The 114,345-nt window shown below is 63.4% G+C and carries 99 protein-coding genes and 4 pseudogenes (2 of these 103 only partly in view); 57 read left to right on the top strand and 46 right to left on the bottom strand.

Annotated elements, in window-relative coordinates; all coding sequences use genetic code 11:
* Together E6B08_RS12690 and E6B08_RS12685 are read left to right on the top strand one after the other, a co-directional pair.
* Positions 1-784: the 3' portion of a bifunctional allantoicase/(S)-ureidoglycine aminohydrolase gene (locus tag E6B08_RS12690; RefSeq protein ID WP_136914321.1), read on the top strand. It extends 53 nt beyond the left edge of the window; the window shows 784 of its 837 coding nt (coding positions 54-837); its start codon lies off the left edge, out of view; the stop codon is at positions 782-784.
* 530 nt (positions 785-1,314) lie between these two features.
* On the top strand, positions 1,315-1,911 hold the full coding sequence (locus E6B08_RS12685; protein ID WP_136914320.1) for an START domain-containing protein: 597 nt from the start codon (positions 1,315-1,317) through the stop codon (positions 1,909-1,911).
* A 32-nt stretch (positions 1,912-1,943) separates the two neighbouring features.
* Here the strand turns inward: E6B08_RS12685 and sodC are convergent, their stop codons facing one another.
* The 3 genes and pseudogenes from sodC to E6B08_RS12670 form a co-directional block, all read right to left on the bottom strand.
* Positions 1,944-2,459 carry a superoxide dismutase family protein gene (gene sodC / locus E6B08_RS12680; RefSeq protein WP_136914319.1) on the bottom strand — a complete coding sequence of 172 codons (516 nt, stop codon included), beginning with the start codon at positions 2,457-2,459 and terminating at the stop codon, positions 1,944-1,946.
* A gap of 148 nt (positions 2,460-2,607) precedes the next feature.
* Positions 2,608-3,489 (bottom strand): LysR substrate-binding domain-containing protein, encoded by an 882-nt coding sequence (locus E6B08_RS12675; protein ID WP_136914318.1) that lies wholly within the window; start codon positions 3,487-3,489, stop codon positions 2,608-2,610.
* Between the two features lie 143 nt (positions 3,490-3,632).
* Positions 3,633-5,119, bottom strand: a pseudogene (locus E6B08_RS12670) (aldehyde dehydrogenase family protein).
* 199 nt (positions 5,120-5,318) lie between these two features.
* On the opposite strand from E6B08_RS12670, the gene E6B08_RS12665 reads away from it, so the two are divergent.
* From E6B08_RS12665 to E6B08_RS12630, 8 genes are all read left to right on the top strand, one after another.
* Entirely contained in the window at positions 5,319-6,467 is a 1,149-nt protein-coding gene (locus tag E6B08_RS12665; protein ID WP_136914317.1) for an amine dehydrogenase large subunit, read from the top strand.
* Positions 6,468-6,482: 15 nt separating this feature from the next.
* A complete protein-coding gene (locus E6B08_RS12660) occupies positions 6,483-7,019 on the top strand; it encodes a MauE/DoxX family redox-associated membrane protein (protein ID WP_136914316.1) in 537 nt (178 codons plus the stop codon).
* 4 nt (positions 7,020-7,023) lie between these two features.
* Positions 7,024-7,665 (top strand): methylamine dehydrogenase accessory protein MauD, encoded by a 642-nt coding sequence (mauD, locus tag E6B08_RS12655; protein ID WP_136914315.1) that lies wholly within the window; start codon positions 7,024-7,026, stop codon positions 7,663-7,665.
* A gap of 14 nt (positions 7,666-7,679) precedes the next feature.
* On the top strand, positions 7,680-8,201 hold the full coding sequence (locus E6B08_RS12650) for a methylamine dehydrogenase light chain (protein WP_016392015.1): 522 nt from the start codon (positions 7,680-7,682) through the stop codon (positions 8,199-8,201).
* A 4-nt stretch (positions 8,202-8,205) separates the two neighbouring features.
* Positions 8,206-8,724, top strand: a complete 519-nt coding sequence (locus E6B08_RS12645; protein WP_136914314.1) for a cytochrome c — start codon at positions 8,206-8,208, stop codon at positions 8,722-8,724.
* A gap of 319 nt (positions 8,725-9,043) precedes the next feature.
* Positions 9,044-9,958 (top strand): transcriptional regulator FeaR, encoded by a 915-nt coding sequence (gene feaR / locus E6B08_RS12640; protein ID WP_136914313.1) that lies wholly within the window; start codon positions 9,044-9,046, stop codon positions 9,956-9,958.
* Between the two features lie 210 nt (positions 9,959-10,168).
* The gene (locus E6B08_RS12635) at positions 10,169-10,570 is read left to right on the top strand and encodes a c-type cytochrome (protein WP_136914312.1); all 402 of its coding nucleotides are present in this window, start codon (positions 10,169-10,171) and stop codon (positions 10,568-10,570) included.
* A 181-nt stretch (positions 10,571-10,751) separates the two neighbouring features.
* Positions 10,752-12,071, top strand: coding sequence for a hypothetical protein (locus E6B08_RS12630; RefSeq protein WP_136914311.1), 1,320 nt, complete (start codon positions 10,752-10,754; stop codon positions 12,069-12,071).
* A gap of 46 nt (positions 12,072-12,117) precedes the next feature.
* On the opposite strand, the gene E6B08_RS12625 is transcribed toward E6B08_RS12630, so the two are convergent.
* Both E6B08_RS12625 and E6B08_RS12620 read right to left on the bottom strand, forming a co-directional pair.
* Entirely contained in the window at positions 12,118-12,630 is a 513-nt protein-coding gene (locus E6B08_RS12625; RefSeq protein ID WP_136914310.1) for a nuclear transport factor 2 family protein, read from the bottom strand.
* A 7-nt stretch (positions 12,631-12,637) separates the two neighbouring features.
* A complete protein-coding gene (locus E6B08_RS12620) occupies positions 12,638-13,762 on the bottom strand; it encodes an amidase (RefSeq protein ID WP_136914309.1) in 1,125 nt (374 codons plus the stop codon).
* A gap of 189 nt (positions 13,763-13,951) precedes the next feature.
* Between E6B08_RS12620 and E6B08_RS12615 the strand changes: the two genes are divergently transcribed.
* On the top strand, positions 13,952-14,455 hold the full coding sequence (locus E6B08_RS12615) for a MarR family winged helix-turn-helix transcriptional regulator (protein ID WP_136914308.1): 504 nt from the start codon (positions 13,952-13,954) through the stop codon (positions 14,453-14,455).
* Between the two features lie 11 nt (positions 14,456-14,466).
* Here the strand turns inward: E6B08_RS12615 and E6B08_RS12610 are convergent, their stop codons facing one another.
* Genes E6B08_RS12610 through iacA form a run of 7 tightly spaced genes read right to left on the bottom strand, consistent with a single transcriptional unit; the run spans position 14,467 to position 20,059 of the window.
* Positions 14,467-14,964 (bottom strand): flavin reductase, encoded by a 498-nt coding sequence (locus E6B08_RS12610; protein WP_136914307.1) that lies wholly within the window; start codon positions 14,962-14,964, stop codon positions 14,467-14,469.
* A gap of 10 nt (positions 14,965-14,974) precedes the next feature.
* Positions 14,975-15,934, bottom strand: coding sequence for a PDR/VanB family oxidoreductase (locus E6B08_RS12605; protein ID WP_136914306.1), 960 nt, complete (start codon positions 15,932-15,934; stop codon positions 14,975-14,977).
* A 47-nt stretch (positions 15,935-15,981) separates the two neighbouring features.
* Positions 15,982-16,722: an SDR family NAD(P)-dependent oxidoreductase gene (locus E6B08_RS12600; RefSeq protein WP_136914305.1), complete on the bottom strand. Its 741-nt coding sequence runs from the start codon at positions 16,720-16,722 to the stop codon at positions 15,982-15,984.
* Positions 16,723-16,732: 10 nt separating this feature from the next.
* Positions 16,733-17,209 (bottom strand): aromatic-ring-hydroxylating dioxygenase subunit beta, encoded by a 477-nt coding sequence (locus tag E6B08_RS12595; protein WP_136917391.1) that lies wholly within the window; start codon positions 17,207-17,209, stop codon positions 16,733-16,735.
* The gene (locus tag E6B08_RS12590) at positions 17,209-18,492 is read right to left on the bottom strand and encodes an aromatic ring-hydroxylating oxygenase subunit alpha (protein ID WP_136914304.1); all 1,284 of its coding nucleotides are present in this window, start codon (positions 18,490-18,492) and stop codon (positions 17,209-17,211) included. Before E6B08_RS12590 ends, E6B08_RS12595 begins: the two co-directional genes overlap by 1 nt.
* Before the next feature lie 16 nt (positions 18,493-18,508).
* Positions 18,509-18,871 carry an IacB protein gene (locus E6B08_RS12585; protein ID WP_136914303.1) on the bottom strand — a complete coding sequence of 121 codons (363 nt, stop codon included), beginning with the start codon at positions 18,869-18,871 and terminating at the stop codon, positions 18,509-18,511.
* A gap of 18 nt (positions 18,872-18,889) precedes the next feature.
* Positions 18,890-20,059, bottom strand: coding sequence for an indole-3-acetate monooxygenase (iacA, locus tag E6B08_RS12580; RefSeq protein WP_136914302.1), 1,170 nt, complete (start codon positions 20,057-20,059; stop codon positions 18,890-18,892).
* A 531-nt stretch (positions 20,060-20,590) separates the two neighbouring features.
* On the opposite strand from iacA, the gene E6B08_RS12575 reads away from it, so the two are divergent.
* The 9 genes and pseudogenes from E6B08_RS12575 (at position 20,591) to E6B08_RS31485 (ending at position 31,686) form a co-directional block, all read left to right on the top strand.
* Positions 20,591-21,514, top strand: a complete 924-nt coding sequence (locus tag E6B08_RS12575) for a LysR family transcriptional regulator (RefSeq protein WP_136914301.1) — start codon at positions 20,591-20,593, stop codon at positions 21,512-21,514.
* A 518-nt stretch (positions 21,515-22,032) separates the two neighbouring features.
* Positions 22,033-23,316, top strand: a complete 1,284-nt coding sequence (locus E6B08_RS12560; protein WP_136914300.1) for an aromatic ring-hydroxylating oxygenase subunit alpha — start codon at positions 22,033-22,035, stop codon at positions 23,314-23,316.
* Positions 23,316-23,792, top strand: coding sequence for an aromatic-ring-hydroxylating dioxygenase subunit beta (locus E6B08_RS12555; RefSeq protein WP_136917390.1), 477 nt, complete (start codon positions 23,316-23,318; stop codon positions 23,790-23,792). The genes E6B08_RS12560 and E6B08_RS12555 overlap by 1 nt, the downstream gene beginning before the upstream one ends.
* 10 nt (positions 23,793-23,802) lie before the next feature.
* Positions 23,803-24,762: a PDR/VanB family oxidoreductase gene (locus E6B08_RS12550; RefSeq protein WP_136914299.1), complete on the top strand. Its 960-nt coding sequence runs from the start codon at positions 23,803-23,805 to the stop codon at positions 24,760-24,762.
* A 110-nt stretch (positions 24,763-24,872) separates the two neighbouring features.
* Complete coding sequence (locus E6B08_RS12545; RefSeq protein WP_136914298.1) at positions 24,873-26,117, top strand: OprD family porin; 1,245 nt, start codon at positions 24,873-24,875, stop codon at positions 26,115-26,117.
* A gap of 22 nt (positions 26,118-26,139) precedes the next feature.
* On the top strand, positions 26,140-27,441 hold the full coding sequence (locus E6B08_RS12540) for an MFS transporter (protein WP_238349329.1): 1,302 nt from the start codon (positions 26,140-26,142) through the stop codon (positions 27,439-27,441).
* Between the two features lie 304 nt (positions 27,442-27,745).
* Positions 27,746-29,359: an ABC-F family ATP-binding cassette domain-containing protein gene (locus E6B08_RS12535; RefSeq protein ID WP_136914297.1), complete on the top strand. Its 1,614-nt coding sequence runs from the start codon at positions 27,746-27,748 to the stop codon at positions 29,357-29,359.
* Between the two features lie 482 nt (positions 29,360-29,841).
* A pseudogene (locus E6B08_RS31490) lies at positions 29,842-30,828 on the top strand (HAMP domain-containing protein); the annotation flags it as partial.
* Positions 30,829-30,930: 102 nt separating this feature from the next.
* On the top strand, positions 30,931-31,686 hold the full coding sequence (locus E6B08_RS31485) for a methyl-accepting chemotaxis protein (RefSeq protein ID WP_416194399.1): 756 nt from the start codon (positions 30,931-30,933) through the stop codon (positions 31,684-31,686).
* Here E6B08_RS31485 and E6B08_RS12525 read toward each other — a convergent pair.
* From E6B08_RS12525 to E6B08_RS12495, 7 genes are all read right to left on the bottom strand, one after another.
* A complete protein-coding gene (locus E6B08_RS12525) occupies positions 31,676-32,632 on the bottom strand; it encodes a 3-hydroxybutyryl-CoA dehydrogenase (RefSeq protein ID WP_136914296.1) in 957 nt (318 codons plus the stop codon). The two genes, E6B08_RS31485 and E6B08_RS12525, sit on opposite strands and share 11 nt — an antisense overlap.
* A 40-nt stretch (positions 32,633-32,672) precedes the next feature.
* A complete protein-coding gene (locus tag E6B08_RS12520) occupies positions 32,673-33,773 on the bottom strand; it encodes an NAD/NADP-dependent octopine/nopaline dehydrogenase family protein (RefSeq protein ID WP_136914295.1) in 1,101 nt (366 codons plus the stop codon).
* A gap of 97 nt (positions 33,774-33,870) precedes the next feature.
* Positions 33,871-34,830: a helix-turn-helix transcriptional regulator gene (locus E6B08_RS12515; RefSeq protein WP_136914294.1), complete on the bottom strand. Its 960-nt coding sequence runs from the start codon at positions 34,828-34,830 to the stop codon at positions 33,871-33,873.
* Between the two features lies 1 nt (position 34,831).
* Positions 34,832-36,190, bottom strand: coding sequence for a spinster family MFS transporter (locus E6B08_RS12510; RefSeq protein WP_136914293.1), 1,359 nt, complete (start codon positions 36,188-36,190; stop codon positions 34,832-34,834).
* 265 nt (positions 36,191-36,455) lie between these two features.
* Positions 36,456-37,391, bottom strand: a complete 936-nt coding sequence (gene catA, locus E6B08_RS12505; RefSeq protein ID WP_136914292.1) for a catechol 1,2-dioxygenase — start codon at positions 37,389-37,391, stop codon at positions 36,456-36,458.
* A gap of 49 nt (positions 37,392-37,440) precedes the next feature.
* On the bottom strand, positions 37,441-37,731 hold the full coding sequence (gene catC / locus E6B08_RS12500; RefSeq protein ID WP_136914291.1) for a muconolactone Delta-isomerase: 291 nt from the start codon (positions 37,729-37,731) through the stop codon (positions 37,441-37,443).
* Between the two features lie 135 nt (positions 37,732-37,866).
* Positions 37,867-38,988, bottom strand: coding sequence for a muconate cycloisomerase family protein (locus E6B08_RS12495; RefSeq protein ID WP_136914290.1), 1,122 nt, complete (start codon positions 38,986-38,988; stop codon positions 37,867-37,869).
* Positions 38,989-39,122: 134 nt separating this feature from the next.
* Here E6B08_RS12495 and E6B08_RS12490 point away from each other — a divergent pair, with 134 nt between their 5' ends.
* Positions 39,123-39,989: a LysR family transcriptional regulator gene (locus E6B08_RS12490; RefSeq protein ID WP_136914289.1), complete on the top strand. Its 867-nt coding sequence runs from the start codon at positions 39,123-39,125 to the stop codon at positions 39,987-39,989.
* 17 nt (positions 39,990-40,006) lie between these two features.
* On the opposite strand, the gene E6B08_RS12485 is transcribed toward E6B08_RS12490, so the two are convergent.
* Positions 40,007-40,909 carry a LysR family transcriptional regulator gene (locus E6B08_RS12485; RefSeq protein ID WP_136914288.1) on the bottom strand — a complete coding sequence of 301 codons (903 nt, stop codon included), beginning with the start codon at positions 40,907-40,909 and terminating at the stop codon, positions 40,007-40,009.
* Positions 40,910-41,032: 123 nt separating this feature from the next.
* On the opposite strand from E6B08_RS12485, the gene E6B08_RS12480 reads away from it, so the two are divergent.
* Both E6B08_RS12480 and E6B08_RS12475 read left to right on the top strand, forming a co-directional pair.
* Complete coding sequence (locus E6B08_RS12480; RefSeq protein WP_136914287.1) at positions 41,033-42,118, top strand: AbrB family transcriptional regulator; 1,086 nt, start codon at positions 41,033-41,035, stop codon at positions 42,116-42,118.
* A gap of 108 nt (positions 42,119-42,226) precedes the next feature.
* Positions 42,227-44,407 carry a TonB-dependent receptor gene (locus E6B08_RS12475; protein WP_136914286.1) on the top strand — a complete coding sequence of 727 codons (2,181 nt, stop codon included), beginning with the start codon at positions 42,227-42,229 and terminating at the stop codon, positions 44,405-44,407.
* 21 nt (positions 44,408-44,428) lie between these two features.
* On the opposite strand, the gene E6B08_RS12470 is transcribed toward E6B08_RS12475, so the two are convergent.
* From E6B08_RS12470 to E6B08_RS12460, 3 genes are all read right to left on the bottom strand, one after another.
* Positions 44,429-45,256 carry a mechanosensitive ion channel family protein gene (locus tag E6B08_RS12470; RefSeq protein WP_136914285.1) on the bottom strand — a complete coding sequence of 276 codons (828 nt, stop codon included), beginning with the start codon at positions 45,254-45,256 and terminating at the stop codon, positions 44,429-44,431.
* 139 nt (positions 45,257-45,395) lie between these two features.
* Complete coding sequence (dddP, locus tag E6B08_RS12465; protein WP_136914284.1) at positions 45,396-46,742, bottom strand: dimethylsulfonioproprionate lyase DddP; 1,347 nt, start codon at positions 46,740-46,742, stop codon at positions 45,396-45,398.
* Between the two features lie 198 nt (positions 46,743-46,940).
* Positions 46,941-47,420, bottom strand: coding sequence for a VOC family protein (locus tag E6B08_RS12460; protein WP_136914283.1), 480 nt, complete (start codon positions 47,418-47,420; stop codon positions 46,941-46,943).
* A 179-nt stretch (positions 47,421-47,599) separates the two neighbouring features.
* Here E6B08_RS12460 and E6B08_RS12455 point away from each other — a divergent pair, with 179 nt between their 5' ends.
* The 4 genes from E6B08_RS12455 (at position 47,600) to E6B08_RS12440 (ending at position 51,156) form a co-directional block, all read left to right on the top strand.
* A complete protein-coding gene (locus tag E6B08_RS12455; RefSeq protein WP_136914282.1) occupies positions 47,600-47,887 on the top strand; it encodes a hypothetical protein in 288 nt (95 codons plus the stop codon).
* Positions 47,888-47,976: 89 nt separating this feature from the next.
* A complete protein-coding gene (locus E6B08_RS12450; protein ID WP_192938657.1) occupies positions 47,977-49,026 on the top strand; it encodes a cytochrome D1 domain-containing protein in 1,050 nt (349 codons plus the stop codon).
* A gap of 85 nt (positions 49,027-49,111) precedes the next feature.
* On the top strand, positions 49,112-50,401 hold the full coding sequence (locus E6B08_RS12445) for a glycosyltransferase (protein ID WP_136914280.1): 1,290 nt from the start codon (positions 49,112-49,114) through the stop codon (positions 50,399-50,401).
* A 104-nt stretch (positions 50,402-50,505) separates the two neighbouring features.
* Positions 50,506-51,156 (top strand): TIGR04211 family SH3 domain-containing protein, encoded by a 651-nt coding sequence (locus E6B08_RS12440; RefSeq protein ID WP_136914279.1) that lies wholly within the window; start codon positions 50,506-50,508, stop codon positions 51,154-51,156.
* 3 nt (positions 51,157-51,159) lie between these two features.
* Here E6B08_RS12440 and E6B08_RS12435 read toward each other — a convergent pair whose 3' ends face one another.
* Positions 51,160-52,041: a LysR family transcriptional regulator gene (locus E6B08_RS12435; RefSeq protein WP_136914278.1), complete on the bottom strand. Its 882-nt coding sequence runs from the start codon at positions 52,039-52,041 to the stop codon at positions 51,160-51,162.
* Positions 52,042-52,172: 131 nt separating this feature from the next.
* Here E6B08_RS12435 and argC point away from each other — a divergent pair, with 131 nt between their 5' ends.
* The 4 genes from argC to E6B08_RS12415 all read left to right on the top strand — a co-directional run bounded on the left by argC (position 52,173) and on the right by E6B08_RS12415 (position 56,085).
* On the top strand, positions 52,173-53,111 hold the full coding sequence (gene argC, locus E6B08_RS12430; RefSeq protein WP_136914277.1) for an N-acetyl-gamma-glutamyl-phosphate reductase: 939 nt from the start codon (positions 52,173-52,175) through the stop codon (positions 53,109-53,111).
* 79 nt (positions 53,112-53,190) lie between these two features.
* Positions 53,191-53,877, top strand: a complete 687-nt coding sequence (locus E6B08_RS12425) for a GNAT family N-acetyltransferase (protein WP_136914276.1) — start codon at positions 53,191-53,193, stop codon at positions 53,875-53,877.
* Positions 53,878-53,978: 101 nt separating this feature from the next.
* On the top strand, positions 53,979-55,298 hold the full coding sequence (locus E6B08_RS12420) for an NAD(P)/FAD-dependent oxidoreductase (protein WP_136914275.1): 1,320 nt from the start codon (positions 53,979-53,981) through the stop codon (positions 55,296-55,298).
* A 13-nt stretch (positions 55,299-55,311) separates the two neighbouring features.
* The gene (locus E6B08_RS12415) at positions 55,312-56,085 is read left to right on the top strand and encodes an NAD(P)-binding domain-containing protein (RefSeq protein WP_136914274.1); all 774 of its coding nucleotides are present in this window, start codon (positions 55,312-55,314) and stop codon (positions 56,083-56,085) included.
* Positions 56,086-56,090: 5 nt separating this feature from the next.
* On the opposite strand, the gene E6B08_RS12410 is transcribed toward E6B08_RS12415, so the two are convergent.
* From E6B08_RS12410 to E6B08_RS12395, 4 genes are all read right to left on the bottom strand, one after another.
* On the bottom strand, positions 56,091-57,152 hold the full coding sequence (locus E6B08_RS12410; RefSeq protein WP_136914273.1) for a GlxA family transcriptional regulator: 1,062 nt from the start codon (positions 57,150-57,152) through the stop codon (positions 56,091-56,093).
* A 99-nt stretch (positions 57,153-57,251) separates the two neighbouring features.
* Positions 57,252-60,113, bottom strand: a complete 2,862-nt coding sequence (locus tag E6B08_RS12405; protein WP_136914272.1) for an RHS repeat-associated core domain-containing protein — start codon at positions 60,111-60,113, stop codon at positions 57,252-57,254.
* Between the two features lie 26 nt (positions 60,114-60,139).
* Positions 60,140-64,486 (bottom strand): SpvB/TcaC N-terminal domain-containing protein, encoded by a 4,347-nt coding sequence (locus E6B08_RS12400; protein ID WP_192938656.1) that lies wholly within the window; start codon positions 64,484-64,486, stop codon positions 60,140-60,142.
* 87 nt (positions 64,487-64,573) lie between these two features.
* Positions 64,574-72,256, bottom strand: a complete 7,683-nt coding sequence (locus tag E6B08_RS12395) for a neuraminidase-like domain-containing protein (RefSeq protein WP_136914270.1) — start codon at positions 72,254-72,256, stop codon at positions 64,574-64,576.
* Between the two features lie 304 nt (positions 72,257-72,560).
* Between E6B08_RS12395 and E6B08_RS12390 the strand changes: the two genes are divergently transcribed.
* Together E6B08_RS12390 and E6B08_RS12385 are read left to right on the top strand one after the other, a co-directional pair.
* Positions 72,561-72,878 carry a DUF2388 domain-containing protein gene (locus tag E6B08_RS12390; protein WP_136914269.1) on the top strand — a complete coding sequence of 106 codons (318 nt, stop codon included), beginning with the start codon at positions 72,561-72,563 and terminating at the stop codon, positions 72,876-72,878.
* Positions 72,879-73,122: 244 nt separating this feature from the next.
* On the top strand, positions 73,123-73,458 hold the full coding sequence (locus tag E6B08_RS12385; RefSeq protein ID WP_136914268.1) for a hypothetical protein: 336 nt from the start codon (positions 73,123-73,125) through the stop codon (positions 73,456-73,458).
* Positions 73,459-73,460: 2 nt separating this feature from the next.
* Here E6B08_RS12385 and E6B08_RS12380 read toward each other — a convergent pair whose 3' ends face one another.
* Both E6B08_RS12380 and E6B08_RS12375 read right to left on the bottom strand, forming a co-directional pair.
* The gene (locus E6B08_RS12380) at positions 73,461-73,922 is read right to left on the bottom strand and encodes a nucleoside deaminase (RefSeq protein WP_136914267.1); all 462 of its coding nucleotides are present in this window, start codon (positions 73,920-73,922) and stop codon (positions 73,461-73,463) included.
* A 111-nt stretch (positions 73,923-74,033) separates the two neighbouring features.
* Entirely contained in the window at positions 74,034-75,044 is a 1,011-nt protein-coding gene (locus E6B08_RS12375; protein WP_136914266.1) for an AraC family transcriptional regulator, read from the bottom strand.
* Positions 75,045-75,210: 166 nt separating this feature from the next.
* Between E6B08_RS12375 and E6B08_RS12370 the strand changes: the two genes are divergently transcribed.
* The 3 genes from E6B08_RS12370 to E6B08_RS12360 are packed head-to-tail and all read left to right on the top strand — an operon-like array spanning position 75,211 to position 77,854.
* Positions 75,211-76,395, top strand: a complete 1,185-nt coding sequence (locus tag E6B08_RS12370; RefSeq protein WP_136914265.1) for an acetyl-CoA C-acyltransferase family protein — start codon at positions 75,211-75,213, stop codon at positions 76,393-76,395.
* Positions 76,396-76,408: 13 nt separating this feature from the next.
* Positions 76,409-77,257: a 3-hydroxybutyryl-CoA dehydrogenase gene (locus E6B08_RS12365; protein ID WP_136914264.1), complete on the top strand. Its 849-nt coding sequence runs from the start codon at positions 76,409-76,411 to the stop codon at positions 77,255-77,257.
* Between the two features lie 12 nt (positions 77,258-77,269).
* Positions 77,270-77,854, top strand: a complete 585-nt coding sequence (locus tag E6B08_RS12360; protein ID WP_136914263.1) for a TetR/AcrR family transcriptional regulator — start codon at positions 77,270-77,272, stop codon at positions 77,852-77,854.
* 120 nt (positions 77,855-77,974) lie between these two features.
* Here E6B08_RS12360 and E6B08_RS12355 read toward each other — a convergent pair whose 3' ends face one another.
* Genes E6B08_RS12355 through E6B08_RS12335 form a run of 5 tightly spaced genes read right to left on the bottom strand, consistent with a single transcriptional unit; the run spans position 77,975 to position 84,471 of the window.
* A complete protein-coding gene (locus tag E6B08_RS12355; RefSeq protein WP_136914262.1) occupies positions 77,975-78,352 on the bottom strand; it encodes a response regulator in 378 nt (125 codons plus the stop codon).
* A 44-nt stretch (positions 78,353-78,396) separates the two neighbouring features.
* Entirely contained in the window at positions 78,397-79,623 is a 1,227-nt protein-coding gene (locus E6B08_RS12350; RefSeq protein ID WP_136914261.1) for a hybrid sensor histidine kinase/response regulator, read from the bottom strand.
* Positions 79,593-80,192 carry a chemotaxis protein CheB gene (locus E6B08_RS12345; RefSeq protein WP_136914260.1) on the bottom strand — a complete coding sequence of 200 codons (600 nt, stop codon included), beginning with the start codon at positions 80,190-80,192 and terminating at the stop codon, positions 79,593-79,595. The genes E6B08_RS12350 and E6B08_RS12345 overlap by 31 nt, the downstream gene beginning before the upstream one ends.
* Positions 80,189-81,010 (bottom strand): CheR family methyltransferase, encoded by an 822-nt coding sequence (locus E6B08_RS12340; RefSeq protein WP_136914259.1) that lies wholly within the window; start codon positions 81,008-81,010, stop codon positions 80,189-80,191. The genes E6B08_RS12345 and E6B08_RS12340 overlap by 4 nt, the downstream gene beginning before the upstream one ends.
* Positions 81,007-84,471, bottom strand: a complete 3,465-nt coding sequence (locus tag E6B08_RS12335; protein ID WP_136914258.1) for a response regulator — start codon at positions 84,469-84,471, stop codon at positions 81,007-81,009. Before E6B08_RS12335 ends, E6B08_RS12340 begins: the two co-directional genes overlap by 4 nt.
* A 248-nt stretch (positions 84,472-84,719) precedes the next feature.
* Here E6B08_RS12335 and E6B08_RS12330 point away from each other — a divergent pair, with 248 nt between their 5' ends.
* The gene (locus tag E6B08_RS12330) at positions 84,720-85,091 is read left to right on the top strand and encodes a response regulator (RefSeq protein ID WP_136914257.1); all 372 of its coding nucleotides are present in this window, start codon (positions 84,720-84,722) and stop codon (positions 85,089-85,091) included.
* Here E6B08_RS12330 and cobF read toward each other — a convergent pair.
* Positions 85,088-85,840 carry a precorrin-6A synthase (deacetylating) gene (cobF, locus tag E6B08_RS12325; protein WP_136914256.1) on the bottom strand — a complete coding sequence of 251 codons (753 nt, stop codon included), beginning with the start codon at positions 85,838-85,840 and terminating at the stop codon, positions 85,088-85,090. The genes E6B08_RS12330 and cobF overlap by 4 nt on opposite strands.
* Positions 85,841-85,902: 62 nt before the next feature.
* The gene (locus E6B08_RS12320) at positions 85,903-87,192 is read right to left on the bottom strand and encodes an OprD family porin (protein WP_136914255.1); all 1,290 of its coding nucleotides are present in this window, start codon (positions 87,190-87,192) and stop codon (positions 85,903-85,905) included.
* Between the two features lie 357 nt (positions 87,193-87,549).
* Here E6B08_RS12320 and E6B08_RS12315 point away from each other — a divergent pair, with 357 nt between their 5' ends.
* The 3 genes from E6B08_RS12315 (at position 87,550) to E6B08_RS12305 (ending at position 89,000) form a co-directional block, all read left to right on the top strand.
* A complete protein-coding gene (locus E6B08_RS12315; protein WP_136914254.1) occupies positions 87,550-87,909 on the top strand; it encodes a histone-like nucleoid-structuring protein, MvaT/MvaU family in 360 nt (119 codons plus the stop codon).
* Between the two features lie 225 nt (positions 87,910-88,134).
* Positions 88,135-88,662, top strand: a complete 528-nt coding sequence (gloA, locus tag E6B08_RS12310) for a lactoylglutathione lyase (RefSeq protein ID WP_136914253.1) — start codon at positions 88,135-88,137, stop codon at positions 88,660-88,662.
* 95 nt (positions 88,663-88,757) lie between these two features.
* Entirely contained in the window at positions 88,758-89,000 is a 243-nt protein-coding gene (locus E6B08_RS12305; protein ID WP_136914252.1) for a hypothetical protein, read from the top strand.
* 84 nt (positions 89,001-89,084) lie between these two features.
* Here E6B08_RS12305 and E6B08_RS12300 read toward each other — a convergent pair whose 3' ends face one another.
* A complete protein-coding gene (locus E6B08_RS12300) occupies positions 89,085-89,906 on the bottom strand; it encodes a shikimate 5-dehydrogenase (protein WP_136914251.1) in 822 nt (273 codons plus the stop codon).
* Positions 89,907-90,065: 159 nt separating this feature from the next.
* Between E6B08_RS12300 and E6B08_RS12295 the strand changes: the two genes are divergently transcribed.
* A complete protein-coding gene (locus E6B08_RS12295) occupies positions 90,066-90,401 on the top strand; it encodes a hypothetical protein (RefSeq protein WP_136914250.1) in 336 nt (111 codons plus the stop codon).
* A 230-nt stretch (positions 90,402-90,631) separates the two neighbouring features.
* Complete coding sequence (pbpG, locus tag E6B08_RS12290) at positions 90,632-91,558, top strand: D-alanyl-D-alanine endopeptidase (RefSeq protein ID WP_136914249.1); 927 nt, start codon at positions 90,632-90,634, stop codon at positions 91,556-91,558.
* Between the two features lie 41 nt (positions 91,559-91,599).
* On the opposite strand, the gene E6B08_RS12285 is transcribed toward pbpG, so the two are convergent.
* On the bottom strand, positions 91,600-92,055 hold the full coding sequence (locus E6B08_RS12285; RefSeq protein ID WP_136914248.1) for a hypothetical protein: 456 nt from the start codon (positions 92,053-92,055) through the stop codon (positions 91,600-91,602).
* Positions 92,056-92,402: 347 nt separating this feature from the next.
* Here E6B08_RS12285 and E6B08_RS12280 point away from each other — a divergent pair, with 347 nt between their 5' ends.
* The 9 genes and pseudogenes from E6B08_RS12280 (at position 92,403) to E6B08_RS12240 (ending at position 99,991) form a co-directional block, all read left to right on the top strand.
* Positions 92,403-93,737, top strand: coding sequence for a lysine N(6)-hydroxylase/L-ornithine N(5)-oxygenase family protein (locus tag E6B08_RS12280; protein ID WP_136914247.1), 1,335 nt, complete (start codon positions 92,403-92,405; stop codon positions 93,735-93,737).
* Between the two features lie 193 nt (positions 93,738-93,930).
* Positions 93,931-95,130, top strand: coding sequence for a PepSY-associated TM helix domain-containing protein (locus tag E6B08_RS12275; RefSeq protein ID WP_136914246.1), 1,200 nt, complete (start codon positions 93,931-93,933; stop codon positions 95,128-95,130).
* Positions 95,127-95,665, top strand: a pseudogene (locus E6B08_RS12270) (thiamine pyrophosphate-binding protein). The gene E6B08_RS12275 and the pseudogene E6B08_RS12270 overlap by 4 nt, the downstream one beginning before the upstream one ends.
* Complete coding sequence (locus E6B08_RS12265) at positions 95,662-95,982, top strand: hypothetical protein (protein ID WP_136914245.1); 321 nt, start codon at positions 95,662-95,664, stop codon at positions 95,980-95,982. The pseudogene E6B08_RS12270 and the gene E6B08_RS12265 overlap by 4 nt, the downstream one beginning before the upstream one ends.
* Complete coding sequence (locus tag E6B08_RS12260; protein WP_136914244.1) at positions 95,979-96,563, top strand: DUF6162 family protein; 585 nt, start codon at positions 95,979-95,981, stop codon at positions 96,561-96,563. Before E6B08_RS12265 ends, E6B08_RS12260 begins: the two co-directional genes overlap by 4 nt.
* A gap of 17 nt (positions 96,564-96,580) precedes the next feature.
* Positions 96,581-97,483, top strand: coding sequence for a metal ABC transporter substrate-binding protein (locus E6B08_RS12255; RefSeq protein WP_136914243.1), 903 nt, complete (start codon positions 96,581-96,583; stop codon positions 97,481-97,483).
* Complete coding sequence (locus E6B08_RS12250; protein WP_136914242.1) at positions 97,480-98,226, top strand: metal ABC transporter ATP-binding protein; 747 nt, start codon at positions 97,480-97,482, stop codon at positions 98,224-98,226. The genes E6B08_RS12255 and E6B08_RS12250 overlap by 4 nt, the downstream gene beginning before the upstream one ends.
* Positions 98,226-99,125 (top strand): metal ABC transporter permease, encoded by a 900-nt coding sequence (locus tag E6B08_RS12245; RefSeq protein ID WP_136914241.1) that lies wholly within the window; start codon positions 98,226-98,228, stop codon positions 99,123-99,125. The genes E6B08_RS12250 and E6B08_RS12245 overlap by 1 nt, the downstream gene beginning before the upstream one ends.
* The gene (locus tag E6B08_RS12240; RefSeq protein ID WP_136914240.1) at positions 99,122-99,991 is read left to right on the top strand and encodes a metal ABC transporter solute-binding protein, Zn/Mn family; all 870 of its coding nucleotides are present in this window, start codon (positions 99,122-99,124) and stop codon (positions 99,989-99,991) included. The genes E6B08_RS12245 and E6B08_RS12240 overlap by 4 nt, the downstream gene beginning before the upstream one ends.
* A 123-nt stretch (positions 99,992-100,114) precedes the next feature.
* Here the strand turns inward: E6B08_RS12240 and E6B08_RS12235 are convergent, their stop codons facing one another.
* The 4 genes from E6B08_RS12235 to E6B08_RS12220 all read right to left on the bottom strand — a co-directional run bounded on the left by E6B08_RS12235 (position 100,115) and on the right by E6B08_RS12220 (position 102,762).
* Complete coding sequence (locus E6B08_RS12235; protein ID WP_416194398.1) at positions 100,115-101,197, bottom strand: DUF1615 domain-containing protein; 1,083 nt, start codon at positions 101,195-101,197, stop codon at positions 100,115-100,117.
* Positions 101,198-101,319: 122 nt separating this feature from the next.
* The gene (locus E6B08_RS12230; protein ID WP_136914238.1) at positions 101,320-102,039 is read right to left on the bottom strand and encodes a thioesterase II family protein; all 720 of its coding nucleotides are present in this window, start codon (positions 102,037-102,039) and stop codon (positions 101,320-101,322) included.
* On the bottom strand, positions 102,036-102,257 hold the full coding sequence (locus E6B08_RS12225) for an MbtH family protein (protein ID WP_136914237.1): 222 nt from the start codon (positions 102,255-102,257) through the stop codon (positions 102,036-102,038). Before E6B08_RS12225 ends, E6B08_RS12230 begins: the two co-directional genes overlap by 4 nt.
* Before the next feature lie 103 nt (positions 102,258-102,360).
* Positions 102,361-102,762, bottom strand: coding sequence for a hypothetical protein (locus tag E6B08_RS12220; protein ID WP_136914236.1), 402 nt, complete (start codon positions 102,760-102,762; stop codon positions 102,361-102,363).
* A 222-nt stretch (positions 102,763-102,984) separates the two neighbouring features.
* On the opposite strand from E6B08_RS12220, the gene purU reads away from it, so the two are divergent.
* The 6 genes from purU to E6B08_RS12190 are packed head-to-tail and all read left to right on the top strand — an operon-like array spanning position 102,985 to position 109,807.
* Positions 102,985-103,851, top strand: coding sequence for a formyltetrahydrofolate deformylase (purU, locus tag E6B08_RS12215; protein WP_136914235.1), 867 nt, complete (start codon positions 102,985-102,987; stop codon positions 103,849-103,851).
* The gene (gene folD, locus E6B08_RS12210) at positions 103,848-104,759 is read left to right on the top strand and encodes a bifunctional methylenetetrahydrofolate dehydrogenase/methenyltetrahydrofolate cyclohydrolase FolD (protein ID WP_136914234.1); all 912 of its coding nucleotides are present in this window, start codon (positions 103,848-103,850) and stop codon (positions 104,757-104,759) included. Before purU ends, folD begins: the two co-directional genes overlap by 4 nt.
* Positions 104,741-105,982: an FAD-dependent oxidoreductase gene (locus E6B08_RS12205; protein WP_136914233.1), complete on the top strand. Its 1,242-nt coding sequence runs from the start codon at positions 104,741-104,743 to the stop codon at positions 105,980-105,982. Before folD ends, E6B08_RS12205 begins: the two co-directional genes overlap by 19 nt.
* Before the next feature lie 11 nt (positions 105,983-105,993).
* Positions 105,994-106,299 carry a sarcosine oxidase subunit delta gene (locus E6B08_RS12200; RefSeq protein ID WP_136914232.1) on the top strand — a complete coding sequence of 102 codons (306 nt, stop codon included), beginning with the start codon at positions 105,994-105,996 and terminating at the stop codon, positions 106,297-106,299.
* A complete protein-coding gene (locus tag E6B08_RS12195; protein ID WP_136914231.1) occupies positions 106,296-109,199 on the top strand; it encodes a 2Fe-2S iron-sulfur cluster-binding protein in 2,904 nt (967 codons plus the stop codon). Before E6B08_RS12200 ends, E6B08_RS12195 begins: the two co-directional genes overlap by 4 nt.
* Before the next feature lie 2 nt (positions 109,200-109,201).
* A complete protein-coding gene (locus E6B08_RS12190) occupies positions 109,202-109,807 on the top strand; it encodes a sarcosine oxidase (RefSeq protein ID WP_136914230.1) in 606 nt (201 codons plus the stop codon).
* A gap of 93 nt (positions 109,808-109,900) precedes the next feature.
* Here the strand turns inward: E6B08_RS12190 and E6B08_RS31140 are convergent, their stop codons facing one another.
* From E6B08_RS31140 to E6B08_RS12175, 3 genes and pseudogenes are all read right to left on the bottom strand, one after another.
* The gene (locus tag E6B08_RS31140) at positions 109,901-110,671 is read right to left on the bottom strand and encodes a DUF6708 domain-containing protein (protein ID WP_238349328.1); all 771 of its coding nucleotides are present in this window, start codon (positions 110,669-110,671) and stop codon (positions 109,901-109,903) included.
* Complete coding sequence (locus E6B08_RS12180; RefSeq protein ID WP_136914229.1) at positions 110,671-113,853, bottom strand: T6SS effector BTH_I2691 family protein; 3,183 nt, start codon at positions 113,851-113,853, stop codon at positions 110,671-110,673. The genes E6B08_RS31140 and E6B08_RS12180 overlap by 1 nt, the downstream gene beginning before the upstream one ends.
* A gap of 193 nt (positions 113,854-114,046) precedes the next feature.
* Positions 114,047-114,345, bottom strand: a pseudogene (locus E6B08_RS12175) (substrate binding domain-containing protein) (its annotated part continues 352 nt past the right edge of the window); the annotation flags it as partial.

Below are 114,345 nucleotides of genomic sequence, written 5' to 3'. Positions count from 1 at the left end.
GCTGCTGACTGACCGTGCCATGTTCACCGAGGCCTATGCCGTCATCCCCAAGGGCGTGATGCGTGACATCGTCACCAGCCACTTGCCGTTCTGGGACAAGATGCGGATGTGGGTCATCGCCCGCCCGCTGACTGGCTTCGCCGAGACGTTCTCGCAATACATCGTCGAAGTAGCCCCGGAAGGTGGTAGCGAACGCCCTGAGCTGGACCCGAACGCCGAAGCCGTGGTGTTCATCGTCGAAGGCGAACTGGACATCACCGTCGAAGGCAAGCATCACACCCTGGTACCCGGTGGCTACGCCTTCCTGGCGCCAGGCGCCGAGTGGAGCCTGCGCAACAACAGCAAGTCCAACGTCACCTTCCACTGGCTGCGCAAGCACTACCAGAAAGTCGAGGGCCTGGCCGCACCGGAGTCCTTCGTCACCCACCGCGACAATGCCACGGTCATCGAGATGCCGGGCACCGAAGGCCGCTGGGTCACCACCCGCTTCGTCGACATGGCCGACATGCGCCATGACATGCACGTCAACATCGTCACCTTCCAGCCCGGCGGCGTGATTCCATTCGCCGAGACTCATGTCATGGAACATGGCCTGTACGTGCTCGAGGGCAAGGCAGTGTATCGCCTGAACCAGGATTGGGTGGAAGTCGAAGCCGGCGACTTCATGTGGCTGCGTGCCTTCTGCCCGCAGGCTTGCTACGCCGGCGGCCCAGGCAAGTTCAGCTACCTGCTGTACAAAGACGTCAACCGCCACGTGCACCTGACGCTCAACCCGCAGCGCTGATGGCTTCGCTTGGCTGAATGCCGGGACTGGAAAGGTGGGGCGTTGTAGACCCCGAACATCGGATCAGGGTCTGCCCCTCCTTTCCAGCGTTCATCGCCCGAGCGGACTACGCCGCTCGTGACCTTTCAAGCCATTTACGATCAGTCGAACTCCCATTCCGGCTGACAATGGCCTGCAGGCGTTTCGTAAGTACCTTCTGGACAAGGTATTGGCATTGGCGTCTGTGCGTGTGCGACTTGAGCCAGGGCGGTCATCGCCACCAGCGTTATCCATGCAATAGATTTCATAAGTGTCTTTCTTTGTGGGTTATGGAGTTACCTGCTGCAGACGTCGTGTTCACTTGGCTACTGCAGGCAGAAAAACGATACGCCCCGCCCTTGCCGAGATATCTAGGTAAACATTCTGCAAACACTTAGAAACGACGCTGTCTCTGGTGGGAATTCACTCGATCCAGGATCGGACCTGTACCCCTTGGCGCCCCTGTCGTTTGCCGCGCATAATCGAAACGCTCAACTATTGCGGCTCTATCCATGAATCGCTGTCTGTTGCTTGTCATTGCGCTCCTGTCCCCGCCTGGACAGGCCGACGACTGGAACCTCGCCTATGACCGCGAGGGCATCCGCGTGTACCTCAGCGGCGTGGCCGATTCGCCCTACCAGCAATTTCGTGGCGTCAGTACCATCAAGGCCAGCGTACGCACACTCGTCGACCTGCAGGAAAACCTGCGGGTGGCCTGCAAATGGCTGTACGCGTGCGACCAGATGCGCCTGGTGGAGGTCGAAGGCGATAGCACCTGGGTCTACCTGACCACCAACCTACCGTGGCCGACGCTACCCCGGGACATCATCCTCAAGGTCAGCACCGAGCGGCTGGACGACGGCACCCTGGTGCGGCACCTTCAGGCCGAACCGGGCAAGCTGCCCAAGGAGCCGGGGCTGATCCGCGTGCAGCACCTGAGCGGAGAATGGATCATGAAGCCGCTGGGCGAGCGCGAAACCGAGGTCACCTACCAACTCCAGGCCGACCCGGCCGGTGACGTCCCTGGTTGGCTGGCCAATCGCTTCGTCGTCGACGCACCCGTGGTGACCTTGCGCACCCTGCGTGCCGTGGCCGAGCGGCAACCGTGAGACGCCAGGCTCGCTGGGGGCCGCCCCGCGCGTTACTGCACCACGCCGCAGGCCACGCGGGCCCCGCCGCCGCCCAGTTTTTCGGGGTGGTCGCTGTGATTGTCGCCACCGGCGTGCACCATCAGCGCATGGCCCTTGAAGTCTTCGGCCTTGAGCCGTGGCGCCAGTACTGGGTAAGTGGCCTTGCCGTCAGCGCCGACATACAGCGCAGGCAGATCGCCGCGGTGGCCACTGTCGTCATAGGGGCCCTTGTGCGCGTTGGTCGAATCCGGGTCCCAATGCCCACCTGCCGCACCCGCCGGCACGGCCTTGCCGTTTTCCTGGGCCGGATCGCAGGAGGCTTTCTGGTGCAGGTGGAAACCGTGCACGCCGGGCGGCAGGTCCTTGAGGTCGGGGGTGAGCAAGGTGCCGTATGTGTTCTGCTCGATGCTGATGGTTCCGATGGCCTTGCCGGGGCCATCGGCTCCGGCCATCTTCAGCTCCACGGTCTGCGCGGCCTGGACCAGGCCAGCGCTGGCCAGCAATGCGGTGAACACCACTGCTTTCATGTCGTATCTCCATGGCTTGGAATTGGGCGGGTGTCGTACCCACGTAAAAGGTGGGACCGCATGGAGCCCCAACCATTCCCAGCAGCCACAGCCTGAAACACTTGCTCTGATCCACCACCGCAGGCCTTTTGAAACGCTCACGGCAGGCTCAGATAGCGCCGGCGGCCAGCAGTTTCTGCAGCACCTCGGCCAACGCCTTGACCATGACATCGGCGGTGGGGCGGTGATGGATGACGATTTCGTAGCTGTCCACCTCTGGCAACCCCTGCCCGGCGCCCAGCACCCGATGCTCACGGGTCGCCGCTCGCGGTGGCAGCAGGCTGATGCCCATGCCATCGGCGACCGCGGCCTGGATGCCACTGAGGCTTGAGCTGGTGAAGCTGATGCGCCAGCGCCGGCCCATGCCTTCGATGGCACTGATCATGTCATCCCGGTACAGCCCGCGCGGTGGGAAGGTCACCAGGGGCACAGGATCGAGTTCGAAAGTCGGGCTGCTGGCGCTGTCGATCCATTGCAGACGTTCCGGCCAGCAGGCCACACCTTCACGGCTGTTGCGCTTCTGCTTGAGCAGCACCAGGTCGAGTTCGCCATTGTCGTACGCTTGGGCGAGATCGCGGCACAGTCCGCTGGTGACTTCCAGCTTGACCTGCGGGTGCAGGCGGCTGAAGGCCGACAAGGCATTGGTGGTTGGTCCGCCGACGAAGTCCTCGGGCACGCCCAGGCGCACGCTGATGCCGACCATGGCTCCGGCGAGGGCCTCGAGCATCTGGTCGTTGAGCGCCAGCATGTGCCGGGCATAACCGAGCAAAGTCTGCCCGGCGTCGGTAGGCAGCACGTCGCGATTGCCGCGCACGAGCAGGCGATGTCCGACCATGTCTTCCAGGCGGCGCACCTTCTGGCTGATGGTCGACTGGGTGGAGTGCAGGCGTGTCGCGGCGGTGGTGAAGCTGCCGCAGTCGGCTACGACCACGATGGCGCGGAGCAGGTCGAGGTCGAACAGTGATCTATTCGATTTAACGCTGTTGGACATCTTGGTATTCGACTTCTGAATGGCAATGCGGCTTTTTACCATGCCTTGCGGTCGCTCGACAGGTAAATCCGTGGCGCCTCTGCTCTCGCCTCGTGGTTGGCAGCGCCGTCAACGGATACCGCGCTGCCCCACAGCAGCCAGACTCAGTACCGAATCATCACCGACTTCAACTCCGTGTAATCCTCGATGAACGCACTTCCGAACTCCCGCCCAACCCCCGAAGCCTTCACTCCGCCAAACGGCACTGCCGGGTCAAGGAAGGTATGCATGTTGACCCAGACCGTGCCCGCCTCGATCTGTGGAATCAGGCGCAATGCCTTGGACAGGTCGTTGGTCCAGACGCTCGCAGTCAGGCCGTAGGGGCTGTCGTTCATCATCTCCAGCAGCTGCTCTTCATCATCGAACGGCAACACACACACGATCGGTCCAAAGGTCTCCTCGTGCAGCAGCGGATCATCCGCACCATTGGCCAACACCACCGTAGGCTCGACGAAATACCCCGGCCGATCCAGCGCATTGCCCCACACACGACCGTATTGCTGGCCTTGGCCCGTTCGAAGAAACCGACGATCTTTTCCAGATGCTGGGCATTGGCCAACGGACCGAACTGCGCCTGCGGATCCAGCGCCGAGCCGATCGTCATCTGCCCCAACGCAGCCCCGAGCTTCTGGGTAAACGCCTGAACCTTGCTGCGGTGCACATACAGCCGCTCCGGCGAGGCGCAGACCTGCCCCTGATGCACATAGGCCGTCTGTACGATGCCCGCCACGGCGCTATCGACATCGACATCGGCCAGCAACGCCGCCGCGTTCTTGCCGCCCAGCTCCAACGTGGCGCGGGTCAGGTTGGCCGCCATCGCCGCCTTGCCCACGGCGATGCCGGTCGGCACCGAGCCGGTGAAGGCTACCTTGGCCACCTGCGGCTGCTCGATCAGCCACTGCCCGGCACTGCCGCGCCCATTGACCACGTTCAACGCCCCCGCCGGCACACCCGCCTCGATGGCCAGCTCGGCGATGCGCAGCAGGGTCAGCGGCGTGAATTCGCTGGGCTTGACCACGATGGTGCAGCCGGTGACCAGCGCCGAGGCGATCTTCCAGATGCCGATCATCACCGAGAAATTCCACGGCACGATCCCGGCCACCACACCCACCGGTTCGCGCAGGGTGAAGGCCGTGTAGCGCTCAGTGCCGAACGAGGGGATCGAAGGCGTCATGGTCTGGCCGGTGATCTTGCTCGCCCAGCCGGCGAAGTAACGCAGGAAAACTAAACTTTGAGCGATCTCCAACCCGCGCGAGAGATTGATCGATTTGCCCGAACAAAGGGTTTCGAGTTGGGCCAGCTCTTCGGCATTGGCCTCGATCAGGTCGGCCAGGCGGTTGAGTATCACGCCCTTCTGATACGGCGAAACCTCAGCCCAAGCGCCCTTGAACGCGTGCCGGGCACTACGCACCGCTTGTTGTACCTCCGCCTCGCTGGCATCGGCGACGCGGCTGACGATCGTGCCGCTGGACGGGTCGTGTATGTCGATCGACAGCCCCGCCTCGCCCGCCACGTAACGGCCGTCGATGAAGTGGCCGTGGGGCCGGGCGAGGAACTCGACCACGGCAGGTAACAGCTGGATATCGCTCATGACATGACTCCTGGATGGCAGCGCAAAAGGTATGCGGGGCGATCTTCAACGCCTGCCGAGCCGCCTGCCAGCCCCAGCCGGCGTTTTGTCAGGGAGCCTCAACAGAATGTCACGCTGGCCAAATCACCACCTCGGGCCAGGCGGCACACTGCGATCACTGCGATTTCTGCATAACCCATAACAACATCGGAGATAGCCAATGCGTCGCGTAGACAGGCTCAGCATCTCAGCCCTGGCCTTGGCCTTGGCCGCGAGTACCAGCGCGGTGCGGGCCGAGTTGCCCGCCGAACAGATCGGCCAGAACACCTTGCCCTTCCCGCCCGACCCGCACCGGGTCTATATCCTCGATGTGGATTTCAAGAACCCCATCGCCGGCAAGGTGGTGGTGGTCGACCCCAAGGCCAAGCGCATGCTGGGCATGACCACCAACGCCTTCGTCGCCCCGACCGCGCTGAGCCCCGACAACCGCACGTTGTACTCGGCCAACCTGTTCTACTCGCGCGGCACCTACGGCGAGCGCACCGACGTGCTGGTGGCCTGGGACACCCAGACCCTGCGCCCGCAATGGGAAGTGGTGTTGCCGGCCAAGCGCGCCTCGACGCTGACCGAGAAGTACGCCATGGGCGTGAGCGCCGACAGCAAGCTGGCGTACGTCTTCAACCTCACCCCCTCGACGTCGGTGACCGTGGTCGACACCCAGGCGCACAAGGTCGCCAGCGAAGTGGCCATCAGCGGCTGCGTGCTCAACTACCCGGTGGGCAAGCGCAGCTTCGCCTCGCTGTGCGGTGACGGGCAACTGCTGGTGGTGACCCTCGACGACGCCGGCAAAGAGGTCTCGCGCACGCAGACTCCGTTCTTCGATCCCAACAAGGTGCGCCTCAACGAACGCGCCATCGCCAACGGCGACACCTACTACTTCACCACCACCCATGGCGAGGTGTACCCGGTGAGTTTCGAGGGCGGCAAGGCCAAGCCCCTGCCCACCTGGTCGCTGGTCAGCGACACCGAGCGCAAGCAAGGCTGGGCACCGGGCGGCTGGCAGGCATTGGCCGTGGCCCCTGGCCTGAATCGGCTGTATGCGCTGATGCACGATCAGCACACCGACGGCAAGTGGGAAGACCCGAGCACCACCATCTGGGCCTTCGACCTCAAGACTGGCAAGCGTGTCGGCACCCTCGAGTCGCCCAAGCCGGTGTGGAGCCTGCAGGCCAGCCACGACAAGGCACCGATTCTGACCGCCACCGACCTCGAAGGCGGCGTGCAGTTCTTCGACCTGGTCAGCGGCAAGCACAGTGGCGCCATGGATCAGATCGCCGATACCCCGGTGCTGACCCTGGCGCCTTGGTGAATGGGAGTGCAGACCATGCTCGATCCTGTCTTCGTGATTGCCAGCGGCACCGCCGTGGCAGCCCTGCTGGCCAGCGCCGCCAGCCACAAGCTGCGTGACTGGCGCGCCTTCAACGGCATCGCCCGGGCCTACCAGGTGGTCCCTGCTGCCCTGGTGCCTGCAGCCACTGCCAGCCTGGCCCTGGCCGAACTGGGCCTGGCGCTGGCACTGCTACTGCCGCCATGGCGGCAGCTCGCGGCGCTCGGGGTGATGCTGCTGATGGCGCTGTACGCCAGCCTCATCGGGCTCAACCTGTGGCGTGGCCGCCGCGACATCGACTGCGGTTGCTCCGGCCCCGGCGCCGCGCAACCGCTGCGCCCGGTATTGCTGTTGCGCAACCTGGCGATCGCCCTGCTTGCCGGCCTTGCCGCGTGGCCCATGGCCGAACGCGCCCTGGGGGCGCTGGACATCTTCGTGGTGATCGCGGCCGGTGCCGTGGCACTGCTGATTCATGTAGCGGTGGACGGCCTGCTGGCCAACCAGCCGCGTCTTGCCAAATTGACCGGGAGATAACCCCATGCAACTGCTCATCGCATCGAACATCCTGCTCTGGCTGCTGCTGATCGCGGTCGCCTTCACCGTCATGGCCCTGGTACGCCAGATCGGCGTGCTGCATGGGCGCATCGCTCCGGCCGGCGCGCTGATGGTCGACAAGGGCGTTACCGTCAACGACCCCGCGCCCCAGGTCACCGCCGCCGATCGCCATGGTCGCCCCGTGAACATCGGCTACCGTGGCGAACGCTCGCAGCTGCTGTTCTTCCTCGCCCCCGGCTGCCCGGTGTGCAAGTCGCTGCTGCCAGCGGTGAAATCCATCGCCAAGGACAACAGCGGCGCGCTGGACGTGATCTACGTCAGCGACGGCGACTTCGCCGAACAGCAGGCGCTGATCGAGGCCAACGGCCTGCAGCAGGCGACCTATGTGGTCGGCCCGGAAATCGGCATGACCTACCAGATCGGCAAGTTGCCCTACGCCGTGCTGATCGACCAGGCCGGCACCCTACGCGCCAAAGGGCTGGTCAACTCGCGCGAACACCTCGACAGCCTGTTCGAGACCGTCCACCTGGGCAGCGCTAGCCTGCAGCAGTTCCTGCATGGCGACCACCCGCATGCGCACGACCACCACCATGACCACGCCCACCCACACAGCGCGCAACACTGATCGCGGAGCCGACCATGAGTTTTCTCGACAAACTGTTTGAACGCTCCAGCCGCCACGTCGCCGACACCACGTCGCGACGCAAGGTACTGGCACGCCTTGGCTCGCTGATCGTCGCCGGTGCGGCCCTGCCGGTGCTGCTGCCGATCGACCGCACGGCCAAGGCGCTGGCCGCCGATGAGCCGAAAATGGGCGACCCGGGCGATCCGACCAGCTGCGACTACTGGCGCAACTGCTCGATCGACGGTTTCCTCTGCTCGTGCTGCGGCGGCTCGATCACCTCCTGCCCACCGGGCACCGACGCCTCGCTGGTGACCTGGATCGGCACCTGCCGCAACCCCGCCGACGGCAAGAACTACATCATTTCGTACAACGATTGCTGCGGTAAGCACGCCTGTGGCCAGTGCGCCTGTTCGCGCAACGATGACGAACAGCCGCTGTACCGACCGTTCAACAACAATGACATCAACTGGTGCCTGGGTGCGGAGTCGAAGATCTACAACTGCACCGTGACCATCATCCGTGGCGTGGCGGTATAGCGCCGTGAAAGCGCTGCTGGCGTTTCTGGTCCTGTGCCTGCTGGCGCCGCTCGCCCAGACCCGGACCTTGCCCAACCCCAACCAACGCCCGGCGCCGGGCAACGAGGAGCCTCCTGTACCCATTGCCCAGGCCGGGTACTCGACGCCGGTGAACTACCAGCTGCAATGCGCTGGCTGCCACCGCGACCACGGCGAAGGCTCGGCGGCCAACGATACCCCGCGCATGCAGGGTTTCGTCGGCAACTTCCTGCGGGTGCCGGGTGGCCGCGAGTTTCTGGTGCGGGTGCCGGGGATTTCGCAATCGGCGCTCAGCGATCAGCAGATCGCCGACCTGCTCAACTGGCTGTTGGCGGCCGAGGGCATGGCCGGTAACAGCACTCCCGCGCACTGGGAACCCTACAGCGGCGAGGAAGTGCAACGGGTTCGTGCGCGCAGCATGCTCAACCTGCCGCACGTTCGGGCCGGGTTGATCGAGGCGATGCGCGCCCAGGGGATCGCCATCGGAGACGGCCTGAACCATTGATTCACGTGTGCGACGTGCCCCTTAGCCCGCCTCCTCTGCGGGCTTTTTTCTAAGTGCAACATCTGGAAACACTCCGTGCGACAAATTGCTACACTTTGATGCACAAGCCTCTCCTCCGCCGCCTGCCGTCATCGCGCAATTTGCCCACTTCGCAAAATTAAAACCTTTGATTTCAGATAGTTATATAGAAATCACAAGGTAGCCCCTGCTCGACAGGCTCGTTTTTTGCTTGAATATTCAAGTGAATTTTAATGCTTTACCCCTTAATCCAAGAGTTCGCCCCAGCGACCCGTTCCACGTCACACCGTGCGAGGCCCCCATGCTCCCTGCAACCCGTGTTCGCGACGACCATTTCCAGGCTTGGCTCGGCCAGGTCAACGAAGCCTGTGGCCATTTCAATGGCCGCATGCTCGACCCAGGGTTCGTCGGCCAGCTCGAAAAGTGCCAGGTAGGCCAGATGTCCATGAGCATCGTCGACATGACCCAGGTCAACCTGTTCCGCGGGCAGCGGGAAATCCGTGCCAGCGGCGCCGACAACTACTATGCCGTGCTGCAGATGGCCGGCACATCACGCATCGAGCACCAGCAAACGTGCATCGAACTGCAAGCCGGCGACCTGACCTTGATCGATGCCAGCGCCCCGCTCGACATGTACTTTCACCAGCGCTCGCGGCAGTTGTCGCTGATCTTGCCACGTGCCCAGGTCGCCAGCGGCACCCGTGGCATGAACGTGACCTGTGCCAAGCGCATCGAGGCGTGCACACCGCTCGCCAGCATGGCCCGGCAGTTGATGCTCGAGGCCGGACGCACGCAGCACATGACCAACAACGAAAGCCAGGCCGTGCTCGACGCGCTGATCGCCCTGTTGCGCCCGGCCATCAGCCAGGACACCGTGCCGGGTAGCCACGAACGGCTGTTCCGCAAGGCCCTGGCATTGATAGATCAGAACATCACGTGCGAGACCCTCACGCCTGAATCCATCGCCCGTGAAGTGGGCATTTCCATGCGCAGCCTGTATCGCATCTTCGCCAAGCACGATCTGGTCATCGCCCAGTACATCCGCAACCGCCGCTTGGACTTCTGCGCGGAGAGCCTGCGCAACCCGGCGATGGATCAGAAGGTGTCGTCGCTGGGGTATGCCTGGGGCTTCTCCGACTCGAGCTATTTCAGTACCGCGTTCAAGGGACGCTTTGGCATGACGCCCGGGGAATATCGCAAGCGTCACGCCAACTGACGTTCATCCGCACCGGCCCTTTCGCGGGTAAACCCGCTCCTACAGGATCTTCACAGTCCCTGTAGGAGCGGGTTTACCCGCGACAGGGCCGATGCAGACCCACCGCTGACAAGCCCAGCAAACACCCTGGCAGGCACAACAAAACCCGCCGCCGCAGGCAGGCTCACAATCAAGCCAATACCAACAAGAACCACCCAGGAACCGTGCGTGATGTCGACCGTCGTATCCAGCAAGTTCGCAATCCCCTTCCTGCTCGCCGCCCTGGCCAGTCCCCTGGCCCTGGCCGAGCAATGCGCCGCGCCCAAGGCCCAGCAAGGCGAGCAGGTGTTCGCTCGCGACTGCGCCGCCTGCCACTCGGCCAACAAAGACGGCCCGGTGATGATGGGCCCCAACCTGCACGACGTGATCGGCCGTGCTCCCGGTAGCGTGGCAGGGGCCAACTATTCCCAGGCCATGAAGAGCCGCCAGGCCGTGTGGACCGCGCAGGGCGTCGATGCCTTCATCCAGCAACCACAAGCCGCCGTGCCCGGCACCTACATGCCCTACGCGGGCCTTGCCGATGCCAACGAACGCCAGGCAGTGACCTGCTTCCTGGCCGGCCTCAAGCAATAACCGCCCACCCTCGACGAAGGCCCCGCTTGGGGCCTTCTGCATTTATCCCGCCTTTACCTCACCTTGGCACAGTGCCAAAGGCAACTGGCAGCCAGGGCAAAAGCCCGCGCCTGGCCTTGCTTCATCATCGACCGCATGAATTTGGACCTTCTGCCAAACCCATAACAAAGGAAGCCAGACCATGCACCACCGCCCGTTCCGTCTTACCTTGGCCGCGATCCTCGCCGGCGCTTCGCTGCAGGCGCCGGCCCTGGAACTCTACGGCGATGACCAGCGCCACCTCAATGCCAACCTGGAGGCCGTGTACGGCGTGTTCCACAGCGACGAGAGCTACGCCATCGCCCGCGACCGGGCCGGCTCGACCGCTTGGCAGGAGGGCTATGTCAAATACGGCCTGAGCGGCGACCAGCGCCTGGGCGCTGTCGGCTCGCTGTATGGCGCCTTCGCCATGCTCAGCTCGGCGACCTGGGGCGACGGCGATGCCGCAGGTTTCAGCGACGGCAGCGAACGCACCAGCAAGATCGAGGACGCCTACCTGGGCTGGAAGTCCGGCAACCTGGTGCCGCTGCTGGGCGAGGATGGCATCGACCTGTCGTTCGGCAAGCAGATGGTGGCCGTGGGTGACGGTTTCCTGATCCAGGGCGACTCGTTGAACGTCGGCAAGGGCCTGGCCGATGGCGAGTTCAACCGCGGCGGCGCCTACTACCTGGCGGCGCGCAAAAGCTTCGACAAGACTGCCGTGCTGCGCCTGGGCGGCAGTCAGGGCTGGCGCGGCGACTTGATGTGGCTGCAATCGGACAACCGCGCCCAGGCCAACACCGAAATGCACGTGGCCACCCTCGAGCACGTGGCCGAGGCCGGCACCGTGGGCCTGACCTACATCGGCACAACCCACGTCGACGAGCAGTACGCCTCGGCGCAACAACTCGAACGCGACGGCATGAAGACCTACAGCCTGCGTGGCCAGGGCAATGCCGGGGTAGAGAACCTGTTCCTGTCCGGCGAATACGCCAAGCAGGACAAGCCGCATACCGCCACCGAGGATGCCTGGTACCTGGAGGCCGGCTGGACCTTCGCCGACCTGCCCTGGAAGCCGAACCTGAGCTACCGCTACAGCCGCTTCTCCGAAGGCTACGACACCTTGTTCTATGGCCTTGGTCGTGGTCTGGGCACCTGGTTCCAGGGCGAGGTGGCGGGCAACTACGCCGGGCCGTTCAACAGCAATGCACGGATCCAGAAAGTGGGCCTGACGGTGAGCCCGAGCGAAACGCTCAATGTCGGGGTGATGGGCTTCCACTTCGACACCATCGATCGCAACCTGGGCAATGTCGATGGCAAGGAGCTGGACGTGTATGCCGAATGGACGATCAACGAGCACCTGATGATCGTGCCGCTGGTGGGCCTGTACCAACCGGACCGCAGTGCCGCGCAAGGTGGCACGCAGTTGGGCAGCGATGACAAGAACCTGTATGGCCAGGTGGTGTTCGTCAGTACCTTCTGAGGTGTCCTCTTCGCGGCGGCTCGGCGCCGCGAAGAAGCCAACCGGATTACCGCTCAGGCACCGGCAACGGGGCCTCGCTGTTCCAGCCGGTCACCGGCCGGCTGAACAGGTTCTCGGTCTGGAAATGCGCCATCCGCCACTGCCCGTCCTCCACCGCGAAGCGCACCGTCAGGCGTGCCGCGTTCAAGTGCGAGGCGCCATCGGCGAAGGTGCTGGTCTGCAACATCACCCAACGCCCCAGGCCCTGCTCACCATCCACCTCGATCACCTCGCTGGTCAGGAAGTGCACGTTCAGGGCGAAGTGCGCCGGGGTCTTCATGTAGGTGGCGAACATCGCCCGGATCGCCTCGCGGCCCCGGTAGCCGCCAAAACTCTCGGCATACTTGGCACCCTTGCCTTCCCACAGCGCCTCACGGCTGAACAATGCCGCCAGTTCATCCAGTGGGGTGCTGGCATCGAGCTGGTCACACAGTTCCATGTAGCGATTGATGCAGACACGAATGGCCTGTTGGCTTTCGAACCGCTGCAGGCGCGCCTGCAGCTCAACGATATCGGTCATCGTCACCTCAGCGTCCGGTGTTGGCATACAGGTTGAGCAGCAAGCGCTCGGCCACCGCCAGCAGTTTCTCGTCGGCGCCCTTGGCCGCCACCAGTTGCAAGCCGACCGGCAAGCCGCACTCGCTGCCCAGCGGAATGCTCAATGCCGGGTGCCCCGACAGGTTGAACGGCCGCACCAGGGAGGTCATGCCCAATACCGCGCGGGTGTCGGTGGCATCTTCCAGGCGCAGCGGGAAGTCCGGCATGGTCGGCAGGGCCAGCACATCGTAGCTGGCCAGCATGCGGTCGACTTCCTCGGTGAAGCGCGTGCGCACCCCTTCGGCTTCCGCCAACGCGCTGTCGCTGGTTTGCCCCGCCGCCGCTAGGCGCCCGGCGATGTCGGCGCCGACCTTGCCGGTTTCCAGCAGGTGCCCGCAGCCCTCGAAGGTCTCGCGGTTGATCACCACCATGCCGGCCTCATAGGCGGCACCGAAGTGTTTGAGTTCGACATTGCCCAATGGCAGGCCGCTGGCCGCCAGGGCGCCTTGCACCACTTTGTGGATCGCAGCTTCGGCAGTGACCCGCAGGACACCGATCCGGGCCTTGGTCGGCACCTGGGCAGGCGTGAAAGTCGGATCGATCATGCTCATGGCTCGAACCAGCATCGGCAGGCTCGCGGCGAACGGGCCGACGCAGTCCAGGCTGGTACGCGCAGGCATCACGCCCTTGCGGCTGACCCGGCCGAAGGTGGGCTTGAGCCCGAACACGCCGCAGCAACAGGCCGGTATGCGCACCGAACCACCGGTATCGGTCCCCAGGCTGAAGTCGGCCAGGCCTGCAGCCACCGCAGCGGCCGAGCCGCTGGACGAGCCACCGGGTATACGCCCAGGGAAGCGCGGGTTGGCCGCAGTGCCGGTGTAGCGGTTGATGCCCGTGGTGCCGAACGCCAGTTCATGCAGGCTGACCTTGCCGGTCAGGCGCGCACCGGCAGCCAGCAGATTGCTGACCACTTCGGCATGCCGCTCGGCCAGCGGCGCATGCTCGAGTGCCTGGCTGGAGGCGCGGGTCGCGGTACCGGCGACATCGAGGGTGTCCTTGACCACGACCCGGGGGCCACTGCCGCCCAGGTCCAGGGTTTCAACTATGATTGTCATTTTCGTGCAGCCCTTTTCAAGAATGGATGCCGGAGCCTGGCCCAGCCGTTAGTGGCGCAACCGTTAAAATGCGTTTCTATTACGTGAAATGTCAACTGAACATTCCAGCAATTCGCGAGCGCTTTGCGGTAGCCAAATTCGCGGAAAGGTCTATGATGTCGCGACTATTTCCGCACAAGTAGTGAATCGATGAGCAACGCCAAGAACACTTCAGCAGCGTCCCCGGCCAGGAAGGGCCACAGCCATCACGACCCGGCCAGCGATGAATTTCGCAAAGAGGATTTCCCCTTCTACTGGCTGGCCCGCGTGCATGGCCGTTACACCCAGAACATGGAACGTCTGCTCAAGAAGATCGACCTCGACGTACCACGCTGGCGGGTGCTGTGGATCCTCAACGAGAACGGCGAATCGAGCATTTCCGAGATCTCGACCCATGCCATCGCCAAGCTGTCGACGATCACCAAGATCGTCTATCGCATGAAGGAAGATGGCCTGGTCGACACCGCCCCCAGCCCCGAGGATGGGCGCGTGACCCAGGTGCGTATCACCGAGGTCGGCCTGCAGAACATCGAACGCATGCAAGAAGTGACCCGGGAATTGTTCCAGCGCAGTTTCAAGGGCCTGACCGAGGCCCAGGTGCAGCGCTTGAACCGCATGCTCGAAGTGGTCTTCCATAACCTCGAGACCTTGTAACGCCAGGGGCCTCAGCAGGCCTTGGAGTCTTCGCACACGCGGTGATAGGCCCGGTTGAAATACACCAGCCCATCGTCGGCGCCGCCATGGCGGATGTCCTGGATCTCGCAATAGAAGATGCTGTGCGAGCCCACCTCGTGCACCTGGGCGATGCGGCAGTCGAAGTTGACCAGCGCTTCCTGCATCACCGGCGCCCCACTCTCCAGTACGGTCCAGCCAGTGGTTGCGAAGCGCTCGTCCATGTTCAGGTTGCGGTTGGCGAAAGCGCCCGACAACTCCTGGTGGGTGCCGGCCAGCACGTTGACGCACAGCGCGCCGTTGGCCTTGAACTGCTCGTTGGAGTACGAAGACCGGTTCATGCATACCAGCAAGGTGGGCGGTGAGTCGGTCACGCTGCATACCGCAGAGGCCGTGAAACCGAAGCGTCCGGCTGGGCCATCGGTGGTGATGACCGACACGGCGCCACCGAGCATCGCCATCGCGTTGCGAAATTGGGTTACGTCTACCATGGTCATCTCCTCAGATATCCAGCACCAGCTTGTTGGTCTTGGCCCGCGAGCAACACACCAGGATCTGGTCGTTGGCGGCTTTCTCTTCATCGGTCAGGTACACATCGCGGTGGTCCGGCTCGCCTTCGAGCACCTCGCACATGCAAGTGCCGCAGACGCCCTGCTCGCAGGAGATATCGATCTTGATGCCGACCTGGGCCAGCGCATCGAGAATGCTCTGGCCTTCGGCGACCTGCACGGTCTTGTTGCTGCGCGCGGCGACCACTTCGAAGCTGCCGCCACTGACGTCGACCTCGACCTGGAAATACTCCTTGTGGATCTGCGCCTCCTCAAAGCCCTGCGCTCGCGCCCCGGCGATGACCCAGTCCATGAAGCCCGACGGGCCGCAGGTATACAGGTGCACGCCGGCGTCGGCCTTGCCGAGCACGCTAGGCAGGTCAAGGCGCTGGGCCGCGTCCTCATCGTCGAAGTGGGTGACTACTTGCGCGGCGAACGGCGCCTTGGCCAGCTCGTCGAGAAACGCGCTGCGGCTGCGTGAACGCCCGCAGTAGTGCAGTTCGAAGTCCGCGCCCTGGCGATACAGGGCGTGGGCCATGGCGATCATCGGGGTGATGCCGATACCACCGCCCAGCAGGATCGAGCGTTTGCCGTCCTTGGCCAGCGGGAACAGGTTGCGCGGCGCGCTGATCTGCACCTCGCGGCCTTCGTGCAACGCTTCGTGCACCTGTACCGAGCCGCCTCGGGACGCTGGGTCCTTGAGCACGCCCAAGCGGTACACGGACACCTCGGCGGGGTCGCTGCACAGCGAATACTGGCGCACCAGGCCGGGTGCCACATGGATATCGACGTGCGCGCCAGCCTCGAAGGCAGGCAGAGCGGCGCCATCGGCCCGCCCCAGGTCGAGGACGACCACGTCGGCCCCTTGGATCTCGCGCTTACGCACGATGACGTTCAACAATTCTTCATTCATGGCCGGTGCCTCGGATTACCAAAGGGGCGCCTGGCGCCCCAGAAAATTCAACGCATGAACAGGCCGCCGTTCACGTCCCAGGTCGCCCCGGTGGTGAAGTACGCGTCGGGCCGTGCCAGTTGCACGATCAGGTCGCCGAGGAAATCGGCATCGCCCAGGCGCTGCACCGGGATGTTCGCCAGTAGCCCCTCAAGCCGCTCGGCTGGCACGGCAGCATGCACGGCCGGCGAGTCGATCGGCCCTGGGGCAATGGCGTTGACCGTGACCCCACGTGCGGCGAACTCCTTGGCGAAAATCTTGGTCAGGGTGACGATGGCGCCCTTGCTCGCCGCATAGTGCGCGCCGGTGGCGGTGCCGCCGTTCTGCCCGGCCAGCGAGGCCATGTTGATGATCCGCCCGTAGCCGGCCTCGGCCAGGTGCGCACCCAGCACCTGGCAGCCGAGGAACACGCTGCGCAGGTTGAGGCCGACCACGGCGTCGAACTCTTCCGGGCTGATCTGCATCAGCGGCGTGGTCTTGGTTACCGCTGCGTTGTTGACCACCACGTGCAGCGCACCGAAGTGCTCCAGCGTCTGGGCCAGGGCGCCCTCGAAATCAGCCTTGTTGCCGACGTCGAGCTTGACCGCCAACACCCGGCCACCCTGCCCTTGCAGCTGCTCGGCAGCGGCCTGGGCCAGGTTCAGGTCACGGTCCGAGACCACCACGTCGAAGCCTGCGGCCAGCAGCCGCGAGCAGAAACGTTGCCCCAGCCCCTGTCCGGCGCCGGTTACCAATGCGACTTGGTTCATGGCCAGTTCCTCAGAGGATGTAGCCGATGCCGGCGAGGGCATCGTCGCTGTTGATCAGGCTGATCACCTTGCGGTGGATCTTGAAGCTGCCCTGTGCCCGCACCAGGGTGTAGGTCAGGTCGGCGCTGTAGTGCTTGAGGCTCTCCTTGCGGAACTCGCGGATGTTCTGCGCGGCACGCACGGTGACGTTGACACCGTCGTCGGCCAGCACCCGAAAGCGCGAGATCGTGCGCACGGTGCGTGGTTGCGGGCTGGTGGAAATCGACTCGCCACCGACCAGCCGCTGCACGCGCAGGCCACGCATGTGGTGGTCGTCGTAGGCGTAGTTCAGGGTGTTCTCGTAGTCGGTCTCTTTCGGGTTGATCGGGATGATATAGGTCCCTTTCTCGGTCCACAGACTCAGCCAGGTGTCGTATTCACCGTGGTCGAGCATGTCGCCTTCCTGCCAGATGAACGCGGTGACTTCATTGAGCAATTGCAGGTTCATCATTTGGCCTCCGCCGTCATCATCTTCTTCCACTGCTGGTACGCCGCCCGCATGCCGGTTTCGGCACTGACGTCGGAGACCAGGCCATCTTCGCTGGGCTTCTCGCCCGGCAGGCCGCGGTTGAGCATGATCCACAGGTTCTCGCCAGCGTTTGCGCCTTTCTGCACCCGCTCCCAGGCCTCGGAATCGTCCGGCGTGCCGAAGCCCATCGGGCCCTGGAAGTGTTCGTGCAGGCGCAGGCGGTAGCGGTTGGCCGCAGCCGGGCCGCCGTCCATGGTGATCACCGAGTGGTGGATTTCCGTTTCCGTGACCGAGATCGGCTGCAAGACGCGGAAGAACGCCATCGAGCAGGCGACGTTGGGGAACAGGTTGAGGTTGAAGCCCGAGCCACCGACGGCGCGCACGATACGGCGCACCTGCTGCTCCTCGATGCCCTCGTCACGCAGTTCGGCGGCAAGGCTTTCGAAACGCTCGGGGATCGGCTTGTCGAGGTCGGCTTCAAGGTCCACCAGCTCGGGGATCATCACCATCACGCTGTGACCGTTGCCCAGGTCCTCGACGTAGCCGGGGCCCTTGACGAAGTCGAACAGCTCCAGGGTCTGCTCGTCGACCGAGGACAGGAAGCTCTTGTGCACCAGCGGGAAGTGGTAGGCGTCGGTGGTGTTTTCCAGCTGGATCTTCCAGTTGCCGGGGAAGCGGAAGCGGTGCTCGCCGGGGACCTTGATGCCGTAGCCGGCGCCCTGTTTCATGAACAGGTCCATCCACTTCCTGGCGGCGCCGAGGAAGTCTTGCAGCGGCTCGATATCGTCCTTGAAGGTGGCGAAGATCATGCCGGCGTAGCTTTCGGTGCGCAGGCTGACCAGCGGCAGCTCGGCCTTGTCGATGCAGTCGCCGTAGCTTTCCGGGTGCGGGATGCCGCGCAGCGAGCCGTCCAGGGCGTAGCCCCAGCCGTGGTAGGGGCAGACGAAGCTGTTGGTCTTGCCCTTCTTGTGCTCGCAGACCGTGGCGCCACGGTGGCGGCAGCGGTTGAGCAGGACGTTGATGCCCTTTTTGCGATCACGTACCACGATCACTGGCTGCTTGCCGATGTAGGTGGTTTTGTAGCTGCCGGCGTCGGGGATTTCGCTTTCGTGGGCGACCCAGATCCAGGTGCTGTGGAAGATCTTTTCCAGCTCGGCGTCGAACAGCGCCGGGTCGGTGTACAGGGAGGTGTGGACGCGGTCGGCCTGCACCAGCTCGGCCGGGTCGACCGCCAGGTTGACGGCGGGAATCAGGTTGCTCACGGGATATTCCTCTGCTTCAGGCGCGCTGGATGATCAGTTCGCGGCCGACACGGGCCTCGACCTTGGCGTAGCGCCACAACTTGTACGGCCCCTCGCCCACGGCGGTGGTGCGGAACAGGTTGCAGGCGGCGTGCACAGTCTCGATATCCGGCACGTCGGCCAGCAGGTAGGTGGTCCACGGGAAGCCGTCGGAGGGGCCGACCATGCTCTGGTCGTCGTCCATGTTGCCCAGCACACTGACCCCGGCCAGGTCGTGGATGCCGTTCCACATGGCGCTGAAGGCGGCCCACACCTGCAGCTGTTCCTCACGCGGGGCATCGAAGAAGTTCTGGTTGATGCCCATGCAGAACAGCACGCGCAAGGCTTTCTTATCGCTCATGACAAAGATCCCTGAAAATTAGAGGTAGCCCGGAAGAGGCTGTTTACCGAAGAACATCGCCCCGGCGTTCTGATAGGTGACGTCGCCCATGAAGGCGTGCTGGGTGACCACCTGCGCGTCGTTGACGCAACGGGCCAGCGGGCTTTCGTTGTAGATACCGGTCATGCCCGAGAGCATTTGCGCGCTCCGCGCCACTTCGGCGGCGACGCGGGCGGCATGGGTCGAGGACAGGCGCAGCAGGTTGGTGACGTCGACCGGTACCGGGTCGCCCGCCAACACGTGCTCCCAGGCCCGCTCGATGGATTCGTAGAAGAAGGCACGGGCCGAACGCAGCGCAGCCTCGGCCTTGGCCACATCCACCTGGGCCAATGGCCGGTCAGCCAGGGCCGGAGCGCCAGTCACCGAGATACGCCCGCTGGCCATGCCGGACAACTCGTCCAGGGCGGCGCGGGCAATACCCAAGCCAACCACCGAGAGCACCTGGGTCGCGAACGACAGCGAGGGATAGCGGAAGAACGGCTCGTCCAGGTTCGGCTTGCCGCCGCGCACGAAGGTCCACTGCTCGCCCACTACCACATCCTCGACCACCAGGTCGTGGCTGCCGGTGCCGAGCAGGCCGACGGTGTCCCAGGTTTCCTCGATGCGCGCCTGACTGCGTGGCAGTACCGCCAGGCGTGGCAGGTCGAGCTTGTCGCCATTGCGCGGGGCGATACCGACGCCGACGATGTCGGCGCCCATCGAGCCGCTGGAGTATTTCCAGCGCCCGTTGATCTTGAAGCCACCGCTGACGATCTCGGCTGCTTGGGGCGGGAAGATGCCGCCAGCGAACACGGTGTCGGGGCTGTTGCCGTAGATCTCGGCGATGGTCTCCAGCGGCAACGCCGCCAGGTACACCGGGCTCATGCCGAAGCTGGCCACCCAACCGGCCGAACCGTCGGCGTGGGAAATGCGTTCGATCATTTCGCAGAACGCAGCAGGCGAACACTCCAGTCCACCGAAGCGTTTTGGCACCAGGGCGCGATAGACGCCGTGGGCCTTGAAAGCATCGATCACGTCGCGGGAAATGTGGCGCTGGCGATCGAACTCGCCCAAGCGGGCACGATCACGAACACCGTCAAGCAAGGCCTCGAAGGCAGGGCCGGAGGCGAGCGCCGACGCTGGCGCGGCACGCAGGCAAAGCGAATCCATGGACATTCTCCGTCTCAGGCGCGGTTCTTGTAGTGATGCAGGAGCTGAAGGGCAGGACGCGAAATGGCTGGGCTCACCAGGGGCGAACAGTGGCCACGCGGGAAGGCAAAGGCGAGTCTGGGCGGCATGGTCTGTCTCTCTTGTTTTGTGTGCCGGTGAGCAAAATTTGCGACCAATTACGTGAATTGTCAATTGACTTTTCACGCTTAAAATCCAGATTTTACTCTGAGACACTCACCATAAATTCCGCATAGAAACTCGTATCATCTTGATTTAGTTATGTTTTTATACTGTGGTCCGCCACGCGACACAGGGCCAAAAAAACTAACCACGCACGCCAATATGCGAAAAAATTTTTAGCGCACTTTTCACATGATTTCGAAGCAAAAAAACCTGGTGTAGGATGGCGAGGCATGGAATGCGACAAGGCCCGACAACCGCGCAGGGCCGATAACAACAAGCCAGCCAGCGCCCCACCAGGATGGCGGGGACCACGCCAATGCCTGCCGTGATTACCCCGAGGTCGAGGTCATGCCCACCCGCCACATCGACATGCAGGACCACCGCCTGCGCTACCTGCACCTGAGCCATGACAAGGGTTCGATGCGCGCCGCCGCAGAGGCCCTGGGCGTCGCCACTTCATCGGTCAGCCGGCAGATTGCCCGGCTGGAACAGGAGCTGGACATCGAGCTGGTTCGTCCCGGCACTCACCGCATCAGTCTCACGGCTGCTGGCGAGGCGGCGGTGGACTACTACATCGAACGCTTGCGCCAGCACTGTGCATTGATCGACCGCCTCGACGAACTGCGTCAGCGCCAGCAGGCATCGACGGTCATCGCCATCGGCGAAGGTCTGCTCGGCGCGCGGGCGATCAATTCGCTGCAGGGCTTCCTGCATGCCCATGGCGCGCACAAGGCCGAGATCATCAGCGCGCCGTCGCTGGAGGTACAACGTATGGTGTTGGCCGACGAGGCTCATCTTGGCGTGGTGTTCGCCCCCAGCGCGACGGCGCGCCTAACCCGCCTGTTCAGCCTGGCCCAGCCACTGCGCATGATCGTGCACCGTGACAGCCGCATGGCCCAGCGCTCCACCGTCAGCCTCGCGGAAGTGGCGCGTGAATCGCTGGTGTTGCCGGGTGCCAACTTCCGCGTGCGCGAATTGGCCGATGCGGCGTGCAAGGATTTGCCGTTCGACATCGTGCCGACCCTCACCTCCAATTCGCTTGCGGTGATTCTCGACTACGTGCGGTCGGGGCTTGGTGCCACGTTGCTGGCCGAGTTGCCGATCATCGACGAGATCAAGAGCGGCACCTTCAAGGCGCTGGCGATCGATTGCGAGGCGATGAACGCCACCGACATCCAGATCGTCACGCGACGCGGGCGCACCCTGGATGGCCTGAGCCGCGAACTGGCAACGGAAATGGCCAAGGCGGTGCGCATGGCGGCCAATGCCTGATACCGCCGCAGCGGCTTCGCCCGCGAATGCTGCGGTGAATTGACCTACGCATTCGCGGGCAAGCCCGCTCCCACAGGATCACCGCTACGCCCAGGTCCGGCACATCCCCTGTAGGAGCGGGCTTGCCCGCAAAGCAGACACCTCGGTGTATGGCACCGGCTTCGCCGGTGTTCGCGGGCAAGCCCGCTCCCACAGGATCACCGCTACGCCCAGGTCCGGCACATCCCCTGTAGGAGCGGGCTTGCCCGCGAAGCAGACACCTCGGTGTATGGCACCGGCTTCGCCGGTGTTCGCGGGCAAGCCCGCTCCCACAGGATCACCGCTACGCCCAGGTCCGGCACATCCCCCTGTAGGAGCGGGCTTGCCCGCGAAGCAGACACCACAGTCCTTGTGCCTGGCACCGCAGCTGAACACTCGTTGCACAAAACGCAACGACATTGTTCCCGCCTGTCATTGAGCCCCTCCCCCCTGCCCTTTAGCGTTGCTCACATAAGAAAACGCCTTGCAGAGGTAATCCCGTGAGCAACCTGATTCCCGCCGTCAACCTGGCGGTCGACCCGGCCGAGCTGGTGCAGGCCGACCGCGTCCACACCTCCCTGTACACCGACCCGGCGCTGTTCGACGCCGAGCTGGAAAAGATCTTCCACAGCACCTGGATCTGGGTCGCCCACGAAAGCGAAATCCCCGACGCCGGCAGCTACAAGACCACCTACATCGGCAAGCAGCCAGTGATCGTGGTACGTGATCGCAAAAAGGGCATCAACGTCCTGCTCAACCGCTGCCGCCACCGTGGCGCCACGGTCTGCGAGCACAAGAAGGGCAAGACCAACAGCTTCGTCTGCCCCTACCACGGCTGGGGCTACGCCCTGGACGGCTCGCTGCGCGGCATCCCGCACCCGGAAAGCTACGGCGACTGCATCGACAAGGCCGAGCTGCCGCTGGTCAGCCTGCGCACCGAAAGCTACGCCGGCATGATCTTCGCCACCTTCAAGGACGATATCGAGCCGCTGCAAGACTTCCTCGGCGCCGCCAGGAAGTGGATGGACCTGTTCATGAAACAGGGCGCCGGCTACGGCATCAAGGTCCCCGGCGAGCACCGCTTCCGCTTCCCCGGCAACTGGAAGATCCAGCTGGAAAACACCACCGACGCCTACCACTTCCCGCTGGTGCACAAGAGCTTCCTGTCCTCGGTCGACGAGCAGACCCTGGAGCTGTTCGACTTCGTCAAGGGCCCCGGCTACGTCGAGGACCTGGGCAACGGCCACAGCGTGATGGTGATGATCCCCGAGCTGGTGGACCTTGAAGCCGACCTCGACAAGCCGATCCCCGAGCGTTTCGAAAGCCTTGCCGCCGAACTGCGTGACGAGGGCATCGAGGAGCAACAGGTGCGGCGCATCGTGCGCGCCGTCGGTGGCTCGGGCTTCAACCTCAACCTGTTCCCCAACGTCGCCTGCTCGATGGCGTTCTTCCGCGTCTTGCAGCCGATCTCGGTCACGGAAACGGAAATCCACCACTCGGTGATCACCATGGACGGCGGCCCGGCTGCGGCCAACCGCTACCGCCTGCGCCTGCACGAACACTTCCAGGGCCCGATGGGCTTCGGCACCCCGGACGATTCCGAGGCCTGGGAGCGGGTGCAGAAAGGCGCCAATGCCGGCGAGAACCTGTGGATCATGCTCAACCGTGGCCTGCCTGGCGAGAAGCCCAGCGCAGACGGCTTGATCTCCGACGTCAGCGCCGAGACCGGCATGCGCGCGGCGTACCAGCAGTGGAAGAAGATGATGACCGCGGAGGCCAAATGATGGACCTGAATCTGTTCAATGAAGTCACCGCGTTCATCTGGCAGGAAGGCGACATGCTCGACCATGGCGAGTACGACGGCTGGCTCGACCTGTGGACCGAGAAGGGGACGTACATCATCCCGATCGACCCGAAGGAAAGCGACTACGAGAACACCCTGAACTACGCCTACGACGACCACCACATGCGCGGCCTGCGCGTGCAGCGGCTGATCGGTGGCGAGTCGATCTCGACCAGCCCGCAGCCGCGCACCGTGCGCACCCTTTCGCGCATCCGCGTGATCGGCGACGACGGCGTCAACGTCACCGTGCGCGCCGCGCAGAACATCCGCGAGTTCCGCAAGGAAAGCCTCAAGCACTACAGCGCCGACCTGGTCTACACCCTGGTGCGCGCCGAGGGCGGTTTCAAGATCCACCGCAAGGTGATCAGCCTGATCAACAGCGACGATGCCCTCGCCGGCATCGGCTATATCCTCTAGGGCCACGATGATGAGCGACCAATTGCTCGACGTATTCGTCCAGGCCCGCGAGGTACAAGGCGGCGATGTCGTCGTCCTCGAACTGGCGGCGGTCGACGGCCAGGCACTGCCGCGCTTTGCAGCAGGTGCCCACGTCGACCTGCACCTGGGCCCTGACCTGGTGCGCCAGTACTCGCTGTGCGGCGACCCGGCGCGCAGCAATGTCTACCGCCTGGGCGTACTCAAGGACCAACAATCGCGCGGCGGCTCGCTGGCGGTGCATGAACACCTGCAACCCGGCACGCCGATGCGCATCAGCGCGCCACGTAACCTGTTTGCGCTGGTGAGCGATGCCAAACGCTCGATCCTGCTCGGCGGCGGCATCGGCATCACCCCGATGATCGCCATGGCCCACGCCCTGCACGCCAAGGGCGAGCCCTTCGAGCTGCATTACCGGGCCCGCTCGCGCAGCCGCTGCGCCTTCGTCGACGAACTGCTGGCAGCGCCCTTCGCCGCCAGCGTGTTCACCCATTTCAGTGACGAAGGCTGCGACCAGCAACTGGACCTCGCCCGTGTGCTGGGCCCAGGTACTCCGGGCGTGCACCTGTATACCTGCGGCCCCACGGGCTTCATGGACTGGGTGATCGAAAGTGCCCGCCAGCAAGGCTACGACGACCGGCACATCCACCACGAATACTTCCAGGCCGAGGTCGACACCTCGGGCGACAGTTTCGAGGTGGTCGCCGCACGCAGCGGCAAGACCGTGCAGGTGCAACAGGGCCAGACGCTGATCGCCGCGCTGCGCGAGGTCGGCATCAAGGTCGAGGTGTCGTGCGAGCAAGGTGTGTGCGGCACCTGCCTGTGCGATGTGCTCGAAGGCCAACCCGATCACCGTGACCAATACCTGACCGATGAGGAGAAACAGAGCAACGAACAGATCGTACTGTGCTGTTCCCGGGCGCGTGGAAAGCGCCTGGTGCTGGATATCTAAAACAACAAAAACAATACGTGACAGACAAGCGGGCCCAGACCTGCAGACCTCCCCTGCCCAGTTTTTCGACTGCCCGGACCTCGTACTGATCACACTTCCAGGATTACCCCATGGAACCCAAATGGCCGTTGCGTGCGAAATCGTTGTGCCTGTGCCTAGGCACCGTAATACCCCTGACCAGCCTGGCCGAGGTGGTGGATGACAGCCACCTCTCGCTCAATTTCAGAAACCTCTACCTGAACCGCAACTTCACCAACTCCAGCGCCCCGACCTCCAAGGTCGGCAACTGGTCGCAGGGCTTCGACCTGCAGTTCGAGTCCGGTTATACCGACACGCCCCTGGCCGTCGGCCTCGACATCAATGGCCAGTATGCCTTGCGCCTGGACTCCACCGGCAACGATGGTTCGCTGCCGTTCAGCCGCCATCGCCAGCAGGCCGCCGACGACTACAGCCGGGGCGGTGCCACGCTGAAGCTGAAATACGCCAAGACCGTGGTCAAGATCGGTGACCAGAAGCCGTTCTACCCCGTGGCGTCCAACGACCCCAGCCGCCAGCTCGACACCATCTACCAAGGCGCGGTATTCGAGTCGCGCGATATCGACAACCTGACCCTGGTAGGTGGACGCTTCTGGTCGATCGTCACCCGCGAGTCGTCCAATCATGAACGCCTGTACCGCTACGGCACCACGGACAGCCAGGACAGCGATGGCCTGGACTTCGTCGGCGCCACCTATGCGTTGACCCCGGACCTGCAAGGCAGCTACTTCCACGGCGTGCTCAACGATATCTACAAGCAGGACTACGGCGGCATCAAGCATACCCTGCGGTTCGCCGACGGCTACCAGCTCAAGACCGACGTCGGCTATTTCAACAACCGCGAGGACGGCGCCGCGCGCAGTGGCGCGGTGGACAATCGCGCCTACTTCGGCCTGGTCACCTTGGAAAAGAGCGGCCACATGATCGGCGCCAGCTACCAGCGCATGACCGGCGACACCGTGTTCCCGACGCTCAACGGCTACGTGCCGCAACTGTGGCTGCCGAACTGGGCCGGGTTGCCCTTCATACGCCCGGACGAGCGCAGCTGGTCGGTACGCTATGGCTACAACTTCGCCGCCATGGGCCTGCCGGGGCTGAAGCTGTTCACCCGCTACATCAAAGGCACCGACATCGACCGCGGCGCAGGCCTTTCGCGCGACCAGGAAAGCGAACGTGACATCATGCTCAGCTACGTGGTGCAAAGCGGCCCGCTAAAAGACCTGTCGTTCGACCTGAAGAACATGCGTACCCAGCAGAAGTACGGCAACGACTACAACGAATATCGCCTGATCACTTCCTATACCTGGAAGTTCTGGTGACCGGCCTGCATGGAGATGGCTCATGAGCAATCTGAACACCAGCATCACCCGTGATACCGACCCTCGCACCATGCGTCGCATCGTCATTGCCTCGGTGCTGGGCAACGCCCTGGAATGGTACGACTTCTTCCTCTACGGCACCGCGGCGGCGCTGATCTTCGCTCCGCTGTTCTTCCCCGCCGGTACCGACCCGGTGCTCGGTACCATGGCCTCGTTCGCAGGCTTTGCCGTAGGTTTCCTGGCGCGTCCGCTGGGCGGCCTGATCTTCGGCCACATCGGCGACAAGGCTGGACGCAAGAAAGCCCTGGTGATGACCCTGGCGATCATGGGCGCAGCCACCTTCGCCATGGGCCTGCTGCCGACCTTCGAACAGGCCGGCTACCTGGCCCCCGCCTGCCTGGTGATTTTGCGTGTCCTGCAGGGCGTGGCCTCGGGCGGCGAATGGGGCGGCGGTGTGCTGCTGCTCAGCGAGAACGCGCCCAAGGACCGTGTCGGTTTCTATGCGGCCTGGAGCCAGCTGGGCGTCTCTGGCGGCTTCGTATTGTCGGCGGCGGCGTTCTACCTGGTGCAGATGCTGCCCCATGAAGACATGATGAGTTGGGGCTGGCGCGTGCCCTTCCTGGCCAGCATCCTGATCTTCGGCGTTGGCGTGTACATCCGCCGGCGCCTGCCCGAGAGCAAGGAGTTCGTCGAGGAACAGGCGCAACAGGACAAGCCCGAGCACATGCCGGCCATGGAAGTGCTGCGCAACCATCCCAAGGCGGTGCTGCAAGCGATGGGCATCCGCATCGCCGAAAACGGCAGCGCCTATCTGTTCCTGGCCTTCACCATCGCCTACGCCAAGTTCACCGGCCTCGATACCCAGCTTGTCCTGGCGGCCGTCATGGTGGCGATGATCGTCGAGGCCGGCACCATCGTGTTCTGGGGCTGGCTGTCGGACATCATCGGCCGCCGCGTGGTGTACGCCATCGGCTCGGTGGGGCTGATGATACTGGCGTTCCCGTTCTTCTGGATGCTCGATACCCATTCGCCGGTGTGGGTGTACCTTGCGGCGGTGCTGGGCATGGCGTTCTGCCATGGCGCGATGATCGGCACCCAGCCGGCGCTGATGGGTGAGCTATTCCCGCCCAAGGTGCGCTACTCGGGCCTGGCCATGGGGCACGAGATCGCCTCGATCTTCTCGGGCGGACTGGCGCCGCTGGCGGCCACGGCGCTGTTCAGCCTGTACAAGGACGCCTGGCCGGTGTCGGTGATGCTCGTGGTGATGGGCGCGATCACCACCCTGGCGGTATTGTCCATCAAGCCGCAGTCCAAGCCGCTGTAACCCCGCTTCATTGGTTTTTGCCTGGGCCTTTCCGTGCGGGGAGGGTCTGGGCTTTTTTGTTTGACGATGACTCCAGCCCGGAGTAATCCTGCTCTTCAGGCACAGGCGCTGCGTAAGCTGCTCCCTTGGGCACGCGAGTCTGTGTCTACCTTTGCGCTCTGTCGCAGATGCTTTTAACATTGTGCGGCAACCACACATCACCGAGGTATTCGCCATGCGCCATTGATGCCGCCGTCTTCACGACGGCCAGTCTCCACCTACCCCCAAGAGCAGGGGGAGTTCTTGGCATCCTTGGAAATGACACATGACGAGTCCCTATCTTGCGCTGGAAAGCGTTTCTTATGTTCTGCCGGACGGCAGGACGCTCTTGTGCGAACTCAACGAACAGTTTGACCAGCGTCCCACCGGTCTGGTCGGGCGCAATGGCATCGGCAAGACAGTGCTGGCGCGCCTGCTGGCGGGACAGGTGCAGTCGACGGCTGGGCGCTGTGTGCGCTCGGGCGGCGTGCATTACCTGGCCCAGCAGGTATCGCTTCCGGCGAGTGTCACCGTTGCAGGCCTAGCTGGAGTGCAGGCCACACTCGATGCGCTTGAGCGCATCGAGGCGGGCAGCAGTGAGGCAGAGGATTTCGATGCCGTGGGCGACCGTTGGGATGTGCGCCTGCGCCTGCAGCACGAACTGGAACGCTATGGCCTGGGCTATCTTGATGCTTCCACGCCTGCCAGCGCACTCAGTGGTGGCGAGGCCATGCGCGTCACGCTGACCGGCGCCTTCTTGTCGGGTGCCGATTTCCTCGTTTTGGACGAACCCAGCAATCATCTCGACCGATTCAACCGTCAGATGTTGATCGAGCAGTTGCAGAGTTGGCCGCGTGGGCTCCTGGTGGTTAGCCACGACCGGCAATTGCTGGAGACAATGGCGCGGATCGTGGAATTGTCGTCTCTAGGACTGCGCAGCTATGGCGGCAATTACACCTTCTACGCGCAGTGCAAGGAGCAGGAGCGGCAGAACGCCATCCAGCAACTCGAACAGCGCAAGCTCGAACGCCAACGCGAAGAACAATCCCTGCGCGAGCAGCGCGAGCGCCAGGAACGGCGGCAGGCCCGCGGCAATCGGCAGGGGCACGAAGCCAACCAAGCCAAGATCCTGCTGGACCGCCAGAAGGAGCGCAGCGAGAGTTCGGCGGGAAAGTTGCGCCAACAGCAAACGGCAACTCGGGAACAACTCGCCCGGCGCGTGCGCGAGGCCGCGCAACAGGTTGAAGAAGATTTGGCGATCGTGGTGCACTCTCTGCCGGTCGCCGCGCCTTCGCAGCGGCGAGTCGCGGAACTGGAAGACGTGAAACTGCCCTTTGTTCCTGCTGCCACGCGCTGCGTCAGCTTGATGCTGGCCGGGCAGCAGCGTGTAGGTGTCGTCGGGCCCAACGGCTGCGGCAAGTCCACCTTGCTCAAAGTGCTCGCCCACCAACTTCAGCCCTTGTCCGGGATATGCAAGATTTCAGTCGAGGGCATGTATCTGGACCAACGGCTGGCCAGTCTGGAGCCGCAGCGTACAGTATTGGAACAGATGCTGGCAGCCAACCGCATTGCGACCGAAGGCGAACTGCGCATGCGCCTCGCGCAGCTCGGCCTGGATGCCCAGAAAGTCACTGCGCCTAGCGGTTCGCTCAGTGGTGGGGAGCGCCTGAAAGCGGCGCTGGCATGTGTGCTCTATGCAGATCCACCGGCGCAACTGCTATTGCTGGACGAGCCCAGCAACCACCTGGACCTGCCCTCGGTTCAGGCGTTGGAGGCCATGCTGCGCGGCTATCGAGGTGCTTTGATGGTGGTGTCGCACGATGATGCATTCATGAATAGCCTTGGCTTGACGGATCGCTTGATAGCGACCGAACAAGGCTGGCGGATGGAATCGTGGTGACGTAAGAGCGGTACCGATGGGCATCGCGAATGGGGGGCTTGCCTGGGATGCGCCGCGCGGGCGGCGCTCGATATCTGCGGCGCCGCACCTCTCCCGGCGAGCCCTTCCCGCCCCCACAAAATTGCCCAAGCGTGCCAAACACTTGTGCCCGGCTGCCAAAAGCGCGCTGGGTGATGGGGTTTGCCGCAACGCCCCGGTAGCCTTCGCAAACCCAGCCCGGCGCTGACAGAACAAGAAGAGGAACCTCGGCATTGAGCATTCAGAACAAGATCATCCTGCTGGCCAGCGCCTGCCTGGTAGCGGTCGTCGGCCTGCTCGCAGGCCTGTCGCTGGAACAGCGCCGCAGCGATGCGCAAACCCTGCTCGACAGCTCCAGCGAACTGCTGCGCGCAGCCGCCCGGGACAACCTTCAGGCCGAGGGCCAGGCGCAGGCGTTGCATATCCAGCAACGCTTCGGCCAGGCCTTCGAGTTCGCCCAAGGCATGGCCCGGCAGGTGCTGCATCTGCGCACACAGGCCGGCACCGATTCAGCCTCACCGCGAGCACTGCGCCAGACCCTCACCCAAGTTCTGCGCGATGCGATCGGCGAGCGCGACGATCTGCTCGGCCTGTTCGTCGCCTTCGACCGCAATGCCCTGGACGGGCGCGACGCAGCGTTCATCGACCAGCCGGACCTGGGCAGCAACGACAGCGGCCGCTTCACCCTGTACTGGCTGCAACCGCAACCTGGCCAGTTGCAGGCCGTGCCAGGCAACGAGGCGCTACTGGCCAACGACACCCCGGGCCCCACCGGCGCGCCGTTCAATGCCTTCTTCACCTGCTCGCGCCAGAGTGCCCGCCCCTGCGTGCTGGAGCCCTACCTGGACGACTCCAGCGGCACGCCGCACCTGGTCACCAGCGTGACCGTGCCGCTGATCGTCGACGGCAAGGTGATCGGAGTGCTGGGCCTGGACATCGGCCTGGAAGCGCTGCAGGACAACGCCAAGGCAGCGAGCGCCTCGCTCTACGACGGCCAGGGCGCGCTGTCGATCATCAGCGCATCGGGTGTGGTGGCAGCCGACAGCGCCCACCCACAGCGCCTGGGCAAGGCCGCCGGCGAACAAGCTACCGCGGATGCGGCGCAGCTCGATGTGCAGGTGCCGATCCAGCCGATTGCCGACGCCAAGCCCTGGAACATCCAGGTATCGGTGCCAAGGCAAGTGCTCGAAGCGCCCGTGCTGCGCATGCAGCAGCAGATGCAAGCGCAGCAGGTGCGCAGCCTGGCCATGGAAGTGGGCCTGGGGCTGCTCCTGGCAGTGGCCGGCATCGCCATGATGGCCTGGGTCGCACGCAGCGTGACCCGGCCGATCCAGCGCGTAGCCGCGCTGCTCGATGAAATCGCCGATGGCGACGGCGACCTCACCCGCCGCCTGGCCTACCCGCGCCGCGACGAGCTGGGGCGCCTGAGCGCCGCCTTCGACCGTTTCCTGGATCGCTTGCAGCCGGTGATCGCCCAGGTGCAACAGGCCGTGCACGATACTCAGCATTCCGCCGACCAGTCACAACGCATCGCCAGCCGTACCAGCCAGGGCATGCAGCAGCAGGTGGGAGAAATCGAGCAGATGGCCACGGCCTTGCACGAGATGTCCGCCACCGCCCAGACCGCGGCGCACAGCGCAGCCCAGGCGGCCGATGCCGCACGCCACGCCGAAAGCGCCACGGGTAACGGCGTGCAGGTGATCGAGCGCTCCACCCAGGGCATCCGCGAGCTGGCCAGCGGCATGAGCGACGCCATGCAGCGCTTGCAGGCGCTGACAGCCAGCAGCGAACAGATCGGCTCGGTGCTCGACGTGATCCTCGCCATTGCCCGCCAGACCAACCTGCTGGCGCTCAACGCCGCGATCGAGGCAGCACGCGCCGGCGATGCCGGGCGCGGCTTCGCGGTGGTAGCCGACGAAGTGCGTGGGCTGGCCCAGCGCACCCAGGCGTCGGTCGAGGAAATCGGCCTGGTCATCGCCAACCTGCGCGAAGGCACCCGCGATGTCACCGCTGCCATGCAGCACAGCAACAGCCAGGCTCACCACAACGTCGAGCAGACCCAGCAGGCACTGGCGGTGCTGGCAGAGATCCGCCAGGCGGTTGCCATCATCACCGACATGAACGTGCAGATCGCCTGTGCCGCCGAGGAGCAGAGCAGCGTAGCCGAGGAGATCAACCGCAACGTCGAGGCGGTGCGCAACGTCGTCACCACGCTGTCCGGCGAGGCCGAGCAGTCGTCGGCCATCAGCCAGCAGCTCAATGGCCTGGCCGTACGACAGCAGGGCTTGATCCAGCGTTTCAAGGCCTGAGCGGCTCGCCCCCGTCGAAGCGCGGGGCCAGGCCTGTGTTGTGCAACTGCCTCACCAGGGCCGCCAGGCGCGTCTGGCGGTAGGCCTGCACATCCATGGCCTGGTAGTCGTAGAAACCCACGCCGTCACGCAGGCCGTTGCGCCCTGTCGCCATGTTGTCGCGCACCGACTGCGGCGCCTGGTAACGCTCGCCGAGGTGTTGGCTGAGGTACGCCGAGGCATGGTGGAGGATGTCGCCGCCGCCCCAGTCGATGAACTCCAGCAGGCCCAGTACCGAAAAGCGCAGGCCGAACCCGGTGCGCACCGCCAGGTCGATCTGCTCGGCACTGGCGACGCCTTCCTCGACCATGCGCGCCGCCTCGTTCATCACCAAAGCCTGCAGGCGCGGCACGATGAAGCCTGGCCTCGCGTTGCACACCACTGGCACTTTGCCGATGGCGCGCAAGGTCTGCAGCAGCTCGCCGACCACCGCATCGCTGGTACGCTCGCTGCGCGAGAGCTCCACCAACGGCATCAGGTGGGCAGGGTTCAGCCAGTGGGCGTTGACCAAGCGCTGCGGCGCGCTGACCATGGCTGCCAGCTCGGTGACCAGGAAAGTCGAGGTGGTCGAGGCGATGATCGCTTGCGCAGATACGTGTCGGTCGATCCAGGCGAACGCCTCGCGCTTGGCCGCCAGCACTTCCGGCACGGCCTCGAACACCAGTCGGCATCCCTCCAGCGCCTGCCCGCCCTCCTCCAGCGGCAGCAGACCGATACGCGACAGCAGCGGGGCAACCCGATGCGCCCCGATCAGCCCGAGGGCGACCAGGTTGCCGGCTTCGGCTTCCAGGTTGCGCCTTGTTGCGGCGAAGTAATCGGCCTGGGCTTCGGGCTCACGCGGCTTGAGGTCGATCAGGCTGACCTGCACGCCCGCCTGGGCAAAGGCCAGGGCGATGCCCTCGCCCATGCGCCCGGCCCCACGACCGCGATGTGCCGCAGTGGCTCGCTCATGCCGCCACCCCCTCGCGCAGCAGCGCGCGCATGCCGGCCTGGTCGAGGCTGGCGATGCCAAGGTTCTCCAGCGTCCGCCCCTCGGCGTACAGGTCGCGCCCGGTCACCGCCGAGGCCAGCGCCAGCAAGCCCTCGGCCACCGGCGTCGGAACGCCCGCCCAACGCCCCACCGAAACCAGCAGCGACAGCCCCAGGCGGGTGTCTTCGAGCATGTAGCGGTGCTGCTGCAGGTCAATCTTCTCGCGCCAGTCGCCGCTGTCGGTAAGCTTGCCGTGGGCCCCCCGGCCATACATCCACTCCTCGCCCTGGTCGGTGTTGTAGTGGTCGGCCAACGGGAAGTGCGGGGCCGGGTAACCCAACGCTTCACGTACGCGCATGCGCTCGGCATCGAGCTGGTTGGTCACCCGGCGGATCGATGGCTGGGTGCCTTCGTTATGAATGTCCCAGGCTTCGAAGTGCTCCAGGGGGCCAGCGTTCATCATGATCAGCGGCGGGTGGATGATCGGGCCGGCATTCATCAGCGCTCCGCTCAGGGCGTCCTCGATGGGCTCGACGCTGGGGTAGGCCTCGCGCAGCACGGCAAACGCCTGCGCCGCCAGGCGGCTGGGCAGCACCCCGGTCGGCAGGCGCGTGGCGTAGGCACTGATAACCAGCTGGTCCGGCCCATGCTTGCGCACCAGGTACGGCAAGGTACCGGTTTCGGCGAAGGCCACCTCGGCCGGGTTGCCACAGTCGCGCATGGCCTTGGCGAACACGTAGCTGCCAAAGGTGCCCGGCGGCAGGAACACGACCTGGCCATCGCGCAGCAGTGGCGCGACTTCGGCGGCCAGCGCCAGGTGGGTGGTCGACGGCAGCGGGATGACCACCAACTGCGCACCTTCCAGTGCCTGGGCCAGGTCCGCGACCAGGGTCAGTTGCTCACCCAGCGCGACCTGGCGGGTGCCGCGATAATCGCGCACGGTCAGTGCGCCGATGGCCTGCAGGTCGCCCAGTGCTGCCTGGTCGCGCCGCCACAGGCGCGTGGTGTGGCCACGTTCGGCCATTTCGACGGCAGCGGCGTAGCAGCCGTGGCCGCCTCCAAGGATGGTGATGTTCATGGGCATTGCTCCGCGTGTTGAAGTACGCCGATGCTAGCCAGCAGGGGTTCACGCGGCGCTGCAGATCACGCAGGCACCCTACCGATTGCGCAGCGACTCAACCCTTGAGGGTGGCCGAGGGCAGGCATCCGAAGCGGCGCCGGTACTGTTGGGTGAAGTGCCCTGGGGTATTGATGCCATGACGCAGCAATACCTCTGTCACACTGCCCTCGCCCGCTGCCAGGGCGCGCTGCACGGCCAGCAGGCGCCGTTCGCGGATGTACTCGACCGGGGTCTGCCCGAGGAACCGGCGAAAGCCGTTTTGCAGCGTACGCAGCGACACCCCACTGAGCGCGCACAGGCTGGCCAGGGTCAGCGGCTGATCCAGGTGCGCCTCGATATGGTCGCGGGCACGGCGCACATGGCTGGGCAAGGGCGTGCCGTGCGCCTGGTCGAGTTCACCCGTGTAGTTGTGCGGCAACTGGGTCAGCAGCAACTGCGCCAGATGATCGGACAGGCCACCGCGCAGCGCTGCCAGGTTCAGGTCCAGGGCGAACAGCCGACAGATGTAGTCCAGCGCGAAACCCAGCGCGTGGACGCCAGGATGGTTGGCGGCGAGCGGCACGTCGAACGCCAGAGGCCGGCGCAAGCTGCAGCCCAGCAGGCGCTGCAGGTGCACCTCCAGGGCCTCGCGCGGCAGGCTCAGCACCGCGTTGCGGCAAGCGCCGCCGGTGACGATGCGACTGTGGGCGAACGGCGAGCTGATGCTCAACCCACCCGCCGCCACCGCCGCATGCTGCCGTCCCTGGGTGACCTCACAACGGCCCTGCAGGGTGCCGCGGAACAGGTAGTGTTCGCCGTCGCCTTCCAGGCTGACTTCCACCGGGGCGTCGTAATGCAGCTCCAGCAGCCGCGCGCCACCGAACTCCACGCCACTGACCTGCAGGTGCGGCGGCGTGTCGTCGAGCATCCGCAGGCGGTGCGGGCACAGGTAACGGGCCAACTGTGCCTGCATCTCGGTCACATCACGCGAGTCGACCAGGACGAACCGCTCGAGCAGCTGGATGTCGGCGAGCATTTCAGGCCACGCCGGGGTATTGGCGTTGCATGCTCTGGCGGAAGCATTTGCAGCCCCTGGCCAACAGCACGATGGCCAGCAACGACGCGACGAAGCTGACGATCGACATCGACGAGCCGACCGCGCCCGGCGCACCGAAATAGCGGTCGGTGATCAGCGCCACCAGCGTGGTGCCCAGGCCCAGCCCGAGCAGGTTGCTGATCAGCAGGAACACCGCCGACACCTGGGCGCGCACCTGGTTGGGCGAGAGGATCTGCATCGCGGCAGTGGACGCAGGCATCGGGAACGAGGCAAAGAACATCGCCGGCACCAGCAACGTGACCGACAGCCACAGCTGGTCGACCTGCGAGTAGAGCACGGCCGGCACGATCATGCCCACTGCGCCGATCACCCCGGTGCGCATGGCGGCATCGCTGCGACCGCGCTTGGCCAGGTGGTCGGTCAACCAGCCGCCAAACACCACGCCGCTGGTGTTGGCCAGCAACATGATGGTGCCGAGCATGAAGCCAGCCTCCGAGGGGCTCATGCCGAACTTGCGGATGTACAACGCGGGCGTCCAACTCATCATGCAGAACAACGCCATGGCGTAGAAGGAAAAGCCCAGGTAGTGGCAACCGAAGGTCGCGCGGTGGCGGCCAATGAAGCGCAGGCCGTCCGTGAGCTTGACCTTGCGCACGTTGCCGTCGGCATCGAGTTGTGCACCCTTGCGCTCGGGGTTGCGCACGGTCAGCCAGACCAACAGGCCGACGATCACCCCCGGCAGGCCGACGATGAAGAACGCCAGCTGCCAGGCCTTCATGGCGCCGAGGACAGCCACCTCGATGGTTTGCGCGTCCTTGAGCAAGGTGATCACGTAGCCGCCGACCAGGAAGGCGATGCCCCCACCGACGAACGAGCCGATCGAGTAGATACCCACGGCCCGGCCGAGTTTTTCTTTCGGGAACATGTCGCTGAACATCGAGTACGCCGAAGGCGACAGCGCCGCCTCGCCGACACCGACGCCGATGCGCGCCAGGAACATCTGCACGAAGTTCTTGCTCAGGCCGCAGGCAGCCGTGGCGATGCTCCAGAAGATCACGCCCAGGGCGATGATCCGCGGGCGCGAGAAACGGTCTGCCAGGTAGGCGATGGGCATGCCCATGAAGGCGTAGAACAGCGAGAACGCCAGGCCGTGGAGCAGGCTGAACTGGGTGTCGCTGAGCTGCAGGTCGGCTTTGATCGGCTCGATCATCAGTGCCAGGATCTGCCGGTCAACGAAGGAAAAGATATAGGCCACCATGCACAGGATGACCACGTACCACTCGTAGAAATAGCGCTTTTCGCGCTGTTTGATGGGTTGCGCTTGGGTGAGATTCGTCATGCTCGCACGTTCCTGATGGGGACAGCCTGGAAAAGGGGTTTACAAGGCAGTGACCTGTCAGCAACAGGCGAGCGCACGCTCGGCGAATGTAGGCATGACCAAAGACCTTTATTGTTATTGGAATGGAGGTATGGCGTTTGACGCGGTGGTTCATCGTTCACTCCCCCTGTAGGAGCGGGTTTACCCGCGAACCAGACACTGCGGTGCATGGCACGGGCGAAGCCCGTGTTCGCGGGTAAACCCGCTCCTACAGGGGGAGCGGTGTTCAGGCGTCTTGCAGCGCGCGTGGACGGTGGCTGCGCGCTTCGGCTTCGGGTGCCTTGGCTGCCTGCAGGTGGAAGTCGAATGCCAGCTCGGCGAAGCGCTCGCCCTGCACGCCACGATCGCGCGCTGCGGCCGCGTCCTCGATGAAACGCAGGTCGCCGATCAAGCCATCACGGGTGGCGTAGGCGAAGTCGTCCCACAGGTACTGGTCACCGGCGAAGTTGATTTGCGTGGTCAGGTGGCGATGCCCCGGCGCCGAGATGAAGAAGTGCACGTGCGCCGGGCGCTGGCCGTGACGGCCAAGCAGGTCCAGGCACTCCTGGGTCGGGCCCTGCGGGTCGCAGCCGTAGCCGGACGGCACGATCGAACGGGCGCGATAGCGGCCTTCGGCATCGGTGACGATGCGCCGGCGCAGGTTGTACTCGGACTGGGTCGAGTCGAAGTAGGAATAGGTACCCTGGGTATTGGCATGCCACAGGTCGACGGTGGCACCGGCCAGCGGCTGGCCGTCGGCGTCGAACACCTGGCCCTGGAGGAACATCACCACGCCTGGGTCGGTGCCGTCGTCCATTCGCGCCTCGCCCTCGGACAGCGGCGCACCCGCCACGTACAGCGGGCCTTCGATGGTGCGTGGGGTGCCGCCAGTGAGGCCGGCCTCGGCATCCTTGGCATCCTGCAGCAGGTCGAGGAAGTGCTCGATGCCCAGGCCCGCGGCCAGCAGCCCGGCCTCATTGCGCCCGCCCAGGCGGTTGAGGTAGTCCACGGCGTGCCAGAACTCGTCCTCGCTGATCTCCAGGTCCTCGATCAGGCGCGCGGTGTCTTGCAGCATGCGCAGGATGATCTGCTTGAAGCGTGGGTTGCCCTCGGCATGGCCAAGGCCCGCCACTTCCTCGAAGAAGGACTTGATTTCGGCGGTATGGGAAATTTTCACGGTCATGGTGCTTACCTCGAATTGTTCTTGTCAGGTAGTCGTTTGCCAGCTTGGATCAGCGGTCGTCGGTGTGGATCGACGAGGGGTGGCGGCACAGGCCGTCCACTTCGATGTCCATGTACGGGAACAGCGGCAACTGCATCAGCGTGTCGTGCAGTGCCTCGACGCTGGGCACGTCGAACACGCTGTAGTTGGCGTAGTGCCCGGCGATGCGCCACAGGTGACGCCAGGTGCCCTCGCGCTGCAGGCGCTGGGCCAGTTCCTTCTCGTCGGCCTTCAGTTGCGCAGCCTTGGCCGGGTCCATGTCGACCGGCAGTTTCACGGTCATCTTCACGTGGAACAGCATGGGGTTCTCCTTACATCAGTCGTTTGTGCGTTGTGGTAGGAGCGGGCTTGCCCCGCGAAGCAGACACCGCCGTGGATGGCCCGGGCTTCGCCCGTGTTCGCGGGACAAGCCCGCTCCTACAGGGTCACGTGTCGCTCAGCGACGGGCGAAACGCGCCAGGCGCTGCTCGTCCAGGGTCAGGCCCAGGCCTGGTGTACGGGGTACATGCAGTTCGAAATCGCGGTACTGCGGCGGCTCGTTGACGATCTCCTCGGTCAGCAGCAGCGGCCCGAACAGCTCGGTACCCCAGGTCAACTGGCGCAGGGTGAGGAAGGCATGGGCCGAGGCCATCGTGCCGATCGAGCCCTCCAGCATGGTCCCGCCGTACAGCGCGATACCCGCCGCCTCGGCGATCTGCGCGGTACGCAGCACGGCGCGAGGGCCGCCGTTCTTGGCGATTTTCAAAGCGAAGATGCTGGCGGCACCAATGGCGGCCAGGCTGAAGGCGTCCTCGACGCTTTCGATCGATTCGTCGGCCATGATCGGCGCTGGGCTGCGTTGGTTCAGGCGCACCTGGCCGCCACGGTTGATGCGCGAGATCGGCTGTTCGATCAGGTCGATGCCGTTGTCGCCCAGCACCTGGCAGGCGCGAATGGCCTGGGACTCGTCCCAGTACTGGTTGACGTCCACGCGCACGCTGGCCCGATCGCCCAGTTCGCGCTTGATCGCCACCACGTGCTTGAGGTCCTGCTCGACCGGGTTGGCGCCAATCTTCAGCTTGAACACCCGGTGACGGCGCACTTCGAGCATGTGCTCGGCCTCGGCGATGTCGCGGGCGGTGTCGCCGCTGGCCAGGGTCCAGGCCACTTCCAGGCTGTCACGCACACGGCCGCCGAGCAGTTCGCTGACCGGCAGGCCGAGGCGTTTGCCCTGGGCATCGAGCAAGGCGCTTTCGATGCCCGACTTGGCGAAGGTGTTGCCCTTGGCCAGCTTGTCCAGCTTGAGCATGGCGGCGTTGATGTTGTCCGCCGGCAAGCCGATCAGTGCCGGCGCCAGGTGCGCGTCGATGTTGGCCTTGATGCCCTCGGGGCTTTCGTAGCCGTAGGCCAGGCCGCCGATGGTGGTGGCCTCGCCGATGCCCTCGACACCGTCGCTGCAGCGCAGGCGCAGGACCACCAGGGTCTGCTGCTGCATGGTGTGCATGGCCAGCTTGTGCGGGCGGATGGTGGGCAGGTCGACGATGATCGCGTCGATTCGCTCGATCAGGGCGTGTGTCATGGTTCGCAGGTCCCGGCTAGTCGGCGCGCACACTGCGCAGCCGCCACTACATTTACTTGATAATTCAAGCATTGCGCGAGACCCTGGCCGTCGTCCAATATCAATTGAATCTCCCACGATACCCTGGAGGTCTGATGGAGCTGCGCCACCTTCGCTACTTCAAGGTCCTGGCGGAAACGCTGAATTTCACCCGCGCCGCCGAACTGCTGCACATCGCCCAGCCGCCGCTGAGCCGGCAGATCAGCCAGCTCGAGGAACAGCTCGGGACCTTGCTGGTGGTGCGAGAGCGGCCGCTGCGCCTGACCGAGGCCGGGCGTTACTTCTATGAGCAGACCTGCACGCTGTTGCAACAACTGCAGACGGTGAGCGACAACACCCGGCGCATCGGTCATGGCCAGCGCCAATGGCTGGGCATCGGCTTTGCGCCCTCGACCCTGTACACGGTGCTGCCCGAACTGATCCGCGAGCTACGCAAGGACAGTGAATTGGAACTCGGGCTCAACGAGATGACCACCGTGCAGCAAGTAGAGGCCTTGAAGAACGGGCGCATCGACATCGGCTTCGGGCGCATTCGCGTCGACGATCCGGCCATCATCCAGCAGGTGCTGCGCGAAGATCCGCTGATCGCGGTGCTGCCCAAGGGCCACGCCCTGGCGGGCGCGGCGCTGACGCTGGAACAACTGGCCCGGGAGCCGTTCATCCTCTATCCGGCCAATCCCCGGCCGAGTTATGCCGACCATGTGCTGGCGCTGTTCGGCCACCATGGCCTGAGCCTGCGCGTCAGCCAATGGGCCAACGAATTGCAGACCGCCATCGGCCTGGTGGCGGTGGGCCTAGGCGTGACCCTGGTGCCGGAGTCGGTGCGACAGCAGCACCGCCCGGATATCGAGTACGCAGGCTTGCTCGACAGCAGCGCGGTCAGCCCGATCATTCTCAGTCGGCGCAAGGGCGATACCAGCCCGATGGTCGAGCGAAGCCTGGCGTTGCTGGCCCAGCTGTGAAGCCAGTAGCAGGACACTCAATCACGCTCGAAGAAGTTCCGCCCCTGCTCCTTCAGCAACGCCACCAACGCCCCCGCAGCAGGCGGCAGATAGCCCTCGGTGCGCACTGACACGGCCACGGTGCGGCGCATGGTGGTTTCTTCCAGCGGCACTTCGCGCAGCCATGACTGGCCGATGCCATAGGCCAAGGTTTCCCGCGCGGCAAAACTCAGCAGCTGGGTGCGCGCAATCAGACGCGGCAACAGCGAGAGCGCGTTGGTTTCGATCTGTACCCGTGGTGCCGGCAGGTGCCGGGCGATGAACGCGTTGTCGATCCACCGCCTGGCCATCACCGTTGGCCCGCCCAGCACCCAGCGATACTGGCACAAGTCTTTCAGCGCAATGGGCCCGGCGAACACCGGATGGTCGACGCTGGCCACGACGATGGCTTCATCCTCGAGGATGGCGTGGGTGGTGAACTGGGGATCGTCAGCGATCTGCGGCGAGATGATCACATCCAGGCGCCCGGCCCGCAGCGACTCCTTGAGCACGTCGTCCTGGGCGATCGACAGTTTCAAGGTGACCTCAGGCGCACGCTCCAGCAAGGCCGCGGTCAGGTGCGGCAGCAAGTGATCGGACATGCTCGCCGCACAGCCCAGGCGGATGTTGCCCACCAGTCCGCTGGCGAAGTCGCGCACCTCGCGTTCGGTTTCGGCGATGTTCAGTTGCAGCTGCTTGCCCCGCGCCAGCAGCAACTGGCCCACCTCGGTCAGCTTGATACGCCGGCCATCACGTTGGAACAGGCGCGTGCCAAGCGACTCCTCCAGGCGTTGGATGCTTTTGCTCAGTGCCGGCTGGCTGCGGTTGAGGCGCTCGGCAGCGCGCCCGAGGTGGCCAAGTTCGGCGATGGTTTCAAAATAGGTCAGGTCACGCAGGTCCATGATTCATGAATTTCAGTTATGGATTCATCAAAAGTAGAAAATAGACTTGATCGATTGCGCCGTCGATAATTTTCCGCGCTGGCGCTGCCAGCCCGAGTCACCGCTGCACAAGGAGTATTGACGTTGCAGACCGCCCTTTCCGGCCTATCCAGACCCTTCTTCCCATGGCTCGCCCTGCTGCTCTGCGCGGCAGCCTTCGGGCAACTGCTTCATTACCTGGCCGTACCGGCCGGTTTGTTCCTCGGCCCCATGCTGGTGGCCATTCTGTTCGGCGTGTGCGGCGCCAAGCTGAACCTGCACCGCCAGGTGTTTCGCTTCGGCCAGGGCTGCGTCGGCCTGCTGGTGGCGCATTCGGTGACCTGGGCAGTGCTGATGTCGGTGGCGCAGTCGTGGCCGCTGATGGTGGTCGCCACCTTGGTCACGGTGGTGCTCAGCGCCGTGGTCGGCCTCGGCACCGTGCGCTTCGGCGGCATCCCCGGCAGCACCGCCGCCTGGGGGACGGCGCCGGGCGCGGCGTCGGCGATGGTGTCGATGGCCGAGGAGAATGGCGCAGACGCACGCGTGGTGGCGACCATGCAGTACGTACGGGTGGTCTGCGTGGTAATGATCGGCTCGCTGGTCAGCCACCTGTTGGGCGCCACGCCAGAAGCTGGCGCGGTGGCCAATGCACCAGCGCTGAACGATGGGCCACACCTGGTGAATGTGCTGGCGAGCCTGGCCGTGGTGCTGATCGGCATCGTCGCCGGTAACCGCATGCCGGCCGGTGCGTTGCTTGCGCCGCTGTTGATCGGTGGCGCGCTGCAACTGAGCGGGCTGCTCACCATCACCCTGCCGGAGCCGCTGCTGGCCTTCGCCTACGGCGCCATCGGCTGCTACATCGGCCTGCGCTTCGACCGCCCGACCGTGCGCTACGTGTGGAAACGCCTGCCGACCATGATCGCTGGCGCGGTGGCGTTGATCCTGCTGTGCGCGGCCTGTGCCTGGGTGCTGGCCCTGGCCATGGGCACCGACTTCCTGTCGATGTACCTGGCCACCAGCCCCGGTGGCCTGGATGCCATGGCGATCATCGCGGTGGAGACCCACGCCGATGTCGGGCTGGTGCTGGCCATGCAGACATTGCGCCTGTTCGGGGTGATTCTGACCGGGGCGTACTGCGCCCGGCAGATCATTCGCTGGACCCAGACAGACAACGGCTCACGGCAAATGTGAAAATTTCATTAGCAATCGATACTAATTCGCAATCACAGCTGCTAGTATTCGCACCTGCAAATGGATCTCATTGCCAGGGTGGCACTCAACTTTTGACAGGTGCCACCGATGGTTTTCCCATTCCCGTCCCGCCCCACCCTGCTCGCCTTGTGCTGCTCGGTGTCGTTCCTGGCCCAGGCTGCCGACCCAGTCATCGAACTGGGCGCCACCGACATCTCCGCCAGCACCGACCAGGTCAATTCCAATACCCTGCCCGAGGCCTATGCCGGCGGTCAGGTCGCGCGTGGCGGGCAGATGGGCGTGTTGGGCAACCAGGACATGATGGACGTGCCGTTCACCATGACCAGCTACACCTCCAAGCTGATCGAGGACCAGCAGGCCGAGGACGTCGGCGACGTGCTGCTCAACGACCCGTCGGTGCGCCAGTCGTTCGGCTTCGGTAACCAGTCCCAGGTGTTCGTGATCCGTGGCCTGCCACTGAGTGGCGACGACATTTCCTATAACGGTCTGTATGGCGTGCTGCCGCGCCAGATCCTGTCGACCGACGCGATCGAGCGTGTCGAGGTGTTCAAGGGCCCCAGCGCCTTCATCAACGGCGCATCGCCCACCGGTAGCGGTTTGGGCGGCGGAGTCAACCTGGTGGCCAAGCGCGCTGGCGATACCCCGACCCGCCGCTACACCCAGGACATCAGCAGCGATGGCCGCATCGGCGAGCACCTGGACCTCGGCCAACGCTTCGGCGAGGACAATCGCTGGGGGGCGCGGGTCAACCTCAGCCAGCGCGAAGGCGACACTGCCGTCGACGACCAGAGCCAGCGCACCAAGCTGTTCGTCGCCGGCCTCGACTACCGCGGCGACGACTTCCGCGTCTCCACCGACTTCGGCTACCAGAAACAGCGCGTCAACCACCTGCGCAACAGCGTGCAACTAGGCTCCGCGACCAGCATTCCAACCGCGCCGGACGCCAAGCACAACTACGGGCAGAGCTGGACCTACACCGAGACCGAAGACACCTTCGGCATGATTCGCGGCGACTGGGACCTGAACGACAGCTGGACCGCGTACCTTTCCGGAGGGGCCAAGCACACACGCGAAACCGGTGTGTATGGCACCCCGAAGCTGGTCGGTAACGACGGCACCGCGACCATTGGTGGCTCCGAGATTCCGCACAACGAAGACAACGTGAGCTTCGCCGCCGGCCTGAACGGCCGCTTGCAAACCGGGCCGGTGAGCCACCAGATCGCGATCGGTGCCACGACCATCTGGACCCAGCAGGAGAACGCTTATGTGTTCTACAAGTCCACGGCGGGCAACACCGATATCTATCACGGAACCAAGCTGCCCAAGCCCACCGCCATATCCCTCACCGGTGGCGACCTTGGCGACCCAGGCGTGACGGGTAAGACGCGCAACCGTGGCCTGGCCGTCTCTGACACTGTCGGCTTGTTCGATGACACCCTGCTGTTGACCTATGGCATCCGCCGCCAGCAACTGCGCGTCGAAAGCTATAGCTACGATGGCACCAGTTTCGACGATTCCGACGGCAGCCGCACCGCGCTCTACGACAAGAGCATCACCACCCCGGTATACGGCATCGTCTACAAGCCGACCGAGTCGGTATCGCTGTACGCCAACCGCATCGAAGGCCTGGCCCAAGGCCCCACCGCCTCGGGCAGCGGCATCACCAACGCAGGCCAGGCCTTCCCACCAGGGCGCACCAAGCAGCTCGAAGCGGGTATCAAGCTCGACCTGCAGACCTTCGGCGCCAACCTCGGTGTGTTCCGCATCGAGAAGCCCACCGATGGCTACGTCGAGGACAACGTGTTCGTGCACGACGGCGAACAGGTCAACAAAGGCATCGAGCTGAGCGTGTTCGGCGAGCCGATCCATGGCCTGCGCCTGATGGCCGGTGGCACGCGCATGACCTCGGAGCTGAAGAACACCGCAGGCGGCGCCAACGATGGCAACCACGCCATCGGCGTACCGACCTTCCAGCTCAACGCCAGCGTCGATTGGGACATCCCAGGCATCGAAGGCGCCGCGCTGAACGCCCGCATGCTGCGCACCGGTGGCCAGTTCGCCGACCAGGCCAACAACCTCGAGCTGCCGGCCTGGAACCGTTTCGACGCCGGTGCGCGATACGCCTTCAAGGGCTGGGACAAGGACATCACCCTGCGCATGAACGTGGAAAACCTGACCAACAAGAACTACTGGGCCTCGGCCAACGGCGGCTACCTGACCCAGGGCGAGCCACGCCTGGTCAAGTTTTCCGGCACCATCGACTTCTGACCGGCTACCCCCGACTGCAGGCTAGCCTGCAGTCGGGGCCGGCTTGCCTCGCCCGGCCTCTTTCACCAACGCATCGAGCAGGCTCTGCACCACTTCGTGCATGGCGTCGCGCTCATCGTCCTCGCAGTACGCCTTCACCTCCAGCTGCGCGCCCCCCTGCTCGTCGATACGCAGGTCGGTGACCGGCCCAGGTTCCGGCAAGATATGCGGCAACTGGCCAAGCCGGGTTGCGACCAGCTTGTCGAAGCCCTCCCAGGCGCCCTCGCGCGGCAACGCCACCGACCACTCCAGACGCCGGAACAGATGAGTCGTGTAGTTGAAGATGTTCTCCGCGAACACCTTGTTGTTTCCCACCAGGGCCAGGACGTTCTCGGGCGTATTGATGGACGTGACGAACAGGCCGATCTCCACCACCGTCCCCTTCACCCCGCCGACTTCCACCACATCGCCGACCTTGAACGGGCGCAGCACGATGATGAATCCGCCGGCCGCGAGGTTGGCCAGCAGGCCCGACCATGCCATGCCGATGGCCAGGCCTACGGCCGCGAGCAACGCAGCGAACGAGGTGGTCTCGATACCGCAATAACCCAGGATGGCGATGACCAGGATGATGTTCAGGGTAACCGTGATGAAGGAGCCGACGTAGCGCAGCACCGTGGGATCGAACTTCTGGCGGGCCAGCGAGCGCTGGACCAGCTTGACCAGGAAGTTGATCAGCCAGCGGCCCAGCACCCACAGTACGATGGCCACCACGACGGTGACGACAAAGGACGCTGCATGCTCGACCAACCATGTCTGCAGTGCAGCGAGTGAACCCTGTGCTTCGGTAATGGCTTTGCTTTCGTCCATGGCGGTAACCCCCAAGACCAGATGACAGGAATCCCCGCCAGCAGGTGCCGCCTGGGCGAGGATCCGGTCCGCAAAGCCTCCTGCACCGAAGGCATCAATGCTACTGGCAGTTTTACCAGGTCGCGCCTCGAGGGTTGAGTCAATCCAGCAGGAAACTGTCCTCGAACGGGTAATGGGTCAACAGCTCATACCCGTCCTCGGTCACCAGCAACTGGTTCTCCAGCTTGATCCCATCGCGCCCGCCCACCTCGCCGACATAGGCCTCCACGCACAACGCCATGCCCGGCTGCAGTTCGCCCTCGTAACCATAGGCATCGAGATCTTCGGGATAACGAATGCTCGGATATTCGTCACAGAGTCCAACACCATGGAACATCACACCGTAACGTTGCGCGCGACAGCTTTCGGGCAGGCGGTGACCGTTACGGGTCAGCTCGGTGAACCGCACGCCGGGCTTGACCATCTCGATGTTGCGGCTGATGTGCTCGTGGGCGATGCGATACAGACGCTTCTGCTCGGCAGTGGGCTGCAGGTCGCCACAAATCCAACTGCGCGACATGTCCACGCAGAAGCCGTACACCCCGATCAGGTCGGTGTCGAACGACAGCAGGTCGCCATCGCTGAGCACCCTCGGGCCGGACTCCTGGAACCAGGGATTGGTCCGTGGGCCGGAGCTGAGAATCCGCGTTTCGATCCATTCGCCACCACGGCGGATGTTGCCGGCATGCAACGCCGCCCAGACATCGTTCTCGGTGACCCCGGCACGCATGGCCTGGCGCATTTCGGCAACCGCTGCCTCGCACGAAGCCACTGCGCAGCGCATGGCGAGGATTTCGTCGGGCCCCTTGATCGCCCGGGCGAATTCAGTCACCTCCTGGCCGTTGTGCACTTGCACGTCAAGCGCGTCGAGGGCACGCAGCCCGGCGACCTCGATACGATCCACCGCCAGGCGGCGGTTGCTGCCCGCATGGCTGCGCAACAAGGCATCGACCTCGGCGGCAAAACGCCTGGCGTGCTCATCGGTGCGATCGCCCGTCTCGAAGTAGAAAAACGAGGCGCCACTGCGCAGCTCGGTAACCAGCGGCAGGTGCGCCGAAAGGTGGTCACAACCATGGAAATCCCACAGCACCACATGGCCGCTGGCGGCGACAAAACACGCCCGGGCCGGATTGTGGGTGGTCCATAGCTGCATGTTGGTGGTGTCGGTGGCATAGCGGATGTTCAGCGGGTCGAACAGCAGAATGCCGCCCAGGTCCCGCGCGATCAGTTGTTGGCAAAGGCGCTGCAAGCGGTATTCGCGCATGCTGGGCAGATGCGGCGCCCGCAGGCCAAGTCGGTCCCACTCGGCGAAGGCCAGCGGGGTCGGGCCGATTTCGGTGCGGTCGTTGTCGTCTACCGAGCCATCGGCCTTGAGGGCGGCGGCGCGTTGCCGGGCTGGGTCGATACGGCGGGCGTGGGCGGGAATCGAGAACGGCGAATTCATCATGGCTTGGAAGGGTCCTTGTCTTATTGTTGGGCATGCGTCGGACTATCGGCGGGCGATGAGTTCCCCCCCCTACCCACCTGCTGGCTGATCACAGTCTAGAGCCAGCCTTTCCAAGCCAGGCATGACATTTTAGAGGGTCAATCGATTACAAAAACGCATGATCAAGCACAGTCGAAGCAGGCGAGTGACCTGCACGGCTCAGCCGCGCAGCGCCGCTTCGATCTGCGCCACGTCGATCTTGCCCATCGTCATCATCGCCGCGAAGGCCCGCTTGGCGGCGGCAGTGTCTGGGTTGACGATGGCCTCGAGGAGCACGCGCGGGGTGATCTGCCATGACACCCCCCATTTGTCCTTGCACCAGCCGCACTGGCTTTCCTGGCCGCCGTTGCCAACGATGGCGTGCCACAGGCGGTCCGTCTCGGCCTGGTCCTCGGTCCGCACCTGGAAGGAAAAGGCCTCGCTGTGACGGAATGTCGGGCCGCCGTTGAGCCCGACACAGGGGATACCCATGACGACGAATTCGACGGTTATCACCTCTCCCTGCTTGCCCGAAGGGTAGTCGCCAGGTGCTGGGTGCACGGCCAACACACGGCTGTCAGGGAACGTCGCGGCGTAGAAGTTGGCTGCCTCCTCGGCATCCTTGTCGTACCACAGGCAGATGGAGTTCTTGGCAGTCATGGCGAGGCTCCATGAATCATGGGTGAACCCTCAGTCTAGGCACCTGGTGGGGCACCGGCCTGCAGTTGGTCGCCCCGACGCGGCACGACCTGCCTGGTAAAACTGCCAGTTTCGTAGATCGGCCCGATCAGCGACCATGGCGTGGCATAGCGACCGTGCGCGCCACGGGAGACCTCACCATGAACCAACGCCTGATCGGTCGTATCGCCTGGTTCAGCGCAGACAAGGATTTCGGCTGCATCGTCTGCCCTGGCTGCTGCGCCTTGCTGCTGGGCAAGGAGCTGGTCGACCATGCCTGCATACCTGTCGCCGGCCAGCGCTTCAGCTTCGAGCCGGTGCATCGCAAGGACGCCTTTTGGGCCACCCAGGCGGAGCCGCTGATGCCCCTGCCCGACGAGCTGTCAGCCGGCGTGCCGGACGATCAGGGCCAGGCACCCGGCAGGCGCAACCACCCGCCCGGCCAATAGCCACGCAAAAAGTCTAAACTCCAGCCGTCACAGCCCGGTCACACCCTTTGAGCATGCATCATGGACCGCACGCACAAAGGAGACTGGACATGCCCTTTCCCCCTGTTTTCTCCCCACTTCGCCACTGGATTGCCGCCAGCGCCTTGCTGGCCTGCGTCACCCCCGCCCTCGCCGCCGACGTGCTGCTGGTAGGCAACAAGGCCGACGCCAGTGTCTCGGCCCTGGACATCGACAGCGGCAAGGAACTAGTGCGCCTGGCGGTGGGCAAAGGCCCCCACGAGGTGGTGGTGGCCCCCAACGCGCAACTGGCGGTGGTCGGCAACTACGGCGCCCAGGGTACCGCCAACAACAGCCTCAGCGTCATCGACTGGTCGTCGCGCGCGGTGATGCGCACCGTCGATCTCGGCAAGGACTCGCGCCCCCACGGCATCCGCTTCCTGCCCGACAGCCAGCGCGTGGTGGTCACCACCGAGGACAGCGAACGCCTGCTGATCGTCGACCTCGCCCAGGGCAAGGTGCTGGACCGCATCGACGTCGGCGGCGGCAAACCGCACATGGTCGCGCTCGCTCCCGGAGCCGACCGAGCCTACGTGACCCATGTGGACGCCGGAACGCTTTCGGTGGTCGACCTGCTGCACAAGAAGAAGATCGCCGACATTCCGACCGGCAATGGCAGTGAAGGCGTGGCGGTGAACCCTAGCGGCAGCGAAGTCTGGGTCAGCAACCGCGAAGGCAACGAGGTGGTGATCGTCGATGCCAAGCGCCTGGAGGTCACCGACCGGATTCGCACAGGCCTGTTCCCCATCCGCGTCGCCATGACCCCGGATGGCAAATACGCGCTGGTGACCTGCGCCAAGTCGGCCGAGCTGGCAGTGATCGATGTGGCGGCCAAGCGCGAGATCAAGCGCATCGGCCTGGCCCGTGAAGGTGATGAGTATCGCCAGACGCTGCTGGGTGCCGAGGCGCTGCCGATCGGCGCGGTGGTCTCGCCCGATGGCAAGCGGGTGTACGTGGCGATCAGCGGAGGGGACCAGGTGGCCGTCATCGACACGGCCAGTTGGAGCGAGAAAGACCGCTGGAAGGCCGGGCCAGAGCCGGACGCGCTGGCTATCGTGCGGCAGGCGCAGGAACCAAACTGACAACGTGACCTAGTAATTTTGTCAGCTGCGCCCAGGTGACTCGGGTACTACCATGTCCGCCTCACCCTGCGGAAGATGAACAACGATGCATACGATTCCATTAGTTGCGACGGTGCTGCTCATTAGCTTTACACTGCAAACGTTGTGGTTGCTGAGGCGAGCTAAAGCAACACCGGTTGCAAAGCAGACAGTACCTGAGCATAAGCCACTGCCTATCTCGGTACTAATTCCGTCCTATAATGAAGGCAAGGTGCTGGGGGCTACGGTGAACGCCGTTATGCGCTCCAAAGGTGTATGTATCGCCCAAGTGATTTGCATCGACAACGGCTCAACTGACGATACTCAGGATGTAGTTCTTGCCTTGCAGCGACAGTATGGTGAAGTGATCCACTATGTTGCCGAGGCGTCGGGAGGCAAAGCCTCGGCACTGAATCACGGCCTCTCTCTGGTCTCTAGCGCAGCCTATGCTGGCATTGATGCGGACACCCAAATTCTCCCCGATACCTTGCACAATCTAGCTCAGGCTTTCTCCATCCCAGGAACTGACGCAGTATCCGGGCACTTGATAGCAGGAGGCAGCGTTAGTGGCGAAGGATTGGTGTATGTAGGTCAGATGCTCGAATACGCTGCGACCAACAACGTTGCTCGTCGTGCTTTGGCTCCTCTGCATCTGCTATTGGTGATACCGGGCTCCATAGGCCTTTTCTCCACCCAAGCGGTACGGGGGATTGGCGGTTACAGCGAAAGCACACTCGCCGAAGACAGGGATCTCACGTTGGAGTTGTTGTTTGCCGGTCACAGGTTAGAACATGCGCCTGACGCTTGGGCGCTGACCGAAGTGCCAGATACTCTGCACAGCCTTTTCAAACAGCGTGTACGTTGGAGCACGGGTAAGTTCCAAATCATGCTCAAGCATCGTAAGCGGCTGTTCGGAGGCAGTAATAGAAACCGTACAATCGTGCTATACGGATTCATTAACGACCTACTCATACCGCTTACTTGCCTTCCGGTGTCCTTAGTGCTACTGCTCTACGGATTTATCGGCCTCGCTAGCCCCAATTGCTCTCTTTGGCCTGGTATTTACCTAACGGCTGTACTCGCAAATATTCTTGCTGGTTACGCCTATACCCATTGGGCCTGGCGCGTGGAGGTGGCAGGCCGGACGGCCAGGGGGCTTAACTCTCCTTCTGCTGACTTCAGAGCGGGATGGCTGATTGACCTGATCGAGTACCTGGCTGCATGGTGCGGGATGTGCCGTGCGCTGAGTAAACACTCCCATACTTGGGGAAAACTGAATCGACGGGCTGACGTTGCCCTACCCCTCGATACCACTAGTTCGCAACATCCTGCAGACATTTCCGACACCAAGCAGTGAACCTGCCTACAAAAAAACGGTCTTTGCCTGGCGGTCAATCCATCGACCGGTTCGTCGGCCCAATCACCGGGCCTATTTTTGTCCTGTTGCAGCGAAGACCCCACATGCCCGAATCCCGCCCCGCTTCCCCCGCCCTCCCCGTGCTGCGTGGCAGCCTCATCGCCGCCCTGGTGGCCCTGGCCATCCCGGCGCACGCCGAAGAGCCGGCCAGCGACGCGCGCTGGGTCAGCGACAGCCTGAGTACCTACGTGCGCAGCGGCCCCACCGACGGGCATCGCATCGTCGGCACGCTCAAGTCCGGGCAAAAGCTCTCCCTGGTCGGTAGCCAGGGCAACTACAGCCAGGTCCGCGGGCAGAACGGCGACCTGGTATGGATCCTCACCAACGACCTGCAGTCGGTCCCGGGCCAGAGCGAGCGTCTGCCGCAGCTCGATGCCCAGGTGGCGGAACTGTCCGGACAGCTCAAGACCATCGACGACAGCTGGAAGAACCGCGTTCAGGGCATGCAGGAAACCCTCGACTCGCGCAAGAAGTTGATCGACGAACTGGAAGCGCGCAACAAGGCCCTGGGCGAACAGCTCGACCAGAGCCAGTCCAACCTGCGTGACACCCAGGCGCGCCTGGGCGACGAAAACAAGCAGGTGATGATGCGCTACATGGTCTATGGCGGCAGCATCGCCGGTGCCGGCCTGCTGGCAGGCCTGATCCTGCCGGCCCTGACCCGTGGTCGCAAGAAGAACGACCGCTGGTTCTGAGCCTTACTCCTGCAAGCGCGCCAGTGCTTCCAGCACATGTGCCGTGGCCCGCTCCGGCTGGCCTTCGCGGCAAGCGATACCGAGCTGGCGCCACAGCCCTGGCCGCAAGGGCCGGCGCACGATGCGCGGGTCGAGCTCGGTAGCCGCGCCCTCCTGGGGTAACAGGGTGGCACCATAGCCCGCACCCACCAGGCTCTTGATCGCATCGTTGTAGTTCAGTTCGATGCGCGGCGTGGGGTACAGCCCCGCCGCCGCGAACCATTCCCCGGTCACCCGTGACAACTGGGTGCTGCTGTCATTGAGGATCAGCGCCCGCTGGGCGAGCCACGCGGGGGTGACCCGCGCCGGTGGCTGCCAGTCGGCCGGTACGTAGGCGAGGATCGGATCGCGGCGCCAGGGTTTCAGCGTCAGCCCCTTGCCCGCCACCTGCGGCAAGGCGACCAGGCCGATATCCAGCGTGCCTTCGCGCAAACGCGCCAGGGAGGCTTGCGAGGTGAGCACCTGAACCTGCACATCGATGCCTGGGTGCGCTGCACGCAGGTGCTCCAGCGCCGCAGGCAACAAGTGGGCGATGGCACCGGTCGAAGCGCCAAGGCGCACGCGCCCGGTCAAGCCCTGGACTTGGCGGTGCACATCGTCCAGCGCCCGGTCGGCATCGGCCAGCAGGCGCCGGGCATGTGCCAGCAGGGTCTCGCCAACGGCGGTGGGACGCACCTGGCCGCGGTTGCGCGTCAGCAAGGGGGCGCCAACCCGCGCTTCGAGCTCGGTGACATGCAGGCTGATGGTCGGCGGCGCCAGGTTGAGCTGGCGCGAGGCCTCGGCGAACGACCCCAGGTCGGCTATCACCACCAGGGTGCGCAGGCGATCGAGGCTGATTTCTCGCATTGTGGTACTCGCTCTGGCATCTGGAAAGCTTGTGATTCAGGAAAAATGAACGTCATCGTCATGATATTCAAATTTTCATTATCATGGCCAGCGGCGAGCATAGGGCCTCTCCCCCAGCCCGGACCCTCACCATGCACACCCCATTGGTTTTCATCGACGGCGACCAAGGCACCACCGGCCTGCAGATACACGCGCGCCTGCAGGGCCGCAATGACCTGCGCCTGCTGACCCTGCCCGAGGCCGAGCGCAAGCATTCGCAGCGCCGCGCCGAGGCCATCAACAGCGCCGACATCGCCATCCTGTGCCTGCCCGACGAGGCCGCCCGCGACGCGGTAGCGAGCATCACCACCCTCAACGTGCAGGTCATCGACGCCAGTTCCGCGCACCGCACCACGCCGGGCTGGGTGTACGGCTTGCCGGAACTCGACGAACGACAGGCGCAACGCATCGCCCAGGCTAGGCGGGTCAGCAATCCCGGTTGCTACCCGACCGGGGCCATCGCCTTGTTGCGGCCCCTGGTCAACGCCGGCCTGCTGCCGGCCGACTACCCGCTGAGCATCCATGCCATCTCCGGCTACTCCGGGGGCGGCCGCGCTGCGGTCGAGCGCCACGAGCAGGCCAACCCGGGTGAAGTCCCCACCCTGCAGCTGTACGGGCTGGAGCTGGCTCACAAACATGTCCCGGAGATCCAGCAGCACGCGGGGCTCAGCGCCAGGCCGGTATTCATGCCCGGCTACGGCGCCTATCGCCAGGGCATCGTCCTGAGCATCCCGCTGCAACTGCGCCTGCTGCCTGCCGGAATCAGCGCCGAACACCTACAAGCCTGTCTCGAGCTGCACTACCAGGGCGCCCGCCATGTCCAGGTGATGCCGCTGCACCAGGACGGCCCAGCCAAGGCACTGGATCCCGAGGCACTGAACGACAGCAACGACTTGCGCCTGGCCCTGTACGCCAACCCGGCGCATGGCCAGGTGCTGCTGACGGCGGTGTTTGACAACTTGGGCAAGGGCGCCTCGGGCGCGGCGGTACAGAACCTCGACCTGATGCTGGCGGCACGGCACCAGGCCTAGACGACGACAAAAACGGTTAGACTGGGCACCGCGCGCGCAAAGGCGCGCCGTCTTCACCCGTGCCGGAGCCCTTCTACCGATGTTTATCCTGAGCCGCCTCGACAGCGTGCCGCCCGAGTCCTTCCAGAACCAGATCCGCGAACTGGTCATCCACCACGTCAGCACCCTGAGCAGCGTCGCCATCAGCCCGGACAACGCGCTCTACCCGCTGTACCAGTACGGCGTCGGCATGGAAGTGCACCAATACCTGCAAGCCATGGACGGCACCCGTGGGCTCGAGGTCGAGCTGACCCTGGCTCTGGACGCAGAAGCGCCCGAGCAGATGCTCGGTTTCGCCCTGGCGCTACCGGCACAGGACGATCCGCAAGCCTGCGCCCTGGCGTTTCTGGTGGTGTCGCCCGCGCATCGCCGCGAGGGGATCGCCCGCGCCCTGCTCGGCGACCTGCAATCGCGTTACGCCTGCGTCGAAATCAACCCGCTGCCCGGGCAAGTCGCCTGGTTCGAAGCCCTGGGCATGCAGGTGGTGGCCGCCAATGGGCCACAGGTGCTGATGAGCAGCACCGGCCACCCCAGCGGCGCATTGATCGGTCGCCTCGACATCGCGCCGATCTACCAGAGCGCCGAGGTCATGCAGATCCATACCTACCTGCTCAACCAACAGGGCGAGGACGCCATGATCGAGGCCGAGCAGCAGCGCGACGAGCACCTCGACGCCCTGGCCGAGCAGGCACGGGCCTGCGAGCGCCTGCGCAAGCGCGTGCATTGACGGTCGGGAGGTGCCAACCTCCCATGACCCGTCCCTTCCGTTATATCCGTGGGTCTGACGCCGGTGCGATAGTGGCGCGAAAACAACACGGATAAAGCCCCATGTACAGAAACACCTCGACCCCCGCGGACGACAATGGTTGCGGCTGGTTTCACCTCAGCCCCCAGCGTAAGCCACGTCCAGCGCACCAGGGGCGGAGCGAGGCGCGCTGGGTCGTGCTCGGCGCCGGCTTCACCGGACTTGCCGCGGCGCGGCAACTGGCCCTGCACCATCCGCACGACGAGGTGGTGCTGGTCGAGGCGCAGGAAGTCGGTTTCGGTGCCTCGGGGCGCAACTCGGGTTTTGCCATCGACCTGCCCCATGACATCGGCGCCCCCGACTACATCGGCGACCTGGCCACGGCGCGCATGAACCTCAAGCTCAACCTGCGCGCCCAGGCGATCCTCGGCCAGTTGATCCGCCAGCACGGCATCGATTGCCAGCTGCACCCCGATGGCAAATACCAGGCGGCGGTCGAGGACAAGGGGCTGGCCGTGCTCGAGGCCTACCGCAGCGGCCTGGACAAACTCGACCAGCCCTACCAGATGATCGACGCCCGCGACCTGCCCGAGCACCTCGGCACGCCTTTCTACCGCAAGGCGCTGTACACCCCCGGCACCCAGCTGCTGCAACCTTCGGCGCTGGCCAAGGGCCTGGCCGAAAGCCTGCCGGACAACGTGACGCTGTACGAACGCACCACCATCACCCGCCTGGAACAGGGCTCGCGCATCACCCTGCATCACGCCGGCGGCCAGATCGTCGCCGACCAACTGTTGCTGACCAACAACGCCTTCGCCTCGTACTTCGGCTTCCTGCCCGGGCGCCTGTTGCCCATCTTCACCTACGCCAGCATGACCCGGCCGCTGACCGACAACGAACAGGCGGGCCTGGGCGGCAAGGCGACCTGGGGCATCATCCCCGCCGACCCGTTCGGCAGCACCTTGCGCCGCACCCCGGACCAGCGCCTGCTGGTGCGCAACAGTTTCAGCTTCAACGCCGATGGCCGCGCCCACCAACGCTACCTGGACCGAGCCGGGCGACAGCACCGCACGTCGTTCGAACGACGTTTCCCGATGCTGGCGGGCATGCCGTTCGAGTACACCTGGGGCGGTTCGATGTGCCTGTCGCGTAATCACCAGTCGCACTTCGGCAGCCTGGCGCCGAATGTCCACGCGGCGCTGTGCTGCAATGGCCTGGGCATCACCCGTGGCACCGCCACAGGCACCCTGCTGGCCGACTGGCTGTGTGGCGAGCGCGACGAACTGATCGATTTTCTGCTCGGCGCCGAAGGCCCCAACCGCAACCCTCCAGAGCCGCTGCTGAGCCTGGGGGTCAACCTGAACCTGCACTGGGGCCAGCGCCGCGCTGGCCTGGAAAGCTGAACAAGGAGGCAACATGCACAGCCTGGGCATCCTCGGGGTTGGCGAACTGACCGAAAAAGTGGTGCATGGCCTGCGCCGCAGCAGCTTTGCCGGCGCCATCCTGCTGTCCCCGCGCAATGCAGAGCGAGCCGGGGCGCTGGCCGCCGAGCATGGCTGCCAGGTGCTGCCGAGCAACCAGGCGGTTGTAGACGGGGCCGAGCTGGTGATCGTCGGTGTGCGCCCCGATGCGCTGGCGCAACTGGCCAGCGAGGTGCGCCTGCGGCCAGGGCAACGCCTGGTGTCGCTGGTGGCCGGGGTGAACCTGGAGCAACTGGGTGCCGCCTTCCCAGGTGCCCACTGCGTGCGCGCGATGCTGTCGTACAGTGCGCAGTACAACGCATCGACGGTAGTGGTCTGCCCAACGGATACCCAGACAGAGCAATGCCTTGGCCCGCTGGGCACGCTGGTGGTGCTGGCCGATGAACCCGCTTTCGAGCTGGCCACCGTGGCGGCCTGCATGAATGGCTGGTTCTATTTCCTGTTGCACGACCTGCAGCAGTGGCTGAGCGACAAGGGCCTGCCATCTGACCAGGCACGTGCGCTGGTGCTGGCCAACCTGCAGGACTGCGTCAGTGCCGGGCAAAGGCAGCCGGAGCAAAGCCTCAAGGCCTTGGGTGAGGCAATCGCCACACCTGGCACCTTCACTGCCGATGGGCTGGCGGTGCTGATGCACCAGCCGGTCGCCGCCACCTGGGGGGCGGCGTGCGAAGTGGTGCTCGATGGCCTGTTGACCCGCTCGCGGCTGTGAATGCCCTACAACTCCGGATCCAGTCCCACCTTGTCGCCATGCCAGTCGAAGCGCTCCACCTCATGCCGACGCTTGCGGAAGCTGTAGGGCGTTTCGCCATACTGCTTGCGGAACCACAAGATGAAGTGCGAGGCGTCGGAGAAGCCGCAGGCCAGGGCGATCGAGGTGATGTTCTGGCTGGTGTTCACCAGCAATCTGCGCGCATGTTCCAGGCGCAGTTTGCGCCAGTAGTTGGCCGGTGGCTCCTGGGTATTGGCGACGAATTCCCGGTGTAACTGCCGCGGATGGGTGCCCACCGCTTCGGCCACTGCCTTGAGTGTCATCGACGCATCCAGGTTGCTGCGCATGAAGGCGATCGCCCGCTGCACCCGATCGTTCTGGTACAGGCCATCGGACGCAGCCTGCTCGTCCTGCTGCTCGGCGCGTTCGTCCACCAGCAGGTATTCCAACCCCTTCTGAGCACGCACCGCACCGCAATGACGGCGAATCAGGTTGGCCGCCAGGTCGATGGCCGTGCCGCCCGGGCAGGTGATGATGCCGCGGTCGTCGACATAGCTCTTGTCGATGACCATGGTCGACTGCGGGAAGCGCTCCTTGAATTCGTCGCGCAAGGTGAAATGCACGGCGCAGCGGCGGCCATCGAGCAACCCGGCCTTGCCCAGTACAAACGAACCCGAGCACAACGCGATTATCGGGATGTTCGCCGCGTGCACGTCGCGCAGGGCGTCGAGCAGCCAGTCCGGTGGGTTGCGGGTTTCGCCCAGCAGCCCGCCGGCCAGCACGATGTAGTCGTACTGGGCGAACAGGTTGAGGGGTTTGGTGGGGGATATGGGCATGCCACAGCTGGCGCTGATCGGGCCGTCGTCGAGGGTCATCCAGTCCCACTGGCAATAAACCTGCTGGCTGCGGAACGACTTGTCGGCGGCGAAGCGCAGCGAGTCGACCAGGCCGGCTACCGGGACCAGGGTGAACTGGTTCATCAGGACGAAACCGACCCGCAGTTCAGGTTTGACCTGCGGGTTGGCTTGAACGGCTGGGCGCTGTGTTAGTTGTTGTTCAGCAACCATGATCTGGCTCTCGTCACATACGCAATGAGGCCATTCTATGCCGCCTGAAGCGTCCGGAATATCATACAAGTACAACAGCACATAAGATTCAGGACGTTTTCAGCGTTTTTTGTGCGCTAGGAAAGGGAAAGGTTTACGTTTGGTGAAAGGATAAGCGGTGAGAACGGAGTTACCTCTCATAACGATAGTGACCAACCTATCCGTGTTGCCAAAGTTGACTTTGTGAACAATCGCGTTGCTCGCAGCAGGACTGTTGATACCCACTTCCTTGCCCGATACCAGCGCAGTCATGATTAACGGAGTTATCTGGTCTGCGGCAATCCCGGCTTTTTTGACGTCTGACCCGTGTTCCTCCAGGATGTGCGATGCGCCCTCTCCCTGGTGCTGCCCCTTTGCTGCTGTGCGACCAGTAACCATGTAGACCAGCGCACCTATTCCTTCTTCACTGCTCCTCTGGCCGACGGCGAGCAGGTCGTCAGGCAGACTGCCCCTCCGTTGTTTGATTCGTTCGTGAAGCGGTGAGCCGGTCACGTCCCATTGCCCATTCATTGCCAAACTCTCACGGTGCTCCCTGGCTTCACGTTCTGCAGATGTTTCGACACTACGTTGTGTTTGGTTGGGCCTTGAAGTCGACGTAGACGATGAGTTTCCATTGCCATTGGCTGGCCTGTTAGCTGACTTATTCCCCCGTTTTGTTTGCACCTGGAAACCGTCGTCGTTCAGTTCGTGGGCATCTGTGCTCCCTGGACCTTGCCCGGACTGGCCGCCAGAAGTTGTCGGAGCATCAGTTGCAGTTGGGGACGTCACCTGAGGAGAGTCTTGGCCTGCCGCCTGCCCGCCGCCTCTGTTCCCCTCTGCCCCAAGCGTTTTCTTTTTACCCTCCAACCCCGTTGGGTCACAAAGTGTCATTGGATTGCCACGGACCATGCCATATAGATTCAGCCCGTCCACCGTCCCAGCCGGATCCGCGCTAAGCCAGCGCCCAGCCCAAGGCTGGTAGTAGCGGAACCCGTAATAGTACAGCCCAGTGGCATCGCGCTCCTTACCGCTATAGCGCACGGTCTTGTAACGTCCTTGCGCCTCACTGCGGGCAGCCCAGGCAGCGGTGCCGCCAAACGGGTAATACACCTCCTGGCTGATGACCGCCCCTTCCCCATCGACTTCCAGGCTGGCACTGCCCAGATGGTCGGCGTAGGCATAGCGCAACTGATCGTTGTCGATGTCGTCTGGCTTGCCGCTGATCCAACGTAGCGCGCGGACCTGGGCGGCATCGCCAGCGACGACCGACGCCACCTGCAAATCTTCGCTGAGCCTGTCGTCGTTCGATGCGCGGCGCAGCTCCAATCCGGGCAGGTAGAGCACCCGGTGGCGCTGCGTGGTCCCTGCATGCAACTGCGAACTGACCTTGAGGATGCGTTGATTGCCGATATCGTAGCGGTAGCTTTCCTGATCGCTCACCCCCCCTTCACGGGTGACAGGTGCGACACTGTGCAACTCCCCTCGCGGCGTCCAGGCCAACCGTTGCCCCGGCGCCAGCACTCTCTGCATCCCGCCTGGCGTGAACAACCGATCGACCTGCGCCGGGTCTTCGGTCAAGGCGCTGACCACCCCACGATTGCTGCGGTCGCTGATGGTGATGTCGAGGGTGTAGCTGTTGCCACTGGCCGGGGCACTGTGGCGAATGCGCATCAAGTTGCCGGCGCTGTCGTAGTCGTAGGTGCGCGTGTACTGGGTGAGCGTCGCGTTATCGAGCGCCTGGCGCTCTGGCGGTTGGCGGCCTTGCCGAGCGGCATTGGCCATCTCCCGTCCGGTAGCGCTGGCCAATTGATAGAGGCTGTCATAGCTGTAGGTGCATTCGGGTTCGATCTTCTGGTTGCGCCAGAAGCGAATAGCCTCGGCATCGTCGCGCACCTTGAGCACATTGCCGACCGCATCGTAGGTGTAACGCAGGTCCTGCAGCACCTTCGCGCCCAATGTATGCCCTTGCGGGCGCTCGGTGCGGATCCCGGCCAGGCGTTGGGTGCGTGGCTCGTAGCGGTAACGGGTGATCAGCCCGTTACCATGCTCTTCATGCAGTTTCTGGCCCGCCGCCGAGTAGCTCATGGCCTTGAGAATGTCCTGCCGGTGGCTGTCCTTGAGCGTCAGCCAGGTGCTCTTGAGCAGCCCGGCCACATCGTAGGCCTGCTCCTGAACGTTTCCCGCAGCATCGGTGCTGGTCAGCACCGCCCCCGTGGCATCGGCAGAGGTGGTGCTGCTCGCGCCCTCCTCGGGCGGCTGCAACGCCGCCATCCAGTGCTCGATATCGCTGCCCTGCCAGTCGGCAGTCACCAGCGGGTCGTCGGCGTCGGCGAGCAGGCGGCGAGTGATCCGCTGGGGTACGCCCGTGAGGGTGATGGCGTGGGTTTGCGTCAAGCCAGCAGTGTCAAAATGCAGGCTGACTTGACCCGCCAGGTTGACGGCCTGTTCCGCCGCGCTGTTGCCAGCATAGACGCAGCGCTCGATGCGACGCGCAGGCTGGCCCTCGACCTGTTCGCTGATGCCCAGTGGACGCCCGAGCCGGGTGGCGGTCTCGTAATGCCAGGTGCGGGTCACTGCCTGGCTGCGGTCTTGGTGGCCCAGTTCGTCTTCCGCGACCTGGGTAACGGCCATTCTGGGCCGGCCTGCCGCATCGGCCAGTTGCACGGTCACGCCGGTATCGACGCTGCGGGTGCGCAGTGGCTGGCCGCCGAGATCGTATTGCCAGGTGAAGTTGTTCAGGCCCGCCGCGTGCAGCCGCGGGTCGCTGCTTTGCACCTTGAACCCTCGGGCGTCATAGCGATGCCGAGTGATTCGGGTGTCGGTCTGTTGCAGCTTTTCCGGGTGGCGATGGTAGCTGATTTCCCGTACGGTCAGTCCGCGATTGTCCCGCACCGTCACGGTCGGGGTGTTGCGATGTACAGCCTTGTGCGTGATGACAGGCATCGATGTACTCCTTTTGCCTGGGCAATTCATTGAACCGTGTCGTTTTCATCTTCCGAGACGGTGAACCAGGGATAGAACCGCGTACGCCGTTCCCGGCCCGCTGCGGTCACCACACGAATTACGCGCCCAAGGGCGTCGTACAGGTGGGTATCGGCGTGCAGACCTTCACGGGCGCTGTCGTCGCGCACCAGGCGCCAGTCGTCGAGGTAGTACGGCAACCAGGTGCGCACCGGTTGCCCCTTGTTGTCGTACTCGGTCTTGCCACTCACTGCCCAGCGCACCGATGCGTTAACGGTGACGGCCTTACCTTGGGCGTCGACCTTCAACCGACCTTCGGGAGTGCGCACCAGGGCCTCGCCTGGGGCGCTCAGCACAGCGCTCTGCAAAGCTCGCCCAGCCCCATCGCCATGGCTGACGCTCAAGCGCACCTGTTGCTGTGGATCACCGTCATAACGGTCGGTCTGCAGCGTGATGACATGGGGGGGTTGGCGCTCTTCGGCCAGGTCTGGCGCCGGCAACGCATGCCGTTCGATCAAGCGACGCAAGGCGAGCTCACCGATGCGGGTCGTCAGCACGTGGCCATCGCGGTCCCGCGCCAGCGGCATCCAACTGTCGGTCACCTGCCGGTGCGCGGTAGCCACGGGTACCTCGCCGCCGCGTAGGGCCAGCATGCCCTCCACCGTTTGCGGCAGCGCGAACGCCTGGCTGCCATAGCCCGTGGCAACGCCGTTTTCGCTGCCGTGTATGCGCGACTCAACGACCCGGCCGAGCGCATCGAGGCCCACCCGATGCACATTCGAGTTGGCATCGGTAAGCGAGATCGGGGTAATGAAACGCCAGTCATAACCGAATTTGCTCAGCAAGCCCGCTGCGTCGGTAACCTGGGTGACCGCCACCGCGTGTGGGCTCCATTCGACCAGGTCCTGCCCCATCATTTCGCTCTCACGGGTGCCGGAAAACCGATAGAACATCTCCGGGCCGTAGTAACGAGCAAGGCCATGGCGACCGACATGGACCTGGGTGCCATCCTCCGGCAAGGTCACCGGGTGGTAGCCGCACGCTTCCAACCAAGCCCCCACCCCCTGACTCGGCGGGTTGTCCCGAAGCACATCCAACGCCGCCTCGTCGAGCAAGGCGGTCTCGGTAAAGGCCACCAGTGCCTGACGCACCGGAAGGTCACACAGCGCGCCCTGGGCGTCGCACCAGCGGGTGCGGCTGTAGCCTGTCAGCGTCGGTTGACCCAGGGTCGCCAGCGGACCCTGCGCGGCCAGCAGGCTCTCGACATCGAAGCCGCCCGGGGCGAACGCCGTAGCGGGCACTGCCAGTACATCGGTGCGAACGGTTTCGGCCAGGCCCGATACATGGCAGTGGCCAGAGTCGAGGTTGTGTACCTTGGTCCGCGACAGGGTCAACCACAGGCGGTCTTGCTGCGGATCACGGCTCGCTGCTTCCAGCCCCTCTGGCAGATCATCGGGGTAAATCGTTCCACCTCGGCGGGACTGGCGCGGGTAGCAGAGTTCTGCGCTTTGCAAAATGTGGCCTTGGCTGTCCTGGGCCAGTATCACGCTCTGCGTGACGACCGGGTCCTGAACGATACGCTCGGTGGCGAAGGTCAGGGTTTCCACTTCCGATACCAACGCCGCAGGCCGATCTGGGTGAGCGGTCGGATATACCCGCACCTGCCAACGACGACGTTCGATGACATAGGGTACCGAAGCCCGCTCGCTGCCATCGAGCCCGTAGGTTTCGGTACGCAGCGACCTACCCCGCAGGGCACGCAGCAACCAACGACGAGCAGCATCCTCGGGTTCGAACGGCACCTCACGCCCACCTTGCAGCTGGGTGAAGCGCAGCGCTCGGCTGGTGAACCCAGACTCCACGCTGTCCGGGCTGGTATATGCCCCTGGGGTGTCGGTGTCATGGGTGTCGCTGCCACTCAGGAACCAGTGATGCACCTGAGCCGGTGGCGAGCGTTCCGCTGCATTGCCCTGGGCATTTTCCAGCGTGTCGGTCTGGATCAAGCGGGTAAAGCCCCGAAACTCGCGCTCGTGACAGTCCCATACACCGCGCTCGTAGCGCATTGCGGTGATGGTGCGCAAGCCACTGATTTCATCGAGCGTGGTGACCCGACACAGCGTATGGACCGGGAACGGCAGGCGGCAGACCGCAGCGCGGCCCTGGCCTTGCAACTCGGCTTTTTCATCGAGCCAGTTCTGGGCAGAGCTGCGGTAGTCGAACAACACACGGCTGCCACTATTGTCACAGACCTGCGCCAACAGCCAGGGGCGTCGACCATTGAAGCGATAAGCCCAGGTACGGGGCTTCATGTGCGTCTGGGTCAACACCAGCTCGGTACTGCCCTGCCCTCGCAGATCGACCAACTGCAACTTGCAGGTGTCATCCAGCACCACGCCATGGGGCGCCATCACGGACGGCCCTTCGACGAAGCGGTTACCTGACTGGTTGACGAATACCCGTACCCGGTCGGATTGCACGTACAGGATATCCACCGTGCCGCTACCGTCGATGTCGCCAAGCAGCACACGGCTCGCGGCGAAGCCCTCGATGGCGAAGCCCGGTATCTCGACCGATTGTGCAAAGCTGGCATGCCCTTTGGCCGGCCAGTAGCGTACCCCCCGTTCGGTGATCTCGACCAGCTGTTGCAAGCCGCTGCCTGTCAGGTCGGAGAAGGCCACCAAGCGGTCCTCGCCCCCCACGATGGGCAACGTGCTGTCTTGGGCAACCTCTTGCAACGAATTCCAACCCGCACCGCGCTGTTTTGCATACAGGCGCACACTGCGCGGACCGACCATGACCAGATCCTGGCAACCATCGCCCGACAGGTCGACCAGCTGCGCAGCGCCATGGGCCAATTCGGCGGGCATCGCGTCCATGCTGATGAAATGGCTCCACTGGCCGTCGGGACCCAGTGTGAAACTGCCGCGCATGCCCGGCACGTTGACCAACCACTGGGGCCGACCGCTGCTATCCAGATCGACCAACTGCCCGATGCCGAGCCGGGCGCTGGGCGCCTGCGCAAGCAGCTCCGGCTGCTCCCAGGTAACCGCATCGATGGCGTCCTCCTTCTTGCGCTTTGGTGCCCGGTACCACCACGCATTGCCGTCCAGGTACAGCAGGCCGGGTATCCCTTCGCCGTAAAGGTCGGCCAGCTGCCAGCGCGGTGCATGGAACCCGTCGAGTTCGGGCACGACTTCCCAATGCGAAACCTCGCGCCCTGGCCTGCTCAGCTCGAACTCGACTGGGGGCAGCAGCAGCGGCGTGCCATCGGCCTCGTAGGCGGCTCGTTGCGCCGACAGCAGCACTGAGGTCACACCACTTTGCTCGTAGCTCAGATGCAAGCGTGACACCAGCTCCGGGGTCGTGTCCGCCTGCCCTGCCATCATCCCGGTGCGGTGCCACAGCAACACATCGTGGCAGAGCCGACGCACACGCTGATCGAAGCCCCAGCGCCAATGCGAGAAACAGTCCGCTCGCACGGGCCACGACGCTGTCGTCTGAAACGGCGGGCGCGTCTGCACATCGGAGCCACGCTCGCCATAGTCGAACAGCATCAGGGTCATGAAGTCAGCGGCATCGAAAGCCCTTTGCGGAATCAGCAGCGATTCACAGGGCGTCGCGTTCATGGCATGAACAGCGCGCAGGTAGCAGCCCGTTGCCCGGCCATGGGCGGCCAGCTCGGCTGGCTCGCAACCGGCATCGTCCTCCTTGCGGTACTCGTACACCACGTGCTCGCCAGTCGCGCTGACGGTCTCTTCGGCGTACCAACAGGCCACATGCGCCGGCGCTTGCGGATCGGCCAGACGGGCCGTGGGCGACCAGCCGAACAGCGTGATGCTGCCGTCGGCGTGGTACTGCAACCAGAACCCAGGCGAATCGGGTTGCGTCGTGGCACGCCAGTGCTCCAGACGCTCGTCGCGGCCACCGCTGCGGCGCACCCATGGCGTTACGTGGTGCTCGGCGGGGACGGTCGAAAAAGGCAGGTTGGCCTCGGTGCGAGGGTCTTTCGCATCGGGCAGGATCTCCTCACCGTCGGCGCCAAGCAGGCGGTCGCTGTCACTGTACCGGGGCGTACCGAGGCGGGTCATGCGGCTGATGCTGGCGGGGCTACACCGCCAGCCAGCACCGAACGCACCATTACCGCCTTCGGAACTATAGGCAAGCGTCAACGTGGGATTCAATGTGCGCCCTGCAGGCAATGGCAACGGTAGCGTCCAGCCTGCTGCGCCGTCGGCGCCACCGATGGACAGCATGCCGCTGTCCGGGGCTACCGTCCCGCCGCCCTTGGGCAAGGACGGCGGGGAGAACATGGGCTCGCGGCTGGCACCGGCGGCGGTGTCAGTTGTATGGGTCATTATCTTGCTCCTTGCAGCCATCCCGCCGCAGCGGGACAGCCAGCATAGAAAGGGATGAGCGGGAGGGCGTGAACGCCCTCCCCGTCGTCAGCGAACGGTGAACTGCACGTCCAGAATGATGTTGCTCAGGCTCTCCAGGAGCGCCTTCTGGTCCTTGTTGGCACTTGGGAAGCTCAGTGTCAGCGTGGTCTTGTCAACATCGGTCGGCGCCGGAATACGCAGCCCTTCGAACGGCAACAGCTGGATCCCCTGGCGCATGAACGGATAGCCATTGAGCTCGGTGAACATCCCGGTGTCCTTGACGGCATGGGAAATGGCGCTCTGGTCGCACCCGACCGGCAAGTCTTTGGCAGAGGTCGTGAGCCGCGCATGCACATTCTGGTACGGCCCCATCAACCCAGGCAGGGTGACGGCGATGCTGCGAACGCGCCGCGACTTGGATCGTTCGAAGCCCGCCGCAAGGTTGAGCGATTGAAGGCCAACCTGGATCGACAATGTGCCTTCACCAGTCATGGTCAGGCTGCACAGTGCCAGGCTGTCATCGACGTTCACGGTTTCCCCGGAAATGAGCGCATGGACCGCCTCACCCAAGGTGACGTCCCGTTTACCCTCCTTGAGTTTGCCGCGCATGAGTTTGGCCAGCGAAACAGTGCGTGTGACCTCCATCTCACGCATTTGCCACTGGGTCCAGGCGTTGTCCATCTGCCCCAACGCCAGCATCAGTCCCTCGCCACACAGCAGGCCGGCCCAAGCCCCATTCCAGGTGCCGGTGCGCAGGTAGGTGGTGCTAGGGTCGCCCATCTCCCATTGCAGCGCTTTCTGCGCCATGAGGCAGCGCGTCACCGCAAGGTCGTAGTAGGTGTAGAAAATGCTCGCCAGGCGGGCGCGTAGCCAGCTGTACATGGCCTTGCCGGTGAACTTGCCATGGTGCAGGGCCAATTGCGCCTCGGCATGGGCAGACTGCGTACGCAGGTGTGCAAGCTGCATCTGGGCGGAAGTTTCACGCACGTCCAAGGCTTCGAGCTGCGCCTGGATCATCGCCATGTCTTTTTCTGCCGTTTTGCACTGATAATTCCAATCATTGCGCCGGCGTCGATAGCCTTCCTCCTGACTTATCCGCGAAGCCGCTACGTTTTGTATTTGGGAAAGGACGTTAGCGGTCTTGGCAGCCGCTTTCAGTGGCGATCCAGGCTTGCCGCCTCCGTTGGCAAGACCAAAAATGTTCGGCATCGTGCTCACTATGGCGGCGGACGTCTCGAGCAGGTTGCCTCCAGACGCTATGATGCCGGCGGCCATCTGGAGGTCCAAGGCGTGCATTTCCCGGCTGCTGATGTTCTCTTCGTACAATCCTTGGTAGTGGTTGCGCCGCAGCGTAGCGGTTTCCAGCGATTTCTCCAGGGTCAGGCGCTCGGCCGCAAGTTCGTTGAGCTTCTGCTTGAACAGCGCCACATTGCTCTGCGCCAGTTCCGCCCCCTGGGTGGTGAGCAAACTGGCCAGTGCCTCGGCGTCCTGGCGCTCGAGAATGCCCTGCATGGTGCTGCCGAACTGGATCAGTTGGCTGACCATGGTGCGAGCACCGTCGAGCAGGTGGGTGAAACGCAGGGCCGGTACACCGTTGAGCTCAGGCAGCGCACCCTCGCCTCCTGCCTGGGCAGCGACTGCTGCGGCCAGCATTGCCTTGGGGTCGGCGCGCTCGGCGTACAGCGGCAGGTTCAAAGGCTGGCCATCCAGGCTCAGGTTGTTGCGCAGGTTATAAAGCCGCAGGCGCAGGGTTTCCCAATAACCGAGCATCACCCGGTTGGCTTCTGGCAGGAAACCTACCGTCTCAGATGCCTTGTTTGCGTTGCTCTGCTCGCCACGTTCGAGGCACTCCAACTGATCGAGCCGTTGGTTGCATGCTTCGACCGAGGCCAGCTGCTTCAGCAATGGCTCTTTCCAACCGGTTGGCGGCGGCGTCCAGGGCGCGTCCCCCAGCAGATCCAGGGCTCGTTGGTACCAGATCTTGGCTTGCGCGAGGCTGTCTCGTTCCAGTTTGCGATACGCGGCATCGCCACGGCCGATGTTGATATCCAAAAGCCGCATGAACGCGTTGAGTTTGTAGTGCATGGGATCGTTCTGGGCCACGGCATCCGGGTCCAGCGAACGCAGCGGTGCATCGTTCCACGAGCTGCCCTCTTCCAGGGGACGTACGTTCCACATACGCGAAGCGTGCCCAGCCCCACCGCCATCACCCAGTGGGTTGAAGATATAACGGAGCCATTGCTCAGCTTGGTCGTAGCGTTCTTCCTGGAGGAACCGCTGCATCACCATCATCGGTGCGTAGTAGAACAACTCCCAGAAATACAGCGCGTTCGCGCCGGTGAAGTCCATCGGCACCGTCGCCCCGCTTGGCATGACCTCCACAGTCTGGACATTGTTCTTGCTCAATTTGCCATTGCCAGCCAGACCTATGTCGGAGCTCTGCAGCACTTGCAGATTGGATCCATCGATGATGATCGACTGCCTTTTAGTGTTGTGCTTCTGCTTCTGGTAGCGAATTTGCAAATAGTAGTGGGCAGTCTTGTCGTACGTTGCACCCGACGCGAACGTCACATCCGCCACGGTCTCCGCCTCGTCACTGAGCGCCCCCGTCCACAGCACCGTATGCTGGGTGTCGGAGTGAGCCAATACGATGTCGACATCGCGTTTGTCGCCGTGGGACGCCACGATGTACTTCGGCAGCGTCAGCCGGGCTGTCACACCGATGCCCGGCTCGGGCAGATTCTGGGTGGTGTAGTTGAGGATTTGGTCCAGGCCAGCAACCGCTCGCTCGGTCAGCTGACGAGCGAACAACGTGTTCAGCCGAGTGACCCAGCCTCTGCGCTCGAGGTACTGAGCCCCTTGCGCAGTGAAGCCGATCACAGCGGTGCGTAGCGTGTCTCGAGATTTGAAAACTCGAATGACATAGTCACGATGCCTATCCTTACCAAACTGGTAACGGATTTTGTGAAGCGCTTGATCCCCCCCACCCCAGTGATCGAGATTCCCGATAGGGACCCGCACATTGAAGCGTACGGTGCTGCCACGCGCAGAGATATCGTAGTTTTCCGTCGCCTTAATGACGGAAGAGTGCTTCTCATCAGCACTGTAGACAGTACAAGAAACCTCCGAAGCCGGCACAAAACCTTTCGTGTCTTGGTAGTCCTTCGGCCTCATATGCCTGACGGGAGTGCCATGTTCGTTCAGCAACCAGCGCAGGCCATAGGTACCGTGCGCGATTAAGCCGTACACCATTTTTATGCGGAACCTAAGATGGATAGAATCCAGCTGCGGCAAGTCGGGAGCACTAAACTTCATGCAGTAATGATCCCCGTCAACGTGCTCGATTAGATCGACCGGTCCATATGAGCCGTTGGTTTTTGACTCGTGGACCTTGTCAATTTGTTGGTAGTGCCTGACCACGCTCTCAAAACGCTCGCGACTCAAACAAACGTACGCATATGAAATATTGTCTACTTTGCGAACAACGGCAGCACCATTACCGCTCCCGACCAGCATAGGGCGTACCGAGTGATCTTCGGCTAACTCCGAATAACGTCTCACGAGAGCCGATGCCCATTTGTTCGGATATTGCGGCCGCTCGCCATCGACTTCCAGGTCGCTGGAGAAGACCAACTCGTAGGTTTTGCCGTCGTTCTTTACCTCGGTTTTGGGCTGCTGGGTAAGCTTCGCCTGGAATTTCACAAAACCCGCTGGGACTGGTGAATCGTTATGCGGCAACATCCCCAATTGGGCGACTGGCTCGCGACCATCGTTGTAGACCGCGCACATCCCGGTTATTAAGTTCTTTTCCGTGGGGTGGCCATGGATATTTCCGGGTTGGCTCTGTGAATCCAGCCAATCAGGCACCCGTGCCACTATCGGTGCAGGGTCTATCGATTTCGCATTGAGATCTTCGTGGATTTCGAGCCCTGCGTAGGTGGTTCTGGACGCCTCGCGGGGCTCGCGGCGGTTGTAGATCACCATCGTCAAGCAGTTGCGTTCAGGCCTGGCGCAGAGCAGCAAGGCAAGGTCCTCCTCCGCCAAGGCCTTGGTAATTTCAATGGGGTAGTCTAGCGGGGTGCTCCAGTTGCCGTCGTAGCGCCGCCACGACAATTTGAAAGACCAACGCGATACGGTGGTTCTCGGTGCGCCCTTTTCATCGCGGCTAACGACCTGGTTCTCGCGCTCCACCCAACCCAGATACAAGCGCTCGCGGAACACTACTGGCCGAATGAGGCCTCCGACTACCTGAGGAGTAAGGTCGATCTTGGTCCAGCTGCTCCATGCGTTGGCCGGTAGCACCCCGTCCTCGTGCCGCTTGCGTTCGTTGAGCGTACGCCACCAATACTCACCCACCGTACCGCGACCACGTCCAACGAAATAGGATCGACCCTCGCCTTCCTCACGACTATCGTGATACCCACTGACGGTTTCAAGGTCCGCTACCTGCTCGAAAGCGCTGAGATAGCCTTGGAAGGCATCACCGACCGTGTCGTGGTTGATCTGTGCTTGCCCCAGGGCCTGAAGCATGTCGTCCATGGCCTGGGTCTGGCCCAACCGCACGATGGGGTCGATGTAGTTCTCCGGGTAGTACATCAGCATCTGCCCGGCGGACCAGGTGGCATAGCGGGCGTTCCAACGTGTCCAGTCACGGAAGAAATCGCGGCCCACGGCCTTGCTGACCAATTCCGACTTGTCCTCCGGCTGGGTCAGGCAGCGGTTAATGAACGTCTGCACCGCCGTCGTCGCCTCGGCTATACGCGAGGTGATGACCTGCGACCCATTTTCGGTATCGAGCAACAGGTACTGATCGAGCCGGTCGCGCCTCAGCCCTTGTCGAGCAGCGACGAATCCGCCCAGTGCATGGCTCATAGGGGCAAGCACCTCGGACTGGACCTGCGCCGTTCGCGAGGCGTTCAGTCCTGCCACGAAAGCGTTGGCCACTTTGGCCCACGACGCCCAGCCCTCATCGCTGCTTGCTGATCCTGCGAAATCCAGCTTGAGCAGGTCGCCTAATGCATCAGGCATCACATCCAGCGCGCTGGACAGCTCTGTCCACTGACGCAACGCATCGATTTCGCGCCAATGGGACAACTTCTTCGCATCCTTCACATGGCTATACTGGCACGCTTGGTCCGCTGCCTGGGCAAGGGCTACCGGCGCCATGCCACTGGCCTTGGCCAGACACCCCAGCGTTGGATCCTCCTCCTTGCTCATCGCAGCGAGGAGTGCGCCTCCAGCCCCGTCAGGATCGGGCAAATGCTTCAACCAGTCGCTGAAGTCGGCCAGGGACATGATCGTTTGCAACGAGAGATCCAGCACGGTTGCAGGCTCACCGTTGGCCTGCGCTGCACCTCTCAGTCGACTGGGCCGTTGCACCAACATCTCCAGAACATCAGCGCTTAGATGGCAGGCATGCACTATCAACGCCCTTTGCGCCAAGCCATAAATGAAGGCAGTCAACGTTGGCGACTCCATCGTGACATCGTTTTCACGCAAGGTGGTACAGGCACTCAACAGAGTGTGGTTACCCGGTTTACCTTGGCCGGTCCAGCGCAGCAGCGCCTGCGCTGCCGTCTCGGCGCCAAGATTGAACGTAGAGGCGATCACCGGCGTAAGTGCACGCGTGTACGCTTGGAGATTGGTATCGGAGGCCGCGTCAGCCGGTTGGACGCGATCGAGTGCGGCCTTCATGTCGCGCTGCAGGTTGAGGATCTGCGCACTGGCGGCGATCTCGGTTACCGGCCGTGTCATCAGGTGCAGGTCATGTACCGACCAGTTGCGCTTGGCCAACCATTTCACGGTTGCCGAAAGCTTTTGCAACAATTGCAGCCAGTCATCCGCCGACTTCGTGTAAAGCCTGTCCGGCAACCCGATCAGGTTCAGCAGTTGGCGCAATTCGGCAGGCCTCAGACTGTGCAGACGTGCCCACAGGCTCAGGGTATAAAGTCTGGAAACCTGGCTTTTTTTCTTTCGGACCGTGACTTTTTTGCTTTCGGCGGCAGCCAAACACAAGCCGAGTTCGTAGAGTCCCTCCTCGTCCACCTGGCAAGCTCTTCGCAAGGTCGCCAGCGTGTCGCCATCACCCTTTTCCACCAATTCAGGGTTCAGATACACCAGCTTTTCGTCAAACAGGAAGCCTCCAGGCACCAACGGAGGATTGTTGAAAAGCCGATCGAATTGGCTGACCTCGCCCTGGCGGGCGGTGGTCGATATGTCCCCGCCCGCCAGTAGCAGTGCGTCTTCATGAGAGATACCGTATTCACGTACCCACTGGGCCGACTGGAACAGCACTGCCAGCGTGTGGTCGGTAATCTGATTGGGATCGACACTGTCTATGATTCCTTCCAGCACGCGCAGGGGGAGTTGCGTGGCTTTATGAAGACAGATGAGCTTATAGATTCTGAGCAGATACAGAGATGGTCTTAAACGTTCAAAACGGACGCGGTGTTTGTAATTATATATCCCGACCCTACCGCGAACGGTTTCAACGGTGAAAGGCTCTTTTATCTGATCATAGGGATAGTTAAAAGTGCCGCTATACTCCTTACCCGCGATGAAAATTTCGTCGCCATGCTCCCTAGACGAAATTCGTCCCCGCCTGGTTTTATCGCTGTTGAACTCATTTATCTGAAACCAGAAATCATTGCCGGAAACTTTTTTGTACTTGACAGCCACCTTCCACTCATTATCACCAGTCGGATAAAACCGTAAATACTCAACATGCCCCTTGTCGTATAATGCCTCTACAGTCAGCTTAATGATTTGGTCACCAACCCGCGTGATCAAGGTATTGCCAATATAGTCCGAGCTGTCGAGCGACCGCATGAAACCCTGCAACTCGGCATCCGACAAACCCGACCAAACTCGAAGTTGGAACGGACTCAGCATCGCCTCGGGGCTCTCCCGGGGGAAATATGCGGCAAATTTTTCGTCGCCATTGCCGTCGTTAATCGGCTCGATGAGAAACCGGTGCAACGCTGGCGGAATATCGTAGTGGATGCTCGCCAGGGAGGCCTTGGGAATTTGCTGCAAGATCAGAGGTGCTTCCCTCAGATGTTGCAGATCAGGGCTCTTGTGGGCCAATACCGCGCGCAACCTGCTGTAATGATGATGATAGGGCAGGCAACTGCTAGCCAAGTCATCGGCAAGCTCGCGCAGCACTGCATTTTCTTCGTCTTTTTCATCGCGTTTCGTATCGCCTTCTTCATCGCCTTTTTCAACGAGGCTTACGGCCTTTCCCAACAAAATATCGTTGGACAGGCTCAGCGCGCTCACCGCCGTGTCCAGGTTGGTCTGGCTGAGCACCAGCGTCTGCAGGTCCGGGCGACGCTTATCTATGTGCCAATTGCTCTCCTTGGGATAAAGAGACTGCGCATGGTGATACAACTGCACCAGATACGCGGCAGGCGAGAATTTCGAAGCGACATCGCTAGGGCTGGCATAGCGGAACGCGCGTTTACCGAATAACTTCAGGTAACCGGAAGTGTGAGCATCCGGCGCCTGCCGAATCACACTCGGCAGCAGAGGCGAAGCATGGGTCAGCACCTTCTTTTCAATGAGCAATGCATTGTCACGGGCATCGTTTGCGTCGGCGTGCAACACTTCAGCCTGGGCATCATCGATAGGCGCATCCGCATCCATGGCAGACTGGAGCTCGGCGGTGGAAATTTCCGCCATCGCGGCCAATGATTCGAAGCCAGCTTGTTTTACCTTGGAGATATTTTCTTGGGAGTAGGTATCGGACATTATCTTCTTGCCTAGGAAAGTGAACGATGGTGATGTTCAGCGCATGACCGAACACGCAAACAAATACTACCGATGCAAGTTTTTAATCGAACCTCGCATATCTGCCAGACAGGAAAAGATACCCTAGGAAAAACTTCGTAAGTTTAGTTACCTACTGAGTTATTCATCTCTCGGTGCGCTGCAGCACCGCCCGCGGCCCTGACGGCAGCCAGCCTGGAACGGCTCAGGGAACTCCCCAACGATCGCAGCCCTCTTATGTAATGAGTGGTAACCAATCTGGCTTCACATTCTTGGAGAATCCAACATGCGCCACCTATTGCTCGCCCCCGCACTGCTGCTGATGCTCCCGGCCGGTGCCGCACTGGCCCGCGTCGATGCTGGCGATGTCGCCACCTCGGCCGGTATTTCCGCGTCGCTGTATTCGACCTTCAAGGACGACAAGCGCATTATCCCCGCCCGTGACGAGCTGTCGGCTTTCGTCGCCAGCGGTGGCACGATCCGTGGGGCGTACGTCGAATCGGCGCTGGAACAGGTGCGCAAGGACCACCCAGGCCTGCAAGCCAGTGACGAAGAGCTGGCCAGGGCGATACTGTCGCAGGACGAGCCGATAGCGGGTCGTTGAAGGCATTGCTGCGAGACTTTCTGCGCTAACGAAGTCGAGCGCCGCTGGAGCGGCGCTCGACTTCGCCACTTGAAGCCAGCAAGGTACCCAACTACCTCAGTTCCACTTCGGATTGTTCCTACGCAATCTTCGGACGTGACGTACTTGCCGCTCTACTTGGCAAAAAACATCATCGCCTCTGGATGACGCGAGGTCGCAGGGACACAGCGGCCCGGCGCCAGCTCGCAATCCAGAGGAGGTGCGCATGCCCCACAACCGTTCCATCGCGCAATTGCGCAGCAGCCTGCGCGAACTGCTTGCACACGACGTCAGCAACCCCGATGAAGACCCCCACTGGTCTGGCGTGATGTTCTTCTGCGCCACCGACGAGCGTACTCGCCAGCTGATCGAACGCATCGAACTGCTGGCCAGTGAAGTCTTCTTCGATGGCTGTGGCCGCGCCATCTCCCAACGCTTGCGCAGCATTGCGGTCGATGGCGTGCTGATAAAGGAAAAACGCAAGACGGCCGATGACCAGACAGTGATCCGCATCACCCTCGCCGACCAGGGCTACATCACCGTCAGCACCACGCGCTTCTGAGATCAGCCGTTGTTGCTGTTGGCCTGCTTCCATTGCTGGTACAGCCCCCCCTCTCCCTCGGGCTTGAGCGCACGCAGCGGCAGGCTTTGCTGCTGGGGTGGGCGAGCCATCTGGGCATACACCTCGGCGGTCGACAGGCCGTAGGGCTCGCCTTCGTCGTTGTCATAGGCGAACCACGCCTGCTTCACGCCACACAGGTGCATGGCGGCCAGGCACATCGGGCAGGGATGCCCCGTGGCATAGATCTCTGCGCCATCCAGGCGAGCCTGCCCCAGCACCTGGCTCGCCTTGCGAATCGCCTGCATCTCGGCATGGGCGGTCGGATCCTGGGTACTGTGGATCTCGTTGACAGCGCGAGCGACCACCTGCCCCTGGTAGACCAGGACCGCAGCGAACGGGCGGCCTCCGGCCTGGATATTGGCGCGGGCCAGTTCGAGGGCTTCACGCATGTAGAGTTCGGACATGTATCGCTGCTCCTGTTGCTGGAGCCTGCATTATCCCGCGCTGGCGTCCCACGCGGAAATGAAGAGATCGGATGGGTCCCAGTGCCTGGACGAATGCTTGCGAGGCAACGTTCAGCGCCCGAGGATCCGCGCGCGGTAGCTGCCCGGACTGTGCCCGGTCCACTTCTTGAACGCCCGGTGGAACGCGCTGGGCTCCTGGAAGCCGGTCTGCTCGGCGATCTCGGCAATGCTCAACACGCCGTCACGCAAGCGCTCGAAGGCCATGGCCCGGCGTACTTCGTCCTTGATCTGCTGGTAAGAGCGCCCTTCGCGCTCCAACTGGCGGCGAAAGGTACTGGCACTGAGGCCCTGCTGCTCGGCCAGCGCAGCCAAGGTCGGCCACTGGCCATAGCGCCGTGCGCGCAGGTGGCGGTACACCTCGGCGACCAGGTCGTTCTGGTTGCGAAAGCGGATCACCAGGCCCTGCGGCGCGCTGCGCAGGAAAGTCTTCAGCCCCGCCAGGTCCTGTACCACCGGCAGGCGCAGGTAGGCGCTGTCGAATTCGACTTCGGTGCGCCCGCTGCCCAGGCGCAGGTCCGGCCCCCACAGCAGCAGGTCGTCTTCCTGAGCCGGGCGTGCCAGGGCCAGTTCGGTACGGTCGATGGCGATGCGCCGACCGGCCAGCCAGCACAGCAGGCCGACTATCAATACCAGATAGGTTTCCTCGGCATACACCCGGGTCAGCGGATCGACGATGTTCGACTGTACGCTGATCACCACGCGCCCGCCACGCACCGTCACGCAGGCCTGGAGGTCACGCAGGAACAAGGCGAAATAACCGATGCACTGGCGCAGGGCCTTTTCCAGGTTCGGCTCCTGGACCAGCCCTCGGCAGATCAGGGCGAAGCTGCCCAGCGGCATGCCGTGGCTGTCGAGGTGGAAGAACTCGTCGTCGAGCAGTTGGATCATGTCCAGCCACAGCTGGGCGAACGCCTGGGCTGGCACGCGGCCCTGTGGGTCGGCCATCACTGCGGGGTCGATATCCACGGCCCGCAGATGTGCATCGCGAACCTCGGGGCGGTCGCGCAGGGCATGGAGCATGGCATTGAGGAAGTACACGGCGACCGAATCGCTTTCGCGCATGGCTGGTTTCGCTGTCTGGACGGGGTGGCAAAAAATGCCAGGGTGGCTGAGCAGATACGACATAGGCGCTAGCCTGGGCTTTGCCTAGACTCAGACCACTCCGGGACACACACCATTCTCGCAGAGCCTGGGCCGGTCCCGCCACGCCTTCGCCATCGGAGCCTCTATGAACAACCCAGAAATCTACGTCGTCAGTGCCGTGCGTACCGCCATCGGCGGCTTTGGCGGCTCCCTCAAGGACCTGCCCCTGGCTGACCTGGCCACCACCGTGGCGCGGGCCGCGATCGAGCGCGCCGGCATCGAGGCCGCGCAAGTGGGGCATGTGGTGATGGGCAACGTGATCCCGACCGAAGCCCGCGATGCCTACCTGAGCCGGGTAGCGGCCATGAACGCCGGCATTCCCAAGGAGACCCCCGCGTTCAACGTCAACCGCCTGTGCGGCTCGGGCCTGCAGTCGATCGTCTCGGCAGCGCAATGCCTGCTGTTGGGCGATGCCGAAGTGGCCTTGGCCGCAGGCGCCGAGTCCATGAGCCGCGGGCCGTACCTGCTGCCCCAGGCACGTTGGGGCGCACGCATGGGTGACCTGCAGGGCATCGACTATACCGTCGGCATCCTCCAGGACCCGTTCGAGCACTTCCACATGGGCATCACTGCGGAAAACGTTGCGGCCAAGCACGGCATCACCCGCCAGATGCAGGACGAACTGGCACTCACCAGCCAGCGCCGCGCCGCCCGCGCCATCGCCGAAGGCCGCTTCGCCAGCCAGATCGTGCCGGTGGAACTGAAGAGCCGCAAAGGCACCGTTCAGTTCAGCGTCGATGAGCACGTGCGCAGCGACGTGACTGCCGAGCAGTTGGCGGGCATGAAGAGTGTCTTCAAGAAGGACGGCACGGTGACTGCCGGCAATGCCAGCGGCATCAACGATGGCGCTGCCGGGTTGATACTGGCCAGCGGCGATGCGGTGCGTCGCCTGGGCCTCAAGCCGCTGGCGCGGCTGGTGGCTTACGCCCATGCAGGTGTCGAGCCGGGCCTGATGGGCCTTGGCCCGATTCCGGCGACCCGTGCGGTGCTGAAAAAGGCAGGCCTGGGCGTAGCCGACCTGGATGTGATCGAGTCCAACGAAGCCTTCGCCGCCCAGGCTTGCGCCGTGGCACGCGAGCTGGATTTCAATCCGGAGAAGGTCAACCCGAACGGTTCGGGCATCTCACTCGGCCACCCGGTCGGCGCCACTGGGGCGATCATCGCCACCAAGGCCATTCACGAACTGCAGCGTATCCAGGGCCGCTATGCCCTGACCACCATGTGCATCGGCGGCGGCCAGGGCATCGCCGTGGTCTTCGAGCGCGTCTGAGGGAGCGACAGACATGAGCATTGAACAGATTGCCGTGATCGGCGCTGGCACCATGGGCAACGGCATCGCCCAGGTATGCGCGGTGGCGGGCTACCAGGTGCTGCTGGTGGACGTCTCCGACGCTGCGCTGGAGCGTGGCGTGGCCACCTTGAGCAAGAACCTCGAACGCCAGGTCAACAAGGGCACCCTCTCGGCCGATATCGCCGAAGCGGCCAAGACCCGCATCCGTACCAGCACCGACTACACCCAGTTGGCCAGCGCCCAGCTGGTGATCGAGGCCGCGACGGAAAACCTGCAGCTCAAGCAGCGCATCCTGGCGCAGGTCGCGGCCAACGTCGACGCCACCTGCGTGATCGCCACCAACACCTCCTCGCTCTCGGTCACCCAGCTGGCGGCGAGCATCGAACAGCCCGAGCGCTTCATCGGCGTGCACTTCTTCAACCCCGTGCCGATGATGGCGCTGGTCGAGATCATCCGTGGCCTGCAGACCAGCGACCAGACCTACGCCCAGGCGCTGCTGGTGACCGAAAAGCTTGGCAAGACCCCCATCACCGCCGGCAACCGGCCAGGCTTCGTGGTCAACCGCATCCTGGTGCCGATGATCAACGAAGCGATCTTCGTGCGCCAGGAAGGCCTGGCCAGCGCCGCGGACATCGATACCGGCATGCGCCTGGGCTGCAACCAGCCGATCGGTCCGCTGGCCCTGGCCGACCTGATCGGCCTGGACACCCTGCTGGCGATCATGGAGGCCTTCCACGAGGGCTACAACGACAGCAAGTACCGCCCTGCCCCGCTGCTCAAGGAAATGGTCGCGGCCGGCTGGCTCGGCCGCAAGAGCGGCCGTGGTTTCTTCACCTACTGAGGAGCGAACGCCATGCCCGCCGTCAATGCCGCAATGCGCTGTGCCAACTTCGAGGAGCGACGCGACCGGGCCCTGGCACTTTTCGCCGAGAAAGGCTTCGGCCAGGTCAGCATGCGCGAGCTGGCGGCGCATGTGGGGCTGACGGCCGGGTCGCTGTATCACCACTTCCCAAGCAAGCAGGACCTGTTGTTCGACCTGATCGAGGAGTTGTACGAAGAACTTCAGGCCACGCTGGAGCTTGGTCGCCGGGCCATGGCCCGCGGCGGTTCGGCATTGTCGTGCCTGATTGCCGCGCACTGGCAGCTACATGCCGAGCGGCCATTGCAGTTTCGCCTGGCAGAGCGGGACTTCTGCTGTTTGAGCGAGGCGCAGCAGGCGCGCCTGGCCGTGCAACGCAAGCGCTATGAAGCGGGGCTGCTGCGCCTGGTCGCGCCGCGTGCGGGGTTGGATGCACAGGTTCTGGAGGCGACTGCGCAGGTGGTGGCGACGTTGCTGAACCAGTTACCGGGGATGTTGGCGGCGCTGCCACAGGCGCGGGCGTTGGAGTTGATGGAAAGCCTGCTGGCGGGTGGTATCGAGCGGACCCTGGGGCGGTAGGCCCCTGTAGGAGCGGCCTTGCGCCGCGATGGGCCGCAAGGCGGCCCCAGGATCTGGGATGCGACAAAGATCAGGGGCCGTTTCGCGCCCCATCGCGGCACAAGGCCGCTCCTACAGGATTCAACGTAACAGTGCCTGGATCTGCTCGTGCAGGGTATCGAGGTCGAATGGCTTGGCCAGGATCGGCGCCTTGCGCGTGATCGGGCTGCCGGACTCGAGGATCTCGGCCGGATAGCCGCTGATGAAAATCACTTTGAGGTCCGGTCGCAGCTTGACCGCAGGCTCAGCGATATCAACCCCGGAAATGCCACCCGGCAGGCGGAAGTCCGTCACCATCAGGTCCAGGTGCGGCTTGCTGGCCAGGATGGCGAACGCCTGCTCACCGTCTTCGGCCACCAGAACGTGGTAGCCCTCGCCTGCCAGGTAGTCCCGCAGAATCATGCGGATGGCGGGTTCGTCCTCGACCACCAGCACCACGTCTTGTGCATCTTCACTCATGATAAAGCCTTGAAAAACTTGAAGTTGGCCATATGACACCAGGCTCAGGCGGAGGTTGCCCGCACCTGGTCGTTTTGTTCTGTGTTGCTCGCCAATGGCAATTGGATGCTGAACGTGGCGCCCTCGCCTTCGGCGCTGTCGACCCGAATGCACCCGCCATGGGCCTGGACGATCTGCTCGGAAATATACAGCCCCAGCCCCAGGCCACCGCTGGCCTGCTGGGCCGCAACACGCTCGAACTGCTGAAAGATCCGTTGCTGGTTGGCCGCACTGATGCCGATGCCTTGGTCCTGCACCTGCACCCAGGCCATGGCGTCACGCTCGAACACCCGCACCTGGATTGGCTTGCGCTCACCATAGCGCAATGCATTGGACAACAGGTTCGCCAGCACCTGCTCGATGCGGAACTCGTCCCATTCGCCCAGGACCGGCTCGCACGGGTGCAAGTCTATATGGGTTTCCAGGGCCGTGGCCTGGGGGGTGAAGTTTTCCACCAGGCTGCGCGCCAGCTGAGCCAGGTCGAAGGCCTTTGGCCGTAGCGACAATTTGCCGGTGCGGATCCGTGAGACGTCGAGCATGTCCTCGATCAGGCGAATCAGGCTGTTGATCTGCCGCTCGTCCCGCTCGACCATGGCCTGCAGCTTGTCCGGACTGAAGGCATCGGTATTGCCCCGCGCGAGGTGCATCTTGCGCAATTGGGTTTCCAGGATCAGGCCGTTCAATGGCGTGCGCACTTCGTGGGAGACGATCGACATGAAATCGTCGCGCATGCGTACAGCATGTTCCAGTTCGCACCGCGCCACTTGCAGCTGGGTGAGCAACTGTTCCTGCTCCTGGCGGCTCTGCTCCAGCGCCTGCAACTGGCGGTCCAGGGCCTTGCGCTGGCGGTACAGTTCGACGAACACGGTGACCTTGCTCTTGACCGCCAGGGTCTCCAGCGGCTTGTGCAGGAAGTCCACCGCGCCGCTTTCGTAGCCCTTGAAGGCGTAGTTCATTTCGCGCCCGGCGGCAGTGACGAAAACAATTGGGATGTGCCGGGTCTTTTCCGTGCCGCGCATCAATTCGGCCAACTCGAAGCCGTTCATGCCGGGCATCTGCACGTCGAGGATGGCCAGGGCGAACTCATGCTCGAGCAGCAGCGACAGGGCTTGCTCGGCAGACTGCGCCTGATGCACCTCGCGGTCGTCGCCGTGGATCAGGGCGGCGAGCGCCAGCAGGTTTTCCGGCAAATCGTCGACGATCAGCAGTTTGGCGATGGTGGGGCTTGGCATGCGCTGGATTCCAGGGTCGAGAGCAATCGCTCGATACCACTAAGGGTCAGAATGAGGTCGGGCCGATGCAGGGCCAACGCGGCCTCCGGCATCAACGGAACCTGTGCATCGCGGGGGTCCTGGACCACGGTCCGGCCGCCGCTTTGGTGTATGTAGGCGAGGCCTGCGGCGCCGTCTTCGTTGGCACCGGTGAGCAACACGCCGAGCAGGCCGGTGCCATAGGCATCGGCCGCCGAGGTGAAGAGGAAATCGATGGCCGGTCGGGAGAAATGTACAGGTTCCTCTTGGCTCAACGAAAAGGTCAGGTCGTGTTCCACCGACACGTGATAGCCGGGGCCTGCCACATAGATCAACCCAGGCGCTATGGGTTCCTTGTCACGCGCCTCGCGCACGGGTCGGCGCAAGCGCCGTTGCAGCACTTCAGCGAGCTGGCTGTGCCGATCGCCTGGAAGGTGCAGAACGCACAGCACCGGCGTGACGAAGCCGGCAGGCAACCCACCGAGCACCTTGAACAGCGCCGCGACACCACCGGCCGAGGCGCCGATCACCACCGCACGTATGCCGTTCATGACTTGCGGAAGATCCGTTCGGGCTTGACCAAGGGTTCGAAGCGGTCATGGTAGGCCGAGAAGTCCACCGACTCCTTGCTGCCCAGGATGAGAAAGCCGCGGTGGCACAGCGATTCGTGGAACAACCCAAGGGCGCGGTCCTGCAACGCCTTGTTGAAGTAGATGAGCACGTTGCGGCAGGACACCAACTGGGTTTCGGAGAACACGCTGTCGGTGGCCAGGCTATGGTCGGCGAAGGTCACGTTGTCGCGCAGGCTGCTGTCCATGATGGCGCTGCCATAGGCGGCCGTGTAGTACTCGGCAAAATCGCGCCGGCCACCTGCCAGGCGGTAGTTCTCGGCGTATTCGTGCATGCTCTGCATCGAGTAGATGCCTTGCTTGGCCTTGTCCAGCGAGTTGGGGTTGATGTCGGTGGCGTAGATGATGGTGCGCTCGAGCAGCCCCTCCTCACGCAGCAGGATCGCCATCGAATAGACCTCCTCGCCCGTGCTGCAACCGGCGATCCAGATCTTGATCGACGGCCAGGTACGCAGCAGCGGCACCACCTCGTTGCGCAATGCCAGGAAGTGGCTGGGGTCGCGGAACATCTCGCTGACCGGGATCGTCAGGTACTGCAGCAACTGCATGAACATGCCCGGGTCGTGCAGCACCCGCTCTTGCAGGGCCGACACCGTGCGGCAGTCGAACTGACGCAAGGCATGGATGATCCGGCGCTTGATCGAAGCGCCGGAATAGTTGCGAAAATCGTAGCTGTACTTGAGGTAGATCGCCTCGATCAGCAGCCGGATCTCGATGTCGGTATTGCGTTCGCTAGTCAAATTCGCTCCAGTTGCGGCAGCCAAACCCGGATCAACGAGAACAAGCGGTCCAGGTCGATCGGCTTGGCCAGGTAATCGTTGGCGCCAGCTTGCAGGCAGCGCTGCTGGTCGTCCTTCATCGCCTTGGCGGTCACGGCGATGATCGGCAGCTTGCGCCAGCGCGGTTGCTGGCGGATCAGCCGGGTCGCCTCGAAGCCGTCCATTTCCGGCATCATCACATCCATCAGCACCAGGTCGATGTCTTCGTGCTGTTCGAGGCGCTCTATGGCTTCACGGCCATTACGGCCGATCTCGACGATAGCCCCCTTGTGCTCCAGGGCACTGGTGAGGGCGAAGATATTGCGCACATCATCGTCGACCAGCAGGATACGCCGCCCCTCGAACACCTTGTCACGGCTGCGCGCGGTCTTGAGCATGCGCTGGCGCTCGTGCGACAACTGCGACTCGACCTTGTGCAGGAACAGCGTGACTTCGTCGAGCAGGCGCTCGGGCGAGCGCGCCCCCTTGATGATGATCGAGCGCGAGTACTTGAGCAGGTCGGCCTCCTCCTCGCGGGTGAGGTTGCGCCCTGTGTACACGATCACCGGCGGGAACGAGCGGATGTCCTCGGCGGTCATGCGCTTGAGCAGCTCGTTGCCGAGCATGTCGGGCAGCTTGAGGTCGATGATCATGCAGTCGTAGATGTTCTCGCGCAACAGCGCCAGCGCATCCTGGGCCATGGCGACGGCTGTGATCTCGACGTCATCGTCACCGATCAGGCGAGCGATGCTCTCGCGCTGCAGGTCATCGTCCTCCACCAGCAGGATGTGCTTGAGTTTCTGGGTCAACTTGGCCTCCAGGCGCGCGAACACCGCCTTGAGTTCTTCGCGGCTGGTGGGTTTTACCGCATAGCCGACGGCGCCCATGTGCATCGCGGCCTCGACCCGATCCTCCACCGAGATGATGTGCACCGGAATGTGCCGCGTTGCGGCCTGCTCCTTGAGACGCTGCAACACAGTAAGGCCTGAATGGTCGGGGAGGCGCATGTCGAGCAGGACCGCATCAGGGACGAACTGGGCGGCGAGCTCGAAACCTTCATCGGCGCCATGGGCGACCAGGCAGCTGTAGCCCAGCTCATGGGCCAGGTCGTAGAGGATGCGGGCGAAGTTTGGCTCGTCCTCGACCACCAGGATGCAGCGGTTGCCGAACGGTGCACGCTCGCGGTCGTCGGCGAATGCCGGGGCAGGCCGGGCGGGACTGGCAACGGCGACCTGTGGGATCGGCGGCAAGGCATCGACCGCAGGGCGCAGGCTGAGCGCTTCGACTTCCTCGTCCTGGGTTTCATAGCGCTCTGGCATGACCAGGCTGAACACGCTGCCCTGCCCGGGGGCGCTCTGCACGCTGATCTGCCCGCCAAGCAGGTGCGCCAGATCGCGGGAAATCGACAGGCCCAGGCCCGTACCGCCATAACGGCGGTTGCTGGTGCCGTCGACCTGGTGGAAGGCGCCGAAGATGGCCTGTTGCTGGTCGGCGGCGATGCCGATGCCGCTGTCGCGCACGGCGAAGACGATACCGCTGCCGGCCTCGTGGCTGATGGACAGGCTGACCTGGCCACGCTCGGTGAACTTGATGGCGTTGGACAGCAGGTTCTTGAGGATCTGCTCCAGGCGCTGGCGGTCGGTGAACAACGTGGCCGGCACCTGGCGGTCGACCTTGAGTTCGAACGCCAGGCCCTTGTGCTCGGCCAACGGCAGGAACATGCCCCGCAGGCCCTCGACCAGGCGTTCGAGCTGGGTGGTCTCGGGACGCACTTCGAGCTTGCCCGCCTCCACCTTGGCGATGTCGAGGATGTCGTTGATGAGGTTGAGCAGATCATTGCCGGCCGAGTAGATCGACTCGGCGAACTTGACCTGCTCGCCGCTGAGGTTGCCCTCGGCGTTTTCGGCCAGCAGTTTGGCCAGGATCAGCGAACTGTTGAGCGGCGTGCGCAGTTCGTGGGACATGTTGGCGAGGAATTCGGACTTGTACTTGCTCGATCGCTGCAGGTCGTCGGCGCGGGCTTGCAGCTCTGCCTGGGCCTGGCTCAGCTCGCCGTTCTTGCGGTCGAGGGCCTCGGTGCGCTCGGCCAATTGCTCGTTGGTCTGCTCCAACTCGGCCTGCTGGGTTTCCAGGTGCGCCTGGGACTCCTTGAGCACGCGGGACTGTTCTTCAAGTTCCTCGTTGGCGGTCTTGAGTTCCTCCTGCTGCACCTGCAGCTCTTCATTGAGCTGTTGGGTCTCGGCCAGCACCTCCTGCAGGCGTTGACGGTAGCGCGCACTCTCGATGGAGATACCCAGGTTCTCGGCGATACGCTCGAGCAACTCACCGTCTTGGGCACGCAGGGGGCGCAGGAAGCCCAGTTCCAATACACCATTGACCTCCTCGTCATGGGCGGCGGGCATCAGCAAGGCACTACGCGGCAAGCCGCTACCCAGGCCGGAACTCAGGTGGTAGAAATCCTCGGGGACACCATCGAGACTGATCAACCGCCCTTGGCGCACGGCCTGGCCCAACAACCCTTCGTGTTCGCCCAGGACCTGCTCGCGTGCCTGCTCCTGCGCATCGAGGCCATAGCTGGCAACGCGCACCAGGCGGCCATGCTCGTCACGCACGTAGAACGCGCCGACCACGCTGCCCAGGTAGCCGGCGAAAAAGCGCAGGATATTGTCACCAAGCATCGGCAAGGTCAGTTGCCCCAGAACCTGCTGGGCCAGTTGGGTCTGGCCATTGCGCAACCAGGCCTGGTGCTCGAGGCCCTGCGCTGAACGCTGCTGTGCCTGCAGGTTTTCGACGTAGCTGTTGGACAATGCCAGCAGGTCGCGGCGCCCCAGGTATGCCAGCAACGCGGTAAGCCCGACGATCAACAGCACGAAGGCGGAAATGATCAGCGTGGTGACCGAGCTGACCTTTTCGTTGCGCGCCATACGCAGTTGCTGTTCGGTGGCGATGAAATCATCGAACTCCTTGCGGATTTCATCGGTGATCCGCTTGCCACGGCCATTGCCGATCAACGCTTGGTAGTCGCCCTGATCGCGCCGCAGCCTGATCATTTCGCCACCGAAATCGTTCCAGGCATTTTGCAGGCCGATCAGGCGGTCGATGCGATCGACTTGCGGCGCGTTGTCCTCGACCATTGCCCGCAAGCTCTGCAGGCTGCTGAAGATACGCGGTTTTGCGACTTCATACGGGTCGAGGAAGCGTTCGTCGCCGGTGATGAGAAAACCGCGCATGCCGGTTTCCATGTCGATGGACAGCTTGACGGTCTCGTTGGCATTGCCGATCACCCGATCGGTATGTTCCACCCACTGCATCGCTGAGAGCAGGTAATAGATGACCGCGACGAATGCCACGGCCCCCAGCAAGCCTACCCCCAGGGGCAGGCCGATGTTACGGCTCAACAGCTTGCGGAAACTTTGCTGGTCCATCGAGGCTGCTTGAATCATGTAGTAACGCCCGAACGAAAAATCCATTGATCGGCATGGCCGAAGTCGCTTGTGTGCTTGTGCCGCTTTGTTGCCCGGCTAATGCGAGTCTAACCAGCTTTGCCGGCTTCGGCAGGGCATTTAGCCAGTATTTGAAGGTGTGGTGTGCCAATCGTTCCATCCGATTCGCACGATCTGTATCCTCATGGAACTTCTGCCGCCTCGCTGCGCACAGAATAAAGACATTTACTTATGTACAGGATCGAACCATGCAGCCCCCGCAGCACCTTCTGGTCGTCGAAGACGACGACATCGTACGCATGCTGATGGTCGAAGTGCTCGATGAATTGGGCTACCAAACCATCGAAGCGGAAAACGCCGCCGTGGCCCTTGAAGTATTGCAAGACCCCAGCCAGAAACTGGCTTTGCTGATGACCGACGTCGGCCTGCCCGACATGCGTGGCGAGGAGCTGGCCGGCAGGGCGCGCGAAATCCGTCCGCAGCTGCCGATTCTGTTCGCCAGTGGCTACGCCGAATCCGTCAAGGTTCCGGAGGGTATGTACCTGATAGGCAAACCATTCAGTATCGATCAACTGCGCGACAAGGTGAAGGAGATCCTCCCCCCTCCCGAATCCATCTAGCCCAGCTCTCGGCGCAACAGGTAAGTGTCCATGACCCAGCCCTTGCGTCGCCGCTCACGCTCGCGAATCTCCAGAATCCGGGCTTTCACCTCAGTCAACGGCCCGGTGATCAATACCTCGTCCTCGGTGCCCAAGTAGGCGCCCCAGTAGATCGTTAGCCCAGGATCGTCGAGTTGCGCAAACGCGCATTGCCCGTCGAGCATCACCGCCACGTTGTCGACCCGCCCCTGCGCAGCCAAGCGCCGCCCGGGCAATACCGTCAGTGGCTCACCGATTCGGTTGAGCGGCACCTGGTGGCGCGCCGCCAGGGCCTGGACGCTGCTGATTCCCGGGATGACTTCCAACCGCAAAGGCGTGCCGGCCTGGCGAACCAGGTCGAGTATGCGCAGGGTACTGTCGTACAGCCCAGGCTCGCCCCACAGCAGGAACGCACCGACCTCACCTGCTGCCAGTTCGTCTCCGAGCAAGCGCCCATACACGGCTGCACGCTGGCGATGCCAGTGCTGCACCGCCGCGACGTAATCGGTCGCACCTTCCTCTCGCCTGGGGTCGGCCACCTGCACGAGCCGATAGCCCCCTTCGGGACGGTAGCGCGCGAGGATCGCCTTGCGCAGCTGCATCAACGCGTCCTTGCCATGGCCTTTGTCGAGCACGAAGAACACCGAGGCGCGGCGCATGGCGTCGACCGCCTCAAAGGTGACCTGGCGCGGATCGCCCGGCCCGATGCCAATCAGCAACAGCTCTTTCATCGTCCTGCCCCACTTCAACCTGGGGCCATTCTCGGCCCAGTGCAGGGGTTTGGCAAAGCGCCCTAGAAGATCGAGAAGTTGTAGCTGACGATTACCCGGGTTTCGTCCATGTCACGCGCCCATTTCTCGTAGTTGCTGCGATAGGTCGAGTTGCGCAGGCGCACGCTGACATCCTTGAAGGTGCCGCTTTGCACCTGGTACTTGAACTCGGTGTCGCGCTCCCATTCTTTGCCCTGGTCCGGGCTGCCCGGGACCTTGATGTGGTCTCCGTTGATGTAGCGGGTGAAGAACGACAGGCCCGGCACGCCGAGTGCCTTGAAGTCGTAGTCGTAGCGCAATTGCCAGGAGCGTTCCTGGGCAGCGGCGAAATCGTTGACCTGGGCGTAGTTGACCAGATACGGGTTGGTGCCATCGAGATAGGGCATGGCGCTCTGGCCATACATGCGCTGCCAACCGGCGCTGACCTTGTGCCCGCCCAGGCTGTAACCGAGCATTCCACTGAAGGCGCGGTGATCGATTTCGCCGGCGCGGGCATTGCCGATGTCGTCACTCTTGATGACGCGCAGGTCCGCGAACAGGTTGCCTGCCGCGAGCGGCTGGGTGGCAACCAGGCCAAGGAAATGCTGGCGATAGATGTTCTCGAGCTTGGAGACCTGGTACTGGGCACTGACCCGGTCATTGAAGCGGTAGTCGAGGCCAGCCAAGTCGAAGTGGTCGGCCTCGATGTCGCAGGCATAGCGCTTGTTCTTGCAATGCACGCGGATGTCCTGGCGGTCGGTCGAGTCACGCGCGGTGTACGTGTTCAGGCGGGCCAGGGTGAACGTGAGGTCGCGCACTTCCTCGGACGTGAGCCAGGCGCCATGGAACATGGTCGGCAGCAAACGACCGTCGTTGTATTTGAGCAGCGGCACATCGGGCATCATCGAGCCGTATTTGAGCACGGTGTTGGACACCTTGACCTTGGCCGCCAGCCCCATCTTCGCGTACTGGTCAGCCGAACCGCGCGGGCCGTGCCCCGAAGACGGCAACAGGCCGCTGTTGCTATCGGCCGGGCTGGAGTCGAGCTTGAAGCCGATCATGCCCAGCGCGTCCACGCCAAACCCCACCGGCCCCTGGGTATAACCCGACTGCACATTGAGGATGAAACCCTGCGCCGCCTCCTCACGCTTGGATGCCCCTTGGCTGGAACTGCTATGGCCATCGCGGAAGTCGCGATTGAAGTAGATCGTGCGCGCCTCGAGCTTGGCGCTGCTGTCTTCGATAAAACCGCTGGCCTGGGCCTGGGCGCCGGCACACAACAGCAACAAGCCTGCAACACGGCGGCCTGGAAGAGGAGGAAAAGGGGCAAACATGCGAGGGAACATCCAGATAAAAGGCAAAAAAACACTGCACCACCGAGAATCGGTCGCGCCGAGACGACAGGATCGAGAAACAGCCGACCATCATCTGAAATCATCCCGCAACGGCTCTGGCATGCACCATTGGACATTGGTCTAGCGCAGCATCCACGACCTCGGAAAGAGCTTGAAACTACCGCTCGGGAAACTTGTAAAGTTCCAACCTTACATATAAAAAGTTGCGGTTTACCCGATCTAGTTCAACGACTACACTCGTTCTTAGCGAACAGCCTCACCCACCCGCGTGGCCGGCGTTTATTCTCTTCAATGTTCGTCACGCCATGCCACGGACGACAGACAGGAGTGATTACAGTGTCCAGACTTGCAGAGTTTCGTGCTGCCGAAAAAGCGCTCCAGGAACAGATCGCGCAACTGGAGGCGCTGAAAAAGGATTCCGGCCTCAAACGCGAAATCGAATTCGAGCAGAAACTAGTCGGCCTGATGAAAAGCTATGACAAGAGCCTGCGCGATATCATCGCCATACTCGACCCCAAGGCTGTTTCGAAAGTGTCCGCTGCGCCCGCCAAGCAACAGCGACGCCCACGGGTGGTGAAGGTTTACGAAAACCCGCACACCGGCGAACTGATCGAAACCAAGGGCGGCAACCACCGTGGCCTCAAGGCCTGGAAGGAACAGTACGGCGCCAGCACGGTGGAAAGTTGGGTGCGCTGATGAAACGTCAACGCATGCTTCACACTTTTTTCACAAGGGCCTGGGCAGTATCGAGACAGCTAAAGGACTAGCGACCCCATCACGCGCCCGCACATGCGGGCCTCTCTTCCAGCGCCCTGCCTCGTGCAGGGCGCTTTCATTTGCGCAATCGCTTCACTGCCGTATCATGATCCGCCTGTCTTTTTCGCCGGAGCCTAGCGCTCCGGCCCCGTTGATGGAGCATCCATGAGCCTGCACGATCTGCAAACCCTGCCTGGCGTTACCGCACAGCCGGACACCGCCACTGCACAATTCGTCTTCAACCACACCATGCTGCGGGTCAAGGACATCGAGAAATCGCTGGACTTCTATACCCGCGTTCTAGGCTTCCGCCTGGTCGACAAGCGTGATTTCCCGGAAGCCGCGTTCAGCCTGTACTTCCTGGCCCTGGTCGACCCCGCGCAGATTCCGGCCGACGACGCCGAACGCCACCAGTGGATGAAATCGATCCCCGGCGTACTGGAACTGACCCATAACCACGGCACCGAACACGACGCGGACTTCGCCTACCACAATGGCAACACCGACCCGCGTGGCTTCGGCCACATCTGCATCTCGGTACCGGACGTACGGGTAGCCTGCGCGCGCTTCGAAGCCTTGGGCGTGCCCTTCCAGAAGCGCCTGCAGGATGGCCGCATGAACCACCTGGCCTTCGTCAAGGACCCGGACGGCTATTGGGTCGAAGTGATCCAGCCAGCCGAGCTCAAAGGCTGACCGCAAGCCTGTCGCATTCGTCGGGCCGGGAACTCCCGGCCCCCCGCTGTGGTATATGGAAGTAACAGCTTTCACACCACAGCGAGGTAAGGACGATGCAAACTCTTCACTGTGAATACCGCGACCACACCATCACCGCCAGTGTGATGCCCCATCCTGACTCCCCCCTGCCCTATGCCGCCGGCTGCATGATCACCGACCCCGAAGGGCATACCAGCAAGCGCATCTCGATGCCGATGAAGTTCTTCTCCGACCTGGATAATGCCCAGCATGTGTCCCTGGCCCACGGTCGGGCGCTGGTCGACGAGCAGTTGGACAAAGGGCACAAGGCTTTCTGAATTAAGTGGCACTTATCGCCGGCAAGCCGGCCCCTACGCATCCTGTAGGAGCCGACTTGCCGGCGATAGGGCCGCTACCAATGTCTAGTCGCCCCGCGCATACGCCACCGCAGCATCCACCTGTGCCCGCGTCGGTCGCACCCCGGTGTACAACACGAATTGCTCCAGCGCCTGCAAGGCGATCACGTCCAGTCCGGTGATCACCGGCTTGCCTTGCGACTCGGCACGACGGATCAGCGGTGTGCGCGCCGGCATCGCCACCACGTCGAAGACGCGCTCGGCAGCATCGATGGCGTTTTCTGAAAACGCCAGATGATCGGCCTCCGGCCCTCCTGCCATGCCGATCGGCGTGACATTGACCAGCATCGGTGGACACAGATCCCCCAGCTCGGCGACCCAACGGTAACCGCACATATCAGCCAGCTGACGCCCTGCCTGCTCGTTGCGCGCAACGACAACGCCCTCGGCAAAACCTGCATCGCGAAACGCACTGGCCACGGCCTTGGCCATGCCGCCACTGCCGCGCAGGGCGAACGCAGTGCCGGGATCGACCTGATGCTGCTCCAGCAACTGGCGTACCGCCAGGTAGTCGGTGTTGTAGGCCTTCAACCAGCCACCGTCGTTGACCAGGGTGTTGACCGAGTCGATGGCCGCCGCCGAGGGATCGATCTCGTCGACCAGCGCCATGCAGGCTTCCTTGTAGGGCATCGACACCCCACAGCCACGGATACCCAATGCGCGAATACCCGCCACCGCCGCTGGCAGGTCCTGGGTCGTCATCGCCTTGTAGTAGTAATCCAGGCCCAACTGTTGGTAGAGGTGGTTATGAAAGCGCACGCCAAACGTACCGGGCCGACCCGCCAGGGAAATGCACAGCACGGTGTCTCTGCTTGGGGTTGTCGCCATGACCTGCTCCTTCGTCGCTACTGAAACGTTTGTGCAGCGTACCAGAGGTCGCCGCTGGTCGTCCTTACACAACCTTTACCCTTCCCCTGTGCTCCACTGACAGTCCACGCAGTCATAGTATTAGGACCCCAAACGCGGGGTCATTTGCGAGGACTTTCCATGAACCGTCTTATCCCCGGAATCGCCCTGCTGGTCGGCGCCCTGGCCGTCAGCGGGCAAGCGTCCGCCCATGGCGGCGGCGGTGGTTGGTATGGTGCCGGCCCCGTACTCGGCGCGGCCGTGGTCGGGGCAGTGGTGGGCGCGGCGGTGTATGGCGGGCGTGACCGCACCGTCTACGTGCAACCCCAGCCCGTCTATTATCCACCGGCGCCCGTGTATGTGCAGGCACCCCCGCCGCCGGTCTACTACCAGCCGGTCTATGCGCCGGCACCGCCGCCTCCGGGTTACCGCTACTACGGCCCACCACCGGTGTACTACGGCCCGCCGCGCTGGTAAGCCCCGAGCCAGAGCCATCACCACGAAGCCCGCCCCTCGGCGGGCTTTGCTTTGGCCGCCGACCGACGAACGGAAGCCGCAAAACCGTTCCAGCATGAAGGTTTTTTCATATCCAGAGCTGCACACAACGAGCAATCGACAGCGCTTGAGCCATACTCCAGAATGCAACGGTTTCGAGGGGGAAAACCCTTGCACAGCCAACGACATACCAACTTTTAGTGAGCCTCAACGTGAAAACATCCCTGTCCATCCTCAGCCTGCTGCTGTTGCTCACAGGTACCGCGACCCTTCCGTCGACCGCTGCTGCACAACCCCCATCCCAGGTGAAGACCGACCCTTCCAAGCTGCACCTGGCTTCCGGCAGCGCCCTGCTGATCGACCTGAACACCAACCAGGAACTGTATTCGAGCCACGCCGACCGCGTGGTGCCCATTGCCTCGGTGACCAAGCTGATGACGGCGATGGTGGTGCTGGACGCCAAGCAGCCCATGGACGAAATGCTGACCATGACCATCGCCGGCAACCCGGAAATGAAAGGCGTGTATTCGCGGGTACGACTTGGCAGCCAGCTCGACCGCCGGGAAACCCTGCTGATTACTCTGATGTCCTCGGAGAACCGCGCTGCCAACACCTTGGCCAACCACTACCCCGGCGGCTATCCGGCGTTCATCAAGGCCATGAACGCCAAGGCCCGCGCCCTGGGCATGGCGCACACGCGCTATGTCGAGCCTACCGGCCTGTCGACGCAGAACGTGTCCACCGCCCGTGACCTCGCCAAGCTGCTGATGGCTTCGCGCAAGTACCCGATGCTCAGCGAGCTGTCGACCACCCGAGAAAAGACCGTAGCCTTCCGCAAGCCCAACTACACCCTGGGCTTCCGTAACACCGACCATCTGGTGAACAAGAGCAACTGGGACATCAAGCTGACCAAGACCGGCTTCACCAATGAAGCGGGCCACTGCCTGGTTCTGCTGACCAGGATGGACAACCGCCCGGTGGCCATGGTGATCCTCGACGCCTACGGCAAGTACACCCACTTCGCCGATGCCAGCCGCATGCGCCAGTGGCTGGAAACCGGCGCAGCCAAGCCTGCACCGGCAGTGGCGATGCAGTACAAGTCCGACCGCCAGAACAAGGCCCGCCTGGCTTCGGAGTAAGCGGACCGTTCGCTGAACGCCTGGGGGCCTGCTGCGGCCCCTCAGGCCTGGGTGCTGACGATACTGCCGGAGGCGCTGCCACCCTCTTCGGTCAACAGCTGCAGCAACTGGGCGGTCGCTGCCTGGATCTGGCCACTGAGCGTGGCGATGCTGGCCTGCTTGGCGCTCACTGCCGCGGCCTTGGCCGATTCGTCCATGTTCTTGGCTTGCAGCGCGGCCAGTTGCTTCTGCTGCTCGGCCAATTGCTTCTGCAGTTCCTTGATCATCTCCTTGAGTTCACTGACTGCGGACGACTCGCTGCTGTCGCTGCTGCTACTGCCGCTGCCTGCCGCCCCGCCCGCGCCCTGCGCCTGGCCAGTAGCCTGGGTGGTGGTCGAGGTGCTGGCTTGACCTGCCGCAGCACTGTCTTCGGTGGCCTCGCTGGCTGCCACATCGGTGCTCGCGACCTGTGTCTGGCTCGCTGCCGTGTGGATCGTGACCGAACTGATTCCTACCATCTTCATACCTACCTGACGCACGTCCATGGGATTTTGACCTATCCCCTCTATCGACCGAGGAACACAATTCTTTAGGTTCTTCACGGATTGTCGGGGGGCTTGGCATTTAGATCGTGAGCGGATCCATTGTGTGTAGCGTCGCTACACCTCGGATCAACCACCCAATCCCAAAGCCCAAACCCCAGCCCCCAATAATCCGTGAAGAGCCATTGATCAACCCCAATCGCCTCAGAGCTGCAAAACACCCCGGTAAATTCCCCGTCCCCTGGCTCGTTACAAAAAATGTACTTGCGCAGGAGCCGGAGCCCCGGCGGGCGTCCTCATTCGACCATTATGGAATCGCAGCCATGAGCCAGCCTTCAAACACGGAAACTATCAAAGACCTGATCGGCGTGGGCTTCGGCCCTTCCAATCTAGCCTTGGCCATCGCCCTGGAAGAACACGCCCAGAACCACGGCCATGCACTCGACGCACTGTTCATCGACAAACAGAAAGAGTACCGCTGGCACGGCGAAACCCTGGCCACCCAGAGCGAGTTGCAGATCTCCTTCCTCAAGGACCTGGTCTCCTTGCGCAACCCCACCAGCCCCTACAGCTTCGTCAACTATTTACACCAGAAACAACGCCTGGCCGACTTCATCAACCTCGGCACTTTCTATCCCTGCCGCCTGGAATACAACGATTACCTGCGCTGGGCCGCCGAACACTTCGCCAACCAGGCGGTGTATGGCGAAGAGGTGCTGCGCATCGAACCGGAACTGCACAACGGGCGCATCGAACACCTGCGGCTGGTCTCGCGCGACCAGCAGGGCCGCGAATACAGCCGACGCACCCGTTCGGTCGTGGTGGGCAGCGGCGGCACGCCAAAAATCCCCGAAAAATTCGGTGCATTCAAGGACGATCCCCGGGTCTTCCACCACTCCCAGTACCTCAGCAGCCTGAAAAAACTGCCCTGCACCGAGGGCAAGCCGATGCGCATCGCAGTGATCGGCTCAGGCCAGAGCGCCGCCGAGGCGTTCATCGATCTCAACGACAGCTATCCATCGGTGAAAGTCGACATGGTGCTGCGCGGTTCGGCGCTGAAACCGGCCGACGACAGCCCGTTCGTCAACGAGATCTTCTCCCCCGACTACACCGACCTGGTCTACAACGAGCCGGCCGACCAACGTAGCAAGCTGCTGGGCGAATACCACAACACCAACTACTCGGTGGTCGACCTCGACCTGATCGAACGCATCTACGGCATCCTCTATCGGCAGAAGGTGGCGCACCAGTTCCGCCACAACGTACTGTGCCGCCGCCAGGTGGAAGCCGTGGTCGCCACCCGCGATGGCATCGAACTGACCTTGCGCGACCTGGCCACCGGGCAGCAGCAGACCCACCGCTACGATGCCGTGATCCTCGCCACGGGCTACGAACGCCGCTCGCATCGCGACCTGCTGGCACCGCTGGCGGGTTACCTCGAGGACTTCAGCGTCGACCGCAACTATCGGGTGCTGGCCAGCGATGACTTGCAAGCCTCGGTTTACCTGCAGGGCTTCTGCGAGAACAGCCACGGCCTCAGCGACACCTTGCTGTCGGTACTGCCCTCGCGCGCTGCGGAAATCACCCAGGCGCTTTACCGTGACCTCGCCCGCCAGCAGGACCGTAGCCAACCGGCTGTCGCCTTGACCCACGCCTGACAAACACCCCCGCCTCTTCCAAGCCGGCATGGCGCCTGATGTGCGCCTGTCGGCTTGTGCTTTCTGAAACATTTGCTTGCATATAAACCAGCAGGATTTCCATTCTCATTCGTCTTTATCAATGCAGCCCTCATGGTTGGGCTTAGTCTCGACTGGCTTAGTCTCGACCACTCATTTTCAGAAGAATGACCCCATGGCCCAATCACCGAAAAAATCCAAGTCCAAGCTGTGGTTCCTGGTCCACAGCTGGCTGGCACTGCCCATCTGGTTCTTCGTGCTGATCGTCTGTTTCACCGGCATGCTCGCCGTGGTCAGCCAGGAAATCGTCTGGCTGGCCAACCCCGACGTGCGTGCCAGCAAGCCCGACGGCGACGCCGAACGCCTGAGCTTCCAGCAGGTAATCGATGCCTTGCACAAGGCCGAACCCGATATGGTCGTACGTTCGCTGAGCCAACCCGATGGCTCGCACTTCGCGATCAATGCCTCGGTCACCTTCCCCGACGGCACCAGCCCGACGCTCTACGTCAACCCCTACACCGGGGCGATCCAGGGCAAGCAACCCGACTTCAACTTCGAAGGCTTCACCCGCGCCCTGCACGGCTGGTGGCTGGTGCCCTTCACCAACGGTTTCAGCTGGGGCTGGTACCTGGTGTCGCTGCTGGGCCTGCCGATGCTGGCCTCGCTGGTGACCGGGCTGGTGGTCTACAAGAAGTTCTGGAGGGGGTTCTTCAAGCCGGTGCGTACCGGCCATGGCTCGCGGATTTTCTGGGGTGACCTGCATCGCCTGGCCGGGGTCTGGTCGATCTGGTTCATCGCGGTCATTTCCATCACCGGAACCTGGTTCCTGATCCAGGCGATCCTGGCCGACAACCACATCACCATCTCCAGCCGGCCGATCGTGCCGGTGATCGCCCGCGAGGACGTGCCGCAAAGCGAAGATGGCAGCCCGGCACCGCGCATCGACCTGGACGAGGCAGCACGCATCGCCGGCCTGGCGATTCCGGGGCTCGAGATCACCTTCATCTCGATGCCCGCTACCGCCTACAGCCACATCGACATGGGCGGGCGCGGCTGGTACCCATTGATGTTCCAGAGCGCAGCCGTCAACCCTTACACCCGCGAGGTCGACAGCCAGTTCGTGATCAGCGACCGCTCATCCCTGGAGTTCGTCACCGAGTCCATGCGCCCGCTGCACACCGGAGACTTTGGCGGCCTGCCGATCAAGTTGATCTGGTTCTTCTTCGGCCTGGTGCTCACCCTGATGGTATTCAGCGGTCTGCTGATCTGGACCAAGCGTACCGCCCAAGCCACTGCAGCCGCCCTCAAACGCAGCGAGCGTGGTAGCCGGATACGTCAGGTGAGCGCCGACAACCCGCTGGAGGTCCAACCATGAGCCACGCACACGCCTTGCCGCCAAGCGCCTTGAAGCAATTCTGGCTGAAGTGGCGCTTCCACCTGAACATCCTGCTGATCCTCATCCCCCTGGGCTTCATGCCCAAATACTTCGCCGACGCCAAGTTGTTCCGCGGCGACGCAGGCCTTGGCGCAAATATCCAGAGCGGCATCCAGGTCGGCCCTATACCGTCGACCTCGCCGAGCTACGTGCCGAAGCGCCTCGTGCCGACGGCCCGGCCGGCTACTTCAAGAGTTTCAATGCGGCCTTGTGCAAGAGCTGCATCGGCGAGGTCAAGGCGGTTTATCTGCGCATCGGCAAGCCACGCAGCCTTCGCGCTGCGGGCACCATCTTCTTCGGTGCCCCCTACCGCATGATCACCAACCTGCCAGTGCCGCCGCGCACCCGCCCGGACGCACAGATCTGGATCACCATCGAAGGCTGGGACGGCAGCATGCACCAGGGCGCCGTCGCCCTGGCCCAGGCATCGCCGGCCACCGCGGCCTGGCTCGAGCAACAAGGAGGCAAGAAATGAAGCACCTGATACGCAGGCTCGCCCTGCCCCTGCTGGCATTGACCGCAGGCCCCGCCTTGGCCCACAACCCGATGTGCGAATGCCAGGAGGTCGCTGGCGACCAGGTCAAGTGCACCGGCGGTTTTTCCGACGGCAGCGGCGCCCCCGGCGTGACCCTGGACGTGATCGGCTACGACGAACAAGTGCTGGTCGGCGGCAAGCTCGGCGATGATTCGACGCTGACCTTCAAGCGCCCCGATGGCGAGTTCTATGTGCTGTTCGACGCAGGCCCTGGCCATGTGGTGGAAGTCGACCATGCCGATATCGCCCAACCATGAGTAGCGCCAATCCGAGCCGTACACAGGTAGTACGCCCGGCCGGCGCCGGGCACGAAACGCTCTACGTGCTGCTGATCAGCCTGCTGATCGTCGCCCTGGCTGCCAGCGTGGTGCTGCTGCGTGGCGAACGCGAGGATGAACAGGCCATTGCCAGTCACCAGATCGATGCGCGCCGCGACCTGACTGCCGCCGAACAGGGCATCTATACCGACCTGCGGGTGGCCTTCGACGAGATCCAACTGCTGCGTGAGGAGAACGACACCGTCCCCGAGGTGGCAGCGCTGGCCGAAGAAGGCTTGCCGCCATTCGTCGATGACGCCGGCAGCCAGAGCCGTGGCGCCCATCGATGGCAATGGTTGCAGGCGGGCGCGTACCTCGGCAGCAGCCAGGACAGCGATGTCGCCGGCAGCTTCCTGCTGCTTCTACCCACAGCGCCTGACGGCCAGGCCGACGTGTGGCTGCGCCGCGACAGCGCCGTGGCCATTCCCGCCAGCCTGGACGCCGAAGCCCTGATCGCCACCGGCTGGCGCCAGGTGGTCAGCCATTACGACGCCGGGGTCACCCGCGAACACCGTCATTGAACCCAAGGACTCCTTCCATGTTCCGCACCGCCCTCGCCCTGCTTCTGGCCTGCGCCCTGCCCGCGCTGGCCATGGCCGACAACGGCAAGCCCCTGCGCATCGGCATCACCCTGCACCCCTATTACAGCTACGTGAGCAACATCGTCGGCGACAAGGCCGAAGTGGTGCCGCTGATCCCGGCTGGCTTCAACCCCCACGCCTACGAGCCGCGCGCCGAGGACATCAAGCGCATTGGCACCCTCGACGTGGTGGTGCTCAACGGCGTAGGTCACGACGACTTCGCCGACCGCATGATCGCCGCCAGCGAAAAACCCGATATCAAGACCATCGAGGCCAACCAGAACGTGCCGTTGCTGGCGGCCACCGGCATTGCCGCCCGCGGCGCCGGCAAGGTCGTCAACCCGCACACCTTCCTGTCGATCAGCACCACCATCGCCCAGGTCAACAACATCGCCCGCGAACTGGGCAAGCTCGACCCCGAAAACGCCAAGTTCTACACGCAGAACGCCCGCGCCTACGCCAAGCGGCTGCGCGCCCTGCGTGCCGAGGCCCTGGCCAAGGTGACCGAGGCGCCGGGTGCCAACTTCCGCGTGGCGACCATCCACGCCGCCTACGACTATCTGGTACGCGATTTCGGCCTGGAGGTCACGGCGGTGGTGGAACCGGCCCATGGCATCGAGCCAAGCCCCGCGCAGTTAAAGAAAACCATCGACCAGCTCAAGGCGCTGGACGTGAAAGTGATCTTCTCGGAAATGGACTTTCCTTCTGCCTACGTCGAAACCATCCAGCGCGAATCGGGCGTGCGCCTGTATCCGCTGACGCACATTTCCTATGGCGAATACACCAAGGACAAGTACGAGGTCGAGATGAAGCGCAACCTGGATACCGTGGTACGTGCCATCCAGGAGAATCGCGCATGACCGCCGCCGCCAACCTGGCGACCGCCAGCGGGCCACGCATCGACTTTGCCGGGATCGACCTGACCCTGGGCCGCACCCGCATCCTCGAACAGGTCGACTTCAGCGTGACCGCCGGCAGCGTGCACGCCATCGTCGGCCCCAACGGCGGCGGCAAAAGTTCGCTGATCAAGACCCTGCTCGGGCAGATGCCGCACCACGGCCGGTTGACCCTGCACTGGCCCGGCGAGCGACAGGTGATCGGCTACGTACCCCAGGCCCTGGAGTTCGACCGCGGCCTGCCAATGACCGTGGACGACTTCATGGCCGCCATGTGCCAGCAGCGCCCGGCCTTCCTTGGCCTGTCGCGCCGCACGCAACCGGCAATCGACGCAGCGCTGGCACAGGTCGGCATGCTCGACAAGCGCAAGCGCCGCATGGGCGCGTTGTCCGGTGGCGAGCGTCAGCGCGTGCTGCTGGCCCAGGGGCTGATCCCGGCGCCTCAACTGCTGGTGCTGGACGAACCGATGTCGGCGCTTGATGAAGCCGGCATTCAGGTATTCGAGCAACTGCTGCAGGGCTGGCGCCAGGCCGGCACCACGGTGCTTTGGATCGAGCACGACCTGGCCGCCGTGTTGCGCCTGGCCGACCGCGTCACCGGCCTGAGCCGCCGAGTGCTGTTCGACGCCCCGCCTGCCCAGGCCCTGACCCCGGAGCGCCTGCTCAGCCTGTTTTCCGTCCACCCGCGCAGCGAGAGCCTCGCCTGATGACTTATGAAGCATTCCGCCAGTGGGTCCAGGAATGGGCCGGCGCTGGCTACCTGCCCGAGGCCCTGGCCTACGGTTTCGTGATCAACGCCCTGCTCGCTGGCCTGATGATCGGCCCGGTACTGGGCGGCCTGGGCACCTTGGTGGTGGTCAAGCGCTTTGCCTTCTTCTCCGAAGCCGTCGGCCATGCCGCCCTGACCGGGGTAGCGATCGGCATCCTGCTCGGCGAGCCCTATACCGGCCCCTACGGCAGCCTGTTCGGCTACTGCCTACTGTTCGGCATCCTGCTCAACTTCCTGCGCAATCGCACCGGGCTTTCGCCGGACACGCTGATCGGCGTGTTCCTCTCGGTGTCCCTGGCCCTCGGGGCCAGCCTGCTGCTGATGCTGGCCGGCAAGATCAACGTGCACATTCTCGAGAACGTGCTGTTCGGCTCGGTGCTGACCGTCAGCGGCCAGGACCTGGTGGTGCTCGGCGTCGTCGCGGTGCTGGTGCTGGCGCTGGCCCTGCCGCTTTTCAATCGCATCATGCTGGCCAGCTTCAACCCACAACTGGCCGCCGTGCGCGCAGTGGCGGTGAAAACGCTGGACTACCTGTTCGTGGTGCTGGTGACCCTGGTGACCGTGGCCTCGGTCAAGGTGATCGGTGCCATTCTGGTCGGCGCCCTGCTGGTGATACCCGCCGCCGCTGCACGCCTGGTCAGCCAGTCGCTCAAAGGCTTTTTCTTCACGTCGGTCGCAATCGCCACCGTCAGCACCCTGCTGGGCATCCTGCTGCCGATCACCCTCGACCTTCCGGTACCCTCGGGTGCAGCGATCATCCTGGTCGCTGGCATCTGTTTCGCCCTCGCCGCCCTGGCCCGCGCCCTCGTTCCACGCCTGCAAGGAAACCCGGCATGAACCTCAAACGCCTTACCCTGGCGCTGGCCCTGGCCGGCCTGCCGTCCCTGACCTTCGCCACCCAGGTGCTGACCACCCTGCCGGTCACGCATAGCCTGGCCAGTACGCTGCTCGACGGCACCTCGGTGGAACTCAAGCGCGCCGCCCCGGCCAATCTGCCGGCCAGCCGCCAGCCGTCGTACTTCAGCAGCCGTGGCGGTGCCAGCCTGGCCAAGGCGGCCACCCAGGCCGACGCCGTGATCGGCGTACGCTCGATCTGGCGTGACGATCCGCTGTACCCCATGGCGCGGCGCAGCAACATCCGCATCGTCGAAATCGATGCGGCGCGTCCGGTAGATGGTGCATTGCCCGGCATCGCGGTGAGCGGCGACGATGCCTACGAGGCGTTTCCGTGGCTGAACCCGACCAACCTCGGGCGCATGGCAGACGTGCTCGCCAATGACCTGGAGCGTCTGGCGCCTGCCGACAAGGCGAAAATCCAGGGTAACCTGGCAGGGATCAAGCGCCAGTTGCTGGAGCTCAGCGCCAGCAGCCAGACCCGTTTGGCCGAGGTCGATAACCTGACCGTGGTCAGCCTGTCCGAACGCCTTGGCTACCTGGCCAGCGGGATGAACCTGGATGTGGTGGACCCGCCGCTGCCTGCCGACGGCAAGTGGGACAAGGCGACGCTCGAGGCGCTGGGCGAGAACCTGAAAACCCAGGATGTCGCGCTGGTCATCGACCATCGCCAGCCGGATGCGGCGGTGGCTGAGGTGATCAAGGCGGCCGGGGTGAAGCTGGTCGTGGTGGAAAGCGACCCGGAGGACGCGCTGGCGGGGCTCAAGGCCAGTGTCGGGCTGATTGTCGGGGCATTGACCAAGCGTTGAGGATGGCCGTTATGGCCTCTTCGCGGGCAAGCCCGCTCCCACAGGGATCGTGCAGCTTCGAAACCTGTGCTGTACCTGTGGGAGCGGGCTTGCCCGCGAAGAGGCCATGACAGCCAGCCGAAATTACCGCTTCATGCACCGCTGATACCGCTCATCCACCCTCCCCGCAAACCACGCCGTGGTCAGCTTGCGCGTGATCTTCGGGCTCTGCAGCTCGATCCCAGGCAGCACCGCTCGCGGCACCGGCTTGCCAGCCGCCCCATCGGCCAGGGCGAACACTCCGCTGTACAGCTTGCTGTCCTCGAATACCAAGCTTTCACCCAGCTCCAGCTGGTTGCGGATCTGCGGATTGCGCAGCCCCAGCTTCTCGCCCAGGCTCCGCGCCGCCCGCTCGGTCGTACCTGGCAGGATCGCGCCAGGCGCTATCAGGTCGCCATCCAACGCTAGATCGGCTCCAGTCACCTTGCTCAAGGCCGCCTGGAACGCCGCATTGCGGCTGGCGTACCAGCCCGCATTGAAGTCGGCGAAGCGATAGAGCTGACGTTCGTAGTTAGCGGGATAGCCGAGCAAGTGCGCGATGCCGAAATACATGCCACCGCGCCGAGTGAAGACTTCCTGGCGAAGGGTGCCGCCGTAGGTGTACGGGTAGTCCTTGGCGTGCTTTTGCGCAAAGTCGATGCTCACCTGCATCGGCCCTCCGGTATGCACCGGGTTGAGGCCGTCGAGCAGCGTCTTGCCCAGGGGTAGCCGGGCAATGAATTCGTCGTACAGTGCGCTCAACTCTTTCTCGCTGCGTACGGCCAGCAGGCGCTGCTGGTAGGTCTGGCCGTTGCCCGAGGGCGTTTTCAGGGCACCATCGACCACTATCCGCGGGATGTGCAGGCGTGCGGCGCGTCGGTCGATTTCCTCGCGGGCGATACGCCCCAGCCCGGGCACCTGGGGGTCGGCACTGAACGTCGACTCCTGCTCGGTCACCGCCAGCACCGCGCACAGATTGCTCTTGCTCGGCGCGATACGCTGGGCTTCGAACGCCACCTGGATATCCTTGGCCCAACCGGCGCGGTCCTTGGCCTGGGCCGGCAACAGACGCATCAGCTGGGCACGCACCTTGGCAGGATCTGCCTCGGGCTCCTCCTCGTGGCGTCCGGCACACCCTTGCAACAACGCCAGGCCCAGCAGGCCGAGCGCCAGTAGCCGGCCGTTCAGGGCTGCTCACCGAGCAGATGGGTGTCGACGGTCAGCCGCGTGGCCTTGTGTGGAACGATCAGCATTGCCTGCCCCTTGCCTGGGAAAGCGTCTAGCCTCCCCCAGGCAGGCGAAGACGTCAATCAAGCACTCAAGCGCAGCGGTTCCAATGCGCCGGCAAGAATGCCCAGCACGCGATCCTCGTGCTCGTGGATGAAGAAGTGTCCTCCCGGGAACCAATGCAGCGAAAACGCGCCCTGGCTCTCCTGGCGCCAGGCCAGCAACTGCGCCTCGCTGGCCCGGTCCGTCTGGCCAGCCAATACATGCAGCGGGCATTGCAAGGGCGAGCGCTGGCGATAGGCGTAGCGGCCACAGAGGAGAAAGTCGGCGCGCAGGATAGGCAGGGTCAACTCCATCAGCTCGGCATTGCCGAGCACTTCCTCCCGGGTGCCGCCCAACTCGCGCAGGTCGCCGACCAGTTGCTGATCGGTCTTGGGCTCACGCCACTGAGCGCCATCGTAGTCTTCGCGACGGGTTGGCGCTGCCGTGCCACAGGCGAACAGCGCCCGTGGTGGCGGGCAGCCCAAGGCTTGCAGCTCGTGCGCCAGCTCGAACGCCAGCAGCGCACCGAGGCTATGCCCCAACACGGCATAGGGCGTACTCGCTGCCAGACGCTGCTCGCCGGCCAGTTGCCGGGCCAGCGCCCGCATGTCGGTCTGCAACGGCTCGCCCATGCGCACGCCGCGCCCAGGCAGCTCTACCGGACGCACTTGCACCCAGGCCGGCAGCTTGCGCCGCCAGCGGCTGTAGACCATGGCGCTGGCACCGGAGTAAGGCAGGCACAGCAGGTTCAGCGTGCTCACTGCGCCGCGGCTTCTGCCATCTTCTTGCGCAGGCTGAGCGGGCGCATGTCGGTCCAGACCTCGTCGATATAGGCCAGACACTCCTTCTTCAGTCCGCTCTTGCCCACGGCGCGCCAGCCATTGGGAATCGTCTTATAGTCGGGCCAGATGGAATATTGCTCTTCGTGGTTGACCACTACCTGGAACTGGATATCGTCGCGGTCGAAAACGGAAGTCATTGCCTGTCTCCTTGAGTGAAAGATGCCGACACACGCTTGGTGTAGGAAGGCTCTCAAGTAGACGTAGGACAGATAGGAAAAATTAGTACGTTAGCCTTGGCCGTCAGGCATCGCGCAACAGGTCGTGGGCATCCAGCAAGCGATAGGCGACCTGGGGATTGCGCTCCAGCCCCCGGCGGATGGCGGCGGGGATCGATTGTCGGGTCCTGCGACACAGGCCCGGCTGGGCTTCGAGCTCGATGACGATGCCACGCATGGTGCGCACTTCGTTGTAGCCGGGGGTGATGTGCACGCGGATACCGAGGTTCTCGAACATGCGCATTTGCAGCCGTTGCAGGTCCTCTAGGTCCTGGAGGTTTTCCAGGCGCTCGAGCAGGCGTTTTTCCTCCTGGCGGGTCAGCAGGAGGATGCGCTGGGCCGACGGCGATTGTTCGGCCAACTCGTCACGGCCGCAATCACACGCACCCGGAGGACAGGGCTGACGCCAAGGAAGAGGTGTGCTCATGGGCCAAGCATAGCCGTTCCCGGCCCTATCGCCGACCCCTGCTAGCTGGGTGAATATTCCTCCCAAGTAAAAAATTTTCACAAACCCCTAGACCGCCACCCTTGTCTTCGCCTATAAATCGCCTAAAGGAAATTTATATTCCTAACAAGAAACATCCTTCGCCGCCCGCGAAGCTTTTCGCCCTTGTGCCGACCTGCCCTACTTCACCACGAGGCCCCCGACATGCATCCCGCTCCCGACCACTTCATCCTGCGCGTCAGCTGCCCCGCCGTTTCCGGCATCGTCGCCGCGGTGACCACCTACCTGGCCGAGCAAGGTTGCTACATCAGTGAAATGGCGCAGTTCGACGACGAGGACAACAGCCGCTTCTTCATGCGTGCCGTATTCCGCTACAACACCGGTTGCACGGGCGACACTGCGCAGCTGCAAGCCGGCTTCGCCGACGTGGCCCAGCGTTTCGACATGGACTGGAGCCTGCACAGCAGCGCCCGCCCCATGCGCGTGCTGCTGATGGTCAGCAAGTTCGACCACTGCCTGTCCGACCTGCTCTACCGCCACGCCAAGGGCGAGCTGGACATGCAGATCACCGCCGTGGTGTCCAACCACCTCGACCTGCGCCCCATGGCCGAACGTCAGGGCATTCGCTTCGTCTACCTGCCGGTGACCAAGGAAACCAAGGCCGAGCAGGAAGCCGCGCTGATGCGCATCGTCGAAGAAACCGGCACCGAGCTGGTGGTGCTGGCGCGCTACATGCAGATCCTCTCCGATGACCTGTGCCGCCAGCTGTCGGGCCGGGCGATCAATATCCACCATTCCTTCCTGCCAGGCTTCAAGGGTGCCAAGCCCTACCACCAAGCCTATCAGCGCGGCGTGAAACTGATCGGCGCCACAGCGCACTACGTAACCTGCGACCTCGACGAAGGCCCGATCATCGAGCAGGAAGTGCAGCGCGTGGACCATGCCTACGCCCCCGACGACCTGGTGGCGATCGGCCGTGACACCGAAACCATCGCACTGTCCCGCGCCGTGAAGTACCACCTCGAGCACCGGGTGTTCCTCAACCACGACCGCACGGTGATCTTCAAATGAACGCCACCCCCAACATCAAGCTGATCGATGGCAAGGCCACCGCCACGCGGGTGCTGGCCGAGGTCCGCGAACAGGTCCAGGCCCTGCACCAGCGCGACGTGCAACCGGGCCTGGCGGTGGTGCTGGTGGGCATGGATGCGGCCAGCCAGGTGTACGTGCGCAACAAGGTGCTGCGCGCCGAAGAAGTGGGCATCCGGTCGCTGGAGCACCGCCTGCCGAGCGACACCACCCAGGCCGAGCTGCTGACCTTGATCGACCGGCTCAACCGCGACCCGGCTGTCAACGGCATCCTCGTGCAACTGCCACTGCCGGCGCACATCGACGAGCACCGTATTCTGCAGGCGATCGACCCGCTCAAGGACGTGGACGGCTTTCACAGCGAGAACGTCGGCGGCCTGGCCCAGGGCCGCGATGTGCTAACGCCGTGCACGCCGAGCGCCTGCATGCGCCTGCTGCGCGAAGCCTGTGGCGAACTCAGCGGCAAGCATGCGGTGGTGGTGGGCCGCTCGAACATCGTCGGCAAGCCAATGGCTGCACTGCTGCTGCAAGCGGACTGCACGGTTACCGTAGTGCACTCGCGTAGCCGCGACCTGCCGGCCTTGTGCCGCCAGGCGGACATCCTCGTGGCCGCCGTCGGCAAACCGCGTCTGATCGGCGCTGACTGGCTCAAACCCGGAGCGGTGGTGATCGACGTCGGCATCAACCGTATCGATGAAGGCGGGCACAGCCGCCTGGTCGGCGACGTCGATTTCGCGTCCGCCCTGCCTCAGGTCGCGGCCATCACGCCGGTCCCCGGTGGCGTGGGGCCGATGACCATCGCCTACCTGATGAAGAACACCTTGATCGCCCTCGACCTGCAACAACAGGCCACCCACCAGGAGCGCACCGCATGCCTTTCGCCCTGCTGAAATACGGCCTGAGCGCCGACTACCCGGTGGAGGTCGACCTGCCGCCACCCTGCGAACTCAAGCCGCGCTATGACGTGGTGATCATAGGCGGTGGCGGCCATGGCCTGGCCACGGCCTATTACCTGGCCAAGTACCACGGCGTGAGCAACATCGCTGTGCTGGAGAAAGCCTATCTGGGCGGTGGCAACACCGCGCGCAACACCGCGGTGATTCGCTCCAACTACCTCACCAGCGAGGGCGTGCGCTTCTACGCCGAGTCGGTGCGGATGTTCCAGAACCTGTCCAACGAATTCGACTTCAACATCATGTATTCCGAGCGTGGTCAACTCACCCTGGCGCACACCGATGCCACCGTCCGCGCGTTTCGCCAACGGGCCGAGGTCAACAAGCACTTCGGCGGACGAACCGAGATGATCGATCGCCAGCAGATCCGCGAACTGGTACCCAGCCTGAATCTGGACCCCGGCCATTTGCCGGTGCTGGCCGGGCTCTGGCACATCGACGGCGCCACCGCGCGCCACGATGCCGTCGCCTGGGGCTACGCCAAGCAGGCGGCCAAGCGCGGCGTGGAGATCCATCAACTCACCGAAGTGCAGGACCTGGTAATTCGCGGCGGCCGTATCGAAGCGGTCAAGACCAACCGTGGCACCGTACAGTGCGGCTGCGTGGTGCAAGCAGTGGCCGGGGCCAGTTCGCTGTTGATGGCCAAGGCCGGCATTCGAGCACCGATCCACACCTACCCGCTGCAGGCCATGGTCACCCAGCCGTTCAAACCGTTCCTCGATCCATTGGTCAGTTCCTCGGCGCTGCACTGCTACGTGCAGCAGACCAGCCGCGGCGAGATCGTCTTCGGCGGAGGCTCCGACCCCTACCCGCTGTACAACACCCGCTCGACCCTGGACCTCAAGGAAAGCCTGCTGGCCCATGCCATCGAGATGTTCCCGTTCATGGCCAACGCCAAGCTGATGCGCCAGTGGGCGGGGATCACCGACATGACCCCGGACTACAGCCCGATCATGGGCCTGTCCCCGGTCGAGAACTACTACCTCGACGCCGGCTGGGGCACCTGGGGCTTCAAGGCCACGCCCATCTGCGGCAAGACCATGGCCGAACTGGTAGCCAGTGGCGGCAAGGTGCCGGAAATGATCGCCCCCTTCGCCCTGGAGCGTTTCAGCCGCTTCCAGCAAGTCAACGAAATGGGCGCCACCGCGGCCAGCCACTAGAGGACTGCACGATGAAGATCCTGACCTGCCCCTTGAACGGCCCGCGCAACATCAGCGAGTTTTCCTACGGCGGCGAGTTCAAGCACATGCCCGACCCTGCTACCTGCAGCGATGCCGAGTGGGCCGACTATGTGTTCAACAGCGACAACCAGGCCGGCACCGTCATCGAATGGTGGCTGCACAACGCCTCGAGCTACTGGTTCCTGGCCGAGCGCCACACCGTCAGCGACAAGGTGCTGCGCACCTTCGACCCCAAGGAAGTGTTCGACCAGCGCGTCGACTTCGCCCCCGCCGCCACACCGGAGATCGCCGGATGAACAGCCTTACCCGCCTCCCTGCGCCCATGGGCCTGCTGATCGACCGCGAGCGGCCCGTGCAGTTTTCCTTCGACGGCCAGCCTTGCCAGGGCTATACCGGTGACAGCATCGCCAGTGCCCTGCTCGGCAATGGCCGCTGGCTGCTGTCGCGCTCGTTCAAGTACCACCGCCCACGCGGTCCGCTGAGCCTCGCCGGGCAGGACGCCAATACCCTGGTGCAACTGCCCGACGAACCCAACGTACTGGCCGACATGCAGGCCGCTTGCGATGGCCAGGTGGTCGAAGGGCAGAACTTCAATGGCAGCCTGGCCAACGACCGCGATGCCTACCTGGGCAAGTTCTCGCGCTTCATGCCGGTTGGCTTCTACTACCGGTCGTTCTACAAGCCCAAGGGCATGTGGAAGGTGTGGGAGCCGCTGATCCGCAAGAAGGCCGGCCTCGGTGTACTCGACCTGACCTTCAAGCCGCAGTATCACGACAAGGCCTATCTGTTCGTCGATGTCGCCGTGATCGGCGCAGGCCCTGCTGGCCTGCGCGCCGCATTGGATGCAGCCAACGCCGGGGCCAAGGTGCTGCTGGTCGAGCAGCAGCCAGTGCTCGGCGGCTCGCTCACCTACGCCCGCTTCGACATCGCCGGCACCCGCGCTGGCCAGTTGCGCGAGCGACTGCTGGCGGAGGTCGAGGGCCATCCGAACATCCAGGTCTTGCTGGAAGCCACCTGCAATGGCTGGTTCACCGACAACTACCTGCCGGTGATCCAGCACCGGCGCATGTACAAGGTGCGCGCCACACGCTGCCTGGTGGCCGCAGGCTCGTTCGACCAGCCGGTGGTGTTTCGCAACAACGACCTGCCTGGGGTGATGCTGACCAGCGCCGCCCAGCGCCTGATGAAACTGTACGCGGTCAAACCTGGCCAACGCGCGGTGATCCTCACCGGTCACGATGACGGCTACCTGGCAGCGCTCGACCTGCAGGAGCAAGGCGTGGCTATCGCCGCCCTGGTCGACATGCGCGCCGCCCCCGCTGACAGCGCGCTGGCCAGCGAGCTCAAGCGCCGCGACATTCCCCTGCACCTGGGCAGCACGGTGTACGAAGCCCTGCATGAAGCTGGCATGCGCCATGTCAGCGGCGTCGACATCCGCCCGATCACCGGCCAAGGCAAGGTCGGCGAGCATGGCCTGCGCCTGGCTTGCGACCTGCTGTGCATGTCGGCCGGCTACATGCCGGTCTATCAGTTGCTGTGCCAGGCGGGCGGCAAGCTCGCCTACGACGTCAACCGCGACGAATTCACCCTCGCCAACCTGCCCGCAGGGCTGGATATCGCAGGCTCCGTGAACGGCCACCACCAGCTCGACAACGTCCTCGCCGACGCCGCCCGTGGCGCCGCGCAGGCATTGACCGCCCTGGGCTTGCAGGCCCCGGAAGTGCCGACGCTCGGCGCCGAGGCCAGGGTCAACTTCCCGTGGCCGATCTTCCCCCACCCCAAGGGCAAGGATTTCGTCGACTTCGACGAAGACCTGCAAGTACGCGACATCGTCAACGCCACCCGCAGTGGCTATCGGGACGTGCAACTGGTCAAGCGTTTCTCCACGGTCGGCATGGGCCCATCCCAGGGCCGCCACTCGGCCCTGCCGACCGCGCGCCTGGTGGCCCAGGCCACTGGCCGCAGCATCGGTGAAACCGGCGTGACCACGGCACGCCCGCCGTTCCAGGCGGAAAAGCTCGCGCATGTCGCCGGACGTGCCTTCGACCCCTACCGGCAGACGCCGATGCACCAGCGTCACGTGCAGGCAGGGGCGAAGATGATGCCCGCCGGTATCTGGCAACGCCCGGCGTACTATGGCGCTGCCGACCAACGCGAGCGCTGCATGCAGGAAGAGGCCCGGCATGTGCGGGAAAAAGTCGGCCTGATCGATGTGTCCACCCTCGGCGGCCTGGATGTGCGCGGCCCCGATGCCGCCGAGCTGCTCGAGCGCCTGTACACCTTCGGCTTCGCCAAGCTGGCCGTCGGCCGCACCCGCTATGCGCTGATGACCAACGAACACGGCGTGGTGATCGACGACGGCGTCTGCGCCCGCCTGGCAGAGCAGCACTTCTATGTCACTGCCACCACCAGTGGCGTCGATCGTATCTACCAGCAGATGCTCAAGTGGAACGCCCAGTGGCGCCTGGACGTCGACATCACCAACGTCACCGCTGCCCTGGCTGCCGTCAACCTCGCCGGACCGCTGTCGCGCCAGGTGCTGGCCAAGGTTTGCGAAGGTGTGGACCTGTCGGCCGAGGCCTTCCCCTACCTGGGCGTGCGCCTGGGCAAGGTGGCAGGCATTGCCGCGCGCATCCTGCGGGTCGGCTTCGTCGGTGAACTGGGCTACGAGGTGCACGTGCCGGCACGCCATGCCGAGCGCCTGTGGGATGCGCTGATGCAAGCCGGCGCTGGCCTGGGCATCCGCCCGTTCGGGGTCGAGACCCAGCGCCTGCTGCGCCTGGAAAAGGGCCATGTGATCATCAGCCAGGACACCGATGGCATGACCCACCCGGCGGAAATCGACATGCAGTGGGCCATCGGCCGCAAGAAGCCATTCTTCGTCGGCAAGCGCTCCATCGAGATCCTCGAGGCACAACCACTCAAGCGCAAGCTGGTCGGCTTCACCCTGCCCAAGGGCAGCGCGCAGCCCCTGGAAGGTCACCTAGTGCTCGACGGTGCGGACATCTCTGGCAACGTCACCTCCTGCGAGTACTCCCAGACCCTGGGGCAGATCATCGGTCTGGCCTATGCCGGCGCCCACCAGGCCACGCCCGGCATGCACATTCCGATCCGCGTGGAAGGCGGCGCGATGGTCAATGCCAAGGTGGTGCAACTGCCCTTCTTCGATCCCGACAACTCGCGCCAGGAGCTCTGAGCATGACCAGCCTGAAAGCCGAAGCCTACATCCCCCGCAGCCCGCGTGCCGAGCTGCTGCAGACCTGCGCGTTGAGCGACCTGACGGAGCTTGCGCGGGTCGGTTTTCGCGGTGGCGACAGTGCCGCCTACCTGCAACAGCGGGGTTACCGCCTGCCTGCGCAGCCGAACCAGGCCTTGCGCCAGGACGACGGTGCCTGGGTGGCGCGCCTGTCTGCCAGCGAGTACCTGCTGCTAGGCAGCCTCGCCGATGTGGGCGCAGGAGTGGCCGCCGAGGAGACCCAGTGGCTGCAAGACGTATCGCGCAACTACTTGCTACCACGCCAGGACAGCCATGCCTGGCTGCAATTGTCCGGGCAGCAGTGCAGTGCGGTGATGGCCAAGTTATGCGGTGTCGACCTGCGCGCCCAGGCCTTCCCGGTGGGGGCCGTGGCACAGACGTCGGCGGCGCGGATCAACGTGATCGTGGTGAATGTCGGGAACGAGACGTTGCCTGCGTTGTACCTGCTGTTCGACCGCGCTTCGCTGGCGTACTTCCGTGATGCGATGCTCGATGCGATGGATGAGTTCGAAGGGGGGTGGGTTGGGGTGGATGAATTGATGCGTTGATCTGTACTGGCCTCTTCGCGGGCAAGCCCGCTCCGGGTCTCCCTTCTGACTTCAATTCAATCAGGACGATCTGGAGCAGGCTTGCCGGTAGCGTTAAGGTGCGGTCCTTGACTCCAGGTCCATATCAGCTGGCCAAACCACCTTAGGGGCCAGGCGGAGAGCGAACTGGTACCACAGAAGATCATTGTGGTCTTTGGGAGGGGCTGGAGGGGGTAGCGCTGAAGGACCGCCCTGCATATAGGCACAGATGTACGCCCATGTCTGCTCATCGGCATTCATTGAACTCAAGTTGAAACGATCAATGACGTCATACGTACCCGGCGCCACGATAGAAAGCGTAACGCCCCATTTGAATATCACACCGCCATTGGGAAGCACTCCTTTCTGCGACCAGTGTTCTGCATAAACTTGAGACCAGTCATAAGCCACCGGCACAACCCGCCACGCTATAAAAGGATTCCACCAACTATCGCGAAAATTGTAAACATATATTTTTTGCCGCAATCGATTGAATCGGATGGGCTCGTCTCTTGGCGCTACAATGTCGGTCCTGATAGTTACCAGAACTGCACACACCCCCAACAGGAATATCAATAGCCCTATAAAAGCCAATCCAACACTGCCAAGCCTGATACTATCTGCAATCATGACAGGCGCGTAACCGGTGAAAAGTACAACAGGAACCGCCATCAGGGAAGTTAATCCCCGCATCGCGAGAGACGCCCGGGGAATTTCAAGATAGATATCATCCAGATAATTGGGTGGCTTTTCACGAACACCTTCTATCACGACTGATGGCGGATAAAGGCGAGACAGATCCTTTGTCCAGCTTGTGCAAGGAGGCTTCAACAGTGGACGCGGCATCAGAACGCCTCCCGCAACGAACTGATTTTGTCTTCTTTAATTATTAAACATGCGCAGCCTGATTCATCAGCAGCATCTGGCCAATAATGCAGTGTCAACTCAAACGAGCCTATCGAGTGGTTTTCTTTAAGCAAGTGGACTCCTTCCACATTGAGCGTGGCGGTTTCATCGTTGAGGTTTACCCTAGGTGCGTTGGCCTCAATGGAATCAAGAAAACCGATACACCCTGAAGCCTGCCCCTCGAATGGCCTCGCACTACCTCCGGTTAATACGACAGCTTCACCATTAGTCCTGGCGTGCTGAATCACCAGCTCCCATTCGTAGCGAGAAGCATCTTTATAATAACCTGGCAACGACATTGAATAAGCTAGGGTGTAGCTATATGCAACCGATGTATCCCCCAACAGAATTGTTCCACCGGGCTCGCTCATTCGTGAGCGCTGATCGTGATCAACCGAGATCTCAATTCCGGCTTTGGCTTCCATACCAACTACAGCAACGTTGAGTGCCGCTACAGCAGCATCGTAGTCAATCGATTCGCCCCAGCGGCGACCGCTTAACGGCAGGCCCCACCGAGTCCCCTTTGCCCATAGCTCTAGCGGCGAAGACTCTTTACTCTTCGCCCAAGCCGCAAATCCGTACGCTACCGCCACTAAGATAATAGCCAGCCCCAAGGGACCGAATAGAGATGCAGAACCAAGAGCTGCCCTAACCCCATAGTAGGCACCCAAAACCATGGCTGCGCTCGAAAAACCATACGCCAAGACAGATTCTTCATCATCCTGTCGCCCAGCTCTTTTTGCAGCTAGGTAATACTGCACAGCGTCCAGCAACCCAGCAATTGCAACCAGAGCCCCGCCGACTCGCGCGATCTTCTCTCCTAAACTTAGCGAGATGGGCATGCCCGCCAGTGGCACTTTGTGCTGGACCAAGCCCAGCGAAAATCCGGTGGATTCGACACTTGCCCCCAGCAAGCCTAATGAGGAGGACCAAACTGCGGCGAGCGTTTCAGGATTGCCCACACTGCTTTGTCGCAGCGCATCGATATTTCTTATCAGGCTATCCTGCTGGAACCATAATCCTCCCAATGCCAAGAGCATATTCGCGCTGCCAGGACTGGAAGCCGCCGTACGAAGACTACGCAGTCCATCCCCTGCTACGGTGCGTGCTGCCGCTGCGCCAATTTTCAAATCATCGGCTGCAGACCTCATATTGAGCCGCAGGGTATCTGCTCCGATTGAGGCGTTGCGTACCAGCGCCCCCGCTCCCTCGGCCGCACTGTCGCGCAACTGCGTCAACTTGGCTTGCAGACGCTCAGCACTCTCCAGTGTCCATATCATTACCTCCACCATTTGACTGCGATTCCCCGCCGCCGCCAGATGGATCGCCCCACTGAGCACCATGGCCCGTACCTTGCGCCCGGCAGGTCTTCGAAAGTGCTTGTCCAATTGCCCGAGGAAGGCGTCGGTACGTTCCTGTAGCGCCTCGTTGAGTAAGCTCATGTACTCACCCAAAGTGAGCGAAAGCCTGACTTGGGTGATTGGCTGGCCGGCATAGAGCAGGAACGCTGTGCTATGCACATGACCGATCAAAGCGCGCGTTCGTTCGGTGATTCGCGCTCCAAGCGCATTGCCGCCACTGGCCGTGGCGGCGAGGAGTTGGCCGATGGCGTCTTGCACCGGCTCGATCATCAGCCGTTCGCCTTCCGAGCTGGTGGCGATGGCTTTGACCGCGTGATAGACCTGGGTCAGGTCATTGCTCGACAGAGCCTTCACCAATTGCTGCCGCAGGCTTTGGTTCTTGGCCGTCAAGGCCTGGTACAGCAGGCTGTTGGGATCTTCCAGTAGCTGCTGCCATAGGTATTGGGTGGGACCGAGTGGCGCGTCTTCCTCGGGCAATCTTTCGGTCGGGCCACCCGCCAGACAGGCGGACAGCATCTTGATGAAGTAGTTGACCGACAGAGGGCTGGTGGCGCTGTAATCGAAGTAGCCGATACGCTGAAACGAGCGATGGCCATAGTGAATGGCATAGAGTTCTCCCACTTTGTCGATCATCGTTTGCCAATGCTTCACCTCGCGGTCGTAGCCAGCCTGAAAGGCGGCCCTCGCCTTCTCGTCGTAGCGCTCTTCCAGCCGCTCCCTGGCTTCTTGCTGTTTACGCTCGGTCGTACGCTGTGCGTGAGCTTCGACGTCCACAGCCGGGCGCGGCGCCTTGAAACGTATTGCGCTGTTGTTCCATTGCTCCCGCTGGCGGACTTCCTCGGCTGTATCCTCGACAGCCTGGGCCGCCGCCCTAGCCTCGTTCAGTTCCCGGATTCCCAGCAAGGCCTGGGAAGTGAAATATTCGAAGTGCCGCTGCGGTTCGGCCCGCCATTCCTGCATCCGTTGGAACCAGAGGGTGCGCTGGGCGTTGGCTTCCATCACCAGGCCGACCGGGTCGGGGACGGTGAGGGCCAGCACGCCGTTGGGCAACTGCTCGTTCAGAACCGTGGTGCGTACGAAATTACGCGTTGCGGGCAAGCGGCTCATGCGCGGATAGAAGCCATGGGCGCTGGTGAACTTGCCGGGGTAGGCCGCCGCATATTCCAGAACTTCACCCAGGCCAAGATCGCTTTCGGTCATGGCGATGCCGACGCTGGCAGGGTCGTTGCGGGCGGTATTCAGATCCAGTTCGACGAAGCGGTCGATGAAGTCGGGGCGCTGGTTGGCGATACCCTCCCGGTAGCGGTCGAGCACATCGCGGGGCCAGGGGTCGTTGGCGAAGGCGATCCAGGCTTTCTGGTAGAGCGCAGTATTGATGTTGATGAAAGACGCAATGACGTCGTGGTTTTGCGTACGACACACTTGCGCTAGCGATCTGCCGGGTGCCAGTGGTGGCTGGGAAACCGGGAACCGCCGCAGCGCGCCTTCCGGCGTGACCTGATAGGCCTGCCAGATCTCCTGGTCGAGCAGGACATACACATAGCCCTGGCGTAGGGTACGCAGCTGGTTATTCAGCATCGGGACATGAGTGATCTCGCTGCCATGTGCCACCAGATAAGATGTGGTATCGCGAGGATTCGGGGCATAGGCCTCACGCAAGAGCAGGATAGGCAGCCCTGAACGTTCGCAGGCATTGCAGGTGCCATACGGATTGGGGATTTCCTCCTGCATGGCGATATGGATGGCTTTGCTGATGCCCATAACAAGGTTCCTCGCTAAAAGGCATGGGGGCCTGAGACCTGAACACTAGCGAGGAAGCGCTTCACGGAGCAGCCACGGGCGTCCTAAATATCCGTAGGAATTATCGACATAGATGTTTGATGGACCGGCGCCCGTGGCGAATAGCGCAATACCTGGAGCGGGCTTGCCCGCGAAGAGGCCCTAGCTCACACAATCAAAGCTGCGCCAACCGCTCACGCAAAAACTCGACGAACCCCTGCACCGGCCGCGCCACCTGCCGATGCTGCGGATAAACCGCCGACAACTGCAGCGCCGGCGGCGCCCACTCCGCCAACACCGGAACCAGTCGCCCCTGCGCCAATGCCTTGCCGACGATGAATGTCGGCAGGTAGGTCACCCCCATCCCGGCAACCGCCGCGTCCCGTAGCATCTCGCCGTTGTTCGCACGCATGCGCCCGGTGACCTGAATCGACTGAACCTTGCCAGCCTGCCTGAACTGCCACTGCACCTGCC

The sequence above is a fragment of the Pseudomonas putida genome (genome assembly GCF_005080685.1).
Taxonomy (GTDB): Bacteria; Pseudomonadota; Gammaproteobacteria; order Pseudomonadales; family Pseudomonadaceae; genus Aquipseudomonas; species Aquipseudomonas putida_V.
This window is presented reverse-complemented; position numbering and strand designations above follow the sequence as displayed.

What these genes read in the sequence shown, in the direction of transcription:
- E6B08_RS12685 (WP_136914320.1), top strand. Translation starts at nt 1,315, where the DNA reads ATGAATCGCTGTCTGTTGCTTGTCATTGCGCTCCTGTCCCCGCCTGGA.
- sodC (WP_136914319.1), bottom strand. Translation starts at nt 2,459, where the DNA reads ATGAAAGCAGTGGTGTTCACCGCATTGCTGGCCAGCGCTGGCCTGGTC.
- E6B08_RS12675 (WP_136914318.1), bottom strand. Translation starts at nt 3,489, where the DNA reads ATGTCCAACAGCGTTAAATCGAATAGATCACTGTTCGACCTCGACCTG.
- E6B08_RS12665 (WP_136914317.1), top strand. Translation starts at nt 5,319, where the DNA reads ATGCGTCGCGTAGACAGGCTCAGCATCTCAGCCCTGGCCTTGGCCTTG.
- E6B08_RS12660 (WP_136914316.1), top strand. Translation starts at nt 6,483, where the DNA reads ATGCTCGATCCTGTCTTCGTGATTGCCAGCGGCACCGCCGTGGCAGCC.
- mauD (WP_136914315.1), top strand. Translation starts at nt 7,024, where the DNA reads ATGCAACTGCTCATCGCATCGAACATCCTGCTCTGGCTGCTGCTGATC.
- E6B08_RS12650 (WP_016392015.1), top strand. Translation starts at nt 7,680, where the DNA reads ATGAGTTTTCTCGACAAACTGTTTGAACGCTCCAGCCGCCACGTCGCC.
- feaR (WP_136914313.1), top strand. Translation starts at nt 9,044, where the DNA reads ATGCTCCCTGCAACCCGTGTTCGCGACGACCATTTCCAGGCTTGGCTC.
- E6B08_RS12635 (WP_136914312.1), top strand. Translation starts at nt 10,169, where the DNA reads ATGTCGACCGTCGTATCCAGCAAGTTCGCAATCCCCTTCCTGCTCGCC.
- E6B08_RS12630 (WP_136914311.1), top strand. Translation starts at nt 10,752, where the DNA reads ATGCACCACCGCCCGTTCCGTCTTACCTTGGCCGCGATCCTCGCCGGC.
- E6B08_RS12625 (WP_136914310.1), bottom strand. Translation starts at nt 12,630, where the DNA reads ATGACCGATATCGTTGAGCTGCAGGCGCGCCTGCAGCGGTTCGAAAGC.
- E6B08_RS12620 (WP_136914309.1), bottom strand. Translation starts at nt 13,762, where the DNA reads ATGACAATCATAGTTGAAACCCTGGACCTGGGCGGCAGTGGCCCCCGG.
- E6B08_RS12615 (WP_136914308.1), top strand. Translation starts at nt 13,952, where the DNA reads ATGAGCAACGCCAAGAACACTTCAGCAGCGTCCCCGGCCAGGAAGGGC.
- E6B08_RS12610 (WP_136914307.1), bottom strand. Translation starts at nt 14,964, where the DNA reads ATGGTAGACGTAACCCAATTTCGCAACGCGATGGCGATGCTCGGTGGC.
- E6B08_RS12605 (WP_136914306.1), bottom strand. Translation starts at nt 15,934, where the DNA reads ATGAATGAAGAATTGTTGAACGTCATCGTGCGTAAGCGCGAGATCCAA.
- E6B08_RS12600 (WP_136914305.1), bottom strand. Translation starts at nt 16,722, where the DNA reads ATGAACCAAGTCGCATTGGTAACCGGCGCCGGACAGGGGCTGGGGCAA.
- E6B08_RS12595 (WP_136917391.1), bottom strand. Translation starts at nt 17,209, where the DNA reads ATGAACCTGCAATTGCTCAATGAAGTCACCGCGTTCATCTGGCAGGAA.
- E6B08_RS12585 (WP_136914303.1), bottom strand. Translation starts at nt 18,871, where the DNA reads ATGAGCGATAAGAAAGCCTTGCGCGTGCTGTTCTGCATGGGCATCAAC.
- iacA (WP_136914302.1), bottom strand. Translation starts at nt 20,059, where the DNA reads ATGGATTCGCTTTGCCTGCGTGCCGCGCCAGCGTCGGCGCTCGCCTCC.
- E6B08_RS12575 (WP_136914301.1), top strand. Translation starts at nt 20,591, where the DNA reads ATGCCCACCCGCCACATCGACATGCAGGACCACCGCCTGCGCTACCTG.
- E6B08_RS12555 (WP_136917390.1), top strand. Translation starts at nt 23,316, where the DNA reads ATGGACCTGAATCTGTTCAATGAAGTCACCGCGTTCATCTGGCAGGAA.
- E6B08_RS12550 (WP_136914299.1), top strand. Translation starts at nt 23,803, where the DNA reads ATGAGCGACCAATTGCTCGACGTATTCGTCCAGGCCCGCGAGGTACAA.
- E6B08_RS12545 (WP_136914298.1), top strand. Translation starts at nt 24,873, where the DNA reads ATGGAACCCAAATGGCCGTTGCGTGCGAAATCGTTGTGCCTGTGCCTA.
- E6B08_RS12540 (WP_238349329.1), top strand. Translation starts at nt 26,140, where the DNA reads ATGAGCAATCTGAACACCAGCATCACCCGTGATACCGACCCTCGCACC.
- E6B08_RS12535 (WP_136914297.1), top strand. Translation starts at nt 27,746, where the DNA reads ATGACGAGTCCCTATCTTGCGCTGGAAAGCGTTTCTTATGTTCTGCCG.
- E6B08_RS31485 (WP_416194399.1), top strand. Translation starts at nt 30,931, where the DNA reads ATGCAGCAGCAGGTGGGAGAAATCGAGCAGATGGCCACGGCCTTGCAC.
- E6B08_RS12525 (WP_136914296.1), bottom strand. Translation starts at nt 32,632, where the DNA reads ATGGGCGAGGGCATCGCCCTGGCCTTTGCCCAGGCGGGCGTGCAGGTC.
- E6B08_RS12520 (WP_136914295.1), bottom strand. Translation starts at nt 33,773, where the DNA reads ATGAACATCACCATCCTTGGAGGCGGCCACGGCTGCTACGCCGCTGCC.
- E6B08_RS12515 (WP_136914294.1), bottom strand. Translation starts at nt 34,830, where the DNA reads ATGCTCGCCGACATCCAGCTGCTCGAGCGGTTCGTCCTGGTCGACTCG.
- E6B08_RS12510 (WP_136914293.1), bottom strand. Translation starts at nt 36,190, where the DNA reads ATGACGAATCTCACCCAAGCGCAACCCATCAAACAGCGCGAAAAGCGC.
- catA (WP_136914292.1), bottom strand. Translation starts at nt 37,391, where the DNA reads ATGACCGTGAAAATTTCCCATACCGCCGAAATCAAGTCCTTCTTCGAG.
- catC (WP_136914291.1), bottom strand. Translation starts at nt 37,731, where the DNA reads ATGCTGTTCCACGTGAAGATGACCGTGAAACTGCCGGTCGACATGGAC.
- E6B08_RS12495 (WP_136914290.1), bottom strand. Translation starts at nt 38,988, where the DNA reads ATGACACACGCCCTGATCGAGCGAATCGACGCGATCATCGTCGACCTG.
- E6B08_RS12490 (WP_136914289.1), top strand. Translation starts at nt 39,123, where the DNA reads ATGGAGCTGCGCCACCTTCGCTACTTCAAGGTCCTGGCGGAAACGCTG.
- E6B08_RS12485 (WP_136914288.1), bottom strand. Translation starts at nt 40,909, where the DNA reads ATGGACCTGCGTGACCTGACCTATTTTGAAACCATCGCCGAACTTGGC.
- E6B08_RS12475 (WP_136914286.1), top strand. Translation starts at nt 42,227, where the DNA reads ATGGTTTTCCCATTCCCGTCCCGCCCCACCCTGCTCGCCTTGTGCTGC.
- E6B08_RS12470 (WP_136914285.1), bottom strand. Translation starts at nt 45,256, where the DNA reads ATGGACGAAAGCAAAGCCATTACCGAAGCACAGGGTTCACTCGCTGCA.
- dddP (WP_136914284.1), bottom strand. Translation starts at nt 46,742, where the DNA reads ATGATGAATTCGCCGTTCTCGATTCCCGCCCACGCCCGCCGTATCGAC.
- E6B08_RS12460 (WP_136914283.1), bottom strand. Translation starts at nt 47,420, where the DNA reads ATGACTGCCAAGAACTCCATCTGCCTGTGGTACGACAAGGATGCCGAG.
- E6B08_RS12455 (WP_136914282.1), top strand. Translation starts at nt 47,600, where the DNA reads ATGAACCAACGCCTGATCGGTCGTATCGCCTGGTTCAGCGCAGACAAG.
- E6B08_RS12450 (WP_192938657.1), top strand. Translation starts at nt 47,977, where the DNA reads ATGCCCTTTCCCCCTGTTTTCTCCCCACTTCGCCACTGGATTGCCGCC.
- E6B08_RS12445 (WP_136914280.1), top strand. Translation starts at nt 49,112, where the DNA reads ATGCATACGATTCCATTAGTTGCGACGGTGCTGCTCATTAGCTTTACA.
- E6B08_RS12440 (WP_136914279.1), top strand. Translation starts at nt 50,506, where the DNA reads ATGCCCGAATCCCGCCCCGCTTCCCCCGCCCTCCCCGTGCTGCGTGGC.
- E6B08_RS12435 (WP_136914278.1), bottom strand. Translation starts at nt 52,041, where the DNA reads ATGCGAGAAATCAGCCTCGATCGCCTGCGCACCCTGGTGGTGATAGCC.
- argC (WP_136914277.1), top strand. Translation starts at nt 52,173, where the DNA reads ATGCACACCCCATTGGTTTTCATCGACGGCGACCAAGGCACCACCGGC.
- E6B08_RS12425 (WP_136914276.1), top strand. Translation starts at nt 53,191, where the DNA reads ATGTTTATCCTGAGCCGCCTCGACAGCGTGCCGCCCGAGTCCTTCCAG.
- E6B08_RS12420 (WP_136914275.1), top strand. Translation starts at nt 53,979, where the DNA reads ATGTACAGAAACACCTCGACCCCCGCGGACGACAATGGTTGCGGCTGG.
- E6B08_RS12415 (WP_136914274.1), top strand. Translation starts at nt 55,312, where the DNA reads ATGCACAGCCTGGGCATCCTCGGGGTTGGCGAACTGACCGAAAAAGTG.
- E6B08_RS12410 (WP_136914273.1), bottom strand. Translation starts at nt 57,152, where the DNA reads ATGGTTGCTGAACAACAACTAACACAGCGCCCAGCCGTTCAAGCCAAC.
- E6B08_RS12405 (WP_136914272.1), bottom strand. Translation starts at nt 60,113, where the DNA reads ATGCCTGTCATCACGCACAAGGCTGTACATCGCAACACCCCGACCGTG.
- E6B08_RS12400 (WP_192938656.1), bottom strand. Translation starts at nt 64,486, where the DNA reads ATGACCCATACAACTGACACCGCCGCCGGTGCCAGCCGCGAGCCCATG.
- E6B08_RS12395 (WP_136914270.1), bottom strand. Translation starts at nt 72,256, where the DNA reads ATGTCCGATACCTACTCCCAAGAAAATATCTCCAAGGTAAAACAAGCT.
- E6B08_RS12390 (WP_136914269.1), top strand. Translation starts at nt 72,561, where the DNA reads ATGCGCCACCTATTGCTCGCCCCCGCACTGCTGCTGATGCTCCCGGCC.
- E6B08_RS12385 (WP_136914268.1), top strand. Translation starts at nt 73,123, where the DNA reads ATGCCCCACAACCGTTCCATCGCGCAATTGCGCAGCAGCCTGCGCGAA.
- E6B08_RS12380 (WP_136914267.1), bottom strand. Translation starts at nt 73,922, where the DNA reads ATGTCCGAACTCTACATGCGTGAAGCCCTCGAACTGGCCCGCGCCAAT.
- E6B08_RS12375 (WP_136914266.1), bottom strand. Translation starts at nt 75,044, where the DNA reads ATGCGCGAAAGCGATTCGGTCGCCGTGTACTTCCTCAATGCCATGCTC.
- E6B08_RS12370 (WP_136914265.1), top strand. Translation starts at nt 75,211, where the DNA reads ATGAACAACCCAGAAATCTACGTCGTCAGTGCCGTGCGTACCGCCATC.
- E6B08_RS12365 (WP_136914264.1), top strand. Translation starts at nt 76,409, where the DNA reads ATGAGCATTGAACAGATTGCCGTGATCGGCGCTGGCACCATGGGCAAC.
- E6B08_RS12360 (WP_136914263.1), top strand. Translation starts at nt 77,270, where the DNA reads ATGCCCGCCGTCAATGCCGCAATGCGCTGTGCCAACTTCGAGGAGCGA.
- E6B08_RS12355 (WP_136914262.1), bottom strand. Translation starts at nt 78,352, where the DNA reads ATGAGTGAAGATGCACAAGACGTGGTGCTGGTGGTCGAGGACGAACCC.
- E6B08_RS12350 (WP_136914261.1), bottom strand. Translation starts at nt 79,623, where the DNA reads ATGCCAAGCCCCACCATCGCCAAACTGCTGATCGTCGACGATTTGCCG.
- E6B08_RS12345 (WP_136914260.1), bottom strand. Translation starts at nt 80,192, where the DNA reads ATGAACGGCATACGTGCGGTGGTGATCGGCGCCTCGGCCGGTGGTGTC.
- E6B08_RS12335 (WP_136914258.1), bottom strand. Translation starts at nt 84,471, where the DNA reads ATGATTCAAGCAGCCTCGATGGACCAGCAAAGTTTCCGCAAGCTGTTG.
- E6B08_RS12330 (WP_136914257.1), top strand. Translation starts at nt 84,720, where the DNA reads ATGCAGCCCCCGCAGCACCTTCTGGTCGTCGAAGACGACGACATCGTA.
- cobF (WP_136914256.1), bottom strand. Translation starts at nt 85,840, where the DNA reads ATGAAAGAGCTGTTGCTGATTGGCATCGGGCCGGGCGATCCGCGCCAG.
- E6B08_RS12320 (WP_136914255.1), bottom strand. Translation starts at nt 87,192, where the DNA reads ATGTTTGCCCCTTTTCCTCCTCTTCCAGGCCGCCGTGTTGCAGGCTTG.
- gloA (WP_136914253.1), top strand. Translation starts at nt 88,135, where the DNA reads ATGAGCCTGCACGATCTGCAAACCCTGCCTGGCGTTACCGCACAGCCG.
- E6B08_RS12305 (WP_136914252.1), top strand. Translation starts at nt 88,758, where the DNA reads ATGCAAACTCTTCACTGTGAATACCGCGACCACACCATCACCGCCAGT.
- E6B08_RS12300 (WP_136914251.1), bottom strand. Translation starts at nt 89,906, where the DNA reads ATGGCGACAACCCCAAGCAGAGACACCGTGCTGTGCATTTCCCTGGCG.
- E6B08_RS12295 (WP_136914250.1), top strand. Translation starts at nt 90,066, where the DNA reads ATGAACCGTCTTATCCCCGGAATCGCCCTGCTGGTCGGCGCCCTGGCC.
- E6B08_RS12285 (WP_136914248.1), bottom strand. Translation starts at nt 92,055, where the DNA reads ATGGTAGGAATCAGTTCGGTCACGATCCACACGGCAGCGAGCCAGACA.
- E6B08_RS12280 (WP_136914247.1), top strand. Translation starts at nt 92,403, where the DNA reads ATGAGCCAGCCTTCAAACACGGAAACTATCAAAGACCTGATCGGCGTG.
- E6B08_RS12275 (WP_136914246.1), top strand. Translation starts at nt 93,931, where the DNA reads ATGGCCCAATCACCGAAAAAATCCAAGTCCAAGCTGTGGTTCCTGGTC.
- E6B08_RS12265 (WP_136914245.1), top strand. Translation starts at nt 95,662, where the DNA reads ATGAAGCACCTGATACGCAGGCTCGCCCTGCCCCTGCTGGCATTGACC.
- E6B08_RS12260 (WP_136914244.1), top strand. Translation starts at nt 95,979, where the DNA reads ATGAGTAGCGCCAATCCGAGCCGTACACAGGTAGTACGCCCGGCCGGC.
- E6B08_RS12255 (WP_136914243.1), top strand. Translation starts at nt 96,581, where the DNA reads ATGTTCCGCACCGCCCTCGCCCTGCTTCTGGCCTGCGCCCTGCCCGCG.
- E6B08_RS12250 (WP_136914242.1), top strand. Translation starts at nt 97,480, where the DNA reads ATGACCGCCGCCGCCAACCTGGCGACCGCCAGCGGGCCACGCATCGAC.
- E6B08_RS12245 (WP_136914241.1), top strand. Translation starts at nt 98,226, where the DNA reads ATGACTTATGAAGCATTCCGCCAGTGGGTCCAGGAATGGGCCGGCGCT.
- E6B08_RS12240 (WP_136914240.1), top strand. Translation starts at nt 99,122, where the DNA reads ATGAACCTCAAACGCCTTACCCTGGCGCTGGCCCTGGCCGGCCTGCCG.
- E6B08_RS12225 (WP_136914237.1), bottom strand. Translation starts at nt 102,257, where the DNA reads ATGACTTCCGTTTTCGACCGCGACGATATCCAGTTCCAGGTAGTGGTC.
- E6B08_RS12220 (WP_136914236.1), bottom strand. Translation starts at nt 102,762, where the DNA reads ATGAGCACACCTCTTCCTTGGCGTCAGCCCTGTCCTCCGGGTGCGTGT.
- purU (WP_136914235.1), top strand. Translation starts at nt 102,985, where the DNA reads ATGCATCCCGCTCCCGACCACTTCATCCTGCGCGTCAGCTGCCCCGCC.
- folD (WP_136914234.1), top strand. Translation starts at nt 103,848, where the DNA reads ATGAACGCCACCCCCAACATCAAGCTGATCGATGGCAAGGCCACCGCC.
- E6B08_RS12205 (WP_136914233.1), top strand. Translation starts at nt 104,741, where the DNA reads ATGCCTTTCGCCCTGCTGAAATACGGCCTGAGCGCCGACTACCCGGTG.
- E6B08_RS12200 (WP_136914232.1), top strand. Translation starts at nt 105,994, where the DNA reads ATGAAGATCCTGACCTGCCCCTTGAACGGCCCGCGCAACATCAGCGAG.
- E6B08_RS12195 (WP_136914231.1), top strand. Translation starts at nt 106,296, where the DNA reads ATGAACAGCCTTACCCGCCTCCCTGCGCCCATGGGCCTGCTGATCGAC.
- E6B08_RS12190 (WP_136914230.1), top strand. Translation starts at nt 109,202, where the DNA reads ATGACCAGCCTGAAAGCCGAAGCCTACATCCCCCGCAGCCCGCGTGCC.
- E6B08_RS31140 (WP_238349328.1), bottom strand. Translation starts at nt 110,671, where the DNA reads ATGCCGCGTCCACTGTTGAAGCCTCCTTGCACAAGCTGGACAAAGGAT.
- E6B08_RS12180 (WP_136914229.1), bottom strand. Translation starts at nt 113,853, where the DNA reads ATGGGCATCAGCAAAGCCATCCATATCGCCATGCAGGAGGAAATCCCC.